Consider the following 115,343-nt stretch of genomic DNA (forward strand, 5'->3'; position numbering starts at 1 on the left):
CGGCTTCAGGCGCCGCTTGGCAAGACCGCCGCCGCCGCGCTGCACCGTGGCGTAATCCTTGCCGCGCATCGCCAGCGCCGACACCCACAGCGCCAGCAGCGAGCAGGCGATCAGCACGACGGAGATGACGTAGCCCATCGGGTCGGCGATGCCGATCGAGGAAATGCGCAAGTAAGCCTGCGGCGCCAGCATGTCGTTGACGTTCAGCAGCAAGGGCGTGCCGAGATCGTCGAACACCTTGATGAAGACCAGCGAGGCGCCGGCGACATAGCCCGGCATCGCCAGCGGGAAGACGATGCGGCGGAACAGGCGGAAGCCGTGGCTGCCGAGATTCTGCGCCGATTCCTCCATCGCCCGGTCGATGTTCTTCAGGCTGGCCGACAGGTTGATGAGGATGAAGGGGAAATAATGGATGCTCTGGACGAAGATGACGCCGTTCAGCCCCTCCATGAAGGGGATCGAAAAGCCGAAATGGTCGCGCAGCAGCAGATTGACCGAGCCGTTGCGCCCGAACAGCAGCTGCATGGCGACGGCGCCGATGAAGGGCGGCATGATCAGCGGGATGATGCCCAGGCTCTGGATCAGCACGGCGCCGCGGAATTCGAACCGCGTGGTCAGATAGGCGAGCGGCAGCGCCAGCAGGCTCGCCACCACCACCGACATCGCCGAGACATAGACGGAGTTGCCGAACGACCGCATGAACAGGTCGTTGCGGAAGAAATCGGCGAAATTGACCAGGGTGAAGGCCCCCGTCGTCTTGTCCTGGAAGGCGACGAAGATGACCTGGACCACCGGAACGACCAGGAACAGCAGCAGGAAGGCGGCGATCAGCAGCGCGGCCAGCGCCGGCCCCGGCCGCACGCGCGCGATGCGGTCGCGCGTGAGCGCAAGTGACGTCATGGAAAGGCCTGTGAGCTTGGAAGGAAGGAGGGGACGCGACCGGCGCGTCCCCCTGGCGCGACGGCGCGTCAGCGCACCAAAGCCATCGCCTCGTCGGCCTTCTTGCGGGCGGCGGCGTAGTTCTCCCGGGCGAAGGCCGACCATTTCTGCTCGACCTGCGCCTGACGCTCCGGCACCGCGTCCTTGGCCGACTTGCGTTCGACGGTGAAGGCGCCGGCCAACTGCGGGTCGGCGGCCTGTTCCGCCGTCACCGGCATGGCGGCGACGAGGTCGCGCGCCTCGGCCAGCAACGCCTTGGCCTTGTCATTGGGCTTCTTGGCGAGCGCCGCCTCGCCCTGCTGGATCGCCTTGGTCGCCGCCTTGAGATCGTCGAGCTGGAAGGTGATGAGCTGGTCGAACAGCGCATCAACCACATTGTAGCGGGCCTGCGAGACCTCGACGTCGAAGTTCACCTGGGCGCCCAGCGACTTGTCCTTGAACGGGTTGGGGTAGCCGGCGGGCGCCTTCTCATAGGTCGCGGGATTGACCGGCAGGCGGCGGATCGCCGGCTCCAGCAGCACCTCCTGGCCCTTCGGCGACAGCAGGAAATCGACGAAGGTCTCGGCCGCCGCCTTGTTGGGGGCGTTCTTCACCACGCCGATGTTGGCCGGCACGATGGTGGTGATGGTGGGATAGACGAACTCCACCGGGAAGCCCGAGGCCTGGGAGGACAGGGCGAAGAAGTCGATGACGATACCGACCCCGAAGGATCCCGAATTGACGCCGTCCGGCACGCCGAAGCTGCGTTCGGTGATGGTGCGGTAGTTGCCGGCCATCTCCTTGTTGGTGCGCCAACCCTTCTCCCAGCCCTCGCCCTGGAGGATGGTCTCGATGGTCAGGTGCGTCGTGCCGGAGCGCGACGGGGCGGAGATCGCGACATGGTCGTAATAGGCCGGCTTGGCCAGATCGGCCCATTCCTTCGGCGCCGGCAGATCGTTGGCCTTCATGTAGCGGGTGTTCCACATGATGCCGTAGCCCGACGCGGCAAAGCCGGAATACATCCCCTCGGGATCGTTGATCGGATAAGCGCCGACCTTTTCCGGAATGCCCTCCACCTTCGGCTTGTAGGGTTGCAGCAGCTTGGCCGACTTCAGCACCTCGAACGCATCGGGCGCCGACGCCCAGAACAGGTCGACGCCGTTGTTCGACGCGGTTTCCTGCAGATACTTCACGCCGGCGTTGGTGTTGCGGTTCAGGATTTCGACGGTGACCTGCGGATGGGCCTTCTGGAAGGCCTGCTGGTAGGCGGTCGTCAGATCCTTGGGAAAGGAGGTGACGATGACCAGCTTGCCGCTGGCGTCCTGGGCGAAGGCGGTGGCGCCGGACAGCAGCAGAACGGCCAGGGCGGCGGCGGCGTTGCGCAGGGTGCGCGTGGTGCGAAGCATCGTTGGTGTCCTCCCCTTGATGTCTTATGCTCGCCAATTCAGCAATCGGCGTGCCAGACGATCAGCCCTTGCACGGCCGACATCCGGGCGGCATCGATGGGTCAGGACGGGAACATGATCAGGGGCGGTGGGGTAACGTCGGGAACATGGGCCGGAAGGAATGGGCCGGGCGCCGCTCCGCTCACTCCTCGGTGAAATCATCCCGGCTCAGGCTATGGTGGCGCATCTTCAGATACAACGTCTTGCGGGTGATCCCCAGCCGCTCCGCCGTTTCGCCGACCCGCCCGCCACAGCGGGCCAGCGCGTCCTCGATCAGCTGCTTCTCGATGCGGTCGAGCTGGTCGGCCAGCGGCTCGATCTCGGCATCCCCACCCGCCGGCAGGGCAGAGGTGGCGGGGGTGAGGCCGTCCCCCAGCCCCAGCGCCACCCGTTCGGCGACATTGCGCAGCTCGCGGACATTGCCCGGCCAGGGATGGGCGGCGAGACGGCCAAGCGTGGCGGCGTCGAGCGGCGGCGGCGTCCGGCGCGACCGGGTTGCGGCGGCGTCGAGGAAATGGCGGAACAGCAACGGCACATCCTCCCGCCTTTCCCGCAACGGCGGCAACGGCACGGTGACGACGTTCAGCCGGTAATAGAGATCCTCGCGGAACCGGCCTTCGCCCGCCAGCTTCAGCAGATCGACCTTGGTGGCGGCGATCACCCGCAAATCGAGCGGGATCGTCCGGTTGGCGCCGATGCGCTCGATGGCCCGTTCCTGCAGCACGCGCAGCAGCTTGACCTGCAGATGCATCGGCATGCTCTCGATCTCGTCGAGGAACAGGGTGCCGCCGGCGGCGAATTCCAGCTTGCCGATCCGCCGCCCCTGCGCGCCGGTGAAGGCGCCCGGCTCATGGCCGAACAGCTCGCTCTCGATGATGCTGTCCGGCATGGCGCCGCAGTTCAGCGCCACGAAATTGCCGCTCCGCCGCCGCCCGGCCTCATGCAGGCTGCGGGCGACCAGCTCCTTGCCGGTGCCGGTCTCGCCGAACAGCAGGATGTCGACCTCCGCGTCGGCGAGGTTGGCCACGGCGGCGCGCAGGCGCTCGATGGCCGGCGAGCGGCCGATGATGCGCCCCTCCGCTCCGCCGTCGGCAAGCTGGGCGCGCAGGCGCCGGTTCTCCAGGACCAGCGCGCGGTGATCCAGGGCGCGCCTGACCAGCTCGACCAGATGCCCCGGCTCGGCCGGCTTCTCGATGAAGTCATAGGCGCCCTCGCGGACGGCGCGGATCGCCATGGCGATGTCGCCATGTCCGGTGATCAGCACGACCGGAACCTCCGGATCGACGGCGCGGACCCGCTCCAGCAGGGCGAAGCCGTCCATCCCCGGCATCCGTACGTCGGTCACCACGATCCCCGGCCAGGAGGAGCCGAGCCGGGCCAGGGCCGTCTCGGCCTCGGTCACCGCCTGGACGGCCAGCCCTTCCAGCTCCAGGGTCTGGCGGCTGGAATCGAGCACTTCCGGATCGTCGTCGATCAGCAGGACGGTCATGGCGGGGCTTTCATGCGCGGATCAGGGTGAGGGCGAAGGCGGTTCCGCCGGGGCCGCTCTCGGCCACCGACAGCACGCCGCCGAAGTCGCGGACGATGTTGTACGAGATCGACAGCCCCAGACCCAGCCCCGTTCCCATCGGCTTGGTCGTGAAGAAGGGATCGAAGATCTGCCCGGCCAGCCCGGCGGCGATCCCGGCCCCGCTGTCGCGCACCTCGATGCGGACGCTGTCCGCCTCCCCCGCCTCCGCCCGGATCAGGATGCGGCGAACCGGGACGGCGGCCACGGCGTCCAGCGCGTTGCTCAGCAGATTGACCAGGACCTGCTCCAGCCGCACCTCCTCGGCGCGGACCCGCAAGGGGGCGCCGGCATCCGGCAGTTCGACCGCGATGTCGACTGCCTCCCCGCGCAGCCGGTCGCCGAACAGCGACAGCGCCCCCTGGATCACCGGCGCCAGCTCCACCGCGCCCAGCCGGCTGTCGGGGCGCCGGGCGAAGCGCTTCAGGTGGTTGGTGATGTTCGCCATGCGTGACGTCAAATCGGCGATCTTGCCGAGATTGCCGCCGGCCTCCTCCGTCCGGCCCAGCTCGATCAGCTTGCGGCCGTTGTGGGCGTAGGAGCGGATGGCGGCGAGCGGCTGGTTCAGCTCATGCCCGACACCGGCGGCAAGCTGCCCCAGCGCCGCCAGCTTGCCGGCCTGGACCAGCTCTGCCTGCGCCTCGCGCAGGTCGCGCTCGGTGCGGCGGTGCTCGGCGATGGCGCGCTCCAGCCGGTCGTTGGTGGCGCGCAGGTCGGCGGTGCGCTCCTGTACCGTGCGCTCCAGGATGTGCTGGGCCTCGACCCGCTCGGTCATGTCGGTCAGCGTAACGATGAAGCGCTGCTGCTGGCGGTGCCAGAAGGGACGGACGCCGACCTGCACCGGCACCGCCCCACCGTCAGGCCGCCGCCCGGTGGTCAGGATCGATAGGGACGGCGCGGCGCCCTCCGCCGGCCCGGCCGACGCCTCGGCGAAGAAGGCGGCGACACGGGCGGCGCCCTCTTCATCAAGGCGATCGGAAAGCCGGGGCGCCTCTCCGCTCTCTTCCGCAGGACCGTTGGGCGGCGGCGCGATCAGGGCGGCGGCGAGCGGGTTGACGAACTCGATGGCGCCATCGGCGTCGGTGATCGCCAGACCCGCCTGGGCATTGTCGATCATCGCCTGGGCGTTCGCCTCCTCCACCGCGATGGCGGTGTCGCGGAACACCAGCAGCGCCGCCGCCATGTCCGACAATTCGTCGTTGCCGCCCAGCGGGATCTCCGCCTTCAAATCGCCGGCGGCGATGGCGCGGGCGGACTCCCCCAGCCGGGTCAGGCGGGAGATCAGGTTGCGGTTGACGTAGAGCCACGCCACCAGAACCGCCACCAGCAGGCTGACGACCGCGCTGGCCAGCAGGGCGGAGCGGCCGAACGCGATGGCCTGGGCGGAACGGGCGGCGGCGGCGCGGGAATCGCTCTCCACCGCCTGGACCTGCCGGGCGATCAGGCCGTTCAGCCGGGCGACAATCTCCCGGTTGCGGGCGAGCAGATCCTGCCCATGGGCGGCGGTCTCCAGCTCCGCCCGGCGCAGCGCCGGCACGCCGCCATCGGTCCCGCGCGCCAGCGCGAGAAGCTGGCCCACCACCTGACCCAGCGACACGCCGTCGGGCCAGTCGGCCAGCGCCGCCAGGTCGCGTTTCAGCCGGTCTGCGGTCTCGTCGAGGAAGCCGGCGTTGTCGTCCAGCATCTCGGGCGTGGCGAGCGTCGCCGCCCGCGCGATCAGCCCGACCGCGAGATTGCCGTTGGCGCCGATCTGCAGCACCGCCTCGCTCCGCCGGTTTTCCTCGCGCAGGACGCGGACGGCATCGGCCGACGGCTTGCCGCTCTCCACCGACGCCAGGGCGCTTTGGATGTTGAAGCGCGCGTCCGCCACCAGCGGGTCGATCTCGTCGAGGAAATCGGCGTGCAGCCAGCGCAGACGTTCGATGGCCTCCTGGTTGCGGCGGCCAAGCTCCAACCGGTGCCGCACCGTGCCGTCCAACTCCGACAGGTTGCGGCCGAGCGCATCGACCACCGGGCGCAGGCCGGGAACGCCGCCTTCGATGGCGTCGGTCAGCGACCGCAGGGCGGCCAGACGGCGGCCCAGCGTCTCGCGGATCGCGTCCATCTCGGCCTCCGTCCGGCTGCCGGCCAGGACGGGGGCGGTGGCGATGATGGCGCCCCCCTCCTCCGCCAGCTTCGCCGCCAGCCCCAGGGCCGGCAGGTGGCTTTCGGCGAACTCGTCCAGCGTGCCGCCCAGCCGGTCGTAGGACAGCCAGCCGAGCACGCAGGCCACCACCGACAGGACCGCGACGGCGACGAAGGCAAGAAAGAGGCGGAGCCGGATGCCGAAGCGCATCGCCCGGCCATTCATCGCCATCCGGACATTCATGGCCATCCCCCCTCTCCGGCCGCCACCCTCAGGATGACCAGGGCCCGCTCGGACGCCGACAGGGCCGCCTCCAGCCGGTCCTTGGAAAAGCGTCGCCACTCCGCCTCCAACTCGCCCTGCCGGGCCGAGACCGGCATGCCGCGGGCTGGACGGCGCAGCGCCGCGGAAAAGGCCGGATCGGCAGCCTGGGCGGCGCTGACCGGGACAGCGGTGGCGGCCTTCCGCGCGGCGCGGAGCAGGTCGCGCGCCACCGGATCCGGGGTGGCGGCGAGGCGGGTCTCGCCCTCATGGATCAGTTGCCAGACACGGTTGAGCGTCTTCACCCGGAAGGTGATCAGCTCGTCGAACAGCAAATTGACCAGTTCGTAGCGACGGCTGGACAGGCCCCGGTCGAAGAGGAAGAGGTCGTCGCCGGTCTCCCGTTCATAAGGATTGGGGTAGCCGGCGGGTGCGTCGGCATAGCTGTCCGGGCGCACCGGCAGCCGTCCGATATCGGGACGCAGCATCAGCCGCTGCCCGGCCTGCGACAGCAGGAAATCGACGAAGACGTTCGCCCCGGCCGGATTGGGAGCGCCGCGCAGGATCGCGACGCTGGCCGGCAGGAAGACGCTGTCCGCCGGATAGGCAAACCGCAAGCCGCCGGCCGCCACCGGCTTTTCTTCCACCTCCGGCCCCTGTTCCGGCGGCCCCTGCTCCGCCGGCCTTTGTTCCGCCGACTGACCTGCCGTCTGTCCCAGAAAATCGATGGCCAGCCCGATGCCGAAACGGCCCTTGGCGACCCCTTCCACCACGCCGTAGCTGCGCGCGGTCACCGTGGCGAGGTTGCCTGCGATCTCAAGCCATGTCGCCCAGCCGCGTTCCCAGCCCTGGAGCTGCAGCACCGTCTCCACCATCAGATGCATGGTGCCCGACCGCGACGGCGCCGTGATGCCCAGGTGCCGGGCATATCCGGGACGCCGCAGATCCTCCCATCCGCGAGGAGCGGCAATCCCATGCCGGTCGAGGTAGGACTGATCCCAGACCAGCCCATAGCCGGACAGCGCGAAGCCGAGATAGGTGCCGTCGGGATCGTCGACCGGCTGGTTGCCGATGGTCGACGGGGCTCCGGTCGGCCGGGATGCGATGGGGCTCAGCAATCCCGCCGCCTTCAGAACCTCGAACGCATCCGGGGCGGATGCCCAGAAGACGTCGACGCCCTCGCCTTCGCGGTCCTGCAGCCGGGTGATCGCCGCGGTGGTCTTGGTGTTGATCACGCGCAGATGCCGATCCGGATGAGCACGCTCGAAGGCCTCCCGCACCGGCTCGTAGAACCCGGCGGGAAACGACGTCAGGACGATGATCGTCTCCGATTCCGTGCCCGTCAGGTCCCGACCTGCCGCTGCGACCGGGACCAGCAGAAGCAGGACGACCGCCAGCCGGCGCACCAGCCGTCCGCCGCGCCGCAAGCCCCATCTCGGCCCTGCAATCGCATCGCGCTTATAACCATCCATGCCGCCTCCACCGACCCCACCCCCCGGAACCGCCCAGCACCCCACACTGCAATGAACTTGTCCAGTTCCGAGCACCGGCGGCGGTTCCGGCGGGCAACTTGTTACACATGATGGCCGTGTTGCATCAACGGGTCCTACATCGATCCCGCCGCCCATGCCCGCTGCCGACGCCGCCCAAGGCACCCTGCGATAATAAGAATGGTTCGCATTCCAAGTCCGGTGCGGCTATACCGGTGTGACCGGCATCGAAGGCGATGGCCCCAGGGATGCCGGTCCCCTCATACCCGCCAGTCCGCGCATCCGTGACCGACAGCTTCCGCCCCGCCCCGACCGATGACCTCCGTTCCCAGCCCGCCCGATGACCGGCCCCGTCGGCACCTGGGCGCGCAGGATCGCGGAACTGTTCGATGCGCATCGGCTGCGGGTGGAGCGCGCCATCGCCCGGCGCACCGGCGATCCGCAGACGGCGGGCGATCTGGCGCAGGATGCCTTCCTGCGGCTGGCCCGTCTGCCCGATGGCGAGGCGGTGCAGAACCCGGCCGGTCTGCTCTACGTGGTGGCCGACCGCATCGCGCTGGACCATTGCCGGGCAGCCCGGCGCCGGCGCCGGCGCGAGACCGGTCCCCCCGACGAGGAATTGCCGGCCGCAGCCCCCGGCGCCGATGCGGTGGTGGAGCGGAACCAGACCATGGCCCGGCTGCGCGGCGCCATCGACGCCCTGCCGCCCAAGACCCGCGAGGTCTTCCTGCTCTACCATGTCGAAGGCCTGCCCTACCGCGCCATCGGCGAACGGCTCGGCATTTCACCGCGCACCGTGGAGTATCATCTGCGCACGGCGCTGGAACAGTGCCGCGCCCACATGAAGCGGCGCCCGCCGCGATGATCGGCAAATTTCTTTGAGGGATAGGCCTCCGCTGGTCGTCTAACCAAACACGAGGCAACGGGAGCTTGCGGCAAGACGCGATGGATCATCGGGATGAACGGCAGAGGGAGCCGGCAGACGGGGAGCCGGCAGATGGCGGACCTGCAGACGGCGGACCGGATGGGGATCGCCTGTTCTCGGAAGCCAACGCGTGGTTCTTCCGCCTGCAGTCCGCCGACCTCACCCCGGCGGAGCGTACCGCCTTCGCCGGGTGGCTGGCCCGCAGTCCGGCCCATTCCCGTGCCTGGAGTGAAGTGCGGACCCTCCTGCACGACCTCAAGGACCCTGCCCGCGCCGCCTATGCCGGGTCCCGGAATGCCCCTCCCCGCCGCCCCGTGGCGGTTCGGGTGCAGCGCTTCGCTGCGGCGCTGGCCGTCCTGCTGGTGGTCGGTGGGCTCGGCGTCTGGCGCGGGCCGACGCTCTACCAGAATGCCGTCGCCGATCAGGTGACCTCGACCGGGCAGCGCCGGACTTTGACCCTGCCGGACGGCTCCACCGCCGAGATGAACGGCGACACCGCGCTGGCGCTCGATTTCCGGGATGGTGAGAGGCGCGTCCGGATTCTGCGCGGGGAGGCGTGGTTCCACGTCACCCGCGATGCCGACCATCCCTTCGTCGTCGATGGCGGGGCGGGTGCCGCCCGCGTGCTGGGCACCCGGTTCAGTGTCCGGCGCGAGGACGACCGCACGATCGTCACCGTCGGCGAAGGGATGGTCGAGGTCTCCGCCCATCCAAGCACCGACAGCCACGCCTTCTGGCCCGACAGCGTCCGCCTGCACGCGGGCGAGAGCGCGGAGGCAGACTCCCACGGCCTGACCGGGCCACGGGCAACGGATCCCGCCGTCGCCTTCGCATGGCGCCAGGGCCAGATCGTCTTCCGCCAGCAGTCGCTCGCCTCCGTCATCGCCGCACTGAACCGGCAATGGCCGGGCCGCGTCGTCTTGCTGAACGACGAGGCGGCGGAGCGCGTGGTCTCCGGCGTCTTCGCGCTCGACCGGCCGGATGCCGTGATCGATGCGCTGGAGCGCGGCCTCGGCGTACGCGCCACCCGCATCACCCCCTACCTGACCCTGCTTCGCTGAAAAAAAACGAAAGGTCCGAAAAAACTTCCCAGGGATCTCCGTCCACCCATCGTCATCACCGGGAAAGAAGAGAATGAGACGCAGTCGCAGGAAAGCGGCGCGGCTCTCACCGGATGACAGAGGCGAGCGATGGCATTGGCGAAGTTTGGGGCGAAGACGGGAATAACCGGGCTTACAATAGGGCGGCTGCTGGCGACGACGATGCTGATCGCGCCGGGCCTTCTGCTGTCCAGCGTCCCCGCAGCGATGGCGCAGACGAACCCGGCCGGGGCGGTGACCTTCGCCATTGCGCCGCAATCGGTGGACGGGGCGCTCGCCGCCTTTTCCGCCGCGACGCGCATCCAGGTGCTGAGCCCCGGCGCGGTGACTCAGGGCGTCGATTCCCCCGGCGTCAGCGGTTCGATGTCGGCGCGCGAGGGGCTGAACCGCCTGCTGTCCGGCACCGGACTGACCGCCCGCTTCCTCAACACCGAAACCGTGACGGTCGAACGCGTCGCCGCCGGCGGCGCCATCCAGCTCGACCCGGTGCAGATCGAAGGCAGCGGGGGCACGACCGGTCCCGGCGCCCTGCCCCCGGCCTATGCCGGCGGTCAGGTGGCGCGCGGCGGGCGCATCGGCGCGCTGGGCAACCAGGACGCGATGGATGTTCCGTTCTCCGTCACCGGCTACACCGCCGAAACCATCCGCAACCAGCAGGCGGATACCGTCGCCGATGTGCTTGCCAACGATCCGGCGGTGCGCAGCGGCCTCGGCTACGGCAACTTCGCGGAGAGCTTCGTCATCCGCGGCTTCCAGCTGATGGGCGAGGATCTGTCGATCGACGGACTCTACGGAACCGCGCCGCGCCAGATCGTCGCCACCAACATGTTCGAACGGGTGGAGGTGCTGAAGGGTGCCAACGCCTTTCTGAACGGCGCGGCCCCCAGCGGGTCCGGCATCGGCGGCGGCGTCAACCTCGTGCCCAAGCGGGCCGAGGATGAACCGCTGACCCGCCTGACCGCCAGCTATGCCATGGGCAGCCGCTTCGGCCTGTCCGCCGATGTCGGCCGCCGATTCGGCGACGCCAACCAGTTCGGCGTGCGCGTCAACGCCGCGGTGCGCGGCGGCGACACCGCCATCGACGACGAGGAGCGGACGCTGAAGCTCGGCTCGCTGGCGCTGGACTATCGCGGCGAGCGCGCCCGCGTGACGCTCGACGTCGGCACCCAGACCCAGCGGGTGGAGCAGGGCCGCCCCGTGGTCTATTTCGGCAGCTTCGTCCCGGCGGTGCCGTCGGCGTCGCAGAACTATGCGCAGCCCTGGTCCTATTCGCAGATGCGCGACACCTTCGGCCAGATCCGTGCCGAATACGACATCCTGCCCAACCTGACCGCCTATGGCGCCTTCGGCATGCGCAGCATGCGCGAGGACGGTGATTATGCCTCCCCCACCGTCACGCGGCCCGACGGCACCGGCACAGTCCGGCGCCTGACCGTCCCGCGCGAGGATTTCACCAGCACCGGACAGGCCGGTATCCGGGCCGACCTGCACACCGGCCCGGTCAGGCACCAGTTGAATGCCGGCGCCTCCGCGCTGCGGACGACCAACAACAACGGCTTCGAGTTCGGCGCGACCTCCGCCATCAACCTCTACCGCATGGTCGGGCTGCCGCGCCCGGCGACGACATCGTCCAGCGGCATGGTCGGCGACCCGCCGAAGGTCAGCGAGTCGGTGCTGCGCAGCGTCTACGCCTCGGACACGCTGTCGATCCTCGACGACCGGGTGATGGTCACCGCCGGCCTGCGCCAGCAGAACATCCAGGTCCGCGGCTTCAACCGGGCCAACGGCGCCCGCACATCCGATTACGACCAGTCGGCGCTGACGCCCGTGGTCGGGCTGGTGGTGAAGCCGATCAAGGAACTGTCGCTCTACGCCAACCGGATCGAGGGACTGGCGCAGGGGCCGACCGCCCCGTCCACGGCGGCCAATTCCGGAGAGATCTTCGAGCCCTACCGCTCGGTCCAGTACGAGGTCGGCGGCAAGCTGGACTTCGGCAGCTTCGGCGGCTCGCTGTCGCTGTTCCAGACCACCCAGCCCAGCGGCGTCACCGACGCCTTCACCCGCATCTACAGCGTGTCCGGCGAGCAGCGCAACCGCGGCATCGAGCTGATGCTGTATGGCGAGCCGGTGCAGGGCGTCCGGCTGCTGGGCGGCGCCACCTTCATCGATCCGGAGCTGACCGACACCGGCAGCGCCGCGACCGAGGGCAAGGACGCCGTCGGCGTGCCGCGCCACCAGTTCAACGCCAATGTGGAATGGGACCTGCCCTTCCTTCCGGCCTCCTTCCCCACCGTCACGCTGACCGGGCGCGTGATCCACACCGGGTCGCAGTATCTCAACACCGCCAACACGCTGAAGATCCCGAGCTGGACCCGCTTCGACATCGGCGCGCGGATGGTCACCGACATCCGGGACCGTCCGGTCACCGTCCGGGCGGCGGTGGAGAACGTCACCGACAAGGCCTATTGGGCGTCGGCCTATGGCGGCTACCTCAGCCAGGGCGCTCCGCTGACCGCCAAGCTGTCGCTGTCGGTCGATTTCTGAACGGCGCATTCATGACGGCGGCATGAGGAGGGCCCGATGACCAACCGAACCATCCGGATTTGGACGCTGATCCACAAATGGACCAGCCTGATCTGTACGCTCTTCATGCTGCTGCTGTGCCTGACCGGCCTGCCGCTGATCTTCCATGACGAGATCGAGGCGCTGACGGCGGAGGACACTCTTCCGCCGATGCCGGCGGAAACGCCCTTGAAGTCATTGGACGAGGCGGTCGCCTCGGCGCTGGCCACCTACCCCGGCGAGCGTCCGCTGTTCCTCAGCTTCGACGAGGACCGGCCGGTGGTGAACGTCACGACCGGCCCGACCGCCCGCCCGCCGGTGTCGCAGATGCACATCTCCGCCATCGACCTGCGCACCACGCGCATCCTGGCCGACCTGAACGACGACCGGGGCTTCATGCATGTGATGCTGCGCCTGCATGTGGACATGTTCGCAGGACTGCCCGGCGAGCTGTTCCTCGGCTTCATGGGCTTCCTGCTGTTCCTCGCCACCCTGTCCGGCGTGGTGATCTACGCGCCCTTCATGCGCAAGCTGTCCTTCGGCACCGTGCGGGCCGGGCGCAGCAGGCGGCTGAAATGGCTCGACCTGCACAACATGCTGGGGATCGTCACCCTGATGTGGGTGGTCGTGGTCGGGCTGACCGGCGTCATCAACACCCTGTCGGTTCCGCTGGTCGCCTATTGGCGCGCCAACGAGCTGGCGGCGATGATCGCCCCCTATGAGGGCAAGCCGGTGCCGGAGCGCTTCGCCTCCGTCGACGCGGCTGTCCGCACCGCGATGGAGGCCGCCCCCGGCATGCGCCCGCAGTTCATCGCCTTTCCCGGCGTGCGGTTCTCCAGCAACCATCATTACGCCGTCTGGCTGAAGGGCGCCACGCCGGCCACCAACCGGATCCTGACCCCCGCCCTGATCGACGCGGAGACCGGGGCCTTCACCGACATGCGCTCCATGCCCTGGTACATGCTGGCGCTGCGGCTGTCGCAGCCGCTGCATTTCGGCGACTATGGCGGGCTGCCGATGAAGATCCTGTGGGCGGCGCTGGACGTGCTGACCATCGTCATCCTCGGCAGCGGCCTGTATCTGTGGATCGCCCGCCGCCGCGTCACCCAGGAGCAGGCCGGCGCAAGCCCCGGCCTGCGCGCCATCGCCGGGGAGGCCGCGGAATGAAGCCGCGGGCTCCCCTCCCCCTGCCGGCGATCTTCGGCGTTCCCGCCGCAATCGCGCTCGTCACCACCGCCGGGCTCGTCACCGCCCTGCTGGACGACGGCCTGATGGACGCGCTGTCCTGGGCGGCGCTGTCCGTCCCCATCCTGGCCGCCGCTTGGGCCTGGCGGAAACGCGAGCGCTGACGGCTCCTCTCGACATCCCGGCGGGGACCGGATGATAACATCGGGCACGGTTAACGATCCGAAATAATGCATTGACGGAACTGGCGGATCCGGGAAACCTCAGTCTCTTGACAATAGGGACACCAAGGTTCCGCGCCCGATGCAGCCGTCCACCCGGAACGCCTCTCCAGCTCCCGCACCGCCGGCCACGCCACCTTTGCTCAGCGTCGAGGATCTGTCCGTCGCCTTCGGCGGGCAGCGGGTCATCGAGGATCTGAGCTTCCATGTTCATCCGGGACGGACGCTGGCGATCGTCGGCGAATCGGGGTCGGGCAAGTCGGTGACGTCGCTGTCGGTGATGCGGCTCGCCGACATGGTGGGGGCGCACTATCCCACCGGCCGCATCCTGTTCCAGGGCAGCCGGGGGCCGCGCGACCTGCTGACGGCCACGCAGAAGGAGATGCGGGCGATCCGCGGCAAGGAGATCGCCATGATCTTCCAGGAGCCGATGACCTCGCTGAACCCCGTCTTCACCATCGGCGACCAGATCGGCGAAACGCTGATCCTGCACGAAGGCATGGGCAAGGCCGCGGCGGCTGAAGAGGCACGGCGGCTGCTCGACATGGTCCGCCTGCCGGATGCCGCCCAGATCCTGAAGCGCTACCCGCACCAGCTCTCGGGCGGCATGCGCCAGCGGGTGATGATCGCCATGGCACTGGCCTGCCGGCCCAGGCTGCTGATCGCGGACGAGCCGACGACCGCGCTCGACGTGACGATCCAGGCGCAGATCCTGACCATCATGCGCGACCTGCAGGCCGAACTCGGCATGGCGATGATGTTCATCACCCATGACATGGGCGTGGTGGCCGAGATGGCCGACGACGTGGTCGTCATGTGGAAGGGCCGCAAGGTCGAGGAGGGCCGCGCCGCCGATCTCTTCGCCGCCCCGCGCCAGCCCTACACCCGCGCCCTGCTGGCCGCCGTGCCGCGGCTGGGCGCCATGGCGGGAGAGGACCACCCCCGCCGCCTGCCGCTGACCGTCCTCGACGGCGACCACGTCACCACGGTGGGCGAGGCCAGGGTGCAGGACACGGCCGACTATGGCGCCGCGCCCCTTCTGTCGGTTCGCGACCTGTCCGTCCGGTTCAAGTCCAGGACCAATTGGCTCGGCCGCGCCACGCATCAGGTCCATGCGGTAACGCAGGTCTCCTTCGACATCCATCCGGGCGAAACGCTGGCGCTGGTCGGCGAGTCCGGTTCCGGCAAATCGACGATCGGGCGCACCATCCAGCAGTTGCAGGACGCGACTTCGGGCCGCATCTCGTTCCACGGCCGGCCCCTGTCGGAGATGGGGGCGGCGGATCGCAGCCGGCTGCGGCGCGACGTCCAGTACATCTTCCAGGATCCCTTCGCGTCGCTGGATCCGCGCAAGACGGTCGGCTTCTCGATCGCGGAGCCGATCCGCACCCATGGACTGCTCGACGGCGAGCGCGAGATCCGCAAACGGGTGGATGGCCTGCTGGAGCGGGTCGGGCTCGCTCCCGCCCACGCCGCCCGCTACCCGCATGAATTTTCCGGTGGCCAGCGCCAGCGCGTCTGCATCGCCCGCGCGCTCGCCTCCGACCCCAAGCTGATCATCGCCGACGAGGCGCTGTCGGCGCTCGACGTGTCGATCCAGGCGCAGGTCATCAACCTGTTCATGGATCTTCAGGCCGAACGCGGTCTCGCATACCTTTTCATCAGCCACGACATGGCGGTGGTGGAGAAGATGAGCCACCGGGTGGCCGTCCTCTTCCTCGGCCAGATCATGGAAATGGGAAGCCGGCGCCAGATCTTCGAAAGCCCGGCGCACGACTACACCCGCCGCCTGCTGTCCGCGGTCCCCGTCGCCGACCCGTCGCGGCGCAGCGGCCGGGCGCTGCTGGACGGGGAGATCCCGAGCCCGGTTCGCGCCGTCGGCGACGACCCCGCGGTCCTGCCGCTGGACGAGGTGCAGCCGGGCCATTTCGTCCGCCGGAGCGCATGACCCGGCTTCAAGTCAACCAACAACAACCATCGATCAAGGAACAGGTGTCATGGCATTGGGTGTGAAGGGGATCAAAACCGCGTTCATGGCGGCGCTGTTGGCCGGTGCGGCCTTCGCGGCGACGCCCGCGGATGCCGCCGGGAAGCTGACGATCTCGTCGCCGCAGGATCCCGGAAGCTGGGACCCGATCGACACCTTCCTGGTCAACTGGGCCTCGGTCGGCACCAACATCTTCGACGGGCTGACCTACCGCGGCCCGGACCGCAAGCTGGTGCCCGGACTGGCCGAATCCTGGACCGAGATGGACGGCGGCAAGCGCATCCGCTTCAAGCTGCGCAGCGGCGTGACCTTCCACAACGGCGAGCCGTTCAACGCCGCCGCCGTGAAGTTCACCTTCGACCGGCTGCTGGGCGACGAAGGGGCGAAGGGGCCGCAGCGCTCCAACTACATCGCCATTGAAAGCGTCGAGGTGATCGACGACACCACCGTCGATCTCAAGCTGAAGGCGCCCGATCCGGTCCTGCTGACCAAGCTGGCCGGCTATGGCGCGATGATCGTCCCGCCGAAATACATCCAGGAGAAGGGCGACGCCTTCTTCAACGTCAACCCGGTCGGCACCGGGCCGTTCAAGTTCGTCTCCTACGCCCCGAAGACCGGCATCAAGCTGGAGGCCAACCCCAACTACTGGGGCGGCGCGCCGAAGCTGTCGGAGGTCGAATACCGCTTCATCACCGAGCCGGCCACTGCCGTCGCCGAGCTTCAGGCCGGCCGCGTCGACGTCGTCCTGCCGCCGACCATTCCCATCGGCATGGTCCCGGTCATCCAGGCCGATCCGAAGCTGACGGTGCTCAGCATTCCGGGGCCGACGGTGGACGCGCTGCGCTTCAACACCAAGTCCGGCATCACCGCCGATCCGCGGGTGCGCAAGGCGCTGATCATGGCGGTGGACCGCGCCGCCATCGTCAAGTCGATCCTGGCCGGCCAGGCGTCGGAAATCGCCAGCTTCCAGGGCGAGCTGTCCTTCGGCTACGACCCGGCGCTGAAGCCGCTGCCCTTCGATCCGAAAGGCGCGCAGGCCCTGCTGGCCCAGGCCGGGGTGAAGCCGGGCGCCACGGTGCAGATCGACATCCGCGGCAACGACGCCACGATGAACGAGGTGGCCCAGGCCGTCGCCGCCTATCTGGGCGCGGTCGGCGTCGTCGCGACGATCAAGCCGTACGAGACCAACGTGCTGCTGAACGACATCATCCCGCAGGGCAAGACCGGCGCGATGTTCCAGCAGAAATGGGGCGGCTGGACCTTCGACTACGACAACACCGCCTACGCCATGTACCATTCCGGCGAGAAGTGGAACCCGTACGAGCATGACGCCGATCTGGACAAGCTGCTGGAATCCCAGCGCGCGATCACCGACGTGGCGGAACGCGAGCGCATCCTGAAGCAGATCGCGCGCACCGTCGCCGACAAGGCGCTGGAGATGCCGCTCTACAACTCCAACGCCATCTACGGCGTCGCCAAGCGGGTCAAGAACTTCCCGCCGGCCTCGGACAACCGTCCGAAGCTGACCGAAGTGACGGTGGACTGATCCCACACCCGGCACCGCCTTTTCCCCGAGGGGGCATGGCGGTGCCGGATGCGGTTCTGTTCCGTTTTTCCAAGGGTGGCATGTCTTGGCCGGTTTTCTTCTCAAGCGCCTGATCCAGGCGGTCTTCGTCATGGTGGTGGTGACGCTGGTCGTCTCGTTCGCGATCCGCCTGACTGGCGATCCGGCCCTGATGCTCACGCAAGGGGCGGGCAGCATCACCGAACAGGACCTGGAGCGCATCCGCGAGGCGCTGGGAGTCAACCGGCCCTTCCTTGCCCAATATGGCGGCTTCCTGAGCGGGCTGCTGCGGTTCGACTTCGGCAACAGCTTTCTCGGCGGCACCCCGGTATCGCGGCTGATCGCCGACGCGCTGCCGGCGACGCTGCTGCTGGCGCTGGTGTCGATGGCCGTATCCATCGCCCTGTCGATCCCGCTCGGCATCCGGGCGGCGACGGCGCGGGGCGGGGTCGCCGATCAGGCGATCCGCATCCTGTCGCTGGTCGGCCTGTCGGTGCCCAACTTCTGGCTGGCAACGATGCTGGTGCTGCTGTTCGCCATCACGCTCGGCTGGCTGCCGCCGAGCGGCATGGAGGGTCCTTCGAACTTCATCCTGCCGGCGGTCACCATGGGTGTGATCCTGACCGCAACCAACGTTCGGCTGGTGCGCAGCGCCATGCTGGAGACCCTGCAGTCGCAGTATGTCATGGTGGCGCGCGCCAAGGGGCTGAGCGAAGGCAAGGTCCTCTACAAGCACGCGCTGCGCAACTGCGCCATCCCGCTGATCACCTATTTCGGCCTGCAGTTCGGCGGCCTGCTGGGCGGCATCGTCGTGGTGGAGCGCGTCTTCAACTGGCCGGGGCTCGGCACGCTGGCCTTCGACGCGGTGGCCGCGCGCGACTACCCGGTGCTGCAGGGCGTCATCACCGTCTTGTCGCTGCTGATCGTCGGCGTCAACCTGCTGGTCGACATCGCCTATGGGCTGGTCGATCCGCGCATCCGGACCTCGTGACCGCCATGGCCGCCGCGCTCTCCTTCCTGCGTTCCCCGCGCTTCCGCAACCTCGAATTCCTGCTCGGCGCGTCGCTGACCCTGGTCATCTGCCTGGCCGTGCTCTTTTCCGACCAGCTGTTCCCCGGAGGCGCCGACAAGATGGACCTGATGGCCCGCCTGTCGCCGCCCTTCCGGGATGCGGCGCACCCGCTGGGTACCGACCCGCTGGGGCGCGACGTGCTGGCCCGCGTGGTGGCGGGCGGCAAGATCTCGCTGCTGGTCGGCTTCGTCTCGGTCGCAGGGGCGGCGGTGATCGGCGTGCTGATGGGCCTGATCTCCGGCTATTACCGCGGCATCTGCGACATGGTGGTGATGCGCTTCGCCGACGTGCAGCTGGCGCTGCCCTTCATTCTGCTTGCGATTACCTTCATCGCCATCGTCGGCGGCAGCCTGACCAACACCATCATCCTGCTGATCGTGTCGCAGTGGGTGCAGTACGCCCGCCTCGTCCGCGGCTCCGTCCTGGCATTGCGCGAGCGGGAGTTCATCCAGTCCGCCCGCGCCATCGGGGTGAAGGACTGGCGGATCATCGTCCAGCACCTGCTGCCCAACCTGATCGGCCCGGTGATCGTGCTGCTGACGCTGAACGTCGCCAACAACATCCTGCTGGAAAGCAGCCTGACCTTCCTCGGGCTCGGCATCGATCCGACCATCCCCAGTTGGGGCGGCATGCTGGCCTCGGGTCGCACCTATCTCCAGGTCGCGTGGTGGGTCAGCGTTTTCCCCGGCCTTGCCATTCTTCTGACCGTGCTGGGCCTGAACCTGCTCGGCGATTGGCTGCGCGACAGCCTCGACCCCACCGGGAGAACGTCTCGATGACCGTCCTGTTCGAAGCCTCGTTCGAGCGGACGCTCGATCTGCTGTGCGCCCGGTTGAATGGCAAGACGGCGGAGGCCTGGACCTTCGACGACGCGCGGAGCCGCCGCGCCGCCGAACACCGCCTCGCCGAGCGCGGCGTGTCCGCCCGAATCCGCAGCGCCTACAAGCCTCTGCTGCATTTCTTCCTGGAAGAAGTGGAGCCCCGCGATCTGGCGGCGGTGACCATCGCCTATCCGGTTCACCCGCAGGCTCCCGCCAACCGCTTCCTGCTGGAGGCCTATCCGCTGGCCGCCCTGCTGGCGGGGGCGGAGGTCACGTTCCACCCGCGGGCGGACGGCGCGTTCCATTACGACGTGACGCTGACCTTCAAGGACGGCCGGCGGGAGGAGCGGCGGGTGGCGGCGCCCAACCGCGTCCACACCGACATGGCGGGGGAGACCAGCGTCTCGCCGACCGGCTGGCTGTGCCTGGGCGACGATACAGTTGGCGAACGGCTTGAAACCGATTACGAGCGGATGTTCGAGTCCGCCATGACCGCCATCGCCGGCCACCCCTGGACCGGCGGCGAGCCCTATTTCGAGGAGCTGAGCATCCGCGCCGAGTTTCCGGCGGCGGACGAACCGCTGGGCTTCGCCGACGAGGTGCTGAGCCTGCGCGAAGCCCTGCACGAGGACTTCTACTTCTCGCTGCTGGAGGTGTTCCAGCGCAAGTCCGGCCGGCCGCTCGGCGACCGCGGGCTGAAGCCGGGCCAGATCGCGCCCGACATCAAACTGAGCGACGACGCGGTGCGGGTGCGGGTGGAACTGCGTCCCCTGTCACGCAGCGCCATCACGTCCTCCGACGAGCCGCTGGACGCCGCCTCGCTGGACCGCGCCGCCGCGCCGGTCGGAGACACGGCGATCCGGGCCGGGCTGGAGCGGATCGGCGGCGAGCCGTTCGAGGCGGGAACGCGCAGCGGACGCCGGGTGCTTGCCCGTTATGTTCAGGGTAGCGACGCGCCGGTGATAATCAGCGGCGGCCAGCACGCGAACGAGACGACCGGCGTGGTGGGCGCCTTGCGCGCGGCGGAACGGCTGGCGCAGCGTCCGGGCGCGCATTTCACCGTGTCGCCCCTGGAGAACCCGGACGGCTACGCCCTGCATCACCGGCTGCGGGCCGGCAATCCGCGCCACATGCACCACGCGGCGCGCTACACCGCGCTCGGCGACGACCTGGAATACCGCAACCCGGTGGAGGCCGGTCCCCATCTCAATGAAAAGGCGATCCGGGTGGAGGCGGAGCGGCGGAGCGGCGCCCGGCTCCACCTGAACCTGCACGGCTACCCTTCGCATGAATGGACCCGGCCGCTATCGGGCTATGTGCCGCGCCACTTCGCCATGTGGACCCTGCCCAAGGGATTCTTCCTGGTGATGCGCCACCACGCGGGTTGGGAGACGGCGGCGGAGCGCCTGCTCGACCGGGTGACGGCGCATCTTGCCACGATCCCTGGGCTGGCGGCCCGCAACGCCGAACAGATCGCGCTTTACGAGGTCCATGCCGGGGAGACCGGGTTCTGCCTCGTCAACGGCTTCCCCTGCCTGTCGTCGCTGGATGAACGCAGCACGGTGCCGGTGACCTTGATCACCGAATATCCGGACGAAACCATCTATGACGATGCCTTCATCCAGGGCCACACCGCGCAGATGGAGACGGCGCTCGCCGCCTACGAGGCCTGGCAGGAGCTTGTCGTGAGCTGAGCGGCGGTTGGTTGGGTCGTGCCGGCTCCCTTCGAAGCCGGCACGACGAGCGGCCTTACTTCTGCACCAGCGGGCAGCCACCCTCCGACAGCGGGCGGAAAGCTTCGGGGCCGGGGATGGTCTTGATCAGCTTGTAGAAATCCCAAGGTCCCTTCGACTCTTCCGGCTTCTTGACCTCGAAGAACAGCATGTCGTGGACCGCCCGGCCGTCGACACGGACGCTGCCCTTGCCGAACAGGGGATCGTCTGTCGGCAGGTCCCGCATCTTGGCGGCGACGACGGTGGCGTCGGTGCTGTTCGCCGCCTTGACCGCCTTCAGGTAATGCAGGGCGCCGGCATAGACGCCGGCCTGGTTGCCGGTGGGACGGCGCCCGTCCATCCGGGCGGCGAAGCGGTTGGCGAAGGCGCGGGTGCCGGGATTCAGATCCCAATAGAAGGCCTCGGTCAGATACAGCCCCTGCGCATCCTTCAATCCGACGGCGGCGACGTCGCTCAGCTGCATCAGCAGGGCGGCCAGCCGCTGGCCGCCGGCGGTGATGCCGAACTCGGTCGCCTGCTTGACCGACCCGATGGTGTCGCCCACCGCGTTGGCGAGCCCGATGACCTGCGCGCCGCTGGCCTGCGCCTGCAGCAGGTAGGAGGAGAAGTCGGACGCATTGGGCGGATGGCGGACGCTGCCGACGACCGTCCCGCCCATGCTCTTGACCACCGCCGAGGCGTCGCGCTCCAGCGCATGACCGAAGGCATAGTCGGCGGTCATGAAGAACCAGCGCTTGCCCCCGCTCTCCGTTACCGCCCGCGCCGTGCCGTTGGCCAGCGCCCAGGTGTCGTAGGTCCACTGGATGGTGTTGGGGGAGCATTTCGGCCCGGTCAGCTCTGTCGTGCCGGGACCGGAGGCGATGAAGACCGCCTTGGAGTTGCGGGTCACCTCGTTCACCGCCAGCGCCACCGACGAGAAGGGCACGTCAAGAATAGCGTCGACATGCTCCTGGTCCAGCCAGCGGCGTGCGGTGGCGGCGCCGATGTCGGGCTTATTCTGATGGTCGGCGTGGATGACCTCGATGGTGACGCCGGGCAGCTCCTTGGCGAAATCCTCCGCCGCCAGCTGCGCAGCCACCACCGAGCCCTGCCCGGTGCTGTCGGAGGCGAAGCCGCTCATGTCGGTCAGCACCCCCAGCTTCACCCGGTGGTTCGCGATCTCGGCCGATGCCGGGACGGTGCCGATCGACAATGCGACGAGGCTGGCCGCGGCCATGCCGGCCAGCGTGTATCCGGTCTTCATCAAGGTCCTCCCCTTTTTCATTTTGATGTTCGACGGTCTTGCCCGCTGCCTTTAGGCGCCGGCGGCCCCGCCGCGCAGGTCCTGCAGGACCGCCTGGGCGATGTCCTGGCGCACGCTGCCGCGCTCCACCAGCGCGGCGGCGACGCGGTCGATCTCGTCGCCGACCGCGCCGGCCATCATCGCGATGTTCTGGGCGTGCAGGGCCATATGGCCCTTCTGGATGCCGGTGGTCGCCAGCGCCTTCAGCGCCGAGAAGTTCTGTGCCAGCCCGACCGCGGCGATGATTCGGGCGAGGCGTTCGGCGCTGGTCACCCCGAGGATCTTCAGACAGGCCTGCGCCGTCGGATGGGCCTTGGTGGCACCGCCGATCAGCCCGACCGCCATCGGCAGCTCGATGGAGCCGCTGAGCTGGCCGTCGGCGGTCACCTCGAAGCGGGTCAGGCTGCCATACTGGCCGCTGCGGGCGGCGAAGGCATGGGCGCCGGCCTCCACGGCGCGGGTGTCGTTGCCGGTCGCCAGCACGACGGCGCTGACGCCGTTCATGATCCCCTTGTTGTGGGTGGCGGCGCGGTACGGGTCGGCGGCGGCGAAGTGATAGGCGCTGACGATGCCGTCGCGCACCGCCTCGCCGCCGATCTGGTCGAGTGGCCACACCGCATGCGCCCGCGCCAGCCGGCGGTCGGCCAGATTGGACAGGATGCGCAGATACACCCGGCCGCCGCTCCAGGCGGCGATGTGGGGAGCCAGCTTTTCCGCCATGCTGTTGACCGCGTTGGCGCCCATCGCGTCGCGGGTGTCGACGATCAGATGGGTCACCAGCATCGGGCCGCCCTGGCTGTCGAGCACGCGCACCTCGACGTCGCGGAAGCCGCCGCCGAAGGACAGCAGCACCGGGTCGCAACCGTCGCAGACCGCCTTGATCTCCTCGCGCCGCCCGAGGATGCGCAGGCGGGCCGCATGGGGATCGGCCACCTCGACCGCCTGGATCTGCGCGATCATCAGCGTGCCGGACATCGAGGTGGTGAAGCCGCCGGCGTCATAGCATTGCCGGGCCGCGTTGCAGACCGCGGCGACGACCGACGATTCCTCCGTCGCCATCGGGATCAGCACATCCTCGCCGTCGACCCTCATGTTGGTCGCGATCCCCAGCGGGATGTTCATCGACCCGATGACATTCTCGACCAGGCGGTCGGCAAGCCCGAGATCCAGGTTCCCGGTGTCCGACAGCCGCGCGGCGGCGGCGGCATCGAGACCGGCGAAGTCCGAGACGATGCCCAGGCGCTCCGCAGGCGATTTCTTGTGGAATCCGGAGATGCGGGAACTGCGGGTGGTGTCGATCATTCCTGAACCCTGTCGTGCGCTTTGCGGATGCATCCCCCCTTTGGCGCCGCGCGGCGGCGCGCACCGGATGGGATCATGGGGGCGGGATAATGATGGTGCCGGTCGGACGGGCGAAGCGGGCCGTCCCGCCATCACCATTCGCTCCAATGATGATCAGTGATACAAAGGGACGGCACAAGGGACAGTTTCCCGGAATCTCCGGGACACTGTACCAGCGCAATCATTGGGACACTGCAGCGGTGATGCGATGACACGGGTGGGCAGCATCGTCGACAGGATCGCCGGCCTGATCGGCGAGGGCCTGTTGAAGCCGGGGGAGCGCCTCCTGTCGGTGCGGGCCGGCGCCGTCGAGCACGGCGTCTCGAAGAACACCATGGCCGAGGCTTACGACCGTCTGGTGGCGCTCGGCCTTGTCGAGGCGAAGCAGGGCGCCGGCTATTACGTCGCGCGCGTCCGCCATGCATCGGTCGGGCAGCAGTCGGCCCATGTCGCGGAAGCGGTGGACTTCGTGTCGCTGCTGCGCGAACAGCTGGTGCAGAGCTATGCCGTGCGGATCGGCGACGGCCGGCCGCCGCCCTCCTGGATGGAGCGGTTCGAGGCCAGTGGCAATCCGAGATTCATGGCCGCAAGCCGCGGCCTGACGCCGGACCACGGCTACGGCTCCCCCTGGGGCTTCCTGCCGTTGCGGGAGCGGCTGGCGCTGACGCTCGGCGAGCGGTCGATCACGGCGTCACCGGACCAGATCCTGCTGACCCAGGGCGCCAACCACGCCCTCGACCTCGTGGCCCGCCAGATGCTGGAACCGGGGGACACCGTGCTGGTCGACAGCCCCGGCTATTATCCGCTGTTCGGCAAGCTCCGGCTGTCGCGCATCGGCATCGTCGGCGTTCAGCGCCGCCATGACGGCCCCGACCTCGACGACCTCGCCGCCAAGGCCGCCGCCCACAAGCCGAAGCTGTTCTTCACCCAGTCGCTGGCGCACAACCCGACCGGCGGCTCGATCACCCCCGCCGTCGCCCACCGCCTGCTGCGGATCGCCGAACAGCACGGGCTGCACATTGTCGAGGACGACCCCTTCGCCGACGTCCTGCCCGCCGCCAGCCCGCGGCTCGCCGCCCTCGACCAGCTGGAGCGGGTCATCTATGTCGGCACCTTCTCGAAGACCCTGTCGGCCAGCCTGCGTGTCGGCTATGTCGCGGCGAAACGCCCGCTGATCGACCGGCTGTGCGACGTCAAGATGCTGACGGTCGTCAGCACCTCCGACTATGTCGAGCGGATCGTCTACGCCTTCATCGCCTCAGGCCAGTATCTCCGGCACCTGCGCCGGCTGAAGACGCTGATCGCCGAGCATACCGAAAAGGCGACGGTCGCCCTGACCCGCATCGGTGTCCGGCTGCCGCCGGCCGCACCCGGCGGCTATTATCTGTGGGGTGAGCTTCCCGACCATATCGACGAGGCGGAGCTGGTGCGTCAGGCCGCGGAACAGGGAATTTTCCTGGCGCCCGGCACGCTGTTCCTGCCGACGCGGACGGCCACCGCGCCGGCGATGCGGATCAACATCGCCTATGCCGGCGATCCCCGCTTCATCGCGTTTCTCGGCGACCGCCTGCAGACAGACGGAACGCGGTAACCAGGCGCTCTCAATCGCCGTTCCTGTGGCCGCCATCCCGGCGGCTTTCCTCGACGACCCAGCGGCGGAAGCGGTCGCGGCGGTCATCCGGTTTGCGGCGGCTGGCCATGACCAGGAAATAGCCCCGCTCCGTCTGAACCGGCCGGTCGATCAGGGCGACCAGATGTCCATCCCGCATCAACTCGTCGATCAGCGGGCTCCATCCCAGCGCCACCCCCTGCCCCATCAAGGCAGCCTGCAGGACCAGCGGGTAATTGTTGAAGGTCAGGTCCTGGCCGCCGGCCGGCACGGGCAGTCCGTGCAGGGTGAACCAGTCACCCCAGGACAGCCATGCCGCCGGCCCGATGCTTTCCAGATGCAGGAGCGGCAGGGACGCCAGTTCGGCCGGGTCGGTGCCAGCACCGGCGGCGGCCCCAGCGGCAAACGGGGCGCGGCTCGCCCGGAAGGCGGGGCTGCAGACCGGCAGGACCCGTTCGGGAAACAGGAGTTCCGCCTCGCAGCCGGGCCAATGGCCGTGCCCGAAGGTGATGGCGATGTCCACCGCCTCGCGGCGCAGGTCGATCGCGTTCTGCGTCGTCACGATCCGCACGTCCAGCTCCGGCAGAAGCTGGCGCAGCGCGCCGAGGCGCGGCAGCAGCCAGCCGGAGGCGAAACCGAAATCGGTGGCGACGTTCAGCACGCCCGGCCGCTGCCGGTCGCGGATGCGCGTCACCGCATCGCCGATGCCGTCCAGCGCCTCGCGCGTCGCCTCGTAGAGCCGCACGCCGTCCGGCGTCAGCGCGACCCCGCGGTGAAGGCGGCGGAACAGCGCCGTCCCCAGATCGGCCTCCAGCCAACCGATCTGGTGGCTGACGGCCGACTGGGTGCAGGCAAGCTCGCGGGCGGCGGCGCTGAAGCTCAGCAGCCGGCCGGCCGCCTCGAAGAAAAACAGGGTGCGCAGCGGCGGCAGGCGATCCTTTCCCATGAGCACCCCTCATACCGGCATGACGAGACAGGGACTTCACGACCCTGATGGCCGCGTCAATTCTACGGTTCCCGAACGATCTGTCCACAAACGGTATGAAGCAGGCGGATATGGCACGGCGCCCCAACATCCTGATCCTCATGGCCGACCAGATGATCCCGCAGGCGCTCGGCGCCTACGGCAACCCGACGGTGCGGACGCCGCACATCGACCGGTTGGCGGAGGGCGGCGTGGTGTTCGACAGCGCCTACTGCAACAGCCCGCTCTGCGCCCCCTCGCGCTATGTCTTGCTGTCGGGGCGGTTGCCCTCGGCCATCGGCGGCTACGACAATGCCGCCGAATTTCCCTCCGCGGTCCCCACCTTCGCCCATTACCTGCGGCTGGCCGGATACCGGACCATCCTGTCCGGCAAGATGCATTTCTGCGGGGCCGACCAGCTTCACGGCTTCGAGGAGCGGTTGACCACCGACATCTATCCGGCCGATTTCGGCTGGACGCCGGACTGGACCCGGCCCGAGGAGCGGCCGAGCTGGTATCACAACATGAGTTCGGTGCGCGACGCCGGCCCCTGCCTGCGCACCAACCAGCTCGACTTCGACGAGGAGGTCGTCTTCACCGCCGAACGCAAGCTGTACGACATCGCCCGCGGCCGGCGGGACCGGCCCTTCTGCTTCGTGGTGTCGCTGACCCATCCGCACGACCCCTACGCCATCACCGAACGCTACTGGAACCGCCACACCGACGCGGAGGTGCCGCTGCCGCGCATCACCCTGGCGCCCGACGCGATGGACCCGCATTCACGGCGGCTGCGCCATGTCTGCGCGATGGACGAGATGCCGCTCAGCGAACGGCAGATCCGCAATGCCCGCCGCGCCTATTACGGGTCCGTCGCCTATGTGGACGACCAGATCGGCCGGCTGATGGGCGCGCTGGAGGAAACCGGACTGGCCGAGGACACCATCGTCGTCCTGCTGTCCGACCATGGCGACATGCTGGGCGAACGCGGGCTGTGGTACAAGATGAGCTTCTTCGAGTCCGCCTGCCGCATTCCGCTGATCGTCCGGGCGCCGGGCTGGTTCCAGGCCGGGCGGGTCGCCGCCTCGGTCTCGTCGATGGATCTGCTGCCGACCCTGGTCGATTTCGCCCATGACGGGGCGGCGCCGGGCCTGCGGACGCCCATCGACGGACGCAGCCTGCTGCCGCACCTTCAGCGCAGCGGCGGCCACGACGAGGTGATCGGCGAATATCTGGCCGAAGGCGCCGTCGCCCCGATCGTGATGATCCGGCGCGGCAGCGAGAAATTCATCCATTCGCCGGCCGATCCCGACCAGCTCTACGACCTGTCCGACGACCCGGACGAGCTGGTGAACCGCGCGGAGCAGCCCGCCGCCGGCTCGGCCGACACCGTACGACGCTATCGTGCCGAGGTGGACCGGCGCTGGGACCTGACGCGCCTGCATGAGGAGGTCGTCGCCAGCCAGCAGCGGCGCCTCCTGGTGGCCGACGCGCTGCGCCGGGGGCAGCACCGCTCCTGGGATTTCCAGCCCTTCACCGATGCCGGCACCAGCTATATGCGCAACCATCTGGATCTCGACGATCTGGAAGCCATGGCGCGCTTCCCGCGCCCCGGCACCCCCGTACAATAGGACGGCGCGACGGCGCGCCGGACGTCGACCATCACCCGACAGGAGGGAAGGCAGCATGCATGTACCCGGGGTTGCAATGGGCGGTTTGACGGCAGGACGTGCGGCGCTGGCCGGCCTGATGACCGTGATCGGCATCGCGGCCGGCACGCTGACGGCAGCGGCCGTGGTGTCGGGGGCGGCCGCGGCGGCGGAGCCCGCGAACTGCGGGATGGTGAGGATGGCCGATCCCGGCTGGACCGACATCACCGCGACCAATGCGGTGGCGGGGACGCTGCTGGGCGCGATGGGCTATCAGCAGAAGATCGAGACGGTCGCCGTGCCGATCATTTTCCAGGGGCTGAAGACCGGGCAGATCGACGTCTTCCTCGGCAACTGGATGCCGGCCCAATCCACCTTCCTCGACAAGCTGATCGCCGAGAAATCTGTCGAGATCGTGCGCCCGAACCTGGAGAACGCCAAATTCACCCTGGCGGTGCCGACCGCGGTGGCCGAAGCCGGCGTGCACAGTTTCGCCGACCTCGCCAAATTCGGCGACCGGTTCGAAAAGAAGATCTACGGGATCGAGCCGGGGGCGCCGGCCAACCAGAACATCCAGCGCATGCTCGACAGGAAGGATTTCGGGCTGGAGGGCTGGACCCTGGTCGAATCGAGCGAGCAGGCCATGCTGGCGCAGGCGATGCGCCGGACGCGCAGCAAGGATTGGGTGGTCTTTCTCGGCTGGCAGCCGCACCCGATGAACACCCGGATCGACATGACCTATCTCAGCGGCGGCGACGCGTATTTCGGCCCGAACTATGGCAGCACCACGGTCAACACCCTGTCCCGGCGCGGCTACGGCACCGAATGCCCCAACGTCCACCGCCTGTTTGGCCAGCTCGCCTTCACCGTCGGGATGGAGAACGAGATCATGGCCGCCATCACGGAAGACAAGAAGGCGCCCAAGGACGCGGCGGCCGGCTATCTGAAGGCGCATCCCGACCTGCTCGGCCCCTGGCTGGCCGGCGTGTCGACCCGCGACGGCAAGGACGCCGCCCCGGCCGTGCGCGCGTCCTTGGGCCTGAAGTGACGCAACAGACGACAAGGAGACGAACAACCATGTTGGCCGCGTTGCGCGCTTGGGTCCGGGCCCGCTTTCCATCCTGGTTCCGGCCTGCCTACCGGCCCGAACGCCATTACATGCGGGGTCCCTCCGGCTTGCGATGATCAAGGCTCCGGCGGCCGGCCAAGCAGTTCCGTCAGCTTCAGGAACTGGCCGGCCAACGGGCTTGTCTTGCGCCAGACCATGCCGACGGTCCGGGAAGGCTGGGGATCCTTGAAACGGACGACCGACACCGTGCCGGACCCGGTCTCCACCGCCACCGCCATCTCCGGTATCAGCGTCACGCCCATCCCCGCCCTGACCATCTGGACGAGCGTGGAGAACGAGTTCGCCTCCAGCGCCTTCCGCGGGGAGGAGGACGGCATGTTGCAGAAGGACAGGGCCTGATTGCGGAAGCAGTGCCCCTCCTCCAGCAGGAGCAGCCGCATCTCCCGCAGCATGTCTCCGGTGGGCACTGGCTCTTCCGCATCCTCGGCCGGGCGGACCAGCAGAAAATCCTCGGTGAACAACGCCACCTCGGTCAGCGACGGCTCGAACACCGGCAGTGCGACGATCGCGGTGTCGAGCCGGCCGTCGCCAAGCTCCTCGATCAGTTTCGACGTCTGCGCCTCGCGCACCTCGATCTCGACATGGGGGTGCTCCCGTGTGATCGCCCCGATCACCGCCGGCAGCAGATAGGGCGCGATGGTGGGGATCATGCCGATGCGCAACCGGCCGCTGATCCGATTGCGCGACATCTGGGCAAGTTCCCCCAGCTGATCGACCGAGCGCAGGATGTCGCGGACCCGCAGGGATGCCTCCAGCCCGAAGGCGGTCAGCCGGATGCTTCTGCCGCCCCTTTCCACGAGTGCCGCACCCAAAGCTTCCTCCAGGTCCTTGATCTGCATCGACAGGGCGGGCTGCGAGACGGCACAGGCCGCCGCCGCCCGTCCGAAATGGGCGTGGTGTGCCAGCGCATCGAAATAGCGGAGCTGCCTGAGGGTCACGGAGCCGGGAATCATAAGCTTACCTTATCGCAGCAATCATCAAAGACCATTTTACCTGATCGCACGTTAACCATACAGTTTTATCCACAGAGCATTTGTTGCCGCCACGCGAACCCGTAAGCGATTCAGGAGGAAACGATGGACGCAAGGACCGACGAGAGCGCAGGCAAGTGCCCGTTCAGTGGAGGAAGCCGGGGCCACAGGAACCGCGACTGGTGGCCGGATGCCCTCGATATCGAGATGCTCCATCGGAATTCGGCCTTGTCCGATCCGATGGGCAAGGATTTCGACTATGCCAAGGAATTTCAGTCCCTCGATCTCGACGCGGTGATCAAGGATTTGCATGCCTTGATGACGGACTCGCAGGACTGGTGGCCTGCCGACTTCGGCCATTACGGCGGCCTGATGATCCGCATGGCGTGGCACAGCGCCGGCACCTACCGCATCACCGACGGCCGCGGCGGCGCCGGCACCGGACAGCAGCGTTTCGCGCCGCTCAATTCCTGGCCGGACAACGCCAACCTCGACAAGGCCCGCCGTCTCCTGTGGCCGATCAAGCAGAAATACGGCCGCAAGCTGTCCTGGGCCGACCTGATGGTCCTGGCCGGCAACGTCGCCCTGGAATCGATGGGCTTCAAGACCTTCGGATTTGCCGGCGGCCGGGTGGACGCGTGGGAACCGGAGGAGCTTTTCTGGGGTCCGGAAGGAAGCTGGCTCGGCGACGAGCGCTACAGCGGCGAACGGCAGCTCGCGGATCCGCTGGGCGCGGTGCAGATGGGGCTCATCTACGTCAATCCGGAGGGGCCGGGCGGCAATCCCGACCCGGTGGCGGCGGCCAGGGACATCCGCGAGACCTTCCGCCGCATGGCCATGAACGACGAGGAGACCGTGGCGCTGATCGCCGGCGGCCACACCTTCGGCAAGACGCATGGGGCGGGCGACCCGTCCTTCCTCGGCCCGGAACCCGAAGCCGGCGCGCTGGAGGACCAGGGCCTCGGCTGGAAGAGTAAACACGGCACCGGGTACGGACCCGACGCCATCACCGGCGGCCCGGAGGTGATCTGGTCCCAGACGCCGACGAAGTGGAGCAATCACTTCTTCGACAACCTGTTCAAGTATGAATGGGAACTGACCAAGAGCCCGGCCGGCGCATGGCAGTGGCAGGCGAAGGACGCCGAGCCGTCGATTCCCGGCCCCAGCGCGGACTCTGAAAAGCGGCGGCCGACGATGCTGACCACCGACCTGTCGCTGCGTTTCGACCCCGCCTATGAAAAGATTTCGCGGCATTTCTACGAGAACCCGGACCGGTTCGCCGATGCCTTCGCCCGCGCCTGGTTCAAGCTGACCCATCGCGACATGGGGCCGGTGGCTCGCTATCTCGGCCCGCTCGTCCCGAAGGAGACGCTGATCTGGCAGGACCCGGTCCCGCCGGTCGATCATCCGCTGGTGGATGACGCGGACATCGCCGCTCTCAAGTCGCGGATTCTCGCTTCCGGCCTTTCGGTCCCGCAACTGGTTTCGACGGCCTGGGCTTCGGCTTCCACCTTCCGCGGTTCCGACAAGCGCGGCGGCGCCAACGGCGCGCGCATCCGCCTCGCCCCGCAAAAGGACTGGGAGGTGAACGAGCCGGCGCAACTGCAGACCGTGCTGCAGACGCTGGAGGCCATTCGGACGGATTTCAACGCGGCGGCCGGCGGCAAGAGGATCTCGCTTGCCGACCTGATCGTCCTTGCCGGCGGCGCGGCCATCGAAAAGGCGGCGCAGGATGCCGGTCTGACCCTGCAGGTGCCGTTCGCGCCGGGACGCACGGACGCATCGCAGGAGCAGACCGACGTCGACTCCTTCGCCCCGCTCGAACCGCGCGCCGACGGCTTCCGCAACTATGTCAACGGCGCGAAGCACCAGTTCATGAGCCCGGAAGAGGCTTTGGTCGACCGGGCGGCATTGCTGCGGCTGACCGGCCCGGAGATGACGGTCCTCCTCGGCGGGCTGCGCGTTCTCGGCGCCAACACCGGCGGCTCCAGCCATGGCGTCCTCACCGACCGGCCCGGGACGCTGACGAACGACTTCTTCGTCAACCTTCTGGACATGGGCACGGAGTGGCAGCCGCCCAACGCCGACGGCGTCTATGAGGGGCGCGACCGCAGGACCGGGGAACGCAGTTGGACCGCCACCCGCGTCGACCTGATCTTCGGGGCGCATTCGCAGCTCCGCGCATTCGCGGAGGTCTATGCCTGCAGCGACGCCCACGGGAAGTTCGCGAAGGACTTCGTCGCCGCCTGGACGAAGATCATGAACGCCGACCGTTTCGATCTGGCCCGATCGCCCCATTGACGCGGACGGACTTCGATGGAGGCGCCCGTCCGGCCGGCCGGGCGCCTCGATAGGCCGGCCGAGGGTATGCCGCCAGCAATGAGGGAGAAGGGAGGCGCGATCATGAGCGACCGCCGGATACAAACCGACCGGGAGTGGCTGATCTTCATCGAGAAGGACATCGACACTCTCGATCAGCAAATCTACCACGCGAAATGGACGATCACCCAGTCGCAGTCGGCGCTTGAGCGGCTGAGTGCCGCCCGCGACTCCCTGCTTGCCCAGGCACAGGAGATCCTGGATCGCCTCGACGGGAAGTCGTCCGCATAGGCAACTGCGTTGTATGGGGCTTGGCAAACAAGCTCAGGCGGCCGACGGGGTTTTCGCGGCGTCGGCATCCGACGGCGCCATCCCGGCCGAATCGCCCATGATGTCGATCTTGCGCTCCAGATGCTGCCGCAGCAGAACCGCGATGGCAGCGCCGTCCCGCCGGACCAGGGCATCCAGAATTTGTTCATGCTCGCGCACCGCCTGATCCCACCAGTCGCGGGGCATGTCGGCAATGTAGCGGGCGCGGCGGATGCGCAGCGCCAGACCGGCGTGGGTGGCGATCAGCACCGGATTGTTCGACGCCGTCAGGATCATGTGGTGGATGCGCTCGTTCAGCCGGTAATAGGCCTGCAGGTCGCGGCGGGCATGGTGGGCCAGCATCTCGTAATGCAGCGCGCGCAACTCGGCGATCTGCTCCTCGGTGATGTGGGCGCAGGCCAGTTCGCCGGACAGCGCTTCCAGGCAGGCCATCACCGTGAAGGTGTCCTCGATGTCGGCCCGCGTCAGGGTGGCCACGCGGGCGCCGCGGTTGGGCAGCAGCACCACCAGCCCCTCGCTGGCCATCACCTTCAACGCCTCGCGCAGCGGGGTGCGCGACACGCCGAAGCGCTCGCACAGTTCGCGCTCGTTGATGCGCGATCCGGGCGACAGCTCGCCGTCGACGATGGCGGTGCGCAGGTGGGCGACGACCTCGGCGTGGAGGCTGCTGCGGTCGATCAGCGTCATTCCGATCCTCCCCCCGCCGCAGCCGTCCGGTCCGCCGGCGCCTGCTCCAGCGCCTGTTCCAACACCAGGGCGACATGAACCGCCCGCCGGCCGGCGCCGTCCTGGATCTGGTGGCGGCAACTCGTCCCGTCGGCCACCAGGATGGTGTCCGCATCGGCGGCGCGCACCGCCGGCAGCAGGTCGAGTTCTCCCATCCTCATCGACACCTCGTGATGTTCCGCCTGATAGCCGAAGGCCCCGGCCATTCCGCAACAGGTGGATTGTAGCACCGAAACCTCAAGGTCCGGGATCAGCTTCAGCACTCTTTCCACCGGCGGCAGCGCGCCCATGGCCTTCTGATGGCAATGGCCGTGCACCAGCGCCCTGCGCGCCGCCAGCGGCTTCAGCCCCAGGGTCAGCCGGCCGGCGGCGCGCTCGCGGTCGAGGAACTCCTCGAACAGCAGGGCGTGGTCGGCGATGCGGGCATATTCCGGTCCAGGCAGCACCGCCGTCATCTCGTCGCGCAGGGTCAACAGGCAGGACGGCTCCAGCCCGACGATCGGCACCCCGCGCTGGGCATAGGGCAAAAGCGCCTCGACCACGCGCCATTGCTCCGCCCGCGCCTGCTCGACCAGACCGGCGGCGAGGAAGGTCCGGCCGCAGCACAGCGGCCGGCCGCCGTCGGCCGGTGCCGCGGCATGGACGGTGTAGCCCGCCGCCTCCAGCACGCGCACCGCCGCGCGGGCGTTGTCGGACTCAAACCAGCGGTTGAAGGTGTCGGCGAACAGAACCACCTCGCCGGCCGCGCCGGGTTTGGGGACGGCGTGGTGCCGGAACGGCGTCCGGTGCCAGCGCGGCAGCGACCGATGGCGGCTCAGCCCGAGCAGCCGCTCCGTCAGCGCCGGCAGACCGGGGATCCGGCCGTGCAGGTTCAGCACAGGCGCGGCGGCCGACAGCGCCGGGGCGTAGCGCGGCAGCCACGCGACCATCCGGTCGCGCAAGGACAGCCGGGCGCCGTGCCTGCGGCGCTGGGCCAGCACCTCGATCTTCATTTTCGCCATGTCGACGCCGGTCGGGCATTCGCGCTTGCAGCCCTTGCAGCCGACGCAGAGGTCCAGCGCCTCCATCACCCCGTCGGCGGCCAGCCCCTCGGGGCCGAGCTGACCGGTCAGCGCCAGCCTCAGCGTGTTGGCCCGGCCGCGGGTGACATGCTGCTCGTCACGGGTCGCACGGTAGGACGGGCACATCACGCCGGGATCGGACTTCCGGCAGGTGCCGTTGTTGTTGCACATCTCCACCGCGCCGAGGAAACCGTTCCATTCCGACCAGTCCAGCGCGGTGTCGACCGGCATGGCGCCATAGCCGGGCTTGTAGCGGAACAGGCGGCGGTCATCCATGCGCGGCGGATCGACGATCTTCCCGGGGTTGAACAGGCCGGCCGGGTCGAACAGCGTCTTGACCTCGCGGAAGGCATCGACGATGCGGCGGCCGTACATCGGCTCATGGAATTCGGAGCGGACCAGCCCGTCGCCATGCTCCCCGGAATGGGACCCCTTGTATTCGCGCACCAGGGCGAAGGCTTCCTCGGCGATGGCGCGCATCTTCCGCACCTCCAGCTCCTGCTTGAGGTTTAGGACAGGCCGCACGTGCAGGCAGCCTTCGGAGGCGTGGGCGTACCAGGTGCCGGTGGTGCCGTGGCGGTGGAAGACCTCGGTCAGCCGTTCGGTGTAGTCGGCCAGATGCTCCAGCGGGACGGCGCAGTCCTCGATGAAGGAGACCGGCTTCCCCTGCGTCCGCATCGACATCATGATGTTCAGCCCGGCCTTGCGCACCTCCCAGATCGCCGCCTGGAAGGCCGGATCGACCGCCTCCACCACCGCGCCGGGCAGGCCGAGATCGCCCATCAGCTCGCCCAGCCGGCGGAGATTGGCGATCTCCTCGTCGCGGTCCTCGCCGGCGAACTCCACCAGCAGCAGGGCGTCGGGCTCGCCGACGATGAAGCGGTCCATGGTGGCGCGGAACAGCGGGATGTCGCGGCCCAGCGCGATCATGTTGCGGTCGACCAGTTCCACCGCCGCCGGTTTCAGCGCGACGATGGCCTGTGCCGATTCCATCGCCTTGCGGAAGGTCGGGAAATGGCAGACGCCCAGCACCTTGTGCCGGGGCAGCGGCGCCAGCGCCAGCTCGATGCGCTGGAAGAAGGCCAGCGTCCCCTCCGACCCGACCAGCAGCTTGGCGAGGTTGGGGTGGTCGCCGCCCAGCCGTTCGATGTTGTAGCCGCCGACCTTGCGGCGGACGGCGGGAATGCGGGCGGCGATCTCGTCGGCCTCGCGGGCGTGGAGCGCCTTCAGCGCGGCTTCGAGCTGGCGATGACGCCCGGTCGAAGGAGCGGAGCCGTCGAAGCGCACCGGGGTGCCGTCGGCCAGCACGGCGTCGATGGCGCGGACATTGTCCACCATGTTGCCGTAGCGCAGCGACCGGGTGCCGCAGCTGTTGTTGCCGGTCATGCCGCCGATGGTCGCCTGCGCCGCCGTCGAGACGTCGACCGGGAACCACAGCCCCAGCGGCTTCAATGCCTTGTTCAGATGGTCCAGCACGATGCCCGGCTGCACCGTCGCCGTGCGCGCCTCGGCATTCACGTCCAGGATGCGGTTCAGGTGCCGGGAGCAGTCGAGGACCAGCGCCTCGTTCACCGTCTGCCCGCACTGCGAGGTACCGCCGCCGCGCGGCAGGATCGGGACCCCTTCCTCCACCGCGACGGCGACTGCCGCCGCCACGTCCTCCGCATCGCGCGGCACGACGACGCCGACCGGCTCCATCTGGTAGATCGAGGCGTCGGTGCTGTAGCGGCCGCGCGCGAACCGGTCGAACAGCACCTCCCCCTTCACGGCGCCGCGCAGGCGCGCGGCCAGGGCGCCGTCACCGATCCGTGAGCCGCGGCGCGGCGCGGCGGTCGGTGCGTTGCGGTCGTCGAGCGGCATGGCGTGGACTCCCCAGAAACGGATGGCGGCGGCGGATGGCACGGCTGGATCGCGCCGGCAGATGCCTGATTTTGTATTCAAAATTCACCTTGCGGTGAATCGTCCCTGCTGACCGATGGATCGGAACACGGACCGAGATCGTTCGTCAGACGAACAAAATCCTTATGGGAATGCGCTATTCCTGTCGAGACCCGGCGACAGCATAGGCGTTATTGCAGATGCACCCTTTCGGAAATGGGTAGGGCATGGCTGCAAATGACTGTTTGCAGCGCCGGCAATTTGAATGCAAAATTTGTTTGGTAGACAAACCAACAGTTCGTGCACGCCGTCGCCGCTCTGTGCCCGGATTCCGCGCACCGACCGGGCGCATCGATATTGCCCCCGCGTCACCGACAGCACGGCATCATCGACACAAGGGAGGAGGAGCCTTCATGGCCCATCGCAGCGGACGCCATTTCCTGCAAATCCCGGGTCCGACCAACGTGCCCGACCGCATCCTGCGGGCGATGGACCGGCCGACCATCGACCATCGCGGCCCGGATTTCGCCGCGCTTGGCCGTGAAGCGCTGGACGGAATCAAGACGATCTTCAAGACCGGGCAGCCGGTGGTGATCTACCCGGCGTCGGGCACCGGGGCGTGGGAGGCGGCGATCGTCAACACGCTGTCGCCCGGCGACCGGGTGCTGATGTTCGAGACCGGCCACTTCGCCACGCTGTGGCGCAATCTCGCCGACCGCTTCGGCATCCACTGCGATTTCGTACCGGGCGACTGGCGCCACGGCGTCGACCCGGCGGCGGTGGAAGCCCGGCTGGCCGAAGACCGCGGCCACACCATCAAGGCCGTGATGGTGGTCCACAACGAGACCTCGACCGGCGTCGCCAGCCGCATTCCGCTGATCCGCAACGCCATCGACGCCGCCGGCCACCCGGCGCTGCTGCTGGTCGACACCATCTCGTCGCTGGGGTCCATCGACTACCGCCACGACGAATGGGGCGTCGACGTGACGGTAAGCGGCTCGCAGAAGGGCCTGATGCTGCCGCCGGGGCTGAGCTTCAACGCCATTTCCGAAAAGGCGATCGCGGCCAGCCGCAGCAACAGGATGCCGCGGTCCTATTGGGATTGGGCCGACATGGCGGGGCCGAACCGCGCCGGCTTCTTCCCCTACACGCCGGCGACCAACCTGCTCTACGGCCTCGTTGAGGCCATCGACATGCTGCACGAGGAAGGGCTGGACGCCGTCTTCGCCCGCCACGACCGCCACGCCGAGGCGACGCGCCGCGCCGTGACCGGCTGGGGCCTGGAGGTGCTGGCGCTCGACCCCGCCGAATATTCCAGTTCGCTGACCGCGGTGCTGCTGCCGGACGGCCATGACGCCGACCGGCTGCGCCGCATCATCCTCGACCGCTTCGACATGTCGCTGGGCGCCGGGCTGGGCAAGCTGGCCGGCCGGGTGTTCCGCATCGGCCATCTCGGAGACTTCAACGACCTGACGCTGGCCGGCACGTTGAGCGGGGTGGAAATGGGGCTGGAACTGGCCGGCATCCCCCACCGCAAGGGCGGCGCCCGCGCGGCGATGGATGCCCTGCAGGCCGGCGCCGCCGCGCAGGCGGAAAGGACGGCCGCCACCGCCGCCTGACGCCGCAACGAGACACCAAACAAAAAGGGAGGGACAGTCATGGGCTACACCAAGGCGCTGGTCGCGTCGATCATGGTCGCCGGTTCGCTGATGGCGGGCGCGGCGCAGGCGCAGACCGAGATCAAGCTCGGCCATGTCGGCGAGCCGGGATCGCTGTTCGACCGCTCCAGCCAGGAATTCGCCCGCATCGCCAACGAGAAGCTGGGCGGCAAGGCCAAGGTGGTGGTCTTCGGCTCCAGCCAGCTCGGCGGCGATTCGGAGATGCTGAAGAAGCTGAAGCTCGGCACCATCGACCTGTCCCTGCCCTCCACCGTCATGTCGTCGGAGGTGCCGGTCTTCGGCCTGTTCGAGCTGCCCTATCTGGTCAAGGACCGCGACCACATGGCGCGCATCCGCGACGAGATCGTGACGCCGACCCTGGTGCCGGCGGCGGAAAAGGACGGCTACCACATCCTCGGCGTGTGGGAGAACGGCTTCCGCCAGATCACCAACAGCAAGCGCCCGATCACCAAGCCGGAGGATCTCCAGGGCATCAAGCTGCGCGTGCCCAAGGGGGTATGGCGGGTCAAGATGTTCAAGGCCTATGGCGCCGATCCCAGCCCGCTCGCCTTCTCCGAGATCTTTGTGGCGCTCCAGACCGGGGTGATGGACGGCCAGGAGAACCCGCTGGCCCAGATCTACCCGGCCCGCTTTTACGAAGTGCAGAAGTACCTGTCGATGAGCGACCACGTCTACACCCCGGCCTATCTGACCGCCGGCCGCAGCTGGAAGAAATTCTCGCCCGAAATCCAGAAGGCGCTGACCGAGGCCGCGCAGGAGGTCCAGCCGACCGTCTACAAGATCGCCGCCGAAATGGACGAGGATCTGCTGAAAAAGCTGAAGGAGGCCGGGATGGAGGTCAATCAGGTGGACAAGGCCGCCTTCGTCAAGGCCAGCACCGGCATCTACAAGAGCTTCGAGGACGAGGTTCCGCAGGGCGGCGAGCTGATCAAGAAGGCGCAGGCGCTGGCCAGCAAGTCCTAGGGCCGGCATGCCGCGGGGGCGGCCATCGCGGCCGCCGCCGAAGCCCTCCCCCAGTCTCAGCCATCCCCTTCGGAGGGAAACCGTCGTGATGCTCGACCGTCTGCGCACCGGCTTCGAGTGGGTGCTCGAAACCATCGTCATCCTGCTCGTCTCCGCCCTGACCCTGCTCATCATCGCCGGCTTCGTCTGCCGCTATTTCGGAAGCTCGCTGACCTGGTACGACGAAGTGGCGTCGATCGGGCTGGCGTGGCTGACCTATTACGGCTCGGCGCTGGCCGCGCTGAAGGGCGCGCACATCGGCTTTCCCGGTCTGGTCAACGCGATGCCGCCGTCCTTCCGCCTGCTGGCGACGCTGTTCGCCGAGGCCTGCGTCTTCCTGTTCTTCGGCGTCCTCGCCTGGACCGGGTGGGAGGTGCTGATGGTGCTGGAAGGCGACACGCTGGTCAGCCTGCCGTCGGTGCCGCTGCAACTGACCCAGTCGGTCATCCCGGTCGGCGCCGTGCTGTTCATGATCGCGGAAGCGCTGCGCCTGCCCAGGGTGCTGGCCGACGCCCGCGGCCACGGCTTCGTCGACCACGAGCTGGAGGACGCGCTGGGCGCCGATCTGGCCCGGCCCCAGCCGCCGCGCTCCACCACCAACGCCGCCCCGATCGCCCGCGCCACCGCCTATCCGGAAGGACCGCGCCCATGACCATCGGCTTCATGCTCAGCGGGCTGTTCGCCCTGGTCCTGCTCAACGTACCGGTCGCCATCGCGCTCGGCCTCGTCGCCATGGCCGCCATCGTGGCGATCCAGGGATCGGACAATCTGGTCAACGCGGCGCTGGTGATGTTCGACGGCGCCACCAACTTCCCGCTGCTGGCGATCCCGCTGTTCATCCTGGCCGGTGCCATCATGAACGCATCGAGCATCTCGCGCCGGCTGGTCGCCTTCGCCTCCGCCCTGTTCGGCTTCGTCCGCGGCGGGCTGGCGATGGTGGTCATCGGCTCGTCGATGTTCTTCGCCGAGATCTCCGGCTCGGCGGTGGCAGGCGTGGCGGCGCTCGGCACCATCCTGATCCCGGCGATGAAGACGCGCGGCTATTCCAGGGAGTTCTCCGCCGCCATCTGCTCGTCGGCGTCGAGCCTCGCAATCATCATCCCGCCGTCGATCCCGATGATCCTCTATGCCGTGATGGCCGAGACGTCGGTGGTCAAGATGTTCGTCGCCGGCATCATCCCCGGCGTGATCGGCGCGGTCGGGCTGGCGGTCGCCGCCTACATCCAGGCGGTGCGCTACGATTTCCCGGTGGAGGAGCGCTTCCGCATCTCCCGCCTGCGCGAAACGGCGCGGGAGGCCGCCTGGGCCTTCCTGTTGCCGGTCATCATCCTGGGCGGCATCTTCGGCGGCTTCGTCACCGCGACGGAGGGCGCCGGGCTGGCGGTGGCGGCGGCGCTGTTCATCAGCATCGTCATCTACCGCGAACTCGACCTGCGCGAGCTGCGCAAGGCCTGCCTGGACGGCGGCGTGCAGACCGCGGTGGTGATGCTGCTGGTCGCGGCATCGGCGCTGATCGGCACCTTCCTGACCGAGGCACAGCTGCCCCAGGCGCTGGCCCGCAGCATCAGCGAAATCACCACCAACAAATACGCCGTGCTGGCCCTGCTGAACGTCGCCTTCCTGATCCTGGGCATGTTCCTGCATTCGGCGGCGGCGATCATCCTGGTGGTGCCGATCGTCATGCCGCTGATCCACGCAGTCGGCATCGACCCGGTGCATTTCGGGCTGGTGGTGACGCTGAACCTCGCCATCGGGCAGCAGACCCCGCCGGTGGCCAGCGTACTGATCGCCGCCTGCTCCATCGCCCGCACCGACATCTGGGAAACCACCAAGGTCAACCTGCCCTTCATCGGCGTCCTGCTGCTGGTGCTGGCGATCTGCACCTATGTGCCCGGCCTCTCGCTGGGGCTGGTCGACCTGTTCTACTGATACACACCAACGCCGAGGACGTTTGAGCGATGGCCGATACGGAACAACGGCGCACGGGCGGACCGCTCGCCGGCATCAAGGTGGTGGAGCTGGCCCACATCATGGCCGGCCCGGTCTGCGGCCTGATGCTGGCCGACATGGGCGCCGACGTGGTGAAGGTGGAGAAGATCCCCGGCGGCGACGACAGCCGCCGCATGGTGCCGCCGACCATCAACGACGAATCCGCCGCCTACATGGCGATGAACCGCAACAAGCGCGGCATCGCGCTGGACCTGAAGACCGACGACGGCAAGCAGGTGCTGCGCCGCCTCATCGCCGGCGCCGACGTGGTGATCGAGAATTACCGCCGCGGCACCATGGAGAAACTGGGCTTCGGCTACGAGGCGATGCGTGCCATCAACCCCGGCATCGTCTTTTGCGAGATCTCCGGCTTCGGGCGCAGCGGGCCGCTGGCCGACCGCGGCGGCTTCGACCTGATCGCCCAGGGCATGAGCGGATTGATGAGCATCACCGGCGAAGGCCCCGGCCGGCCGCCGGTCAAGGTCGGCGCCCCGGTGACCGACATCACCGCCGGGCTGCTGGGCGCCATGGGCGTCATGGCGGCGCTGGTCGAACGCCAGCGCACCGGCGAGGGCCAGCGGGTCGACACCTCGCTGTTCGAGGCGGGGATCATCCACACCTACTGGCAGTCGGCGATCCGCTTCGCCACCGGGGTCAGCCCGGGTCCGATGGGCTCGGCCCACCCGCTGAACGGCCCCTACCAGGCCTTCCCCACCGCCGACGGCTGGATCAACATCGGCGCCGCCAACCAGACCAACTGGCTGCGCCTGACCGAGGCGCTGGACGCGCGGTCCCTGCAGGACGATCCGCGCTTCGCCGACAACCCCGGCCGCATGCGCCATCTGGCGGAACTGGACGAGCTGCTGTCCGCCATCCTGCGGCAGCGGACCACGGCCGAGTGGCTGGCGGTCCTGGAGGCGGCCGGCGTCCCGGCCGGGCCGGTGCTGAGCATCGCCGACATGCACGAACACCCGCACACTCTGGCCCGCGACATGGTGGTGGAGGTCGAGCACAGCCGGGCCGGACCGGTGAAGACGCTCGGCCTGCCGATCAAGTTCTCCCGCACCCCCGGCGGCGTGCGCGGCCCGGCCCCGGCGTTCGGCGAGCACAGCCGGGCGGTGCTGACCGAACTCGGTTACGATCACGACGCAATAGAGGCGATGGAACGGGCACGGGTGGTGGCATGACCGGAACCGATGGAACGATGACGGACGAACTGCTCTACGAGGTGCGCGACGGCATCGCCCGCGTCACCTTCAACCGGCCCCAGGCACGCAACGCCCTGACCTTCGCCATGTACGAAAGGCTGGCGTCGGTCTGCGCCGAGGTCGACGACACCCCGGACATCCGCGCGATGCTCCTGACCGGCGCCGGCGACAAGGCCTTCGCCGCCGGCACCGACATCTCCCAGTTCCGCAGCTTCACGACGGCGGAGGACGCGCTCGCCTACGAGGCGCGGATCGACCGGGTGCTGGGAGCGCTGGAGCGCTGCCGGGTGCCGACCATCGCCGCGGTCGCCGGGGCCTGCACCGGCGGCGGGGCCGGCATCGCCGCCGCCTGCGACCTGCGGATCGGCGCGGCGAACGCCAAATTCGGCTTTCCCATCGCGCGCACCCTGGGCAACTGCCTGTCGATGAACAACTATGCCCGCCTGTCGGCCCTGATCGGTCCCGCCCGCGTCACCGAGATGATCTTCACCGCCCGCCTGATCGAGGCCGAGGAGGCGAAGGCCATCGGCCTGCTGTCGGAGGTCGTCGCCGACGCGGCGGCGCTGGCGGAGCGCGCCGAAACGCTCGCCGGCATCGTGGCCTCCCACGCCCCGCTGACCCTGCGGGCGACCAAGGAGGCGCTGCGCCGGCTCCGCCAGGGCGGCGATCCGGGGACCGGGGAGGATCTGATCGTGATGTGCTACACCAGCGCGGACTTCCGCGAGGGGATGGACGCCTTCCTGAACAAGCGCCCACCCCGCTGGCGCGGCGAATAGATCCGCCTACGAAGCGCGCTTCAGGCGGGGCCGGCGCGGTTCATTCAGCGTCGGATCATCGGCTTGAGCCAGGGCGAGATCGCGAAGACGTCGGTGAAATATCCCTGCTTGATGACCGCGCCTCCCGCCTTGTGGATGTTGGCGGGCAGCGAGCCCAGCTCCCCCTTCCGGGTCACCACATGGATCGAGCGGCGGAACCCGGAGGTCGGCAACGGCAGCACGCGCATATGGTTCAGGTGCTGACGGCTCTTCACCAGCGCGGTCGGCGGAAGCAAACTCCACCCCATCTCTTCCGCCACCATCGCCATCACGGTGTCGGTGGCGTCGAAGGCGAAGCTGCGCGGCACCTCCATGCCCAAACGCCGCAGATGCTGATCCACCAGCCGGCCGAGCGCGCTGTCCGTCGTGCTGCGGATCAGCGGCAGCGTCCGGGACAGAGCCCGCAGGGCGGCTTCATCGACGACTTCCGGGCAACTGCGCGGCAGCAGCAGCACGAAGGGTTCGGTGAGCAGGCACAGGCTGTCCACCTGGTCCATATCGTCGAAGCTGTCGTTGGTGAACAGCACGTCCAGCCGGCGGGCGAGGAACTGCTCGCGCAATTGCCCGCACAGCCCCGACGCGATGCTGAAGGACGGGACATTGTCGCGCAGCCGCTGAAGCAGCCGGGGAATGAAGGGCGCCGCCAGCGTGTCGATGCAGCCGATGCGCAGTTCCGGCATGAAGGGCGCGTCCGTTCCACCAATCGCCGCCGGCAATTGCCGCGCATCGGTCAGGATGCGGTTGCTCCAATGCCAAAGCCGCTGACCGGCGGCCGTCAGCGCCATGGGCCTGATACTGCGGTCGAGCAGTTGGGTGGCGAAGGCGGTTTCCAGCTGGCGCACCACATGCGACACCGCCGATTGGGTCAGCCCGAGCCGGCCGGCGGCGCGGGTCATGCTTCCCAACTCGGCAACGGCGACGAACACCTCCAAGGATCCCAGGTCGAAGTCGCGGTGATGCATGGGGCTCCCATCTTCGGGGTCGGTGGCGATTGCATACTATCTTATGCATGATGCTCTCATGAATGCCGCTCATGCAGACCATGAGATAAATTTCTCCGACTGCCGGTAACCGTGGCTTTCGCGGCAGCCTTGGGAGCCTGCCTGCAACTCCCGCCGGAGACCCTGCCATGACACTGCCCCCTGACGATCTTCCCGCCACCGCCACCGCCGCGCGGCAAATCGGCGATTGGGTGGCCGGGCTGCGGCGAAGTGATGTGCCGGAAGCGGCCTCTGCCGTCGCGCTGGACTGCATCGTCGACACGCTGGGGGTTGCCCTCGCCGGGACCGGAGAGGCAGCCGCTCGGCTGGCGGCGGACGAAGCGCGCGAAAGCTATGCCGCGGGACCATCGCGTCTGCTGACCGGTGGCCGCCTGTGCGCGGAGGGCGCCGCCTTCGCCAATGTCGCTGCCGCCCATGCGCTGGATTTCGACGACAACAGCTATGCCGGCTTCGTCCACGGCTCCGCCGTCGTGGTGCCGACGGCGCTGGCGATGGTCGAGGCGGCCGACGGTACGGGGAGCGATCTGCTCACCGCCGTCGTCGCCGGTGCGGAGGCGCAATATGCCTTGGCGGAGGCGGTCGGCAACGGGGTCTATCACGCCGGCTGGTGGACCACCGCGCTGTTCGGCACCGTCGGTGCCGCCGCCACCGCCGCGAAGGCCCTCGGTCTGGACGGACGGACGGCGGCCGACGCCATCGCCTTCGCACTGTGCGGGACCGGGGGCTTGCGCGCCTGCTTCGGCACCGGTGCCAAGCCGCTGCTTGCCGCGCAGGCCGCGGCGAACGGAGTGAGGGCCGCCCGGCTGGCGGCGCGGGGCCTGACCGTGCCCCATGCGGTGGTGGAGGATCCGCGCGGTTTCGCCCGCCTGATTGCGGCCGGCCGCTTCGATCCGACCGCTCTGGATGCGCTCGGCCAACGCTGGCGCCTGCTCGCCCCCGGCATCGACACCAAGCTCTATCCGGTTTGCCTGTCCGCCCATGCCGCCATCGACGCGGTACGCGACCTGATGGCGGAACGAGGGCTAACAGCAGGCGACATCCGGACCATCCACTGCCGGGTCCCGCCGGTGGTGGCCGCCAACCTGACCTATGACCGCCCGGAAACATCGGGAGAGGCCCGCTTCAGCCTGCCTTTCGCGGTGGCCTGCGCAATGCTGCACGGAACGCTGGCGCTGGAGCATCTGAATGAGGCGGCGCTCGCCGATCCGGTGCTGCGTCATGCCATCGGGCGTGTCCACATGATGGCCGATCCGGCATGGAACGCCGATCCCGACCGCGCCCGCACCGCACCCGAAGGTGCCGAGGTGAGCATCGAGACGACGTCGGGGGAGCGCTTCGTCCGCTTCTGCGCCTCGGCACGCGGCACGGTGGCCCGCCCGCTGTCGGCGGCGGAGCATTCGGCCAAGTTCCTGACCTGCGCCGCCCGCGCCGTCGGGCCGATTGGGGCGGAACGCCTCCACCGGAAATTGCGCCGGCTGGAGGCGGAGTCCGACCTGTCCCGCCTGTTCGACCCTGCCCACCATGGCAGCTGTTCATGATGTCGATGAAAATCGATCATGATGGGCATGCCGCCCCATCGGCGGCGGCCTGCTTTTTCAACAAGCGGGGCCATCGAACCATCCGCGGAAAACATAGGAAAACCAGCGGTTTCATCGAGAGTGCGCTGCACAAAATCTATGCGGATCGACTTGCTGCCTAAGTTTTAGTCCGTCCGTCGCCCGCTTTGTCGTCGTCCCGCCGCCCTTTCCTCCGGCTGCGGCCCTGTGAGACCGTTTCGATCAAGCGGAAACCAAGGTCCGCCCTTAAGGACCGGCAAACAGAGGGGCTTTCATGATGATGCGACGTTTGGTGGCACGGGCCGTGCTCTCGGCCATCCTCCTGTCCGGGACGGCCATGTCGGTCCAGGCCGCGGGCACGCTCAAGGTTTCGGTGGATTCGAACCTGAACACGCTCGACCCCGCCAAGATGAAGGGCGGCCAGGAGTATGTCGCCGCCTATCTGATCTTCAACGGCCTGACCGTCATCGGCCACGACATGACGGTGAAACCCGATCTGGCCGAACGCTGGGAGCACAGCGACGACCTGAAGACCTGGACCTTCCACCTGCGCAAGGGCGTGAAGTTCCACAACGGCAAGGACCTGGAGGCCGATGACGTCGTCGCCACCATCGCCCGCATCCAGGACAAGGCGACCGGCTCCACCGCCCGCGTCAATTTCGAGATCGTGGAATCGATGAAGGCGCTGGACCCGCTGACCGTCCAGTTCCAGTTGAAGACCCCCTATGCCGGCTTCGCCGAGCTGTTCGGCGAGCGGCAGGCGCGCATCGTGCCGCGCGACGCCGTCGACACGCTGGCCTCCAAGCCGATCGGCACCGGCCCGTTCGAATTCGTCTCCTTCGCCCCCGGCGACCGCGTCGTCCTGAAGCGCAACCCCAACTATTTCGAACCCGGCCTGCCGAAGCTGGACGAGGTGGTGGTGCGCATCCTGCCGGAACCAGCGGCCCAGGTGGCGGCGCTGACCACCGGCGAGCTGGATCTGGTGTGGAACCTGCCGCTGGAGGCCATCGACAAGGTCAAGGCCGACCCGAATCTCAAGATCGATTCCGTCCCCACCTCGACCTGGGACGGCGTCATCATGAACAACAAGGTGAAGCCCTTCGACGATCCGCGCGTGCGCAAGGCGGTGGCGATGGCGCTCGACAAGCAGGCGATCACCCAGATCGCGCTGTTCGGCAACGGCACCCCGACCCATTCGCCGATTCCGCCGAGCCACCCCTACTACAACAAGGATCTGAAGATCGCCAAGGGCGACCCGGCCGGGGCGAAGAAGCTGCTGGCCGAGGCCGGCTATCCCAACGGCTTCGAGGTCACTCTGCACACGCCGGCCGGCCGCGCCACCCGCGAACGCCTTGGCCTCGCCGTGCGTGAATTGCTGAAGCCGGCGGGCATCACCGTCAATGTCCAGCGTGTGCCTTTCGACGTCTTCCTGAAGGACATCGAGGGCAAGGCCGGCTTCTACATCGACGGCTTCTTCAGCCGCCCGACCATCGATACCTCCGTCTATCCCTGGTACCATTCGCACGGGTCGTGGAACACCGCGCTGTGGAACTACTCCAACCCCAAGATGGACACGCTGCTCGACAGTGCCCGTCAGGCGAAGAGCGATGAGGAGGCCAAGTCGCTCTACGGCCAGGTCCAGGCGCTGGCGGTGGAGGATTCGCCCGGCGTCATCCCCTACGTCATCAACCACATCAACGGCCTCAGCACCAAGGTTCACGGGTTCCATTCGCACCCGATGATGTTCCTCGACCTGCGCGACGTGTCGATCGACTGAGGCCGACCGGAAACCGGCCGCGTCCATGGCGGCCGGTTTCCCTCCTCCTTCCGGGGATGCTGCCCATGCTTGCCTACACCTTGACCCGTCTCGTCTATCTGGCGCTGGTCCTGGCCGTGATGTCGGTCCTGATCTTCCTGGTGACGCAGGCCATGCCCGGCGACGTCGCCTCGATGATCGCCGGCCAGTTCGCCTCGAAGGAGGTGGTGGACGCCATCGCGGTCAAGCTGGGGCTAGACCAGCCGCTGATCGTCCAGTACGGGCAGTGGGCGGCCGGCATCCTGCGCGGCGACCTCGGCCGCTCGCTGGTGCTGGAACAGCCCATCGCCCCCATCCTGATGGAGGCGCTGGCCCGCTCGCTGGTGCTGGCCGTCGTGGCTCTGGCGGTGGTGGCGGTGGTCGGCATCGGGCTAGGCGTCCTGGCGGCGGTGCAGCGCGGCAAGCTGACCGACCAGCTGGTTTCCGGCGTCTCCTATCTCGGCATCGCCGTTCCCGACTTCTTCTGGGCCATCGTGCTGGTGCTGGTCTTCGGCAGCTACATGAAGCTGCTGCCGACCGGCGGCTATGCCCCGCTCTCCGACGGTTTCCTGCCCTGGGCCTCGCATCTGGTGCTGCCGGTCATCACGCTGGTGCTGATGCTGCTGGCCCGCATCGCCCGGCTGACGCGCTCCAGCATGATCGACGTGCTGCAGACCAACTACGTGAAGTTCGCCCGCGCCAAGGGCATGCCGGAATCGGTGGTCATCCTGCGCCATGCGCTGAAGAACGCGCTTTTGCCGACCATCACCGTGCTCGCCATCGACTTCGGCCTGATCCTGGGCGGTGTGGTGGTGATCGAGACGATCTTCTCCTACCCCGGCATGGGCCGGCTGCTGCTGTTCGCCATCCAGCGCCACGACCTGCCGCTGATCCAGGCGACGATCCTGGTGGTCTCCGCCGCCTACTGCCTCGCCAACCTGACCGCCGATTTGCTCTACGCCTATGTGAACCCGAAGATCCGCCACGGCATGAAGGCCGCCTGACATGACCGATGCGACTCCCGTCCAACCGGCCCCCGTCCAACTGGCTCCGCGCCGGCGCCTGCCGTCTCTGCCCGTCTCGCTGATCGTCGGACTGGTCCTGCTCGCTCCGCTGCTGGTGGCCGCCGTCGCCGGTTCCTGGATCGCCCCCTACCCCTATGACGAAATGAACATCATGAGCCGGCTGCAGCCGCCCGGCCCTGAGTTCTGGTTCGGCACCGACGAGTTCGGCCGCGACGTGTTCAGCCGCACCCTGGTCGGCACCGGCAGCTCGCTGGTGATGGGCGTCGCCGCCACGGCGCTGAGCCTGCTGGCCGGCGTGCCGCTGGGGCTGATCGCCGGCTACAAGGGCGGGCGCATCGGCGAGGCGATCATGCGCGCCATGGACGTGCTGATGTCCTTCCCACCGATCCTGCTGGGCATCCTGGTGCTGGCCGTCACCCAGCCGGCGCAATGGAAGGCCATCGTCGCCATCGGCATCGTCTATGTGCCGCAGGTGGTCCGTCTGGCCCGCGCCATCACGCTGGAGCTGATGCAGGAGGAGTTCATCACCGCCGCCCGCCTGCGCGGGGAGAGCGCCGCCTACATCCTGTTCCATGAAATCCTGCCGAACATCTGGCCGCCGCTGGCGGTGGAAGCCAGCCTGCGCGTGGTCTTCGCCATCCTGCTCGGCGCCTCGCTCAGCTTCATCGGCATGGGGGCGCAGCCGCCCTCCTCCGACTGGGGCCTGATGATCAGCGAAGCGCGCCCCTTCGTGGAGCAGGCACCGTGGATCGCGCTGTGCCCCGGCTTCGCGCTCGCCACCGCGGTGATCGGCATCAACCTGCTGGGCGACGGGCTGCGCGCCCTGCTCGACCCGCGCAACACGGGAGCGCACTGAGATGATGACCGCTCCGCAAGCCCGCCCGGCCGCCGCCCCGGCAACCGCCCCGGCGTGTGCGCCAGAGCCGGCGCCGCTGCTCGACGTCCGCGGCCTGACCATCAGCTACGGCAACGCCCGCGGCACGCTGCGCGCCGCCAGCGACGTCGGCTTCGCCATCCGCCCCGGCGAGGTGATGGGTCTGGTCGGCGAATCCGGATCGGGCAAGAGCACCATCGCCATGGCGATCCTCGACCTGCTGGGCGGGGGCGGCCGGGTGGACTCCGGCGAAATCCTGTTCGACGGCACCGATCTGCGCCGTCTGTCCGCGCCGGAGCGCCGGGCGCTGCGCGGCGACCGCATCGCCGCCGTCTTCCAGGACCCCTTCACCTCCCTGAACCCGGCGCTGACGGTCGGCCGCCAGATCGCCGAGCCACTGATCCAACACAAGGGCCTCTCCCCCCGGCAGGCAGCCGCACGGGTGCTGGATCTGCTGGCGGAGGTCGGCATCCGCGATCCCCGCCGCGTCGCCGCCGCCTACCCGCACGAGCTGTCGGGCGGCATGCAGCAGCGGGCGCTGATCGCCACCGCGCTGGGCTGCGAGCCCAAGCTGCTGATCCTCGACGAGCCGACCACCGCGCTTGACGTGACGGTGGAGGCCCGCATCATCGACCTGCTGGCCAAGCTGTGCGACAGCCACCGGCTCAGCGCGCTGTTCGTCTCCCACAATCTCGGCATCGTCAACCGCATCTGCCAGACCGTCACCGTCCTCTATGGCGGGCTGGTGGTGGAGACCGGGCCGACCGGCCGCGTGCTGTCCCGCCCGGCCCATCCCTACAGCAAAGGACTGGTCGCCGCCCTGCCGCGCATCACCGCCGGCCGGCGCCACCGCCTGCCCTCGATCCCCGGCACGGTCGCCAAGCTGTCCGGGCCGCCCGCCGCCTGCGTCTTCGCCCCGCGCTGCCCCTTCGCCGAGGAGACCTGCCGCAGCCAGCCGCAGGCGATGCTGACGGACGCGGCCGGCGACGGCGTGCGCTGCTGGAAGGCCGACGCCCTGGCCGGCACCCCCTGGCCGGACGAGGAGGCCGCAGCCCGCAAGCCCGCACCGCAAGCCCCGGCTCAATCCACCGCGCCGCTGGTGGAGGTCGATCATCTGCGCAAGATCTACGGCGCCAACCGCTCCATCCTCCCCTGGCTGCGCCGGGCCGGCACGGTGGCTGTGGAGGATGTGTCCTTCACCGTCGGCCGCGGCGAGGTGGTCGGCGTGGTCGGCGAAAGCGGCAGCGGCAAGAGCACCATCGGCCGCGCCCTGCTGGCGCTGACCGAACCCAGCGCCGGCACCGTGCTGTTCGACGGCGCCGACCTGACCCGGCGGGTGCAGCAGGGCGACCAGGATCTGCGCCGGCGCGCCCAGCTTGTCTTCCAGAATTCCGCCGCCTCGCTGAACCCGCGCAAGACGGTGGGGGACGCCATGGACCGGCCGCTGGTGCTGGCCGGCCGGGCGGACGCCGAAGAGCGGCGCAAGACCGTCGCCGGCCTGCTGACCCGTGTCGGGTTGCCGTCCGCCTATGCCGACCGCTATCCGCACGAACTGAGCGGCGGCGAGCGCCAGCGCGTCAACATCGCCCGCGCGCTCGCCACCGATCCCGACTTCGTCGTCTGCGACGAGGCGGTGTCGGCGCTCGACGTGTCGGTCCAGGCCAACATCCTGAACCTGCTGGCCGAACTGCGCGACGAGATGGGGCTGTCCTATCTCTTCATCACCCACGACATCGCCGTGGTGTCGCACATCGCCGACCGCGTGCTGGTCGTCTATGGCGGCACCATCTGCGAAGAGGGTCCGACCGGCCGCGTGCTGCGCCCGCCCTACCATCCCTATACCGAGGCGCTGCTCTCCGCCGTGCCACGGCTGGCCGAGGATGGGCAGGAGGCGCCGCGAATCCTGCTGGAGGACGCGGCCCCCGCCCCCGGCGGACAGGGCTGCGCCTTCGCCGCCCGCTGCCCGCGCAAGCTGGGCGCGGTCTGCGACGAGCAGGCGCCGCCGGTCCACCGAACGGACGACGGCCACCGCATCGCCTGCCACATCCCGCTGGCGACGCTGGCCGAACGTGCCGCTGTCTTCCCGGAACTGGCCGGCGACGCCCCGCACTGACCGGGCCTTTTCTGAAGAGCTTTCCTGCCGGCGCACCCGAAGGGGACCGCCGGACGCCACCCCCTTGCCTTTTTACCCAACCCCGAACCTGACCAGGGCTTCCGCCATGACCGTCCACACCCGCATCCGCCAGTTCAACACCAAGAAGACCTATCCCGAGCAGTCGATCGACAACGACCTGTGCCAGACCGTCGTCGCGCGCGGCACCATGGTCTTTGTCCGCGGCCAGATCGGCCAGAACCTCGACACCAGCGAAAGCGTCGCCGTCGGCGATGCCGCCGGCCAGACCGAGCAGGCGATGTCCAACATCAAGATGCTGCTGGAAGAGGCCGGGTCGTCGCTGGAGCACATCTGCAAGATCACCGTCTACATCACCGACCCGCGCTACCGCGAGCCGGTCTACCGCACCATCGGCAAGTGGCTGAAGGGCGTCTATCCGGTGTCGACCGGCCTCGTGATCAGCGCGCTCGCCCGCCCGGAATGGGTGGTGGAGGTCGATGCGATCGCGGTGATCCCCGACGCCTGACGCTCCGGTCCCACCGCCGACCGTCCCGCCAACCGAAAAGAAGAACCGCCGCCATGAGCACCAGCCTGACCAACCCGCCGCGCCGCGAACTGCAAAGCTTCCTCGATTTCCCGATCTGCACCGACATCTACCAGCTCGACGGCCATATCGGCATCCTCGGCATCCCCTACGGCGATCCCTATTCGATCGACGAGGTGACCAACGACCAGACCAACGCCCCGACCTGGGTGCGCCGCTACACCGAGCGGGCGCTGCGCAAGCTGGAGCGCTGGGACTTCGACATCGGCGGCCCGCTGCTGGGCGGCAAGGACATCAAGGTGGTGGATTGTGGCGACGTGAAGGCCGACGCCCGCGACCTCGACCTGCATTACCGCAATGCCGAGGCGGTGGTGCGCCGGATGCTCGCCAAGGGCATGCTGCCCATCGTCATCGGCGGCGACCACGGCATCCCGATCCCGGTGCTGCGCGCCTATGACGACCAGGGGCCGATCACCCTGGTCCACATCGACGCCCATCTCGACTGGCGCGACGACGTGAACGGCGCCCGCAACGGCTATTCCAGCCCGATCCGCCGCGCCGCCGAAATGGACCATATCGGCCAGATCTTCCAGATCGGCCTCCGCTCCGCCGGCAGCGCCCGGCCGGAAGAGGTCGAAGCGGCGATTGCCTACGGCGCGGTGCTGGTGCCGGACGTGGAGTTGCAGGACATCGGCATGAAGGCGGTGCTCGACCGCATTCCCGACGGCGGCCGTTATTACCTGACCATCGACGCCGACGGCATGGACCCCACCATCATGCCGGCGGTCAACGGCCCGGCGCCGGGCGGCGTCACCTATCCGCAGATCCGCACGCTGATCCACGGGCTGGTCGCCAAGGGCCGCGTCGTCGGCATGGACATCGTGGAGATCACGCCGAAGAAGGACCTCAACGGCATCACCGCGATCACCGCCGGCCGCATCATCTGCAACCTGATCGGCAAGACCATCCAGGCCGGCTATTTCGACGCCAAGTGACGGGACTGGGAGGCATGGAACGATGACCGCCGCGCGCCGGCTCGACCGGCTGTTCTGCGACCGGGCGCTGCTGGCCGACGGCTGGGCGTCGGGCGTGCTGCTGAGCTTCGATGCGCGGGGGCTGATCGCCACCGTCGAACCCGGAACGGCCCGGCCGCCCGCCGGGGTGGAGCGGGCCGCCGGGCCGGTGGTCCCCGGCATGCCCAACCTGCACAGCCACGCCTTCCAGCGGGCGATGGCCGGACTGACCGAGCGGACCGGCCCGGCCGAGGACAGCTTCTGGACCTGGCGGGAGGTGATGTATGGCTTCGTCCGCCGCATCGACCCCGACGGGCTCCAGGCGGTGGCGGCGATGGCCTACGCCGAGATGCTGGAGCGGGGCTATACGTCCGTGGCGGAATTCCACTACCTTCACCACGCCCCCGACGGCCGGCCCTATGCCGATCCGGCCGAGATGTCGATGCGCATCCTGGCCGCGGCGGACGCGACCGGCATCGGGCTGACCCATCTGCCGGTGCTCTACGCCCAGGGCGGCTTCGGCGGACAGCCGGCGGGCGAGGGGCAGCGGCGCTTCCTCAACAGCCCCGACCGGCTGCTGGACATCGCCGCCGCCTGCCGCGCGGCACCCGGTGGACATCGCGTCGGTCTGGCCCTGCATTCCCTGCGCGCGGTGTCGCCCGATGCGATGGCGGCGGCGTTGGAGGGAATGGCGGCGCTCGATCCCACGGCCCCGGTCCACATCCACGTCGCCGAGCAGACGGCGGAGGTCGACGCCTGCCTTTCCTGGTCGGGGCGGCGGCCGGTTGAGTGGCTGCTCGACCGCGGTTGGCTGGGACCACACTGGTGCCTCGTCCACGCCACCCACGTCACCGCGGCGGAGGTGGCGGGCATCGCGGCCTCGGGCGCCGTGGCGGGTCTCTGTCCGACGACCGAAGCCGACCTCGGCGACGGGCTGTTCCCGGCGCGCGACTTCCTGGCGCAGGGCGGCCGGTTCGGGATCGGGTCCGACAGCCAGATCGTCATCGACGTGGCGGAGGAACTGCGCCTGCTGGAATTCGGCCAGCGGCTGACTGCGCGGCGGCGCAACCTGCTGGCACCAGGGCCGGGAGCCTCGACCGGGGCATCGCTCTACCGGGCGGCGGTTGCCGGGGGTGCGCAGGCGCTCGGCCTGCCCCGGCCGGCGGGTGGACTCAAGGTGGGGCAGCGCGCCGACCTCGTCGTGCTCGATCCTGACGACCCACGCCTTTACGGCCGAAGCGACGACACGCTTCTCGACACCTATGTCTTCGCCGGCGCCCGCAATCCCGTGCGCGACGTGGTGGCCGGCGGGCGGTTGGTGGTTCGCGACGGCCGGCATGTCGATGCCGATGCGATCCGCGACGGCTGGCGCCGTGCCGTCGACCGGCTGCACGCGGCCTGATTGAAATTCCGAACGAACAGGGACGATCCCGATGACGGCGACCATCGACATCCTGGAGCGGCTGGTGGCCTTCAACACCGTCAGCCGCGACAGCAACCTCGACCTGATCCGCTGGGTGCAGGAACGGCTGGAAGCCGCCGGCGCCGCGACATGGCTGGTGCCGAGCGAGGACGGACGCAAGGCCAACCTGTTCGCGACGCTGGGGCCGGCCGACCGTCCCGGCGTCCTGCTGTCCGGACACAGCGACGTGGTGCCGGTCGAAGGGCAGGCCTGGACCAGCGATCCCTTCCGGCTGACCCGCCGCGACGGCAAGCTGTTCGGCCGGGGCACCGCCGACATGAAGGGTTTCATCGCCGCCGCACTGGCCTTGTTCGACCGCGCCGCCGGCCGCCCGCTGTCCCAGCCGCTGCATCTGGCCCTGTCCTATGACGAGGAGGTGGGCTGCCTCGGTGTCCGCCGCCTGATCGAGATGATGGCGGCCCTGCCCGTCCGCCCGCGCTTCTGCATCGTCGGCGAGCCGACCGGCATGCAGGTGGTCACCGCCCACAAGGGCAAGACCGCCCTGCGCGCCGAGTGCCACGGCGTCGAATGCCATTCGAGCCTCGCGCCACAGGGCCTGAACGCCATCCACATGGCGAGCGACCTGCTGACCGGCCTGCGCCGCATCCAGAAAAGCCTGAGCGACGAAGGCGCCCATGACGGCGCCTATGACGTTCCCTGGACCACCATCCATGCCGGGGTCATCCAGGGGGGCGAGGCGCTGAACATCGTGCCCAACCGCTGCCGTCTCGACTTCGAAATCCGCCATCTGCCGCAGGATCCGGTGGAACCGCTGCTGGACGGCATCCGGGCGGAGGCCGACGCCATCGTCCGGCGCCTGCGGCCCGATTTCCCGACCGCCGGGCTGACCATCGCCGAGCTTTCCAGCTATCCGGCGCTCGACACCGACGGCACCGCCGAGGTTGTCGCCTTCGTCAAATCGCTGACCGGCGGCAACAGCACCGGCAAAATCTCCTTCGGCACGGAAGGCGGACTGTTCCAGCAGCGGCTGTCGATGCCCACCGTGGTGTGCGGCCCCGGCAGCATCGGCGAGGCCCACAAGCCCGACGAGTTCATCGCCGAGGACCAGTTGGCCGCCTGCGACCGCATGCTGGACGCCCTGCTCGCCCAGCTGGCCTGACGGCGCCGACGGCGCTCCGCATCCTTGCCCGATCAGTGGAGCGCCTGACTAACGAACTTCACCTGTTCGAAGGCCTGGAACCCTTCGGTGCCGCCCTCCAGCCCGATGCCGCTGTCCTTGATGCCGCCGAAGGGCGTTTCCGGGTGCGAGACCACCCAGTGGTTCACCACGACATTGCCGCATTCGATGTCCGCCACCAGCCGGTCGGCGAGCACCATGTCGCGGGTAAAGACATAGGAGGCCAGCCCGAGCGACAGGCGGTTCGCCAGCGCGACCGCCTCGTCCGCATCGCGGAAGGAGGCCATCAGCGCCAGCGGTCCGAACGGCTCCTCGCCGGCGGCCCGGCAGGCGGCGGTGACACCGGTCAGCACCGTCGGCCGATAGAAGAAGCCGGGGCCGTCGATGCGGGCGCCGCCGGCCGCCACCGCCGCGCCGTTGCGCCGGGCATCCTCCACCAGCGCGTCGACCGCCGCCAGCCGCCGGGCATTCTGCACCGGCCCCATCTGCGTTGCGGGATCGAACGGGTCGCCCACGCGGATCGCCGACGCCGCCTCGGCGAACGCGGCGGCGAAGCGATCATGAATCGATTCATGAACATAGAAGCGGGTCGGCGACGTGCAGATCTGCCCGGAACTCCGGAACTTGGCGGCGGCGGCGCTGCGGGCCACCGCCTCCACATCCACGTCGGGAAAGACCAGCACCGGGGCGTGGCCGCCCAGTTCGAACACGCCGCGCTTCATGGTCCGCGTCGCCAGCGCGGCCAGATGCTTGCCGACGGGGATCGAGCCGGTGAAGGACACCATGCGGATGGCCTCGGCCTCCAGCAACCGCTCGGCCACCGCGCCGGGATTGCCGAACAGCATGTTGGCGACCCCGTCCGGCAGACCGGCCTCGGCCAGCGCGCGGGCGATGAACAGGGCGGCGGCCGGCGTTCCTTCCGACGGCTTGATGACGATTGAGCAGCCCGCCCCCAGCGCGCCGGCGATCTTGCGGGCCGGCGTGATCGCCGGGGCGTTCCAGCCGCTGAAGGCCGCCACCGGCCCGACCGGCTCGCGCAGCGCCATCAGCCGGTGGCCCGGCGTGCGGGGCGGGATTATGCGGCCATAGGACCGGCGGCATTCCTCGGCCGCCCAGTCGAACATGCCGGCCGCCGTCTCGACTTCCCGCGCGGCCTCAAGGATCGGCTTGCCCAGTTCCAGCGCGATGAGCGCGGCGAGCCCGCCCGCCTCCGCCCGCATCAGATCGGCGGTGCGTCGCAGCAGCGCCGAACGCTCAACGGTACTGGTCCGCCGCCAGACCCGGAAGCCCTCGGCCGCCGCGGCGACCGCCGCATCCACATCCTCGGCGCCCGCATTGGGCAGCAGCCCCAGCGTCGCGCCGGTCGCCGGGTTGATCACAGGCTCGCAGGACCGATCCCCGGCCTCGATCCAGCGCCCACCGATCCACAGGCGAAGGTCAGGATAGGTGGCGTTCGTCATCATCGCCTCTTCTCAGCCGGGATTGATGCAGTCGGACGGCGGCCTGCCGCTCACTTCGTCACCAGCGGACAGCCGCCCTGGTCCATCGGGCGGAAGGCCTTTTCGCCGGGCACCGTCTCCAGAACCTTGTAATAGTCCCACGGGCCTTTCGATTCCGACGGCTTCTTCACCTGCATCAGATACATGTCGCGGATCACCCGGCCGTCGGGTCGGATGGAGCCGTTCTTGGTGTAGAAGTCGTTGATCGGCATCTTGCGCATCTGCTCGGCCACCTTGGTGGCGTCGTCGCTGTCGATCGCCTGGATCGCCTTCAGGTAATGGGTGACGGCGCCATAGACCGCCGCCTGCAGGCCGCCGGGCGCCCGGCCGTTGAAACGCTCCATGAACCGCTTGCTCCAGGCCCGCGTCTCGTCGTTCATGTCCCAATAGAAGCTTTCGGCGAAGGTCAGACCCTGCGCGCTCTCCAGCCCCAGGGCATGGATGTCGGGCAGGTTGACCAGCAGCGCCGCCATCGTCTTGCCGCTGGCGGTGATGCCGAACTCGTTCGCCTGCTTGACCGCGTTGATCATGTCGGCGCCGGCATTCGCCAGCCCGATCACGGTGGCCGGCGACGCCTGCGCCTGCAACAGATAGGACGAGAAGTCCGCGGTGTTGAGCGGCGCCCGCACCGCGCCGACGACGGTGCCGCCATTGGCCTTGACCACACGGGTCGCCTCGCCTTCCAGCGCATGGCCGAAGCTGTAGTCGGCGGTCAGGAAATACCAGTCCTTCAGGCCGCGCTTGACCAGGGCGGTGGTGGCGACGGTCGGCAGGGCGTAGTTGTCGTAGGCCCAATGCACGCCGACCGGCGAACAGGCCTTGCCGGTCAGCTCCGGCGTGCCGGGGCCGGTTGCCAGGAACATGCGGTTCTTGTCGCGCGAGATCCCCTGCACCGAAAGCGCCACGGCGGACGACACCACTTCGGTAATCGCGTCGACGCCCTCGACGTCATACCAGCGCCGCGCGATGCCCGATCCGACATCCGCCTTGTTCTGATGGTCGGCCGAGACGATCTCGATCGCCGCACCGTTGACCTTGCCGCCGAAATCCTCGGCCGCCATCTGGGCGGCCAGCACGGCTCCGGCACCGACATTGTCGGAATAGGGACCGGACATGTCGGTCAGCACGCCGATCTTCACCGTCTTGCCTGAGATCTCGGCGGCCGCGCCGCCGGCCAGACCGATGGTCAGCGCGGCGACAGCCGTGGCGGTCAGCGCCCGCAGACCGGGCACCTGAAGAGCGATGGCACGCATGAATGGTCCCTCCCCGGGATAGTGATGGCCGCCGCCCTTGTTGCGGGCGGCGGATGGGTATTGTCGAAGCGATTGCGGCCGGAACGCCTGCCGCCGGACCGGCGCTCAGCGGTGGGCGATCTCGCTCAGGACCGGCAGCAGATGGGCGATGAAGCCGTCCGGATCCTCGCTCATCGGGAAATGGCCCAGCCCCGGCATGATCGATACGGTGGCGCCGGGAATGCAGGCGGCGGTTTCCAGCGTGTCGGCCGGAGAACAGGAATAGTCGTACTCGCCGGTCAGCAGATAGAGCGGGCAGCGGCTGGTGTCGATCTCGCTCAGCCGATGGCGGATGTCGCCGTCCACCTTGTAGAAATAGAGGTCTCCCTTGAAGATCCCCGGACCGCCCTGCATGTAGTGCCAGACCGTTTCCCAGCGGTGGGCGTCCGGCGCGTTCGGCCCGACCAGCCCGGCGGCGATGGCGGCGCAGACCTCCCCGCCGTTCACGTCCGGATGATGCAGCCAGGTCGTGTCGTAATAGGGATGCACATGGGCGGAGGATTGCAGGCCGATGATGGCGCGGAACTCCCCGGCATGCTCCATCGCCAGATGCAGCGCGATGCGTCCGCCGATGGAGCAGCCCATCGCCACCGGCCGGTCCAGCTCCAGCGCCCGGCAGACCGTCAGGATGATGTCGGTGTAGTCGGCGCTGGTCAGCTGATAGTCGCCGTCCTGCCAGCCGGCGGGCGGCGAGGATTTGCCGTGCCAGGGCAGGTCGAAGGCGATGACGCGGAAATCGCGGGTGACGCGCGGGTCGTTCAGGATGCCGCGGAACTGGCGCCCATCCGATCCGGCGGTGTGCAGGCAGACCAGCGGGATGCCCTGCCCCGCCTCCTCGAAATAGATCCGGTGCTCGCGGCCCTTGTAGTCCAGCCGCATGTAGCGTCCGGTGATGGATTCGATCGTCGCACGCATCAGGCGGTTTCCTTCGGACTGCGCAGGCTGGCCATCACGTCCTTGATGTAGAGGAGGTTGGCCATGAAAGGCTGCAGGTTGCCGGACAGGGTCAGATCGCCCCGCCGCAGCAGGGCGAACAGATCGTGGAAGCCCGGCGGCGGCAGCGGCTGCCAGAAGCGCTCCAGCGCATCGGCCCGGCAGGACAGGCCGAAGGTCCAGGACGGCATGACGAACGGCCCCTTGCGCACCTCGGCGATCCGCCCGCGGTCGATGGAGATCAGATAGGCGTCGGCGCCGATGTCCAGCCGCATTACCGCGGTCAGGAAACGGCCGCGATGGACGAGCCGCTCATTGGCGTTCACAAGCTCCGGCAGCGAGAGCACATCCGGCCTGGGCATCATCGGTTCCTCCCGGAACGGTTTTCAGTGTCGTCTTCCTGGGCTTCGATGTCGGCGTCCGCCGTGGCCAACCGGACCAGCGCGTCGACCGCCACGGCCCCCTGCCCGTCGGCCATCACCATCAGCGGATTGATCTCCGCCTCCAGCACGGTCACGTCGTCCAGCAGGGCAAGGCGGGAAACGGCGACCAGCGCATCGGCGACGGCGCCGAGGTCGCCGGCCGTCCGGCCGCGATAGCCGGCCAGTGCCTGGAGCGCCTTCACCTCGCCGATCATCTCCAGCGCGGTGTCGCGATCCACCGGGGCCAGCCGCAGGGCGCGGTCGCGGTAGATCTCGGTCAGCACGCCGCCGGCGGCCAGCATCACCACCGGCCCGACCTGGGGGTCGCGGCGCAGGCCGATCAGCACCTCGCCGACACCGCGGGTCATCGGCTGGACCAGGATTTGCCGGACGCTGACGCCCGGCCGCGCGGCTTCGACCCGGTCACGGATCGCGGCCATGGCGGCGGCCAGCGCGTCGGCGTCGGCGATGTTCAGCGCGACGCCGCCGACATCGGTCTTATGGGCGATGTCCGGGTGCAGGACCTTGGCGACCACCGGATAGGCGAAGGGAAGCTCCGGCACCGGCTCGCCGACGGTCAGCACCGCGACCGGCGCGTGAGGAACGCCGACGCGGGCGAACAGCCGATAGGCCTCGGCCTCATCGATGGTCCGCCCGGCACCCGCAGGAGCCGGCAGCATCGAAGCGGCCAACTCAGGACGGGGAGGCCGGCGGCCGAGCGCGGCGGCGATCACATCGCCGCAGGATTCCGGCGCACGGAAGCAGGGGACCCCGGCGGCGTTCAGGCGCAGCAGCGCTTCCGGCGCCTCCGGCACGATGAAGGCGGCCATCGGCTTGTCATGCTCGCGCGCGCTGTCGATCACCGGCGCAACCGCCAGATCGGGCTGGAAGCGGGCGGAGGATCCGACGGTCGCCAGCACCAGATCGAATTCCGGCGCCGTCTGCATCACCCCCAGCGCGGCCTTCATCACGTCGTAGCGGGTTCCGGCCAGCGTCAGATCGACCAGACGCCCCTCCCCCGCCACGATCCCGGCCTCGGCGAGGCGGCGCACGGTGTCCGGACTGGGCGCGGCGACCCGCACGCCGCGGATGGCAAGCTGGTCGATGGCCATGGCCGCGCCGCCGCCGGTGGTGGTGACCACGCCGACGGCGGGCTGCCGCACGGATTTCGCCGGCATCCGGTTGAGCAGCGGCAGGATTTCCAGAAGCCCGTCGAAGGATTCCACGCGGGCGATCCCGCAGTCGCGCAGGAAGGTGTCGGCGACGTCGTCCTCCCCGGCAAGGGCGCCGGTGTGGGAGACCGCCAGTTCCGCCGCCTCGGCCGAGCGGCCGAGCTTGTAGGCCGCCACCGGCTTGCAGCGCTCCGCCGCCGCCAGCGCGAAACGGCGCAGCGCGTCGGCGTTGCGCATCGACTCCAGGAACAGCAGATAGCCGCCGACCTTGGGATCGTCGAGCGTCGCCTCGCAGATTTCGCCGACCGACAAATCCACCTCGCCGCCGACCGACACCAGCCCGGCAAAGCCGACGCCGCGCGCCTTGCCGCGCGACAACAGGGCGCCGATCAGGCTTCCGCTGTGCGAGGCGACGAACACCCTGCCTTCCGGCAGGTCGGGTTCGGCGAAGGCGGCGTTCGCGGTCAGCACCAGCCGCTCATGCACATTGACGACCCCGATGCTGGAGGGGCCCAGCACGCGCACGCCGTAGGAGCGCCCGATCTCCGCCAGCCGCTTTTCGCGCTCGGCGCCGGCTTCCCCCGCTTCGGAGAAACCGCCGGCCAGGATGGTCGCGACCGGAACGCCCAGCCGCCCGCACTCCTCAAGCGCGGCGATGGCCGCGTCGGTGCCGGTCAGGATGAAGGCATGGTCCGGCCGTTCCGGCAGCACCGACAGCGACGCGAAGGCCGGCTCGCCCTGCACGGTGGCGCGGGTGGGGTTGACGCTGTAGACCTCGCCGCCATAGCCGGCGCGGCGCAGGAAACGCAGCGGACGGGCGGCGGTCTTGGCGATGTCGTCCGACACCCCGACCAGGGCCACGGAGCGTGGCCGCAGCAGTGCCTCGGCAAGAGCCGGGCCGGTACAGCCCTTGATGGCTTTGCCGGTCACGACCGGCTCTCCCGCGGCGGGCGCTGGTCGAAGCGGCGCTCGAACAGCTCTTCGGCAATCCGGTTCTTCAGGATCTCGATGGATCCGCCGGCGATCATCCAGCCGCGCGTCCGCTTCACGCAATATTCGACCAGCGTCTCCTGGCTGTAGCCGGTGCCGCCCATGATCTGCAGGGCTTCGTTGGCGACCTCGAAGCCGGCGAGGTTGCAGGCCAGCTTGGCGATCGAGGTCTCATAAGCCGACGGCAGGCCGTTGTCCGCGTTGGTGGCGGCGCGATAGAGCAGCAGCTGCGCGCCCTCCAGCTTCAGCGCCATGTCGGCGAATTTCCATTGCAGGCCCTGAAACTCGCACAGCGGGCGGCCGAACTGGGTCCGCGTCTCCGCATGCGCCTTGGCGAGGTTGAAGGCATGGCGGCCCAGCGCCAGCGCCCGCGAGGCGTTGCCGATGCGCTCGACGTTGAAGCCGGCGATCTGCTTCTTGAAACCGCCCGGACCCAGCAGGACATTGGCCTTGGGGATCCGGCAGTCCTCGAAATAGAGCTGGCACCATTCCTCGCCGCTCATGAAGGCGGAGGGCTGGCCGACGGTGAAGCCGGGAGTGCCGCGCTCGATCAGAACCGAACCGATGCCGCCGACGCCGGGACCGAAGCGGACATAGATCAGGAACAGCGTCGCTTCCGGGCTGTGGGTGGAAAAGACCTTCGAGCCGTTGATGACATAATGGTCGCCATCCTCGCGGGCGCTGGTCTTCAGATCGGTGACGGCCGATCCGGCGTCCGGCTCGCTCATGCCCAGCGCCAGCAGCTTGCGCCCGCCGAGCAGGTCGCCCAGCCAGCGCTCCTTCTGCTCGGGACTGGCATATTCGGCAAAGGTGCGGATCGGTCCGAAATTGCCTGCCTGCACGACGTCGGCACTCTTGGGGCAGACCAGCGCCAGCTCCTGGATGGCGATCACCGCGTCCATCAGCGTGCCGCCGATCCCGCCGTCCTCCTCGCGGATGGTGATGCCCAGCAGCCCCATCTCCGACAGTTTCGCGGCCACGTCCCAGGGAAAGGCCGGGGAGTGGGCGCGCTTCAGCGCGTCGGCAGCCAGCTCGGCGCGGGCAAAGCGGCCCACGGAGTCGGCGAAGGCGCGCTGTTCCTGGTTGAGTTGAAAGTCCATGGCTCCGACGGGGCTATCGATTTGCGTTACGGACAATCAATCGCATTGACGAAAATGCGACAACTTCCTAGTTGTTGGCCTTCCATAACCTTTTGTAATGGAGCCGAGACGGTGCGCCCGATCCCCCCGCTCAACCCGCTCCATGTCTTCGAATGCGCCGCCCGGCACGGCAGCTTCACCAAGGCGGCGGATGAGTTGAGCGTCACCCAGCCGGCGGTCAGCCGGCAGGTCGCGCTGCTGGAGGATTATCTGGGGGTGCGGCTGTTCCACCGCGAGGCCCGCGGCCTGACCCTGACCGCCGAGGGCAAGCGGTACGCCGCGCAGATCGCCCCGGCCTTCCGCTGCATCGCCGAGGCCACGGACGAGCTGGTGTCGGCCCGCGCCGCCGCGCCGCTGAAACTGCAGGTCTATGCGACCTTCATGGCGAAATGGCTGATGCGCCGCCTGCCGCATCTGCAGGCCAACCACCCCGATCTGCGTCTGCGCACCCGAACCGCGGTGACGCCGGTCGATTTCGCCCGCGACAATGTCGATGCGGCGATCCAGCTGGGCACCGGCGAGTGGCAGGGCATGGAGTCGGTTTTCCTGTTCGCCGACGAAATCCTGCCGGTGTGCAGCCCGGCGCTGCTGGCCGGCGGTCCGCCGGTGAAGACGCCGGCCGATCTGCTGCACTACCCGCTGCTGCATTCCCATTACCGGCGGCGGGACTGGCCCGACTGGCTGGAGGCGGCCGGCGTCACGATGGCGGAGACGCAGGAACCGCTGATGTTCCCCAGTTCGCTCCTGACCTATCAGGCCGCCCTGGACGGGCTTGGCATCGCCATGGGCCAGCCCGCCATGCTGGAGACGGAACTGCGCAGCGGCACCCTGGTCTGCCCGCTCGACCGGCCGCTCGACCGGCCGCTGTGCCGCGATCTCGGCTATTACTTCGTGGTGCCGCCCAACCACCAGGACCGCGCCCGCATCGCAAAAGTGCGCAACTGGCTTCTGGAACAGGTGGCGGTCGGCTGAGGCCCGGTCACAGCGCCTGCTGCAGCTCCGGCAAGGCCTTGAACAGGTCGGCGACGAGGCCGTAGTCGGCGACCTGGAAGATCGGCGCCTCCTCGTCCTTGTTGATGGCGACGATCACCTTGCTGTCCTTCATCCCGGCCAGATGCTGGATTGCGCCCGAGATGCCGACGGCGACATAGAGGTCCGGCGCCACGATCTTGCCGGTCTGCCCGACCTGATAGTCGTTCGGCACGAAGCCGGCATCGACGGCGGCGCGCGAGGCACCCACGGCGGCGCCCAGCTTGTCGGCAATCGCTTCCAGCAGGTGGAAGTTGTCGCCCGACTGCATGCCGCGCCCGCCGGAAATCACGATGCGGGCGGAGGTCAGCTCCGGCCGCTCCGACTTCGACAGCTCGGCCGAGACGAAGCTGGACAACGCGGGGTCGCCAGCGGCGGCGACGCTCTCGACCGGCGCGCTGGTGGCGGTGGCGGCGGCCTCGAAGGCGGTGGTGCGGACGGTGACGATTTTCACCGCATCGGCCGACTGCACGGTGGCGATGGCGTTGCCGGCGTAGATCGGCCGCTCGAAGGTGTCGGCGGAGACCACGCCGGTGATGTCGGAGATCATCGCCACGTCGAGCAGCGCCGCGACGCGCGGCAGCACATTCTTGCCGACGGAGGTGGCGGCGGCGAGGACATGGCTGTAGCCGGGGGCGAGCGAGACCAGCAGCGCCGCGACCGGTTCGGCCAGGGCGTGCTCGTAGGCGGCATCGTCGGCGAGCAGCACCTTGGCGACACCGGCCAGCTTGGCGGCCTGCTCCGCGGCCGGGGCAGCGTTGCGGCCGGCGACGAGGAGGTGGATGTCGGCGCCGAGCCCCTTGGCTAACTGGGCCGCGGCGGTGACCGCATGGGCGGTGGCGGGCTTGAGGCTGGCGTTGTCGTGGTCGGCGAGGATCAGGATGGGCATGGCGAATTCCTCTGTCGGGCGGAGTGCGGGGAGTGCGGACACTTGCCCCCACCCCGACCCTCCCCCGCTGGGCGGGGGAGGGGGATTAGGCGCTTTAGCGGGAGAGCGGCGGAGTTCCCTCCCCTGCCCAGCGGGGGAGGGTTAGGGTGGGGGCACTGGGGCCGGCGCTCAGATCACCCGCGCCTCGTTCTTCAGCTTGTCGACCAGGGTGGCGACGTCCGGCACCTTGATTCCGGCCTGACGCTTGGCCGGCTCGGCCACCTTCACCGTGGTCAGCCGCGGCGTCACATCGACGCCCAGCGCGTCCGGGGTGACGGTTTCCAGCGGCTTCTTCTTCGCCTTCATGATGTTGGGCAGGCTGGCATAGCGCGGCTCGTTGAGGCGCAAATCGGCCGTTACCACCGCCGGCAGCTTCAGTTCCACCGTCTCCAACCCGCCGTCGATCTCACGGGTGACTGCGACCTTGCCGTCGCCGGCAACGACCTTGGAGGCGAAGGTGCCCTGGCCCCAGCCCAGCAGCGCCGCCAGCATCTGGCCGGTCTGGTTGCAGTCGTCGTCGATGGCCTGCTTGCCGAGGATCACCATCCCCGGCGCTTCCTTCTCGACCAGCGCCTTCAAGACCTTGGCGACGGCCAGTGGTTCGGTCGTCACGTCGGTCTGCACCAGGATGGCGCGATCCGCCCCCATGGCGAGAGCGGTGCGCAGGGTTTCCTGGGCCTGGGTCGGACCGACGGAGACCACGACGATCTCGGTCGCGACACCGGCTTCCTTCAGGCGCACCGCCTCTTCGGCGGCGATCTCGTCGAAGGGGTTCATGCTCATCTTCACGTTGGCGGTCTCGACGCCGCTGCCGTCCGCCTTGACGCGGACCTTCACGTTGTAATCGACGACCCGCTTCACGGGGACGAGGATCTTCATGGCTTGCATCCTTATGCGGCTCTGATGTCGGCAAGGAAGCGGTTGATCTCCCGGTGGAGGTCCCCCGCCTGCCGAACGAGATCGTTGGAGGCGTTCAGCACGTCGCCCGCAGCGGTCCTGGTGGTGTCTGCCGAACGCGCCACACCGTCGATGATGGTGGTGACGGATTGCGTGGCCTTGGCGACCTGGGCGGCATTGCTGGCGATCTCTGCCGTCGCCGTTTCCTGCTCCTCCACCGCGTCGGCGACGATGCCGGAGATGCGGCCCATGTCCTCGATCACCGTGACGATCTGGCCGATGGCGGCGGCGGCGCCGTCGGTCACCGACTGCATGGTCGCGATCTGGCCGCCGATCTCGTCGGTCGCCCTGGCGGTCTGCGCCGCCAGATGCTTGACCTCGCCGGCGACGACGGCAAAGCCCTTGCCCGCTTCTCCCGCCCGCGCCGCCTCGATGGTGGCGTTCAGCGCCAGCAGGTTGGTCTGGGCCGCGATGTCGTGGATCAGCTGGACCACCGCACCGATGCGGCCGGCCGTCTCCACCACCACACGCATGGTCTCGCCGGCCTCGGCCGTCGCCCCGATGGCCGCCCGGGTGATGCGGCCGGACTCGTCGATGTAGCGGCTGATGTCGGCGATCGAGGCACTCAGCTGGTTGGCCGCCGACGCCACCGTGCCGACGCTGGCCGCCGTCTCGTCGACCGCCGCGGTGACGCCGGTCGCCTCGCTCAGCGTGCGGTCGGCGCCGATGTTCATCGAGCGTGCCGTCGCCTCCAGCCCCTCGGCCGCCGTGGTCACCGCGCGGACGATGCCGCCGACGCGCCGGTCGAAATCCTGTGTCATCCGCTCCATTTCCTGCGCCCGCTGATCGCGCAGGGCACGGACACGCTCCTGTTCGGCATGGAGCGCGTCGGCGCGGATCAGCGCCTCCTTGAAGACCTGCATGGCTGCCGCCATCCGCCCGATCTCGTCGCCCCGTTCGGTGGCGGGGATCGCCAACGCGCGGTCTCCCTCGGCAAGGCGCTGCATCGCCGCGCACATCGCCGTCAACGGCCGGACGATGCCGCGGGCCAGCAGGATTCCGGCCACACTGATGATCAGAAGCAGGGCCACCCCCACCCCGATCATCTGGTTGCGCATGGCGCGGACGGGAGCCAGGATTTCGTCGACCGACGCCTCGGCCAGCACCAGCCAGTGCAGTCCGCCGTGGTTAACCGGCCGATAGGCAGCCAGCGCCGGAGAGCTGCCGCCGAAGCGGATGGCCTCCATGACCCCGATATGATCGGGGTCGACCTTCGCCGCCGCGACGACGGGGCTGTCGTAAGGCGCCAATATGCCCTGCCCGCCGGAAAAGCGCGGCGTGCTGCGCAGACGCCCGTCCTCGCCGACCAGGAAGGTGTCCCCGGTTTCGCCCATGCCGTCACTCGCCAGCATGATGCGGTCGAGCCCGCCCGCCTCGATTCGGAACACCAGCGTCGCCAGAAGCTGCCGGCGGCCGTCCGGGAAGCGCAGGGCGACAGGCGCCGCCAGGAAGGCGGAGGCGGCTTTGCCGGCGGCATAGGGCGAGAAGTCGGCGATCACCGCCTCATCGGTCAGGTCGCCCGCCTCGATGCCGTCCACCAGACGGCGCAGCGCGCCGTCGGCGACCGGCTTGGCGAAATCGTCGCACTTGGCGGCGCTGTAGAGGACGGTGCCGTCCGGCGCCACCAGCAGCACATCGGCCAGCCCGCGCCGCTGCATCAGATCGCTCATCCAGCCATGCAGGCGCAGATGCGCCGTGTCGTACATGGCGTTGTCGGCCGACTTCTCCAGCTTGTAGCGCTCGGCGGCCGGATGGGGGTTGTCGTCGACATACCGCTTGCGCAGCAGGGCGGAGGGATCGCCGCGGTCGGCCTCGATCCGCCAGCCATTGACGAGCGCCACCGCCGCATCGCGCATCGACCGCGTGTTGGCGGTCAGCACGACGTCGCCCTCCAGCCCGTCGATGTAGGACCGCACGCTGGCGGCGCGCGCATCGGCCAGTGCCACCAGCTTTTCACCGGCCGCCGCGCGCAGGCGGCTCGACGCTGCGAAATAGGCGAAGCCGCCGAGCAGGATGGCCGTGACCACCGCCGCCCCCACCAGCGCGCCGGGAATTTTGTGGCGCAGCAGCAGGCGCCGTCCATCGAGGCGGGACATCAGCGCTTCCCCTTTCCGGTCAGCCGGTGCATCAGCTCGCCGACGATGCCGCGGCGGAAGAGCAGGACGCAGACGACGAAGATGCAGCCGATCACCACCGGCACCGGCAGGCTGGTGGAGGCGAGGTAGCTTTCCAGCGTCACCACCAACCCGGCACCGACCACCGGCCCGAACAGCGTGCCCATGCCGCCCAGCAGCGTCATCAGCACCACCTCGCCCGACATCTGCCACGTCACGTCGGTCAGGCTGGCGAGCTGGAACACGATGGCCTTGGTTCCGCCGGCGAGCCCGGCCAGCGAGGCCGACAGCACGAAGGCGACCAGCTTGTAGCGGTCGGTGCGATAGCCGAGCGACACCGCGCGCGGCTCGTTCTCGCGGATCGCCTTCAGCACCTGTCCGAAGGGCGAATGCACCGTGCGCCAGATCAGGGCGAAGCCGGCGACGAAGATCGCCAGCGCGGTGTAGTACATGGTCAGCGGCTGGCTGAGGTCGAACAGCCCGAACAGCAGGCCGCGCGGCACGCCCTGGATGCCGTCCTCGCCATGGGTGAAGGGCAGCTGCAGCGCCAGGAAGAACACCATCTGCGACAGCGCCAGGGTGATCATGGCGAAATAGATGCCCTGCCGGCGGATGGCGATCAGGCCGAAGACCAGCCCCATCAGCCCGGCGACGATTGTGGCGGCGAGCAGACCTGCCTCCGGCGCCCAGCCCCATTCCTTCACGGTGTGGGCGGCGATGTAGGCCGCTGATCCGAAGAAGGCGGCATGGCCGAAGCTGAGCAGGCCGGCGAAGCCGATCAGCAGGTTGAAGGCGCAGGCGAACAGCGCGAAGCACAGCACCTTCATCAGGAAGACGGGATACAGCACGAAGGGTGCCAGGACCGCCAGCAGCAGCCCGGCTCCGGCCAGCAGGATCTTCGGCGAACCGCCATACATGACAACGCCTTCGTGCAGTGTGTCGCGGGTTTGCATGGTCATGGCTTATCTCTCCCGTCCGAACAGGCCGGCCGGCTTCATCATCAGCACCACGGCCATGATCACGAACACCACGATGTTGGAGGCCTCCGGGTAGACCACCTTGGTCAACCCCTCCAGCAGCCCCAGCCCAAGGCCGGTGACGATGGCGCCGAGGATCGACCCCATGCCGCCGATCACCACCACCGCGAACACCACGATGATCAGGTTCGACCCCATCAGCGGCGACACCTGATAGATCGGTGCCGCCAGCACCCCGGCCAGCCCGGCCAGCGCCACGCCGAAGCCGTAGGTCAGCGACACCATCACCGGCACATTGATGCCGAAGGCCTGCACCAGCGTCGGGTTCTCCGTCGCCGCCCGCAGGTAGGCGCCCAGCTTGGTGCGCTCGATGGCGAACCAGGTGCCCAGGCACACCAGCAGCGACGCCGCCACCACCCAGCCGCGGTAGGTCGGCAGATACATGAAGCCCAGGTTGGTGCCGCCCTTCAGCAGGTCGGGGATCGGATAGGGCTGGCCCGACACGCCATACTGGTGGCGGAAGGCGCCCTCGAAGATCAGCGCCAGCCCGAAGGTCAGCAGCAGCCCATAGAGATGGTCGACCTTGTAGAGCCGGCGCAGCATCGTGCGCTCCAGCACCAGCCCGACGGCGCCGACCACCAGCGGCGCCAGCACCAGCGCCCCCCAGTAGCCGACGCCGGCATAGCTCAGCAGCAGCCACGCCACGAAGGCGCCGACCATGTAGAGCGCGCCATGCGCCATGTTGACGACGTTGAGCATGCCGAAGATCACCGCCAGCCCAAGGCTGAGCAGCGCATAGAAGGAGCCGTTGATCAGGCCGAGCAGAAGCTGGCCGAACAGGGCTTGCGGCGGAATGCCGAGCAGTTGGGACATCGGACGTCTCTCCCGCTCACACGCCGAGATAGGTGTGGAGCTTGTCCATGTTGGCGTCGAGCTGGTCGTTGGGGATCATGTCCACCACATGGCCCTCCTCCATCACGTAATGGCGGTCGGCGATGGTGGCGGCGAAGCGGAAGTTCTGCTCCACCAGCACGATGGTGAAGCCGCGCTGTTTCAAGGCACGCACCGCGACGCCGATCTGCTCGATGATGACCGGGGCCAGACCCTCGGTCGGCTCGTCCAGCAGGATCAGGGTGGCGCCGGTGCGCAGGATGCGGGCGATCGCCAGCATCTGCTGCTCGCCGCCCGACAGGCGCGTGCCCTGCGTCGAGCCGCGGCCCTTCAGGTTGGGGAACAGGTCGTAAATCTGCGGGACCGTCATCCCGCCCTCCTTGACCACCGGCGGCAGGGTCAGGTTCTCGTCCACGCTGAGGCTGGAGAAGATCCCGCGCTCCTCCGGCACATAACCGATGCCGAGCCGCGGGATCTTGTGCTGGGCCATGCCGATCAGCTCCTGGCCCTGGAAGCGGATGGAGCCGGTGCGCTTGCCCATGATGCCCATGATGGCGCGCATGGTGGAGGTCTTGCCGGCGCCGTTGCGGCCCAGCAGCGTCACCACCTCGCCCTGCCGCACCTCCAGGCTGACGCCGTGCAGCACATGGCTCTCGCCGTAATAGCCGTGCAGGTCGGCGATCTCCAGCATCGCCGTTTTGGTCATCGCGCCGTCAGGCATGTCCGGTCCCCATATAAGCTTCCATCACCTGCGGGTTCTTGGAGACGACCTCGTACGGCCCCTCCGCCAGGATCTCGCCGCGGCGCAGAACGGTGATGGTGTCCGACAGGTGGGCGACGACCGACAGGTTGTGCTCCACCATCAGCACGGTGCGGTCGGCGGCGACGCGCTTGATCAGCGCCGCCGTGCCCTCGATGTCCTCATGGCCCATGCCGGCCAGCGGCTCGTCGAGCAGCATCACCTCGGGGTCGAGCGCGAGCGTGGTGGCGATCTCCAGCGCGCGCTTGCGGCCATAGGGCAGCTCGGCGGCGGTGTGACCGGCCCAGGGGGTGAGGTTGACCGCCTCGATCAGCTCCAGCGCCCGGTCATGCAGGTCGTAGAGCGACGATTCGGACTTCCAGAAATGGAAGCTGGTGCCGAGCGGACGCTGCAAGGCGACGCGGACATTCTCCAGCACGCTGAGGTGCGGGAAGACGGCCGAGATCTGGAAGGAGCGCACCAGCCCCATCAGCGCGATGTCGGCCGGCTTGGTGCGGGTGATGTCGCGGCCCTTGTACAGGATCTGGCCGCGCGTCGGCGTCAGGAACTTGGTCAGCAGGTTGAACACCGTGCTCTTGCCGGCGCCGTTCGGGCCGATCAGCGCGTGGATGGTGCCCCGCCTCACTTGCAGGTTCACTTCCCGAACCGCCACGAACCCCTTGAACTCCTTCGTCAAGTTGCGCGCTTCCAGGATGATGTCGTCGGTGGGTCCGGTGGTCATTCCTGTCCTCTCCCGGTCTTGGGCCGGCCGGCCGGCAGCGGGCCGACATAACGTGATGTCGGCCGCAGCATGCGTCCGGTCCGTTCCTGTTCACGCACATGCGCCGCCCATCCGGCCGCGCGGCTGGCGGCGAAGAGCGGTGTGAAGCCGTCACGCGGCACACCGAGCGCTTCCAGCAACAGGGCGGCGTAGAATTCCACATTGGTGTGCAGGGGCCGGTCGGGACGGCGCGATGCCGTCACCGACAGGACCGTCCGCTCCACCGCTTCGGCGAAGGCAAGGCGCCCTTCGGGTGCCCGGCTCGCGCCGGACCGCTGCAGCACCAGAAGGCTGTCCTTCATGATGTCCGCGCGAGGATCGCGGATGCGGTAGGCCCGCGACCCGAAGCCCATCAGGCGCTCCCCGCGGTCGAGCGCCGCCGCCACCCAGTCTTCCGCACGCTCCGCCTCGCCGATGGCGTCCAGCATGTCGAGGACCAGCCCCGGCGCGCCGCCATGCAGCGGCCCTTCCAACGCGCCCAGCGCCGCCACCGCGGCGGCCGACAGGCCGCCCCCGGTCGAGGCGACCACGCGGGCGGTGAAGGTCGAGGCGTTCACGCCATGATCGGCCATCGCGACCAGATAGCGGCTTAGGGCCCGCATTTCCGCCTCGCCGGCGGCGGCACCATGGATCATGCGCAGCAGATCGGCGGCATGCGGCAGGGAGCGGTTCGGCGCCACCGGGGTTTGCCCGCGAACCAGCCGGACCGCCGACGCAGCGGCGACGGCGGTCCCCGCCACCAGCAGCAGCGGCGTCATCGTCGTCCCCGGCAGCGAGGCCAGCAGGCAGCGCTGAAGCTCGATCACCGTGAGATCGGACGGCATCGCCGCGAAGCGGGGAGAGAGCCGCGCAAAGGCGTCGCATCTCGCCGCACCCAGAGCATCCGGGCCCATCTGCGCCGGGATCTCCGCCTCCCACAGGATCGCCACGACCTCTTCATAGGAGCGGTCGATCAGATCGGGCAGTCGATGCCCGCGCATCACCATCTCACCCGTCACCGGGTCGCCCCCGCTCAGGCTGGTTTCGGCGGCCGATATCCGCTCCATCATCATGCTGTCCGGTAAGGGGGGAAGGGGCGCCGCCGGGAGGGCCGCGGCGGCTTCCGTGCGGATCCTAAACAATCGGCCCTCCCGCTCAACTTCGTATATGTAAGCGGCGCATTACAATCGGTTATGCGTCACCAGCCTCCGAGCCTTGCGGAGTGCCGCTCACATCTTCTTGACCAGGGGGCATTCGCTTTCCGACAGCGGCCGGAAGGCGCGCTCGGCGGGAATGCTGCGGACCAGCTTGTAATAGTCCCAGGCCGACTTGGATTCCGCCGGGGTCTTGACCTGGAACAGGTACATGTCGCGCAGCACCCGGCCGTCCTCGCGCACCGTGCCGTTCTTCGTCATGAAGTCGTTCACCGGGGTTTCCTTCATCGTCTTCATGACGGTGGGGGCGGCATCGGTCCCGGCGGCCTTGATCGCCTTCAGATAATGGCTGACCGCACCGTAGACGCCGGCCTGGTAGAAGGTCGGCATCGCCTTGCGCTTGTCGAAGAAGCGCTTGGAGAAGGCGCGCGTCTCGTCGTTCATGTCCCAATAGAAGGGCGTCGTCAGCATGATGCCCTGGGTCGAGGGCAGGCCCAGCGCATGGACCTCGCTGATGGCGAGCAGCAGCGCCACGATGTTCTTGCCGGACTGGCCGAGCCCGAATTCCGCCGCCTGCTTGATGGCGTTCTGGGTGTCGGCCCCGGCGGTGGCGAGCGCCACGACCTTGGCCGGCGACGCCTGGGCCTGGAGCAGGAAGGAGGAGAAGTCGGCATTGTTGGCCGGCATCTTCACGCTGCCCACCACCTTGCCCTTCTGGCTTTCGACGACGGCGCCTGTGTCGCGCTCCAGCGCATGGCCGAAGGCATAGTCGGAGGTCAGGAAGTACCAGCTGTCGAGGCCGGAGGCCACCACCGCCTCGCCGGTCACATGGGCCAGCGCATAGGTGTCGTAGGTCCAGTGGATGCCGTTCGGCGTGCAGGCCTTGCCGGTCAGATCCGAACTGGCCGGCGAGGAGAAGATGGCGACGCGGTTCTTCTCCTTGGTGATCTGCTGCACCGCCAGCGCCACGGCGGAGTTCGGCACGTCCATGATGGCGTCGACCTGATCGACGTCGTACCAGCGCCGCGCCGTCGAGGCGCCGACGTCGGCCTTGTTCTGGTGGTCGGCGAAGATCAGTTCGATGGGCGTGCCGTTGACGGCGCCGCCGAAATCCTCGACCGCCATCTGCGCGGCGGTGATCGAACCCTGCCCGGTGCTGTCGGACAGCTGGCCCGACAGGTCGGTCAGGATGCCGATCTTGATCTTGCCGTCGCTGTAGGCGGCGCTCTGCGCAAACGCCGGCTGGGACAGGCTGTAAGCGAACAGGCAGGCGGCGACGGCCGCCGTTACGGCGTAACGGTTCATCAGTTCCTCCCTAGGGTATTTTTATCGATGGTCGGCTCTATGGATGCTCAGCCGGCGTCCCTGGATGCCGCCGCATGCTGGGCGGCCAGCCGGCCGAACACGGCGCCGCGCAGGACCGAAGTCGAGCCGGTGTAGACCTGATGGTAGAGGCCGACCGTCTCGCCCGCCGCATAGAGGCCCGGCATCGGCCGGCCATTGCCGTCCAGCACGCGGGCATCGGCGTCGACCTTCAGCCCGCCGAAGGTGAAGCAGTTGGCCGAGACGATGGGGAAGGCGCGGAACGGACCCTTGGTCAGCGGGCGCGCCCAGTTGGTCTTGGCCGGGCTCAGCCCGGTGGTCGCCAGACCGTCCACCCGCGTCGGGTCGAAGCAGGCTGCATCGGCCGGACAGGCGGCGTTGTAGGCGGCGACCGTCGCCATCGTTGCCTCCGGCGGCAGGCCCAGCTTGTCGATCAGCGCGTCCAGCGTCGGCGCCTCGATGGCCGGCACGTCGCTGCGGATGCTGGCGCGCCAGCGCGGGATGTCCTCCACCTGATCGTCGAACAGGACATAGGCGATGCCGTCCGGCTGATCGGCGACGACGCGGGTGATGGCGTCATAGGTCGCGTCGGCGGTGCCCGGTGCCTCGTCGAGGAAGCGCTCGCCGCGCTTGTTGACCAGAATGCCGTAGGGCCAGATGAAGATCACCGCTTCCGGCTGGCGCGACCGCGGATCGACCGGCTCGGCATGGTAGGAGCCGAAATCGCCGGCCGCCGCCGCCCCGGCGTCGAGCGCCATGCGGATGCCTTCGCCGCGGTTGTAGTAACCGCCGCGCGCCACCGGCCGCACATGCTTGGCGCGCTGGCCCATGTAGCGGGTCATCATCTCCGGGTTGCCCTGATAGCCGCCCGAGGCCAGGACGGTCGACCGGCCGCGGATGGCGACGCGCAGCCCGTCGGTGCCGATGGCGTAAACGCCGCCGATGCGGCCCTGGTCGTCGCGCAGCAGATCGAGCGCGGTGGTGCGGTAGAGCACGCGGGCGCCCAGCGCCTTCGCCTCCGCCATCAGGCGCTCGATCAGGGCGAGGCCGCCGCCCTGCGCCGCGATGCGCTGGGTGTTCTGGGTCAGCAGATAGATCGGTTGCGGTTCGAAACGCAGGCCGAAGCCCTTCAGCCATGCGATGGTCGGCGGCACCCGCTCGGCGAAGCGGGAGATCACCTCCGGATCGGGGAAGGGGTGGGCCTTCACATAGTCCGGCCAATGCTCGTACGGTTCGGCGGCGGCGGCCAGCACGTTGGGGTCGATGTTCAGCCCGGCGTTGGCGGCGAAATGCTCCTCGAAATCGTCGGCGATCTCGGAATCGTTCTTCATCCGCATATAGGCTTCGGTCCAGCGCGAGTTGCCGCCGAAATCCTCCTCGGGCGCCCGCTCCAGCAGGGTGACCGACAGGCCGGCCTGCAGCGCCGTCACCGCCGCCGAAAGCCCGGCGATGCCGCAGCCGACGATGACCAGATCGCTGATGGCCAGATCGCCGATGGGGTGCTCAGACATCCGTGTTTCCTCCGTCATTTCTTTCATCTCCCGAGGCATTCCGCATCATCCCGCCCAAATCATCCTGCCCAAATCATCCTGCTAGGCGCCGTTGATCGCCGCCGGTTTCGCTGTCGGCCACGACGATCCCGGCCTCCGCCAGCTGCGCGATCGCCGCCGGGCCGTAGCCGAGTTCGGCCAGCACCGCGTCGGTGTCCTGCCCGACGCGCGGCGGATCGCGCCGGATCGCCAGATCGGCGTCCGCCACATGGATCGGCAGCCGCGGCAGGGCGGTCCGCACCCCGTTGGGCAGGGTGGTCGCCATCAGCCCGCCGGTCGCGCGCAGATGCGGGTCTTCGAACAGATCCTCCGGCCGGGCGATGGGGGCGAAGGGAATGCGGGCGCGCTCGCACACCGACACCGCCTCCTCCATCGACAGGCCGCCGAACAGCCCGGTCAGCAGCGGCAACAGGCGCGGCCGGGCGGCGATGCGGTCGTTGTTGGTGCGGAAATCCGGATCGTCGCGCAGGTCCGGCCGGTCGATGACGGCGCAGAAGCGCTCCCAATGGCTGTCGGTGGTGATGCCAACGAAGATCGGCCGCCCGTCGGCGGTGCGGAAGGTCTCGTAGACCGCCCAGGCCGACACGCGCTCCGGCATCGGCGGGATCGGCCCGTCCGCCTGGGCGGCGTAGCAGAGATGCTGCCCCATCAGGAACACCGTCGTCTCGAACAGGGCGGTTTCGATGGTCTGGCCCTTGCCGGTCCGGTCCCGCTCGCGCAGCGCCACCAGAATGGCGATGACCGCGAACATGCCGCCGGTGATGTCGACGACCGAGGTGCCGGCCCGCAGCGGCCGGCCGCTCGGCCCGGTCATGTAGGCGAGCCCGGTCATCATCTGCACCACCTCGTCCAGCGCGAGGCGGCCGGCATAGGGGCCGTCGAGGAACCCCTTCAGGCTGGCATAGATCAGGCGCGGGTTGACGCGGACCAGCGCCTCGGCGCCCAGCCCCAGCCGCTCCATCGTGCCGGGGGCGAAGTTCTCCACCAGCACGTCGGCCTCGGCAACGAGGCGGCGCGCGATGTCGCGGCCCTCCGGCGTCTTCAAATCGACGGCGATGGATCGCTTGTTGCGGTTGAAATAGCCGAAATAGCCGGTGCCGAAGCCCTTCAGATGGCGGGTCGGCTCACCGTTGGGCACCGGCTCGATCTTCACGACGTCGGCGCCGAGATCGGCGAGGATCATCGCGCAGGACGGCCCCATCACCGTGTGGCCGAAATCGAGGATCCTGACGCCGGCCAGGGGCAGCTTCTTGCCCGGGGATTGAACGGGGGATTGATCGGTCATGATCCGTCTCCTGGAACCGGACGCGGCGCGGCCCCGTCGTAGCGGTAGGGGATGGCCGGCGGCATCGGCCCCTTGATGCGGCCGCCCTGCTGCGACTGCTCCCAGGCGTGCGCCAGGATGCCGACCGAGCGCGACAGCACGAACAGCCCGCGCCCGAGCCCCGCCGGGAAGCCGAGTTCGGCGAACACCACGGCGGTGGCGCCGTCGATGTTCATCGGCAGCCGCTTGCCCTTGCGCGCGGCGAGCGCATCCTCCACCGCGCGGCCGATGGCGGCGGCCTCTCCGGTCACGGCGCCCTCCTCCTTCGCCGCATCCACCAGGGCCAGCAGCCGGCCGGCGCGGGGATCGACGGGGTGGAAGCGGTGGCCGAAGCCGGGGATATGCTCGCGCCGCTCCAGCCGGGCGGCGATCTCGCTCTCCGCCGCCCCGGCCAGGGACAGGCCGCCTGCCATATGGTCGGCCACGCGGGCGGCGACGGCGGCATACAGTTCCATGCATTGCTGGCCGGCGCCGCCATGGACGTCGCCCAGCGCGTTGATTCCGGAGGCCATGGCGTTGTTCAGCCCGACGCCGCAGGTGGCGGCCATGCGGGCGGTGGCGATGGACGGCGCCTGCGGCCCGTGGTCCACCGCCGCCACCAGCGCGGCCCCCAGCAGCCGGCCCTGCGCCGGTGTCGGCAACTCGCCGCGCAGCATCAGCCAGACCATGTCGGGGAAGCCGATCGTGCCGATCAGCTCCTCGATGGGATAGCCGCGCACCCGGATCGAACCCGGATGGATGTCGATGATCGACGTCCGCCACCAGCCGGTGGCGCTGTCGATGGTCGCTTCGGAGATGGGAATTTCGGGCATGGGAATGCTCCCGGAGGACTCGCCGCGCCGGCCCGGCCTCAGCCGAGCACGAAGGGGTTGGCGCGGTTGGGTTTGGTGGTGATCCAGACGGACTTGGTCTGGAGATATTCCTTGATCGCCTCCACGCCGCCCTCGCGGCCGAGGCCGGAGCGCTTGTAGCCGCCGAAGGGCGTGGTGAAGCTGGTGGAGCGGTAGTTGTTCACCCACACCGTCCCGGCGCGCAGCCGGTCGACGCAGTACATCGCGCGGTGAAGGTCGCGCGTCCAGACGCCGGCCGCCAGACCGAACTCGACGTCGTTGGCGATGCTCAGCGCATCGTCCTCGTCCTCGAAGGGAATGACGCAGAGGACCGGGCCGAACACCTCCTCCTGGGCGATGCGCATGTCGTTGCGCACCTGCGTGAAGATGGTCGGCGCCACGAACTGCCCCTGGCCGTATTCCGGCCCCGACAGGGCATGGCCGCCGAGCACGCAGACCGCCCCCTCCTCCTTCGCCATGGCGATCATCCGCAGGATCTTCTCCCATTGCGGACGGGTGGCGATGGGGCCGATCTGCGTGTCCATCTTCGACGGGTCGCCGATGCGCGCCTCGGCTGCCGCCGCGACCAGCTTCTCGACGAAGGCGTCGTGGATGGATTTCTGGACCAGCAGGCGCGAGCCGGCCATGCAGGTCTGGCCCGAGGCGCCGAACACGCCGGAGATCGCGCCCTTCACCGCCTGGTCGAGATCGGCGTCGTCGAAGACGATGTTCGGCGACTTGCCGCCCAGCTCCAGCGTCACCTTCTTCAGGCCCGGCGCCGCGGCCTCGTTGACGCGCTGGCCGCCGAAGTCGCCGCCGGTGAAGGCGATCTTGGCGGTCAGCGGATGACGCACCAGCGGCTCGCCCACCTCCGCACCGAAACCGGTGACGACGTTGACGACGCCGCGCGGGAAACCCGCCTCATGCGCCAGCTTCGCCAGTTCCAGGATGGAGGCGGAGGTGTATTCCGACGGCTTGATGACGATGGTGTTCCCGGCCGCCAGCGCCGGAGCCATCTTCCAGGTGGTCAGCGCCAGCGGCGAGTTCCACGGCGTGATGGCGACGACGACGCCGAGCGGCTCGTACTTCACATAGTTGAAGACATCGGCCTTGTTGATCGGCACGACCGCGCCCTGAACCTTGTCGGCCAGCCCGGCATAGTAATGGAACCACTGGGCGACGTTCCGCACCTGCCCGCTGACCTCGGCCATCAGCTTGCCGTTGTCGCGCTGCTCGATGGCGCCCAGCCGGTCGACGTTGGCCTCGATCAGTTCGGCCAGCCGGCGCAGCAGGGCGCCCCGCTGGGTCGCGGTCAGTCCGGCCCACTCCGGCGACAGGAAGGCGCGGTGCGCCGCGTCCACCGCGCGGTCGGCGTCGGCCTGCATGCCGCGCGGGATCTGCGCCCAGGCGCGCCCCGAAAAGGGCTCCGTCGTCTCATACCACTCGTTGGAAACCGGATCGCACCAGTCCCCGTCGATGAACATCTTGTAGCGTTCCACCCTCGGCCTCGCAAAAGTTCTGTTAGATAGAACCGTGTTTCATCTAAGAGAACATAGGCGTGCCAAATGCGTCAAGTCCGAACCATTCGCCTCCCCACTTTTTTCAGCCGGGGCCTTGTACCGGCCGTCCTTGACGTACGATGGTGGTGTCGGGGAACAATGCGCGCCGAGGATGCTTATGGCTCATCTGCCAATGAAGGACCCGATATGACCGACGCGAAGGCCAACACGACGACGGCATCCTCCGGCGGGGTGGAGTCCGTCGACCGGGCGCTCAGCATCGTCGGCTGTTTCCAGGCGGGCGATCACGCCCTGAGCCTGACGGAGATCGCGGCCAGGACCGGCCTTTACAAAAGCACCATCCTGCGGCTGACCGTGTCGCTGGAGAAGGCCGGCTATCTGGTCCGCCACCAGGACAAGTCCTATCGGCTCGGCCCGGAACTGATGCGGCTGGGGGGGCTCTACCAGCGCTCGCTGCGGCTGGAGGATCATGTCCGGCCGGTGCTGCGCCAGCTGATGCGGGAAAGCGGCGAGAGCGCGTCCTTCTTCAGGCGCGAAGGGGCGTGGCGCATCTGCGCCTTCCGCGAGGATTCGACCCAGGCGATCCGCGACCACGTGCATGAAGGCGACCGCCTGCCCCTGGATCGGGGGGCCGCCGGCCATGTGCTCAGCCGCTTCGCCGGAACGGTGTCGGCCGCCGACTTCGCCGCCCTGCCCCTGCGCTCCTTCGGCGAGCGCGAGTCCGAGACCGGGGCCGCCGCGGTGCCGGTCTTTTCCCAGCGGGAGGGGCTGGTCGGCGCCCTGACCCTGTCGGGTCCGCTGACCCGCTTCACCGAGGACCGCGTGGCGGTGATGGCGCCGCTGTTGCTGGCCGCCGGCCGGCGGCTGTCCGAAACGCTGGGCGGGCACTATCCGGTTTGAGATTTCCCGTTCCGAGATTTCGCAGTCTGAGATTTCGCTGGGGCTTCAAGGCCGGCGACAGGGAGTTGACATGGAGACGCTGACGCAACGGGTGCAGGACGGGATCGCGACCAACGGATTCTCGTTCATCGAGGCACCGGACATGCGAACCCTGCTCGGCGAGGCCGGGTTGGCGGACTGGGACGGTTTCAGCCGCAGTTGGGACGAGTTGGGCCTCGACCTCTACATGGCGGACGGCGGCCGTTACCGGCGGCGGCGCCATGCCGCCTTCGCCCTGTCGGCCGGGGATATCCGGCGCAAGCCGCACCAGCCCCATTACCAGAGCCGCGACTACAACCCGCTGAACGGCGGGATCGAGCGCTGGTTCGAGCCGGTCACCGACGGGATCGCGGCGCATCCCGCCTTGCATGCGATCCTGGCGACCAGCTTCGCCCTGTTCGATCCGCTGACGCCGCCGGATGTCCGTCCCGACGTCTGGCACACCGAGGTCCATCAGTTCCGCATCGAGGCGCGCGCGGGCGAAGCCGCCCAACCCACGCCGGAAGGCATGCATCGGGACGGCGTCGACTGGGTCCTGGTGATGCTGATCCGGCGCGAGAACATCGCCAGCGGCACCACAACCATCCACGACCTCGACGGTCGCCCACTGGGAAGCTTCACCCTGCGCCATCCGCTGGAATCGGCGGTTCTGAACGACGCGCGGGTGTTCCACGGCGTGACGCCGGTGGAACCCGCAGACCCGGAGCAACCCGCCTTCCGCGACGTTCTCGTGGTCACCCTGCGGCGTCCGTGACCCGCCCCCGCCCTCCGGCCTTTCAGCGTCCCGCCGCCGGTGCCACCCTCGGGAACAGGAGGAAGGCGGCGAGCGCCGCCACGGCCGCCGCCAGCCACACCCCGCTCCAGCTTGCCCGTTCCAGCACATGGGGAATGGCCAGCGGGGCGAGGAAGTAGGCGCCGAAGGCGAAGGTGTTGCCGAGGCCGAGAACCGTGCCGGTGTGCGCGATGCCGGCGATGCTGGCGAGTTCGGTGAAGGCGATGCCGTGCCAGCTGGACGCGACGATCCCGCCGGCGACCAGGGCGACGACCACGGCCGCCACCATTGCTCCGCCGCACTCCGGCAAGGCGGATTCGAGAGCGACACAGCCGGCCAGCACGCAGTAGACGGCGGCCGTCAGCAGGGCGCAGGCCTTGAGGAACGGCCGCCGGTTGCGACGCCGGTCGGTGAAATGGCCGCTCCACACGCGGACGACGGCCGCGCCAAGCTGAATCGACACAATGCTGGCGCTCACCGCCGCGGTGCCGAGATGGCCGACATCGTTCAGGAAGATCGCCGCGAAGGTCACCACCGCCACCTGCGGAATGCACAGCGCGCCGACGCCCAGGACAGTCTTCCAAACCTGCCCGTTGCGCAGCGGTCCTGTTCCGGGCCTCTCCGAGGCGGTCCCGGCCGGGCTCCGCGCCGCCGTCACCGGAGGGTCGCCGACCCAGAGCCACACCAGCCCCGTGGTGGCGAGACAGAGCGCGGCCAGCGTGCCGTAGACGCCCTGGAACCCGACGCCATCGGCCAGCGGCGGAAGGATCAGCGCACCGGCGGCGCCTCCGGCCGGCAAGGCCATCTGCCGGACGCTCATGGCAAAGCCCCGCTCGCCTTCGCCGAACCACGCCATCACCGCGCGCCCGCTCGACCCGTTCAGGCTGCCGCCGATCACGCCGACCAGCAGGAAGGCACCGGCAAGGAGCATGGCGGACGGAACGCGGCCCGGCACCGGCGACAGCAGCAGCGCCATGAGCGCCAGCACCACACCGGTCAGGCCGAGCCCCGTCAGCAGCACCTTGCGGTCGCCCCAGCGGTCGGTCAGCATCCCCCACAGCAATTCGCTGACGGCGACCCCCAGCCCCATGGCCCCGATCACCAGCCCCAAATCGGCCGCCGCCAGCCCGTAATCGGACCGCATGGCGACGGCCGTCGCCGGTAGCCCGGTCAAGGCCGCGGCAAAGCTGCCGTTGGCGGCCACGCCGACCCCCAGCACCTTCCAGCGATGGGGGTCCGGCCCAGCCGTCGCCCTGCGCGCCGCATCGTCCGCAATGTTTCGCAACGAGGCCTGCCGGCCCCTTTCTTCAGCTGTGGTCGTCATGTCCGGAAGCCTCGATGTGCTTGTCCTTGCCTCCTTGCTGATACCGCGCCACAATCATTCTGATAATCAGGATTATCGGTACATTCGATCCCGTAAATCAGGATGGTTGACCGTGAGCAAGCTGACCTTCGATCTCGACGTGCTGCGCAGCTTCGTCACCGGCATGGACCTCGGCAGTTTCGCCAAGGCCGCCGACCGGCTGGGACGATCGACCTCCGCCGTCAGCGCGCAGATCAGGAAGCTGGAGGATCAGGCCGGCATGCCGATTTTCCGCAAGGCGGGCCGGGGTCTCGCGCTGACCGAGGCGGGAGAGACCATGCTCGCCTATGCCCGGCGCCTGCTCGACCTCAACGACGAGGCGGTCACCGCCCTTCGCGGCATGACGTCCGAAGGCTGGCTGCGGGTCGGAATGCAGGAGGATTTCGCCGAAAGGCTGCTGCCGGCGGCGCTCGGCCGCTTCGCCCGCGCGCATCCCAAGGTCCGGATCGAGGCGCGCATCGGCCGCAACACCGACCTGCTCGACCGGGTGGCGCGCGGGCAGCTGGACTTCGCCCTCGCCTGGGACAATGGGGCGGCAGCGCCGTTCAAGACCGACATCGCCACCTTCCCGATCCGCTGGATCGCACCCGGCACCGGCCTGACGGTGCCGACATCGGAGGACGGAGCGCTGCCGCTGGTTTCCTTCGACGACGGCTGCTGGTTCCGGAACGTCGGCACGGCTGCGCTCGACCGGGCCGGCCACGCATGGCGCATCGCGCTGACGAGCCCAAGCCTTTCGGGATTGTGGGCCGGCGTCGAAGCGGGATTGGGGCTCACCCTCCGCACGTCGATCGGCCTGTCGTCCGGCGTCCGCGTCCTGGAGGAAGGCACCCACGGTCTTCCGCCGCTCCCCACCATAAACCTGGCGATCTACCGGAAGGATGCGACGCTCGACCCGACGGCGGAACGGCTGATCGACATCGTCACGGATGGCGTGCGCAACCTTGCCTGACGACAGGCAAGGAGGCCATGGTCGCTGGAAACACCCCCCACGCATCCCAGCAATGCCCCACCAAATCGTGTGACTTTTCACGGCCGCCCTTGACGTACGCCCTGCTTTGCCCACATAAGCCCTCACGAGACATCCCGTCCCAGCCGTTCGATGGCCGCCACCAAGGCGCCTCCGGCCGGGTTCCTCCACCCCCGAGATCCGCATCGACGAGCGATGCACGCCCGTCCGGCAGCGTCGAATGCCGGCCTAAGTGAGACGTACGACAGAGGCATGACGTTTGATTCGAAGCGGCGCCGGATGGCGCCGAACAACCGCGCACGCAATCGCAACCCGCGTCCGCGTGACGATTTCGACGGCTCCCGCCCGGCGACCATTCCGGTCCATGGCGGCGGCCCCACCGGCCCGGTTCCGGGCAAGGACGAGATCCTGTTCCTTCCGCTGGGCGGCTGTTCCCGCATCGGCATGAACATGGCGCTCTACGGTCACGCCGGCAAATGGCTGATCGTCGACGCCGGCGTCGCCTTCATGGGCGACGAGGCGCCGGGCATCGACAGCCTGATGGCCGATCCGGCCTTCATCGAAGAACGGATGCAGGACGTCGTCGGCCTCGTGGTGACCCATGCGCACGAGGACCATATCGGCGCGATCCACCATCTGTGGCCGCGCCTGCGCTGCCCGATCTATGCCAGCCCCTTCGCCTCCCACATCATCCGGGACCGGCTGAAGGAAAAGGGCGCCCACCGCGCTGCCAAGGTGCAGACCTTCGAGATCGGCGACACGCTGACCATCGGTCCCTTCCGGATCGAGACCATCGCCGTCACCCATTCGATCCCGGAACCGATGTCGCTGGCGATCCGCACGGCGGCCGGCACGGTCCTGCACACCGGCGACTGGAAGTTCGATCCCAACCCGCTGGTCGGCCGCAGCACCGATTTCGCCGCGCTGAAGCGCCTGGGCGACGAAGGGCTGCTCGCCATGATGTGCGACAGCACCAACGCCGACGTGCCCGGCTCGACCGGCTCGGAGGCCGACGCCCGCGCCGGCCTGATCGGCGCCTTCGCCGGCCGCTCGGGCGCCATCGCCGTGACCGGCTTCGCCTCCAACGTCGCCCGCATGACCGCGGTGGCGGAAGCGGCGGCGGCGGTCGGGCGCAAGGTGGTTCTGGTCGGCCGCTCCATGCTGCGCATGGAGAAGGCGGCGCAGGCCTGCGGCTATCTCGACCATGTGCCGGACTTCATGGATGTCCGCGAGGCCTCCTGGACCCCGCGCGACCATCTCGTGTTCCTGTGCACCGGCAGCCAGGGCGAGGAACGGGCGGCGCTCAGCCGTCTGGCCCGCAACGAGCACCGCGACCTCTGGCTGGAAGAGGGCGACACCGTCATCTTCTCCGCCCGCGCCATCCCCGGCAACGAGGAGGCTCTGGCCGAAATCCACGAGCATCTGCGCGGCATGGGTGTCGAGATCGTCACTCCGGCCGATGCGCCGGTCCATGTCTCCGGCCACCCGAAGCGCGACGACCTCGCCCGCATGTACGGTCTGGTCCGCCCCCGCTTCGCCGTGCCGGTCCATGGCACCATCGAGCATATGGAAGCCCACGCCCGCCTCGCCCGTTCCTGCGGCGTCGAGCGCGCGCTGGTTCCGGAGGACGGCGACATCCTGCGCATCGCCAAGGAAGGCACCCGGGTGATCGGCCGCATCGAGCCCAGGCGCCTCGCCAACACCGGGCGTGACCTGATCCCCTGGATTCCCGCCGAGGTGCCGACGGAAGAGACGCTCGTCGCGGCCTGACGACAGAAGCGCCGCACACACGAAAAAGCGAACGGGTCCTGTGGGATGTCCCACAGGACCCGTTCGCTTTTCAGCACACCGGAACCGTCATTCGGCCGGGGTGGCGACCATTGGAACCTCGATGGCGCGGGCCTGCAGCAGTTCCTTCCACTTCTTGAGCGCGGCGATCAGGATGATGAAGCCCAGCACCAGCATGATGATCGAGATGCCGGCGTTGAAGGGGTTGTAGCCCTTGGCCGCCTTGTTCAGATAGACGTTGGCGATCATCCAGTAGCCGGCGACGTTCACCGTGACGAACAGGTAGGCCAGCGGGACCAGGCAGGTCAGCATGTAGATCCGCTTCTGGGCCAGCCGCAGGATGATGGTGGCGCCGATGATGAGACCGACCGAGGCCATCAGTTGGTTCGACACGCCGAACAGGGCCCAGACCGAGTTGATGTCGCCCGACGTCAGCAGATACCCCCAGGCTACGCAGGCGATGACGCTGGCGATGATCGAACCGGGGACCCAGTCCAGCCGCTTCATCGGGGCATAGACGTCGCCCAGCAGGTCCTGGATCAGGTAACGGGCGACGCGGGTGCCGCTGTCGACGGCGGTCAGGATGAACACCGCCTCGAACATCACGACGAACTGGAAGAAGTAGGAGGCGAGGCTGTTGAACCACGGCACGCGGGTGAAGATCTCGGTCATGCCGACCGCCAGGGTCACCGCACCGCCGGTCCGGCCATAGAGGTCGAGACCGATCTCATTGCTCAGCCGCGGCAGGTCGACGACGTCCATGCCCAGGGCCTTGAAGGCGGCCGGCGCGGAGTTGATGGCGAAGTAATCGGCCGGATGCAGCGAGGTGGCGGCGATCAGCGCCATGACGCCGACCAGGCATTCCGCCAGCATGCCGCCGAAGGCCACCGGACGGATGTCGCTCCACTTGTCGATCAGCTTGGGCGTGGTGCCCGACCCGATGAAGGCATGGAAGCCGGAGATGGCGCCACAGGCGATGGTGATCGAGATGAAGGGCCAGACCGGGCCGTTCAGCACCGGGCCGCCGCCATGGATGAAGTCGGTCAGGGCGGGGAAGCGGATCTCCGGATTGATGAAGACGACGCCGACGACCAGCGCGCCGAACACGCCGACCTTCATGAAGCTGGACAGGTAACCGCGCGGGGTCAGCAGCAGCCACACCGGCAGGGCGGTAGCGAAGAAGGCGTAGACCGGCAGGATGACGGCGACCGTCTCGGCATGCAGCGTCAGCCATTCGCCCAGCAGCGTGCCCTGGATGTAGGGACCGGCGAAGACCGAGGCGGCGATGGCGGCGATGCCGACCTGGGTGGCGCCCTTGGACGAGCCGGTGATCTTCTCGTAGAGGCCCAGCGCGATGGCGATCGGGATCGTCATGAACACCGCGAAGGCGCCCCAGGCGTTGCGTTCCAGCGCATGGACCACGACCATCGACAGGCCGGCCATGGTGATGGTGATGATGAACAGCATCGCCAGACCGGTACACCAGCCGGCGACCGGGCCGAGTTCGGCCTTGGCGACCTCGGACAGCGACTGTCCCTTGTGCTTCATCGAGGCGAACAGCACGACGGTGTCGTGTACCGCGCCGCCGATGACGCAGCCGATCAGCAACCACAGGAAGCTCGGCAGATAGCCGAACTGGGCGGCCAGCACCGGGCCGACCAGCGGGCCGGCGGCGGCGATGGCGGCGAAATGCTGCCCGGCATTCACCCACTTCTTGGTGGGCACATAGTTACGGCCGTCCGCCAGCATGTGGGACGGGGTGACTTCCGAATCGTCGGCACGGAGAACCTTGCGCACGAAGAACACGCCGTAAAAGCGGTAGCAGAGCGCAAGAATGCAGAGTGTCGCGATCACAAAGGTTAGGGCGTGATCCATGACGGCTCTCCTGAAAAGGATATGCCGCCGGTTTACGCCTGCCGCGGCGCCCCGTGTGGTGGAATGCCGCGAGCGGCGGCCGGGACGTGCCGAGCGGCAGCCGGCAGGGGGCGAGCGGCGCCGCTCAGGCTCCCTGCCGACGCCACGCCCGCCACCCGTTAACAGAATCAGCGGTGCCTGAGAGACGGTGGTCGTCCGAAGGATCTCCTTATCGCGGCGAACCGGTCATGCGGAGCGCGGGAGGCCGGGCTTCCCCTGCGGTTCCGCGGCCGCGGCGCCCAGATGGGGCCTCAGCATCAGGACGAGCGGCACGATCAGGGCGGCGGTCGCCGCCGCGGCCAGCACGCCGGTCGTCTGGCCGCTGTGATCGGCGATTGCGCCGTAGAGGATCGGGGCCAGGCCGCCGGAACCGATGACGCTGGTGTAGAAGACCGCGAAGGCCCGCCCGGTATCGCCGTTGGAAAGCTCCGGCACGGTGCCGTAGAGCACCGAAGAGGTGCCGTTGAGCACGATGCCGAGCAACGGTAGCAGGATCAGCGTCGGCGTCAGCGAGGTGAACAGCGTCGCCGCGATCAGCAGGGCGGTGGCGGCCTCGGTCACCATGACGCTGCCGACGACACCCAGCCGCTCCCCGAGCAGGCCGCATGTCGCCTTGCCCAGCGCGCCGCCGATGAACAGCAGGGCAAGCGCCAGCCCGACCGTGGCGGTGTCCCCGCCCTGGCCATGGATGAGAAAGGGCAGAAACAGCAGATAGCCCATGCGGGTCGCCGTATCGAGCGCACCGATCGCCGTCAGGATGCCGAAACCGCCGCGACCCTGCCCCGTCCTAGTCCCCGATTTGGCCGCCCTCACGATGGGAACCGCCGGGGCCAGCGGCAGCAGGGCGAGCGACACGGCCAGTCCGATCGCCGCCATCAGACCCAGCACCGGCTGCCAGCCGAATACCGGCAACAGCAGCGCGACGAGCGCCGGCAACGCGGCTTTCCCGAGATCGCCCGAGAAATTGTAGATGCCGAGCGGATGCCGCGATGCCGAGCCGTAACTGACGGTGACGAGCATCGAGCCGCATGGGTGCTGGATGCTCGATCCGATGCCGGCGAGGACGAGGCCGACGCAGAGACCGGCAAAGCCGAACGGCAACGCCATGACCAGCAAGCCCGCCGCCGCGAGGATTGTCGACAGGATCAGCGCCGCCCGTGGCGACAGGCCGCGAAGGGCCCGGTCGGCCGGGATCTGCAGTCCTCCCATCGTACCGGAATAAAGGGCGCGGACTATCGCAAGCGCCGCATAGGAAAGGCCGAACTGCGCCTGCCACACCGGCAGGAAAACATAGAGGGCATCGGTGTACCCGTCATGCAGCGCATGGGCAAGGCACGCGCCCGTCAGGCTCTTTCTTTTCTCTGTCCACCAATGTCGTGATTTCATCTTTGATGGAGTCCTCGCAGACGCAGCAGGCATTGCCCGGCCAGGCCAATTCCAACGGCATGCTATACGCGTGAAATTTCAGCGACTAGTATGCTTCTACTCACCGATACCGTTCCTTTTCCTCACGGATCGTTCTTACGGATCGCCCATGCGCCGCCTCCCTTCCCTGAACGCCCTGCGCATCTTCGAGGTCGCGGCCCGGACCGGCAGCTATGCCGAAGCCGGGGCCGAACTCGGCCTCACCCATGGCGCGGTCAGCCGGCAGATCGCCGCGCTGGAAAGCTGGCTCGGACAGAGGCTTTTCGTGAAGGACGGTCGCCGCATGGTCGCGACGCCGATGGCGCGGATCTTCGCGTCCGAGGTCGGCCTGTCCTTCGACCGGCTGGCCGTGGCGGCGGAAGCCTGCGGCCGGCCCGACGCGCGCCGCATCCTGCGTGTCAGCGCCCCGACCAGCTTCGCGATGCGCTGGCTGATCCCACGGCTCGGCCGCTATCACGCCGACCATCCACAGGTCGAAGTGGCTGTTACGACCGTTTCGACAGTGCTTGAGGAACTGCGCGGCGGAGTCGACGTGGCGATCCGGCGCGGTGTCGCCCGCGAGCATGTTTGGCCCCAGCACCGCATCGTCCCGGTGCTTGATGACGTGGACACCCTGATCATGAGCCCGGCGCTGTTCGCGCGGCGGCCGATCATCAGGCCCGCCGACATCGAGGGGCACACCCTGCTCGCAAGCGAAACCCGTGCCGGCGATTGGACGGGCTGGCTCGAAGCGGCAGGGCTCCAGCACCTTGCCGGGCTTCCCCGCCGGATATTCGATCACTTCTTCGTAACCCGTCAGGCGGTCGAGGATGGGCTTGGCATCGGGATCGGCCCGTTGCCGATGCTGGACATCGACATTGCCGGCGGCAGGCTGATGACGCCGCTGCCCGACATCCGGGTTCCAAGGACGGGGTACGTCGCCCTTGTTCCGCGTCAGGCCGATGCCGGAAACCTGGTTGCCGGCTTCGTCGACTGGCTTGTCGGAGAGGCGCGGGGACCGCGCTGACGGGCCGGGCCGGCGGGTCGACCCCGGAACCGCTCAGGCCCCTGAATGCGCCGCTCGGGCCGCCAAACCGCCGCTCGCCGGAAACCGGCCCGGCGCGCGCGGCGACGGCGCTAACGTGGGACGTCCCACAATGCCGGCCCCCACCAGAGAACTCCGATGAACAGCCCCTGCCCCCGCAAGCCCCTGCGCAAGGTCCTCGCCAACCTGCGCCGCCTGTTCAACGACGATTCCTACGACCGCTACCGCGAGGCCCAGGCCCGCCTCGCCCCGGAGGAGGAACCGCTCGACGAGCGGTCCTTCAAGGCGCGGCAGATCCTGATGACTCTGGGACGCGGCTGCTGCGGGCGGTAGCCCCCTCCCCTACCCCAGGGCCGGCTTCGGGATTCAGACCGGGGAGCCGCGCCCGGCTGCCGCTGCGTTCCGAATAGGCGCGGGTCAGTTCCGCCCCGAACAGGAAGATCACCGCCGAATAATAGACCCACAGCAGGATCAGCACGAAGGACCCGGCCGCGCCATAGACCGACACAACGCCGCTGGTGGCGATGTAGAAGCCGATCAGGAACTTGCCCACCGCGAACAGGAAGGCGTTCACCGCCGCCCCCAGCCAGACATCGGCCCAGCGGATGTAGGTGTCGGGCAGGATGCGGTAGATCATCGCGAACAGCCCGGTCAGCACCGTCCAGGACACCACCACGTCGAACAACCACAGCAGCGATGGCATCGCCGGCAGATAGGCCGAGGCCCAGCGGCCGGCGGCCGCCAGCGCCGCGCTGACCACCAGCGAGACGATCAGCAGGAAGCCGATGGCGCCGATCAGCGCCAATGCCTTCAACCGCACCCGCACCAGCCATGTGATGGTCGATTCCTGCGGCGCCGCCACCCGCCAGATACGGTTCAGCCCGGCCTGCAGTTCGACGAAGACCGTGGTGGCGCCGACCAGAATGGTGCCGATGCCGATGACGCTGGCGACGATCCCGGTCTCCCGCGCTCCGGCCCGCGCGATCAGGTCCTGCAGGGTCTGCCCGGCATCGTGCCCGACCAGCGCCGTCAGCTGGTCGATCAGCGCGCCGCGCGCCGCTTCGTCGCCGAACACCAACCCGGCCAGCGCGATCACCAGGATCGCCAGCGGCGCCAGCGAGAAGATGGTGTAGAAGGCGATGGACGCCGCCATGCTCATCGCGTCGTCGTTCATCCAGCCATAGGCCGCATTGACCACGATCCCCCACCATCGCCGCAAACCGCCCATTGCCGACCTCCCGTCCCGAACCATCCCTGGGGTAACAGCGATGGCGGCCATTCGGTCATGACGGGAGCCCTGCGGAACCGATCCGTGATAGGAACAATGCGTCGGAGAGCGTTTCACCACGCTCCATCCACTCCAAGACAGGAGACGTGCCCGGTGTCGCAGAAGGTGATCGGCCTGATCGGGGGCATGAGCTGGGAAAGCTCCGCCGAGTATTACCGCATCGTCAACGAGGGCGTCCGCGACCGGCTGGGCGGGCTGCGCTCGGCGCGCTGCCTGATGTGGTCCTTCGACTTCGCGGAGGTCGAGGCGCTGCAGCATGCCGGCCGCTGGGACGACGCCACCACCCTGATGATCGACGCCGCCCGCCGGCTGGAGCGCGGCGGCGCCGACTTCCTGCTGATCTGCACCAACACCATGCACCGCATGGCCGGCGAGGTGCAGGCCGCCGTCGCCATCCCGTTGCTGCACATCGCCGACCCCACGGCGGAGCGCATCCGCGCCGCCGGCCACCGCCGCGTCGGGCTGCTCGGCACCGCCTTCACCATGGAACAGGACTTCTACAAGGGCCGGCTGGCCGACCGCCACGGTCTGGAGGTGCTGATCCCCGACGACGCCGACCGCGCCACCGTCCACCGCATCATCTACGAGGAGCTGGTCCAGGGCCGGGTCGAGGCCGCCTCCCGCCAGGCTTACCGCGAGGTCATCGCCCGGCTGGTGGAGCGCGGCGCCGAGGCGATCATCCTCGGCTGCACCGAAATCATGCTGCTGGTGAAGCCGGAGGACAGCGCAGTTCCCCTGTTCGACACCACCGCCATCCATGCCGAAGCGGCGGTGGAGCGGGCCATCGCCGGCTTCACCCCATCCCCAGCCGTTCCTTGAGCGCCCCCAGGAAGCGCCTGCTGACCGGCACCACATGGCCGCCGCTGGTCTGAATCTCCGCCAGCCCGCCGTCGACGAAGCGGATTTCCCGGATGCGGTCGGGATTGACCAGATGCTGGCGATGGCAGCGGAACAGCGGGCTCTTCTCCTGGATGGTGTGCAGGGTCAGCTCGGTGAAGCGCTCCTGCCCATCCTCCCCCACCACATAGACGCCGGCGGGGCGGGAGACGACATACTCGACATCGGCCAGCTTCATCAGGGTGATGCGGTTGACCCCGGTGCAGGGGATGTGGCGCAGCTCCGCCGCCCCCGGCAGGACGGACACCTCCTGCGGGGCGCGCTGCCGGCGCAGGCGCTGCAGGGTCTTCTCCAGCCGCGCCGGATCGGCCGGCTTCAGCAGATAGTCGAAGGCATGTTCCTCGAAGGCCTGGACGGCATATTCGTCATGGGCGGTCAGGAAGACGATGCGCGGCATCCGCTCCGGATCGAGCATGCCCAGCATCTCCAGCCCGCTGACCCGCGGCATCTGGATGTCGAGGAAGACGACGTCGGGCGCCTGCCGGTTGATGGCGCCGATGGCCTCGATGGCGTTGGCGCATTCGCCGACGATGCGGATGTCGGCGGCAGCCTCCAGCATGCGGCGCAGTTCCTCCCGCGCCAGCGGTTCGTCATCGACGATCAGGACATTCATGGCGGCCGTCATGCGGGCACGGTTTCCTCAAGTGGCAGGCGAAGGGTGACGCGGGTGAAGGCATCGGGTTCGCAGGCGACCGAGACGCCGTAATCCTCACCGTAGCGGTTGCGGATGCGGCGGTCGACGATGGTCATCCCCAGCCCGTCGCCGCCCGGCTTCGCCTCATAGAGCCCGGCATTGTCCTCCACCGACAACAGCAGGTCGCCGCCTTCCCGCCGGGCCGCGATGCGCACCCGTCCGTCGCCCAGAAGCTGCGCCGTGCCGTGCTTGATCGCATTCTCCACCAGCGGCTGGAGCGAGAAGGCCGGCAGCCGGGCGTGGCGCAGATCGTCCGGCACCTCGATCTCCACCGCCAGCCGCCCGGTGAAGCGCGCCAGTTCGATCTGCAGATAGGCGCTGACATGCTCGACCTCGTCGGCCAGCGTCGCCATCTGGCTCGGGCGCTTCAGGTTCTTGCGGAAGAAGGTCGACAGGTTCTGCACCAGTTGCCGCGCCCGCTCCGGATCGTTGCGGATGACGGCGGAGATGGTGTTCAGCGCGTTGAACAGGAAATGCGGGTTGACCTGCGCATGCAGCAGCTTGATCTCCGACTGCGCCAGCAGCGCCTTCTGCTGTTCGTACCGCCCGGCAAGGATCTGGTTGGACAGCAGCCGCGCCACCCCCTCCCCCAGCGTGCGGTTGATGGTGGAGAAGATCTTGGTGCGCGGCTCGTACAGCTTGATGGTGCCGATCACCCCGCCCTCCTCCCCCACCAGCGGGATGACCAGCGCCGCCCCCAGCCGGCAGGTCGGGCTGATCGAACAGCGGTAGGCAACCTCGTTGCCGTCGGCATAGATGACCTGATTGCTGGCGATGGCCTGATGGGTCTGCCGCGAGCTGATCGGCGTGCCGGGCAGATGGTGGTCGTCGCCGATGCCGATGAAGGCCAGCAGCTTTTCCCGGTCGGTGATGGCGACGGCGCCGACGCCCGTCTCCTCATAGATGATGCGGGCGACGCGGGTGCTGTTCTCGCTGTTGAAGCCGCCGCGCAGCACGCCGTCGCAGCGTGCCGCGATCTTCAGCGCCTTGGCGGAAAAGGCGCTGGACTGCTTCTCGTCCAGCACGCGGCGTTCCAGCAGGATGCGCATGAACAGCGCCGCGCCCAGCGTGTTGGCGACGATCATCGGCGCCGCCACCACCTCGACCAGATGCAGCGCCGCCTCGAACGGCCGGGCCACCGCCAGGATGATGAGCATCTGCACCACCTCCGCCACGAAGGTGACGGCGCCGACGCGCAGCGGGTTGAACAGCGGCTCGATCCGGCCCTGCCGCACCATGTGGCGGTGGACCAGCCCGCCGATCAGCCCCTCCGCCATGGTGGAGATGGCGCAGGCCAGCGCCGACATCCCGCCCAGCGAATAGCGGTGCAAGCCCCCGGTCAGCCCGACCGCCAACCCCACCGACGGCCCGCCGAAGATGCCGCCCAGCACCGCCCCGATGGCGCGGGTGTTGGCGATGCTGTCGTCGATGTGCAGGCCGAAATAGGTGCCCATGATGCAGAAGATCGAGAAGATCAGGTAGCAGGCCAGCTTGTGCGGCCAGCGCACCGTCACATGGGTCAGCGGCAGGAACAGCGGCGTCCGGCTCAGCAGATAGGCGATCACCAGATAGACGCACATCTGCTGAAGCAGCGAAAGGATCAGGGTGAAGGGTTCGACTGGCATGGCGGTATTCCCGGCGGCGGCCTTGACGGTTCAGCCCCGCTCCGCGCCATCCTACACCGGCCGGGCTCCCCCGCCGATGGGACATCCTTGCATCCCTACGGTCACGGCATGCCAAGGTCTCCCAAGGCTGGGATCATCCCCTCTCCCCCGGGGAGAGGGTTAGGTGAGGGGACGCGTGGCAGGATTTTCGGGATAGCCACGCGGTGCATCCCCCTCACCCCGACCCTCTCCCGGGGGAGAGGGAGATTAGGGCGCTCAGCGCCGCTGCGGCGCCGGGTGCAGCAGCGCCATTTCCGGGGTCACCGACTGCCGCATCGCCGCGTCCCACTCGCTCATGGTGACGAAGCGCAGCCCCCGCCTCTCCCCCTCCTCCAGAATCGCCGGCAGCGCCGCGACGGTCGCCGCCTTGGTGCTGTGCATCAGCAGGACGGCACCGGGCACCAGCCGTTCGGTCACCCGGTGGCGGATCACATCGGGGCCGCTGTCCTTCCAGTCCTGGCTGTCGGCGGTCCACAGCACCGTCGCCATGCCGTGCCGGCGCGCCAGCGCCGCCAGCGCCTCGTCCACATCGCCGAAGGGCGGCCGGAACCACGTCGCCGTCACCCCGACCGCCGCCAGCGCCTTTTCCGCCTGCGCCAGATTCCACTCGCGCTCAGCCGGCGTCAGGTCGGTGGTCATCGGATGGGTCTGGGTGTGGCTGCCGACCTCGTTGCCGGACGCCGCGACCAGCCGGGCGATGTCGTGATGCGCCGGGATCTTGGCGCCGATGTAGAAGAAGGTCGCCTTCGCCCCATGCGCCTTGAGGATGTCGAGGATGCGCGGATCGTTGGCGTCCGGCCCGTCGTCCAGCGTCAGCGCCACCACCCGCGCCTGCGGCAGCGTGCGGTCGACCTGATCGAGGTCGAGGTCCGATCCGGGGATCAGATGCTCCGTCACGAAGGGAGCGGCACCGTGGCTGGCGGCATAGCTGCGCTGCCCGGCCATGGCCGAAACGGGCAGGGCGAGCAGGGCCGCCGCCAGCGGCAGGACGGCACGGCGGAACAGGGTCATCATCGCGGGCGCACATGGAAAAAGCCGGAGCCGCGCCACTTCCATCGAAAGGGGTAGGGCGCGGCGGAAGGCCGAGCATTGCTCCCGCCACGGACGGCGGACAAGCGATATCTTGGGGACCCTGGCCGGAGTTCCGCCTACGCCGCGAACTTGCCCTTGTAGGTCTCCCGCAGCAGGTTCTTCTGAACCTTGCCCATGGCGTTGCGCGGCAGTTCATCGACGAAGGCTACCGCCTTCGGCACCTTGAACTTCGCCAACTGCTCCTTGCAGGCGCCGACCACCGCCGCCTCATCGACCGCGGCGCCCGGACGGCGCAGCACCACCGCCATAACCGCCTCGCCGAAATCCGGGTGGGGGATGCCGATCACCGCCGATTCCACCACGCCGTCGATGCCGTCGATCACCGTCTCCACCTCCTTGGGGTAGACGTTGAAGCCGCCGGAGATCACCAGATCCTTGGCACGGCCGATGATGTGGACATAGCCGCGCTCGTCGATCCGGCCGACATCGCCGGTGATGAACCAGCCGCCGGGGCGGATCTCCTGCGCCGTCTTCTCCGGCATGCGCCAATAGCCGGAAAACACGTTCGGCCCCTTCACCTCCAGCACGCCGACATCGCCCTCGGCGACCGGCTCCCCGGTCTTCTCGTCGGCGACCCGCACCGACACCTCGGGCAGCGGGAAGCCGACCGTGCCGGGGATGCGGTCGCCGTCCAACGGGTTGGAGGTCAGCATCCCGGTCTCGGTCATGCCGTAGCGCTCAAGGATGGCGTGGCCGGTGCGCTCCCTGAACTCCCGGTGGGTGTCGGCCAGCAGCGGGGCGGAGCCGCTGATGAACAGCCGCATGTGCGCCGCCGCCTCCGGCGTCAACCGCGGATCGGCCAGCAGGCGGGTGTAGAAGGTCGGCACGCCCATCATCACGGTCGCCCGCGGCAGCAGGCGGAACACGGCGTCCGGATCGAACTTGCCCAGGAACAGCATGCCGGTGCCGTTCATCAGCACGCAGTTGGTGGCGACGAACAGGCCATGGGTGTGGAAGATCGGCAGGGCGTGCAGCAGAACGTCGTCCGGCCGGAAGCCCCAGATGCGGTGCAGGGTGGCGGCGTTGGAGGACAGGTTGCGGTGGCTCATCATCGCCCCCTTCGACCGCCCGGTGGTGCCGGAAGTGTAGAGGATCGCCGCCAGATCGTCCGCCGCGCAGGCCACCGTGTCGAACGCCGGGTTCAGCCCGGCCGCCCGTTCGGCCAAGCTGCCGTCGCCGCCGGTGCCCAGCGTCAGCAGCGTGCCGACCCCGGCGCCCTTCGCGGTGTCGGCCAGCGCCGCCTCGTTGCCCGGCGTGCAGACGAAGACCTTCGGCTCGGCATCGCCCAGGAAATAGCCGACCTCGGCCTTGGTATAGGCGGTGTTCAGCGGCAGATAGGCGGCCCCGGCGCGCAGGCAGGCGAGATAGAGGAAGACTGCCTCCGCCGACTTCTCCACCTGCACCGCCACCCGGTCGCCCTTGGCGACGCCCAGCTCCGCCAGCAGCCGGGCATAGCGGCCGCTGATCTCCATCAGGTCGCGGTAGCTGTAGCGGCGGCCGGACTCCAGCTCGATGAAGCTGCTGTCGGCATCGGCGGGAAAGCGTGCGGCGGCGATGTCGAAGAAGTTGTCGCTCATTCTGGTCGGACCTCTGCGGAACGGATCGTTCATCATACACAGCAATGGGGTAGGGGAGCAGCCTAACGCATTGTGGGACATCCCACATCGGCATCCCCAGGTCACCGACACGAACAGCCGCGAAAATCCTCAACCTTCGCAGCGCTCCGTCACCACCAACTCTCCCACACACGAAAATTGTGTGTCGACCTGATTATTTCCGGTGGAAACCCTTCAAGTGCTCGCGTAAGCACGAGTCACAAAGCGGGAAAATCAAACAGCAACCACAACCTTTCTCGCCAGACCTGCCCACCCCGCCCCGGCAGCGCCGCCGGACGAACCAGGAGACGGAGCGAATGACCGCCAAAGACCCGAACAGGAGTCCCCCCTGCTTCGACTGCGCGACCAACGCCACCCAGCGGCTGGACGAGATGTTCATCGCCATGGGCCAGATGAAGCGCATCGCGCTGGGCCAGACGCCGGCTGAACGCGCGGTCTTCCGCAAGCTGCACGGGGCCGCCCATGGCCGGTTGGTGATGGATCCCAACCGGCCGGAGGCGCTGCGCGTCGGCGTCTTCGCCAGGGACGAGTTGCCGGCCTGGATGCGCTTTTCCAGCGACACCAGCCCGACCTCGCCCGATCTGGGCTCGACGCTCGGCATCGGGCTGAAGGTCTGGGGCGTCGACGGGGTCAACGCGCTGGGCGAGACGGGCGACGTCGCCGACTTCATCATGCAGAACTTTCCCGTCTTCTTCGTCGACAACGCGGAGGAGATGTGCGAGTTCACCTATGCCGGCACGGTCCTGAAGGATTATCCCGGCTACCTCGCCAAGCATCCGAAGACCGACGGCATCCTCAACGCCATGTCGGCCCAGGTCGACGGCAGCGTTCTGACCACCCAATATTGGGCGATCCTGCCCTTCGCCTTCGGCCCCGACCATTACGCCAAATACTCGCTGGTGCCGGAAACGCCGCCGCCCGGCCATCCGGCGGTCAATGTCCCCACCGACGACAAGAACTATCTCGCCACCGACCTCGCCAACCGGCTGCTGGACAATGAGTACCGCTTCACCTTCATGGTGCAGGTGGTGCCGAAAAGCGCCGGCTATCCGCTGGACAAGGCGACGGAGGAATGGCCGACCGACCAGTACCCCTACCAGCCGGTCGCGACTCTGGTCCTGCCCAAGCAGGATGTCTGCGCCCGCGGCCAGGGCGACTACGGGCAGGAACTGGCCTTCAACATCTGGCGCACGCCGGTGGAGCAGGCGCCGCAGGGCAGCATCGCCGCGGTGCGCAAGGTCGTCTACAACCACGGCGCCGACGTCCGCCATCAGGCCAACGGCCAGCCGCTGGAACAGCCGACGCAGCCCCGTGACGAAGCGCCGGCGCTCCCCAAGGACGACTGCATCGTCAAGGCGGTGATCTACCCGCCCATCGGCGTCGCCCGCATCGGCAACGCGCCGGAGGGCTATGTCGTCGGTCCCGAGGTGCCGAACCCGAAGCCGCTGATGGCCGGCGACGACCCGGCGCGGAACCCCTACCGTGACGCCGAGGGCCGGCTTCTGCCGCAGGCGGCGCGCTTCCGCATCTATGGCGTCAACGCCATGGGCCGGATCGTCCGCGAGCTGACCGCCGCCGACAGCGGCGCCGACATCACCTGGAAGGTCCATCTCGCCAACCAGAAGTCGGCCTGGTACGGCTTCCAGCTGGCGCTCGACATCCCGGAAGCGGCATCCGCCGATCCGACGACGCTGCGCAACCCGACCGTCGCCGACCGCAAGGCGCTGGTGCTGGATGCCGGGGAGCATGCCATCCACGCCGGCCACGGCCGCCAGAGCCACGAACTGGTCGCCGGCAAGTTCATGCACCAGGGCGAGCCGGTCTATCTCGGCCGCATGTGGTGCGAGAAGGGCGACCACCGCCTGCTGGTCACCGGCGGACGCGGCAAGTCGGCCTCCTACAACGGCACCAAGGCGATCACCTTCGGCAACAACGAGGGCTGGCACGACGACACCTCCGACGGCCCGGTCGATGCCGTCGTCAAGCTGAACGGCATGGAACTGCCGGTCACCCCCGCCTGGATCGTGGTGGCTCCGCCCAACTACGGGCCGCAGCGCAAGTCGGTGCGCACCATGTGGGACCTGATGCGCGACGTGGCGATCCAGGCGGGCACCCTGCCGAAGCCCGCCCGCCCGTCCTTCACCCACGACATCTATCCGGTGTTCGAGCGGATGACCGGCCTGCAATGGGTCAATGCCGGCTTCGCCGCCGGCTTCGGCTGGAACTCCGCCAACGACTTCACCAAGCCGGAATGGATCGCGCGGCTCAGCGACCGCAGCCTTGCCAACCAGGAAACCCGGCGGGTGCTGAAGAACTCCTTCCGTCATGACGCGGTGGACAGCTGGTCGCCGACGCCCTGGCCCTGGGTCTATGGCGACGCGATGAACATCCCGCCGGCCGAGACGCCGCGCCAATACACCTCGCTGACCCAGACCCAGCTGGAGTTCCTCGACCAGTGGGTCGCCGGCGATTTCGACGATGATTGGGGCAAGGTCCCGGTCTACACCGAGTTCGATCAGGTGCCGCTGGACGAACAGGGCGACGTACTGACACGCGCCGCGATGGACTTCTGCCTTGCCGACGCCTTCCATCCCGGCTGTGAGATGACGTGGCCGGTGCGCGCCGCCACCATGTATATGGAGCCGTTCCGCTTCGCCCATGCGCCGAAGGGCTGGGTCGAGCCGGGCATGGGCGCCATCCTGTCCAGCGACAGCGTGACCATTCCCAACGGCCCGCTCTATGGCCAGCTTCCCGGCGGCATCACCCGCTGGATGGCGGTGCCGTGGCAGACCGACACCGGCAGCTGCCGCTCCGGCTACGATCCCTCCTACGATCCCAACGTCCCCACCTTCTGGCCGGCGCGCGTGCCCAACGAGGTGCTGACCCGCGAGAATTACGACCTCGTGATGGACGCCGCCCAGCCAGCCCAGGTACGACTGGCCGCCTTCGCCAACCGCGCCGCCTGGGTGGCGCCGCTGGGCACCACCAGCTACACCGACCAGATCAACAACATGATCCACCACTTCGACCATCTCGGCGTGGTGGAGGTCAATCCCGGCCCGACCGATCCAGAAGGCGCCAGGCTGTTCCCGCCGCTGATCGAGGTCGAGGACCAGCACATCCCGATCCCCGATGTCGACGACACCGTCGACACCAAGGCAGTTCGTGTTGCCCACCGCACCCTGTCAAGCAAGGCGCCGGCCCCGTCGGGCGGCGGGGCCGGGCTGCGGGCGACCCAGCCGGTCGATCTCAGCCGGATCGACAAGGTGCGCCGCTTCCCGCGCGGGCTGCGGTGATACAAGCGGTGGAGGTGGATGCGGTCGTGGTCGGGGCAGGCCCCGCCGGGACCGCCTTCGCCCTCAACCTCGCGCCGCTGCACCGGGTGCTGGTGCTGGACCGGCGGGCCGGACCCGCCGTCCGCATCGGCGAATCACTGGCTCCGGCGGCGCGCCGCCTGCTGGCCGACATGGGCTTGTGGGACGCCTTCCTCGCTGAAGGACATTCTCCCTGCCATGGCGGCCGGTCGGTCTGGGGCGGGCCGCTGCCGGTCGAGGCCGACAATCTGCGCGACCTCGACGGGCCGGGCTGGCACCTCGACCGTGGCCGTTTCGACGGCTGGCTGCGCCGGGTGGCGGCCTCCCGCGGCGCCGCCCTGCAGATCCCGGCCCAACTGCTGTCGGTGGACAGGGCAGGGGAGGGCTGGCTGCTGGAGATGGAGACCGCCGGCCGCCGCATCCCCGTCCACGCCCGCTTGCTGGTCGATGCCGGCGGACGCGGTTCGCCGCTCGCCAAGCGCTTCGGCGCCCGGCGGGCTGTGTCGGACCGGCTGGTCTGCGGCTGGGTCCATGGCCGGGACGCCCCCGGCCGACAGTCCGGCCTGACTTGGATCGAGGCGGAGCCGGACGGCTGGTGGTACAGCGCCCCGCTGCCGGCCGGCCGTCGGGTCGTCGCTTTTCACACCGACGCCGACCTGCCCGCCGCGGCGGATGCCCGCGACACGGCATCGCTGCTGCGCCGGTTGTCCGGCTGTTCCGTGCTTGCGGACTCGCTGCGCGCCTGCGGCTTCGAACCGGACGGGCAGGGGGAGGGGAGGGGAGGCTTCTGCGCCGCCCACAGCAGCACCCTGTCCCCCGCCTCCGGCGACGGCTGGCTGGCCGTCGGCGACGCCGCTCTCGGCTTCGACCCGCTGTCGTCGCAGGGCATCTTCAACGCGCTCTATACCGGCCTTGCCGCCGCCGAGGCCGCCGACCGCCACCTGTCCGGCGATCCGACGGCGTTGCCCGGCTACGCCGCCGGCCTCGCTCCGATCCGCGACGCCTACCGCGCCCATCTCAGCGCCTGGTACGGCCTGGAACGCCGCTGGCAGGATCGCCCCTTCTGGAGCCGGCGACTTGAAATACCCTCTCCCGTCCCGGGAGAGGGAGGGGACCCGCGCGGAAGGCGTGGGGAGGGTGAGGGGTGATCCAAGACTCCCGAACCGCATGGCTCCGTGCCTGACCCCTCACCCTTCCCATGCTCTGCATGGGCCCCTTCCCTCTCCCGGGGCGGGAGAGGGAAGGAATTGTGGGACGTCCCACATCGCCCTAACGCCCGCCCCCGATCTCCCGCACCAGATCGACCAGCGCCCGCAGCCCCGGCGGCAGATGGCGCCGGCCCGAATAATAGAGGCACAGCCCCGGAAACGGCGGCGTCCAAGCCTCCAGCACGCGCAGCAACCGGCCGGCGGCGATGTCCTCGGCGACATGCCACTCCGCCAGATACCCCACCCCCATCCCCGCCCGCACCGCCTCAAGCATCAGCTCCGGATTGTCCAGGATCAGCGGCCCGCTGCCGTCGATGGCGACCGTCTCGCCATGGCGCTCGAACTCCCAGCGATAGAGCGTGCCGCTCGGCAGCCGGCTGCGGATACAGCGGTGCGCGGCGAGGTCGGCCGGCGTGACCGGCAGGGCGCGGTCGGCAAAATAGTCCGGCGTGCCGACGACCGCGAAGCGCAGCTCGGGGCCGAGCGGGATGGCGATCATGTCCTGCGGCACCTGTTCCGCCAGCCGGACCCCGGCATCGAAGCCCTCCAGCACGATGTCGACCAGCTTGCCTTCGGTGACGATGTCCACCGTCATCTCGGGGTAACGGCGCAGATACTCCAGGATGACGGGCTTCATGATCATCCGCGCGGCGCCGGCCGAGCTGTTGATGCGCAGCGTACCAGTGGGGGATGTCCGATGGTCGCCCAGCCGGTCGAACGCGGCGCGGATGTCGCGCAGGGCAGGGGCGGTGTCGGCGACGAACTGCTCCCCCGCCTGGGTCAGCGCCACGCTGCGCGTCGTCCGATGGAACAGCCGCACCCCCAGCCGCTCCTCCAGCGCCGCGATGGCGTGGCTCAGCGCCGAGCGCGACATTCCCAGTTCGGCCGCCGCGGCCCGAAAGCCACGATGCCGGGCGACCGCCTGCACCGCTTCCAGTTCCGCCACCCCGGTGAGCACCATTGTCCCGATCCGTTCACCGATTCATGCAGGATTGTCCACCTTATCACCCGACAGCCCGCATGCCACCTGAATGGCCAGCCAACGACCATTCAGCGAGACCCGTCATGCACAGCATCGACACCATCTATATCGACGGCCGCTTCGTCACCCCGCACGGCACGGAACTGTTCGACCTGCACGATCCGGCAACCGGCACCGTCACCGGCCGCGTCCGCCTTGCCGACGAGGAGGATGCCCGCGCCGCCATCGCCGCAGCCAAGCGTGCCTTCCCCGCCTTCTCCCGCACCGGCAAGGCGGAGCGCATCGCCATGCTGCACCGGCTGGCCGATGCCGTCGCCGCCCGACGCGACGACCTGCTCGACGCCGTGATCGGGGAGTATGGCGCTCCGGCCTCGCGCGCCGCCTTCATGGTCGATCACCCGGTGAACGCCTTCCGCGAGACCGCCGAGCTGCTGGCCGACTATCCCTTCCTCCGCCGGATGGGCACTGCCGAGGTCAGCATGGAGCCGCTCGGCGTCGCCGGGCTGATCACGCCGTGGAACAGCAATGCCGGCTTCATCTGCGGCAAGCTCGCCACCGCCATCGCCGCCGGCTGCACCGCCGTGATCAAGCCCAGCGAGATGAGCGCCCGCCAGACCCAAATCGTGACCGAGGCGCTGCATGCCGCCGGCCTGCCCCCCGGCCTGTTCAACATCGTGACCGGCCGCGGCGACCGGGTGGGGGCGACGATTTCCAGCAACCCCGACGTCGCCAAAATCTCCTTCACCGGCTCCACCGCCACCGGCAAGGCGATTCTGCGCGCGGCGGCCGACACGCTGAAGCGGGTGACGCTGGAACTGGGCGGCAAGTCGCCGACGATCATCCTCGACGATGCCGACCTGTCCCGGTCGATCCCGCTGGCGATCAACGCCGCCTTCATGAACAGCGGTCAGGCCTGCATCGCCGGCACCCGCCTGCTTGTCCCGCGCAGCCACCTCGCCGAAGTCGAAGCGCTGGCCAAGGCGGCAGTGGAGGCGGTGCGCGCAGGCGATCCCCGCGACCCGGCCACCACCGTCGGCCCGATGGTCAGCCGGACCCAGTGGGAGCGGGTGCAGCGCTACATCCGCATCGGGGTGGAGGAGGGCGCCGTCCTGCTGGCCGGCGGAGAAGGGCGGCCGGACGGGCGACCGGAATTTTCCGGGGGCTGGTTCGTGCGGCCGACCCTGTTCACCGGGGTCCGCAACGACATGACCATCGCGCGGGAGGAGATCTTCGGCCCCGTCCTCTCCATCATTCCCTATGACGACGAGGAGCAGGCCATCGCCATCGCCAACGACAGCATCTACGGCCTGCAGGCCTATGTGCTGTCGGGCGACACGGCGCGTGCCCGCCGCGTGGCGGAGCGCATCGTCGCCGGCCGGGTGCTGATCAACAGCCTCGCCCACGATCCGAAGGCCCCGTTCGGCGGCTTCAAGCAGTCCGGCATCGGCCGCGAGTACGGCAGCTTCGGCCTCGACGCCTTCCTGGAACCCAAGGCGCTGCTGGGGGAGGGCGCCTAGGCGCCCGCTTCCCCGTCCAGAATGGCGTCGATCTCCGCCCGCAGCCGCATCAGCCGGTCGCGGTTGTCGGGGTCGAGGTAGCGGCGCTGCTCGCGCACCACGGCGACATCGCGCAGGATGCGCTTCACGCTGGCTTGCAGCGTCCGCATCGCCTCCTTCGCATCCAACTCCTGGGCCGACTCCTGCGCAACCGCATCAGCCTCGGCAGCGCCGCCATTGGCATGCTCGCGCTTGGCCTGCCGCACCGCCTTGACGCTGGCGCCCTCCTTGGCGCGCTCCCACAGCCGGGCGTGCAACTCGGCCGGGGCGGCGGCGATCTCGATCATGACGGAGCGGGAGACATGGGCGAACCGCGTCGCATACTCCTCCCGCATCTCCGCCGGCAAGTTCATGATCGCCAGCAGCTTGGTCACGTCGGTGCGGTCGCGCCCGACCACGGCGGCCAGCTCGTCATGGGTGTAGCCGTGCTTGTCGATCAGCCGGGCCAGCGCCGCCGCATATTCCACCGCGTTCAGGTCGACGCGCTGGACATTGTCGATCAGCCCGATCTCGTCCGGATCGCCGGAAGTCAGGATGGCGAAGACCGTCTTGCGCCCCAGCATCTCGTGGGCGCGCACCCGTCGCTCGCCGCCGATCAGCAGATATTCGCCCTGGGGCAGGGGGCGGACCAGGATCGGGTTCTGCAAGCCGTGCCGCTCGATCGACGATGCCAGGCTGCGCAGCTCCGCCTCGTCGAAGTGGCGGCGCGGCTGGTCCGGATTGCGGTGGACGCGGGCGAGGTCAAGCTCCACCACATGCGGGAAACCGGCCGACGTGCCGAACAGCCGGTCGCTGCCCACCGTCAGCCCGCCTGCCATCGCGCCGCCCGGCTCCGCCGCGGTGCCCAGCAGTTCGCGGGTCTTGCGTTCGAACTTACGCGACATGCGGCAACTCCCGGTTCTGGGCATAGGCGCGGATCTGGCGCGCCACCTCGCGGAAGGTCTCCGCCCCCGGCGCCTTCGGATCTCCCGCCAGCGTGATCATGCCGGCCGCCGCCGCCTTGCCATAGACGGTGGCGCGCGGGATGGGGGCGAAGACCGGCACCTGATCGGCGTAGGATTCGTGCAGCTCCTGCAGGGTCGCCCGGTCCTGGGTCAGCCGGTCGTTGTACATGGTCGGGATGATGCCGGCGATGCGCAAGGACGGGTTCACCCGGCGGCGGATGCGGCCGATGGTGTCGACCAGCCGCTTGACGCCCAGCAGGGCCAGCGCCTCCGTCTGCACCGGCACCACCACCAGCTCCGCCGCCGACAGCGCGTTGGCGGTCACCAGCCCCAGGTTGGGCGCACAGTCCATCACCACGAAATCATAGGAATGGCGGACCTCGTCCAGCTTCTCCCGCAGGATCAGCCCGCCGGTCGAATCCGCCGCCAGCTCTACGTCGGCATCGGCCAGCGACAGCCCGGCGGGGGCGAGGTCCAGCCCACGCTCCGCCGTCGGCATGATGACCGAGGTCAGCGGCTCTTCGGAGCGCAGCACATAATAGAGTGTCTTGCGCTGCTGCTCCAAGGCGACGATGGCGGCGTTGCCGATGCCGACATGGACGGTGGCGTTGCTCTGCGAATCGCAGTCGATCAGCAGCACCCGCGCGCCGCCCTCCGTCAGGGCATAGGCGAGGTTGACGGCGGTGGCCGTCTTGCCGACGCCGCCCTTCTGGTTGGCGACCGCCAGATAGGTTGCGGAGCGGGGCCGTTCGTCCGCCTTGTGGCGGGTCAGGAAATCGACCAGCTGCTGCGGGATCCGCTCCGCCCCGCTTTCCCAGCGACTGATCCGCGCCTTGGTGTAGCTGCGGCCGAGCTGCGCGTTCAGCCACTCGGCGAACTGCGTCTGGTTCTCGCCGCGGCGCTCGCGCAGCTGGCGCATGTCGTCGCCCCCGCCCCCACCCCTCGTCGACAGCATTCCGATAACTCCCCCTCAACTCCGGCGGCCCACGGATGCGGCCGCGCGGAGTCTGAGCAAGTTGCCGGAACTTTGTCAATGGAGCCCGCGCGGAGTTGCCACAACAAACGCCCTAAACCACCCGGTGCTCTGCCGCCCGCACCTCGGTGAAGACGCGGCGGATTTCCGGGAACCGCTCCTTCACCCGCCGTTCGACGCGGGCCAGCGCCCGCTCCACCTGCCCGCCGCTGGCCTCGTCCCGCACATCCAGGCTGACGGTCACGATCACCACCTGCGGGCCGAGATGGATGGTCAGCACCTCGTTCACCCGGTCGACGGCAGCATCCTCCATCAGCAGGGCGCGCACCCCGCGCACGAGGTCGGGGCGGGCGGACTCGCCGATCAGCAGGCTCTTCGTCTCATAGGCGAGGAAGGCGGCGGTCATCGCCAGAACCAGCCCGATCAGGACCGATCCGATGCCGTCCCACACCGGCTGTTCCAGCAGAAGGTCGGCCGACAGGCAGGCGGCGGCGATGAGCAGCCCGACCAGTGCGGCCGAATCCTCGAACAGCACGATGAAGACGGTGGGGTCCTTGCTGGCATGGACGGTCTCGAACACGCCGGCCTCGCCCCGGCTGGCGTTGAAGGCGCGCAAGGCGATGGCCCAGCTGATCCCCTCCACCACGAAGGCGATGCCCAGCACGACGAAGTTGATCCAGGGCTGTTCCACCGGCTGGGGGTGCAGGATCTTCTCCACCCCTTCATAGACCGACACCACGGCGCCGCCGGCGAAGATCACCAGCGCCACGACGAAGGTCCAGAAATACAGTTCGCGCGCGTAGCCGAAGGGGTGGCGCTCGTCGGGCGGTTTCTTCGACCGCTTCAGCCCGACCAGCATCAGGCACTCGTTCCCGGTGTCGACCAGCGAATGGACCGCCTCGCTCAACATGGACGCGCTGCCGGTGAAGATCGCCGCGACGAACTTGGTGATGGTCACCGCCAGGTTGGACGCGATGGCGGCGAAGACGACCTTCCCCGATTCCCCGCCTTCGCTCTTGCCCGCCGCCCCCGCTCCCGCAGATGCCGTCAACGCGTTCCGCGCCATGTCGCCCCCTTTGCCCGGCCTGCCCCAGGGCAAGACAACTCCGCTGCCGCCGGCCGGTTCCCTGGCGGCGGGCCGCCTGAACCTTGGTGACGCCCCGACGGCGGAATGCATGGCCCGGATTTGAACTTTGGTGACGCCCTCGGCCGGACCGACTCGGCGGGACTCCTGAACTTTGGTGACGCCGGGCGGTTCGGCGGCGGTCCGGGGGTTTGAACTTTGGTGACGCCATGGGCCCCGAATCGACTCGACCCAGCGCTTGAACTTTGGTGACGCCCGGACAGTGCGGATCGATGACAGGTGACGGGACAAGCCTCCGCCCAGGTCGCAGCCATTCCCGCGAAGGCGGGAATCCAGCCAATTCAGTGGCTTATCCGGTCCGTATCCTGGTTCCCCGCCTTCGCGGGGATGACGGAACGCCCATGATGTCGAACGGCCCACCAGCTGAACAGGCCGCCCCCACCCACTTCTTACCTGCTGGAATCCTTGAACTTTGGTGACGCTCCACAGGCGCCGCCACCCGAATCCGCCCCCGAATCGACAAGTCCAGCGTCACCAAGGTTCAAACAGCCAAGCGATCGACAGACCCGATTCGTCCACAGGCTCCCGGTTTTTCCCCATGAACTCTGGTGACGCCATCCTTGAACTGTGGTGACGCGACTCGGACTTATCCCCTGAACCTTGGTGACGAATCTAATAGTTGGTTTCAAATAGCTTCCAATTAGCCTGCGTCACCAAGGTTCAAATTGCCTTCGGCGCGATCCGGGGTGTTGTATCTGGCAGGTTCGGTCACCGGCCCGTCACATGACGCTTGGCCACAGCACCGTCACCGGAGGCCAAAAGCGGGAGGTCGCCATGGGCAGCATTCATCGTTTGATCGAGACTCACGGACGCGACGGCGCGCTGGCCCTCGTTTCGGACGAGGAGCGGCCCCTGATCGACATCGCGGCGGCGGTCCAGGCGGCGGAAAACGGCAAGCTCGGCATCACCTATGCCGGATTCTGCCAGACGGCGCTGCCCCATCGCCAGCTTCCCGACGACCAGCATTGGGAACGGCCCGGCCACAAGGTGAAGCTGGTGATCCAGCCCGGCGTGATCGAGGACCGCAACGGCGTCACCCGCCGAATCGGTGTCCCCTATGGCAGCCGGGCGCGCATGATCCTGCTCTATCTGCAGACCCGTGCGATCCAGACCGGCAATCCGGAGGTGGAACTGGGCGGCTCCATGCATGACTGGCTGAAACGCATGGACATTCCGATCTGCGGCAAGGCCTATCGCGACGTGGAGGATCAGGCCGCGCGGCTTTCCGCCTGCCATCTGACCTTCTTCACCGACGCCGACGGTGGCCGGCGGCAGAGCAAGGAATCGATCGTCGCCGACGCCATCCAGCTGCGCCGCCCCGACGACCGCCAGGGAACCCTGTTCACCGAGACGGTGCGGCTCAGCGACAGCTTCTTCAAGGCCCTGCGCGAGCATCCGGTGCCGGTGGCGGAAGAGGCGCTGAAGGCGATCAGCGGCAAGTCGATGGCGCTCGACGTCTATATCTGGCTGGCCTACCGCCTGCATTCGCTGGACAAGCCGACGCCGATCACCTGGGCCGCCCTGCATGGCCAGTTCGGCGCCGGCTATGCCCTGGTCCGCCAGTTCAAGACCAAGTTCATCCCGAATCTGAAATACGCCATGGCCGCCTATCCCGACGCCCGTGTCGAGGAAGCGGCCGAAGGGCTGATCCTCTACCCGTCGCGTCCGCCGATCAACGAGCGGGTGATGGCGCGCATCGCCTGATGTCCTGCGGACCCCCGCCGCTGAACTTTGGTGACGCGAACCATCCCGAATCTTGAACTCTGGTGACGCTGCACACCGCAGGCCGGCGGTCACGAAAAGCGCTCGATCATCAGATCCAGCAGGGCGCGCAGGCGTGCCAGCCGGCGGAGATCCTGGTGATAGCCGACCCAGACATCGCGTCCGGGCGGCGCTTCGCCGAGGTCGATGACCTGCAGCCTGTCCAGGGCATCGCCAATGGGGCGCGGCAGAACCGCAAATCCGACGCCGAAGGCGGCCATGGCGGCCTGGACGTCGCGGTTGTTGCTGCGAAATGCGATGCGGGCGTTCGGCAGCATCCGCTGCAGCCACGCGACATCCGGCATGCCGCCGAAGGCGGCGTCCATCGTAACCAGCGCGCAATCCGTGCCGTCACCTGCTTTCGGCGGCCGACTGCCGGCGATCCCGTATAGGGCGTAGTCGATCCGGGTCAGCTTGCGCTGCACCACTTCCGGCTCCTCGAACGGACGGATGCGGAACACGAGGTCCGCCTCGCGCCTAGACAGGCTCAGCAAGCGCGCTTCGGTCAGCAGTTCCACCGTCACACCGGGATGGCGCCGCGTGAACTCGTGGATGACCGGCGTCAGCATGTGCAGGCCGAACCAGTCGGAGGACGACAGCCGCAGGCTGCCCTCCAGCCTCCCGCCATGGCCGGCCAGTTCGCGTTCCAGGGCAAGGCTTTCCTCTTCCATGCGCTCGGCATGGCGCAGCACCGCCGCCCCTTCGTCGGTCAGCACGAAGCCGTCGCTGGTCCGCTGGAACAGCGTGTGCCCCACAGCCTCTTCCAGCGCGCGCAAACGACGCCCCATGGTCGGCTGGGTTTGTCCGATCCGCCGCGCTGCCCCGCCGAGCGTGCCCTCGCGGGCGATCGCCAGGAATATCCGAAGGTCGCTCCACTCCATGCCACATCATACATAAATGAATGGAGATCAAACAGTATCGTAGTTTTCCAAACATCTTCGTTGGGCACATCCTTCGGGACATCACCACGATCCACCCCAACGAGGAGCAAGGTCATGTCCCAGGATCCGAACAACACGATGCGCGCGCTGGTGCTGGATGCGTACGACGCGCCGTTCCGGCTGACCGAGGTCGCGCGGCCGGTGGCCGGCCCCGGTCAGGTGCTGGTCCGCATCGCCGCCAGCGGCGTCAACCCGCTGGACACCAAGATCCGGGCCGGCGCCGCCGCCCATGCGAAACATCCGCTGCCTGCCATCCTCGGCATCGATCTGGCGGGCGAGGTCGTCGCCGTCGGTCCCGGCGTCACCGGCTTCAAGCCCGGCGATCAGGTCTATGGCATGACCGGGGGCGTCGGCGGCCGGCAGGGCTCGCTGGCGGAATATGCCGCGGTCCAGGCCGACCTGCTTGCGCACAAGCCGGCGAACCTGACGATGCGCGAAGCCGCCGCATTGCCGCTGATCACCATCACCGCCTGGGAAGGTCTGGTCGACCGCGCCAATGTGCAGCCCGGCCAGACGGTCCTGGTCCAGGGCGGCGCCGGCGGCGTGGGGCATGTGGCGGTGCAGATCGCCCGCGCGTTCGGCGCGACCGTCTGGGCGACGGAGTCCGCGGGAAAGCTGGCGCTGGTCGAACAGCTGGGCGCCAACGCCATCGATTACCGGGCGGAGACGGTCGAGGCCTACGTCGCCCGCCACACCGGGGGCCGTGGCTTCGATCTGGTCTATGACACCGCCGGCGGGGCGGTGCTCGATGCCTCGTTCCAGGCGGTGCGGCGTTTCGGCCATGTGGTCAGCTGCCTGGGCTGGGGGACGCATGCGCTGGCGCCGCTGTCGTTCCGCGCCGCGACCTATTCCGGCGTCTTCACCCTGCTGCCCATGCTGACGGGGGAGGGGATGGCGAACCATGGCGAAATCCTGCGCCGTGCCGCCGCCCTGGTCGAAGCCGGCAAGCTGCTGCCCCGTCTCGATCCGCGGCGCTTCCCGCTGGAGCGGGCCGACGAAGCGCACACCGCCGTGACCGATGGCAGTGCCGGCGGCAAGATCGTCGTCGACATTGCGCTCTGACCGCACCGGCCACCAACTCCGGGCGGACGTCACCAAAGTTCAAGGAAAATCGTCGGTGACAACGGACCTGCGGCGGCGATTTTCCCATCGCCGCTTATCCGCCCGCCCGCGCCGTGGTAGGACTATGGACCTATCGTCGGCCACGAATGGTGCACCATGTCCAGCCCGTCGCAGATCTCCAGCCGCGCCCGGTTTTCACCGGGTTGCCAACGGGTTGCCGGCAGCGCCATTCCCGCGCTCCGCCCGGATGGAACAGGTGAACAGACCCCCGAATTCTGTTTCACGGTGTTTCAAACGTCCCATTCCCCCTCCGCCCCAGGGAAGGCGGAGGGAGGGGACTCGCCTCCCGAAGCGTTACGCCCGGCCCGCCGCCACGTCGCGCAGATAGCCGCGCGGCAGGGCGTCGTTCAGCCCGTCGACCCCGGTCTGCACCGCACGGGCCAGAGCGGTGCGGGCCAGCACCACCAGCAGGTCGGTCTGGGTGATCATGCCCAGCACCCGGCGGTTCTGGTCGACGATCACCACGTCGTGGGTGCGGCCGTCGGACAGGCGGCCGAGCAGGCGGAAGACCGGCGTGTCGGGCAGTTCGGTCGCCGCCGGCGCCATCACGGCGGCGACCCGCGATCCGTGATGGAGGGCGTCGCCATGCGACAGCTGCTCGTGCCCGACGATGCCGACGACGGCGTTCTGCCCGTCCACCACCGGCAGCGTGCGGAAGCCATGCTCCAGCAGCCGGGCACGCGCCACCTGCGGGTGGGTGTCCGGCGTCACCGTGACGACGTCGCGCGACATGATCTCCCGGCAGGTGATGTCGGCATGCAGACGCTCCAGCGCGTGCAGCTCGGCATTGACCAGCAGGGCGCCCAGGTCGTCGCGGCTGACGTCCAGCGTCTCAGCCAGGGTGCGCAGCGCGTCGTCGACGTCGCCCTGCGTCAGGGCCGGGCGCAGCTGCGCCGGCGGGTCGTTGGTGCGGTGGGTGTTGACCGCCTTGTGCGGATAGCGGTGGCCGGACAGCCGGTGGAACATCAGTCCGGCGGTCAGCAGCAGGATGGAATTCACCGCGACGGGGAAGAAGGCGAACTTGATGCCCATCTCCGTCACCGCCGGCCCGCCCAGCACCGCGGTCAGCGCGGCGGCGCCGCCGGGCGGATGCAGGCAACGGGTCAGCGACATGGTGGCGATGGCCAGCGCCACCGCGGCGGCCCCGGCCAGCATCGGGTCGGGGATGATGCTGGCGACCAGCACGCCGACGATGGCCGACAGCGTGTTGCCGCCGACGATCGACCAGGGCTGCGCCAGCGGGCTGGCCGGCACGGCGAACAGCAGAACCGCCGACGCCCCCATCGGAGCCACCAGCACCGGCGCGCTGGACATGTAATGCAGCATGTTGCGGCAGAGCAGCCCGGTCGCGCCGATGCCCACCAGCGCGCCGCAGCAGGCGATCATCCGGTCGCGCAGCGTGGCGCCGGGCAGGATCGGCCGGAACACGCGCTCGCCCAACGCCACAATCCACCCCTGCAGAGCGGCAAGCCTTCCCCTGGTCATTCGGTCTCCGTCCCCCTGGCCCAAAATCCTGATTACACGTTCGGCAGTTTGCCCATTCCGGCGGCAAAGTCCGCCGACCCTAAAACCTCAACAGAACTTGAGGTCAAGCGGAAAAGCCGTCAGACTGGCGGGATGGAGGGTTGCAGGAGAGGGGAGGGGCCGGAATGCTGTCACCGGAGGACTACGACAAGGACCTGACGGTGGGGGAGGTGGCGCGCCGCTCCGGCGTGGCGGTCTCGACCATCCATTTCTACGAGGCGCAGGGGCTGATCCGCAGCTGGCGCAATCCCGGCAATCAGCGCCGCTTTTCCCGCGACGTGCTGCGGCGGGTGGCGGTCGTCAAGGTGGCGCAGCGGCTCGGCATCTCGCTCGCCTCCATTGCCGAAGCGCTGAACGCCCTGCCGCAGGACCGCTCCCCCACCACCGCCGACTGGCAGCGCATGTCGGAACGCTGGCGGGCGGAACTGGACGACCGCATCACCAAGCTGACCAAGCTGCGCGACAATCTGGACGGCTGCATCGGCTGCGGCTGCCTGTCGATCCGCGACTGCCCCCTGCGCAACCCGTGGGACGAGCTTGGCGACGGCGGCGCCGGTCCCCGGCTGCTCGACCCCGCCTGACCAAGCGGCGTCTCCACATTAAAATTGCGGGCCATGCGAAAATAAGGGGTGAAGACGGCGCGGCAATGGTCCATGGAAACGGCCATCGAAAGAGCCATCCGTCACCTCAGAGGATCCGCAGGGTGATCGTCGCCAATCCGCTCCGTTCCGCCGCCCCTTTCCGTCATTTGGCCGCCTGCCTGTCGCTTGCCGCCGCCCTTCTGGCCCCCCTTCTGGCGTCGTCCCCCGCCGCCGCGCTGACCCCGCCGGAGACGGCGGCCAAGCAGGCCTATCTGGTCGATCTGACCAGCGGGGAGGTGCTGCTGGACAAGAACGGCGAGACCCGCATGGCGCCGTCGTCGATGACCAAGATGATGACGGCCTATCTGACCTACGATGCGCTGGTCCATAAGCGGACGACGCTGGACACCAGCTTTCCGGTCAGCCAGACCGCGTGGAAGATGGGCGGCTCGCGCATGTTCCTGAAGCTGGGCAGTCAGGTACGGGTGGAGGATCTGCTGCGCGGGCTGCTGATCGACAGCGGCAACGACGCCGCCGTGGCGCTGGCCGAGGGGCTGGCCGGCAGCCAATCCGCCTTCGCCGCGCTGATGAACGCGAAGGCGCGCGAGCTGGGGATGACCGACAGCCACTTCATGAACGCCAGCGGCTGGCCGGACCCGGACCACTACACCACCGCCCGCGATCTGGCGACCCTCGCCACCCACCTGATCCGCGACTTCCCGCAATTCTACCATTACGAGTCGGAGCGCACCTTCACCTGGAACGGCATCCGCCAGGGCAACCGCAATCCGCTGCTCTATCATCCCGTCAGCGTCGACGGCATCAAGACCGGCCACACCGAGGTCGGCGGCTACGGCCTGACCGCGTCGGGCGAGCGCAACGGGCGCCGTCTGGTTCTGGTGGTCAACGGCCTGCCCAGCCCGCAGTCCCGCAACGACGAGCCGACCCGGCTGCTCGACTGGGCCTGGAACGGCTTCAAGCTCTATCCCCTGCTGCACAAGGGCGAGCTGGTCGAACAGGCGCCGGTGTGGATGGGGGCGGAGGACAGCGTGCCGGTGACGGTCGCCGACGACGTGACGGTGACCATGGCGCCGGCCGACCGCGACAGCCTGCATGTCGTCGCCACCCTGGCCGAGCCTCTGCCCAGCCCGGTCCACCGCGGCGACATCGTCGGCAAGCTCCGCATCGACTATGACGGCGCCGTCCGCCGGACGGTCGATCTGGTCGCCGGCGCCGACGTCCCGGCCTCCAGCGGCCTCACCGCCCTCGGCCAGCGGCTGGGCCATCTGCTGCCGTGAGTGGGATAGCTCCCTCTCCCGGGTCGGGAGAGGGCATTACTCCCCGCTCAATCCACCTTCAGCGTGATGGTGCCCATGGTGCCGTAGCGGGCGACCGACCGGCTGCCCGGCTCGACGAAGATCGTGCCGGTGCAGGATCCGGTGGTCACCACCTCGCCCGCATGCAGGCCGCCGAAGCTGCGGGTGCCGACATTGGCCATCCACACCAGCAGACGGACCGGATCGCCGGCGCTGTTGCCGCCGACGACATCGACCTTGGTTTCGCCATCGATCTCCAGCGTGACCGACTCCTTCACCGGGTCGAGCGAACGCCAGTCGGCGATGGCCGGGCCGACGATCAGGGCGCCGTGGTTGAACTGGTCGGCCATGTGGCTCAGCCGGTCCTGGCTGCCGAACCCGGCGAAGCGGGTGTCGACGATCTCCCAGGCGGGATGGACCGAGTCGACGGCGTCCAGCACCTCTTCCCGGCTGTAGGGCTGCTCGCGCACCGGCAGGTCGCGGGCGAAGCGGTAGGCGATCTCCGCCTCCACCCCGATGACCTGGAAAAGATTGGCCGGCAGGTGATCGGTGCCTTCGAAGACGGTGGCGGCGTTGATCGGCGCGCGGAAGGGCTCGGCGTCGGACGTGGCGGCGCCGACCTTCCAGGCGGTGACGGGCCCCAGGCGGCGGGCGACGGCGTCCTGGATCTCATAGGCCTCCGCTTCGGTCGCCGGGCGGTTGTCCAGCCCGGTCAGCCACTGGCGGGTCTCGCGCGCGGCGATCAGGGCCTCGACGGTATCGGTCATGACAAATCTCTGTGGTGGAGGGAAGGGGAGGGGGAGCCGCCCAGAGGGTCGTTGGGGGAGCCGCAGGATTGGCGGACCACGAGCCGGCTGGGCAGGATGATCCGTTCGGGCGGGCCTTGCGGGTCAGCGATGCGGCGCAGCAGCAGACGGGCGGCTTCCTGCCCGATCTGCCTTGCGGAGGTGGCGACGGTGGTCAGCGCCGGCCGGCTGAGCGCCGCCTCCGGCACGTCATCGAAGCCGGTGACGGCCAGATCATGCCCGGCCCTGAGACCGCGCGCCTCCAGCCCCAGCATCAACCCGAGCGCCACCACGTCGTTGTAGCACAGCGCCGCCGTCGGGGCCGCCGTCGGAGCCTGCGGCCGATTCAGCAGATGATCAGCCATCTCAGCACCCGACCGCCGGGTCAGCGGGCAGCGCAGCACCAGATCGTCGGCCAGCCCATGCCGCCGCATCGCCGCGGTGAAGCCGGCATGCCGCGCCGCGTAGGCGGAATGGTCCAGCGTCCCGCCGACGAAGGCGATCCGCCGGTGACCCAGCGAGATGAGATGCTCGGTCACCGTTTCCATGCCGGCCTGGTAATCCACTCCGGCGTAGTCGCGGCCCCTCTCGCGGACAAAGCCATCGGAGACGAAGCGCAGGGCCTGCACGCAGGGCAGCCGCCAGCGGTCCAGCCGGTCGAGCAGCTCCGCCTGCGTGCCGGCGGCGGGGCAGAGGATCACCCCGTCGACATTGTGCTCCCGCATCCGCTGCAGGAAGCGGTCCTGGCGCTCCGGCT

The 115,343-nt window shown here is 68.7% G+C and carries 92 protein-coding genes (2 of these 92 cut by a window edge); 45 read left to right on the forward strand and 47 right to left on the reverse strand.

Annotated features, from left to right (window positions below):
* From PWS46_RS26685 to PWS46_RS26705, 5 genes are all read right to left on the reverse strand, one after another.
* Window positions 1-900, reverse strand: the 5' portion of a protein-coding gene (locus tag PWS46_RS26685; RefSeq protein ID WP_434625003.1) for an ABC transporter permease. 813 nt of this gene lie to the left of the window's left edge; 900 of the gene's 1,713 nt are visible here — the first part of the coding sequence; the start codon lies at window positions 898-900; its stop codon lies off the left edge, out of view.
* A gap of 68 nt (window positions 901-968) precedes the next feature.
* Window positions 969-2,324, reverse strand: a complete 1,356-nt coding sequence (locus PWS46_RS26690) for an extracellular solute-binding protein (protein ID WP_434625005.1) — start codon at window positions 2,322-2,324, stop codon at window positions 969-971.
* A gap of 181 nt (window positions 2,325-2,505) precedes the next feature.
* Complete coding sequence (locus PWS46_RS26695; RefSeq protein WP_434625007.1) at window positions 2,506-3,852, reverse strand: sigma-54-dependent transcriptional regulator; 1,347 nt, start codon at window positions 3,850-3,852, stop codon at window positions 2,506-2,508.
* Between the two features lie 10 nt (window positions 3,853-3,862).
* Window positions 3,863-6,304 carry an ATP-binding protein gene (locus PWS46_RS26700; protein ID WP_434625009.1) on the reverse strand — a complete coding sequence of 814 codons (2,442 nt, stop codon included), beginning with the start codon at window positions 6,302-6,304 and terminating at the stop codon, window positions 3,863-3,865.
* A complete protein-coding gene (locus tag PWS46_RS26705) occupies window positions 6,295-7,788 on the reverse strand; it encodes an ABC transporter substrate-binding protein (RefSeq protein WP_434625011.1) in 1,494 nt (497 codons plus the stop codon). The genes PWS46_RS26700 and PWS46_RS26705 overlap by 10 nt, the downstream gene beginning before the upstream one ends.
* Window positions 7,789-8,146: 358 nt before the next feature.
* Between PWS46_RS26705 and PWS46_RS26710 the strand changes: the two genes are divergently transcribed.
* The 10 genes from PWS46_RS26710 to PWS46_RS26755 all read left to right on the forward strand — a co-directional run bounded on the left by PWS46_RS26710 (window position 8,147) and on the right by PWS46_RS26755 (window position 20,937).
* Window positions 8,147-8,671, forward strand: a complete 525-nt coding sequence (locus tag PWS46_RS26710) for an RNA polymerase sigma factor (RefSeq protein WP_434625013.1) — start codon at window positions 8,147-8,149, stop codon at window positions 8,669-8,671.
* An 80-nt stretch (window positions 8,672-8,751) separates the two neighbouring features.
* Window positions 8,752-9,792: a FecR family protein gene (locus PWS46_RS26715; protein ID WP_434625015.1), complete on the forward strand. Its 1,041-nt coding sequence runs from the start codon at window positions 8,752-8,754 to the stop codon at window positions 9,790-9,792.
* Between the two features lie 129 nt (window positions 9,793-9,921).
* Window positions 9,922-12,375 (forward strand): TonB-dependent siderophore receptor, encoded by a 2,454-nt coding sequence (locus PWS46_RS26720; RefSeq protein ID WP_434625017.1) that lies wholly within the window; start codon window positions 9,922-9,924, stop codon window positions 12,373-12,375.
* Window positions 12,376-12,411: 36 nt separating this feature from the next.
* Window positions 12,412-13,560, forward strand: a complete 1,149-nt coding sequence (locus PWS46_RS26725; RefSeq protein ID WP_434625018.1) for a PepSY-associated TM helix domain-containing protein — start codon at window positions 12,412-12,414, stop codon at window positions 13,558-13,560.
* Complete coding sequence (locus PWS46_RS26730; RefSeq protein ID WP_434625020.1) at window positions 13,557-13,742, forward strand: hypothetical protein; 186 nt, start codon at window positions 13,557-13,559, stop codon at window positions 13,740-13,742. The genes PWS46_RS26725 and PWS46_RS26730 overlap by 4 nt, the downstream gene beginning before the upstream one ends.
* A 139-nt stretch (window positions 13,743-13,881) precedes the next feature.
* Window positions 13,882-15,747 (forward strand): ABC transporter ATP-binding protein, encoded by a 1,866-nt coding sequence (locus PWS46_RS26735; RefSeq protein WP_434625022.1) that lies wholly within the window; start codon window positions 13,882-13,884, stop codon window positions 15,745-15,747.
* Between the two features lie 49 nt (window positions 15,748-15,796).
* A complete protein-coding gene (locus PWS46_RS26740) occupies window positions 15,797-17,332 on the forward strand; it encodes an ABC transporter substrate-binding protein (protein ID WP_434625023.1) in 1,536 nt (511 codons plus the stop codon).
* An 85-nt stretch (window positions 17,333-17,417) separates the two neighbouring features.
* Window positions 17,418-18,341, forward strand: a complete 924-nt coding sequence (locus PWS46_RS26745) for an ABC transporter permease (RefSeq protein WP_434625025.1) — start codon at window positions 17,418-17,420, stop codon at window positions 18,339-18,341.
* Window positions 18,342-18,346: 5 nt separating this feature from the next.
* Window positions 18,347-19,201, forward strand: coding sequence for an ABC transporter permease (locus tag PWS46_RS26750; protein WP_295835033.1), 855 nt, complete (start codon window positions 18,347-18,349; stop codon window positions 19,199-19,201).
* Complete coding sequence (locus tag PWS46_RS26755) at window positions 19,198-20,937, forward strand: peptidase M14 (RefSeq protein ID WP_434625028.1); 1,740 nt, start codon at window positions 19,198-19,200, stop codon at window positions 20,935-20,937. The genes PWS46_RS26750 and PWS46_RS26755 overlap by 4 nt, the downstream gene beginning before the upstream one ends.
* Window positions 20,938-20,992: 55 nt before the next feature.
* Here PWS46_RS26755 and PWS46_RS26760 read toward each other — a convergent pair whose 3' ends face one another.
* Both PWS46_RS26760 and PWS46_RS26765 read right to left on the reverse strand, forming a co-directional pair.
* Window positions 20,993-22,219, reverse strand: coding sequence for an ABC transporter substrate-binding protein (locus tag PWS46_RS26760; protein WP_434625030.1), 1,227 nt, complete (start codon window positions 22,217-22,219; stop codon window positions 20,993-20,995).
* 51 nt (window positions 22,220-22,270) lie between these two features.
* Window positions 22,271-23,560 (reverse strand): hydroxymethylglutaryl-CoA reductase, degradative, encoded by a 1,290-nt coding sequence (locus PWS46_RS26765; RefSeq protein WP_434625032.1) that lies wholly within the window; start codon window positions 23,558-23,560, stop codon window positions 22,271-22,273.
* 247 nt (window positions 23,561-23,807) lie between these two features.
* On the opposite strand from PWS46_RS26765, the gene PWS46_RS26770 reads away from it, so the two are divergent.
* Window positions 23,808-25,190, forward strand: coding sequence for a PLP-dependent aminotransferase family protein (locus PWS46_RS26770; RefSeq protein ID WP_434625034.1), 1,383 nt, complete (start codon window positions 23,808-23,810; stop codon window positions 25,188-25,190).
* Window positions 25,191-25,200: 10 nt separating this feature from the next.
* On the opposite strand, the gene PWS46_RS26775 is transcribed toward PWS46_RS26770, so the two are convergent.
* Complete coding sequence (locus PWS46_RS26775) at window positions 25,201-26,154, reverse strand: choline sulfate utilization transcriptional regulator (protein ID WP_434625036.1); 954 nt, start codon at window positions 26,152-26,154, stop codon at window positions 25,201-25,203.
* A 110-nt stretch (window positions 26,155-26,264) separates the two neighbouring features.
* Between PWS46_RS26775 and betC the strand changes: the two genes are divergently transcribed.
* Window positions 26,265-27,800, forward strand: coding sequence for a choline-sulfatase (gene betC, locus PWS46_RS26780; RefSeq protein WP_434625038.1), 1,536 nt, complete (start codon window positions 26,265-26,267; stop codon window positions 27,798-27,800).
* 76 nt (window positions 27,801-27,876) lie between these two features.
* On the forward strand, window positions 27,877-28,866 hold the full coding sequence (locus PWS46_RS26785; RefSeq protein ID WP_434625040.1) for a choline ABC transporter substrate-binding protein: 990 nt from the start codon (window positions 27,877-27,879) through the stop codon (window positions 28,864-28,866).
* A gap of 137 nt (window positions 28,867-29,003) precedes the next feature.
* Here PWS46_RS26785 and PWS46_RS26790 read toward each other — a convergent pair whose 3' ends face one another.
* The gene (locus PWS46_RS26790; protein WP_434625042.1) at window positions 29,004-29,885 is read right to left on the reverse strand and encodes a LysR substrate-binding domain-containing protein; all 882 of its coding nucleotides are present in this window, start codon (window positions 29,883-29,885) and stop codon (window positions 29,004-29,006) included.
* A 138-nt stretch (window positions 29,886-30,023) separates the two neighbouring features.
* Here PWS46_RS26790 and katG point away from each other — a divergent pair, with 138 nt between their 5' ends.
* Window positions 30,024-32,219, forward strand: a complete 2,196-nt coding sequence (katG, locus tag PWS46_RS26795; RefSeq protein ID WP_434625044.1) for a catalase/peroxidase HPI — start codon at window positions 30,024-30,026, stop codon at window positions 32,217-32,219.
* Window positions 32,220-32,321: 102 nt separating this feature from the next.
* Window positions 32,322-32,528 (forward strand): hypothetical protein, encoded by a 207-nt coding sequence (locus PWS46_RS26800; protein ID WP_434625046.1) that lies wholly within the window; start codon window positions 32,322-32,324, stop codon window positions 32,526-32,528.
* A 33-nt stretch (window positions 32,529-32,561) separates the two neighbouring features.
* On the opposite strand, the gene PWS46_RS26805 is transcribed toward PWS46_RS26800, so the two are convergent.
* Both PWS46_RS26805 and PWS46_RS26810 read right to left on the reverse strand, forming a co-directional pair.
* Entirely contained in the window at window positions 32,562-33,254 is a 693-nt protein-coding gene (locus PWS46_RS26805) for a GntR family transcriptional regulator (protein WP_434625048.1), read from the reverse strand.
* On the reverse strand, window positions 33,251-36,214 hold the full coding sequence (locus tag PWS46_RS26810; RefSeq protein ID WP_434625050.1) for an FAD-binding and (Fe-S)-binding domain-containing protein: 2,964 nt from the start codon (window positions 36,212-36,214) through the stop codon (window positions 33,251-33,253). Before PWS46_RS26810 ends, PWS46_RS26805 begins: the two co-directional genes overlap by 4 nt.
* A 431-nt stretch (window positions 36,215-36,645) precedes the next feature.
* On the opposite strand from PWS46_RS26810, the gene PWS46_RS26815 reads away from it, so the two are divergent.
* The 6 genes from PWS46_RS26815 to PWS46_RS26840 all read left to right on the forward strand — a co-directional run bounded on the left by PWS46_RS26815 (window position 36,646) and on the right by PWS46_RS26840 (window position 42,886).
* Window positions 36,646-37,851, forward strand: a complete 1,206-nt coding sequence (locus tag PWS46_RS26815; protein ID WP_434625052.1) for a pyridoxal-phosphate-dependent aminotransferase family protein — start codon at window positions 36,646-36,648, stop codon at window positions 37,849-37,851.
* Window positions 37,852-37,890: 39 nt separating this feature from the next.
* A complete protein-coding gene (locus tag PWS46_RS26820) occupies window positions 37,891-38,874 on the forward strand; it encodes a TRAP transporter substrate-binding protein (RefSeq protein ID WP_434625054.1) in 984 nt (327 codons plus the stop codon).
* An 88-nt stretch (window positions 38,875-38,962) separates the two neighbouring features.
* Window positions 38,963-39,565: a TRAP transporter small permease gene (locus PWS46_RS26825; protein WP_434625056.1), complete on the forward strand. Its 603-nt coding sequence runs from the start codon at window positions 38,963-38,965 to the stop codon at window positions 39,563-39,565.
* Window positions 39,562-40,842, forward strand: a complete 1,281-nt coding sequence (locus tag PWS46_RS26830; RefSeq protein ID WP_434625057.1) for a TRAP transporter large permease — start codon at window positions 39,562-39,564, stop codon at window positions 40,840-40,842. Before PWS46_RS26825 ends, PWS46_RS26830 begins: the two co-directional genes overlap by 4 nt.
* 29 nt (window positions 40,843-40,871) lie before the next feature.
* Window positions 40,872-42,089: a CaiB/BaiF CoA transferase family protein gene (locus PWS46_RS26835; RefSeq protein ID WP_434625059.1), complete on the forward strand. Its 1,218-nt coding sequence runs from the start codon at window positions 40,872-40,874 to the stop codon at window positions 42,087-42,089.
* Window positions 42,086-42,886 carry an enoyl-CoA hydratase/isomerase family protein gene (locus tag PWS46_RS26840; RefSeq protein ID WP_434625061.1) on the forward strand — a complete coding sequence of 267 codons (801 nt, stop codon included), beginning with the start codon at window positions 42,086-42,088 and terminating at the stop codon, window positions 42,884-42,886. The genes PWS46_RS26835 and PWS46_RS26840 overlap by 4 nt, the downstream gene beginning before the upstream one ends.
* Window positions 42,887-42,930: 44 nt before the next feature.
* Here the strand turns inward: PWS46_RS26840 and PWS46_RS26845 are convergent, their stop codons facing one another.
* Window positions 42,931-43,887, reverse strand: a complete 957-nt coding sequence (locus tag PWS46_RS26845; RefSeq protein WP_434625063.1) for a LysR family transcriptional regulator — start codon at window positions 43,885-43,887, stop codon at window positions 42,931-42,933.
* A gap of 167 nt (window positions 43,888-44,054) precedes the next feature.
* On the opposite strand from PWS46_RS26845, the gene PWS46_RS26850 reads away from it, so the two are divergent.
* The 9 genes from PWS46_RS26850 to argE all read left to right on the forward strand — a co-directional run bounded on the left by PWS46_RS26850 (window position 44,055) and on the right by argE (window position 55,428).
* On the forward strand, window positions 44,055-45,464 hold the full coding sequence (locus tag PWS46_RS26850; protein ID WP_434625065.1) for an MmgE/PrpD family protein: 1,410 nt from the start codon (window positions 44,055-44,057) through the stop codon (window positions 45,462-45,464).
* A 292-nt stretch (window positions 45,465-45,756) separates the two neighbouring features.
* Window positions 45,757-47,259, forward strand: coding sequence for an ABC transporter substrate-binding protein (locus tag PWS46_RS26855; RefSeq protein WP_434625067.1), 1,503 nt, complete (start codon window positions 45,757-45,759; stop codon window positions 47,257-47,259).
* Between the two features lie 65 nt (window positions 47,260-47,324).
* Complete coding sequence (locus tag PWS46_RS26860; RefSeq protein ID WP_434625068.1) at window positions 47,325-48,281, forward strand: ABC transporter permease; 957 nt, start codon at window positions 47,325-47,327, stop codon at window positions 48,279-48,281.
* A gap of 1 nt (window position 48,282) precedes the next feature.
* A complete protein-coding gene (locus tag PWS46_RS26865) occupies window positions 48,283-49,158 on the forward strand; it encodes an ABC transporter permease (protein WP_434625069.1) in 876 nt (291 codons plus the stop codon).
* 1 nt (window position 49,159) lies between these two features.
* Window positions 49,160-51,289: a dipeptide ABC transporter ATP-binding protein gene (locus PWS46_RS26870; RefSeq protein ID WP_434625071.1), complete on the forward strand. Its 2,130-nt coding sequence runs from the start codon at window positions 49,160-49,162 to the stop codon at window positions 51,287-51,289.
* Between the two features lie 106 nt (window positions 51,290-51,395).
* Window positions 51,396-51,815 carry a RidA family protein gene (locus PWS46_RS26875; RefSeq protein ID WP_109157419.1) on the forward strand — a complete coding sequence of 140 codons (420 nt, stop codon included), beginning with the start codon at window positions 51,396-51,398 and terminating at the stop codon, window positions 51,813-51,815.
* A gap of 53 nt (window positions 51,816-51,868) precedes the next feature.
* Complete coding sequence (locus PWS46_RS26880; RefSeq protein WP_434625074.1) at window positions 51,869-52,828, forward strand: agmatinase; 960 nt, start codon at window positions 51,869-51,871, stop codon at window positions 52,826-52,828.
* Window positions 52,829-52,850: 22 nt separating this feature from the next.
* The gene (locus PWS46_RS26885; protein ID WP_434625075.1) at window positions 52,851-54,248 is read left to right on the forward strand and encodes a formimidoylglutamate deiminase; all 1,398 of its coding nucleotides are present in this window, start codon (window positions 52,851-52,853) and stop codon (window positions 54,246-54,248) included.
* A 31-nt stretch (window positions 54,249-54,279) separates the two neighbouring features.
* Complete coding sequence (gene argE / locus PWS46_RS26890; protein WP_434625077.1) at window positions 54,280-55,428, forward strand: acetylornithine deacetylase; 1,149 nt, start codon at window positions 54,280-54,282, stop codon at window positions 55,426-55,428.
* A gap of 32 nt (window positions 55,429-55,460) precedes the next feature.
* Here the strand turns inward: argE and PWS46_RS26895 are convergent, their stop codons facing one another.
* The 6 genes from PWS46_RS26895 to PWS46_RS26920 form a co-directional block, all read right to left on the reverse strand.
* A complete protein-coding gene (locus PWS46_RS26895) occupies window positions 55,461-56,909 on the reverse strand; it encodes an NAD-dependent succinate-semialdehyde dehydrogenase (protein WP_434625079.1) in 1,449 nt (482 codons plus the stop codon).
* A gap of 47 nt (window positions 56,910-56,956) precedes the next feature.
* Window positions 56,957-58,198: an ABC transporter substrate-binding protein gene (locus PWS46_RS26900; RefSeq protein ID WP_434625082.1), complete on the reverse strand. Its 1,242-nt coding sequence runs from the start codon at window positions 58,196-58,198 to the stop codon at window positions 56,957-56,959.
* Window positions 58,199-58,303: 105 nt separating this feature from the next.
* Window positions 58,304-59,152, reverse strand: a complete 849-nt coding sequence (locus tag PWS46_RS26905) for an alpha/beta fold hydrolase (protein ID WP_434625084.1) — start codon at window positions 59,150-59,152, stop codon at window positions 58,304-58,306.
* Complete coding sequence (locus PWS46_RS26910) at window positions 59,152-59,535, reverse strand: hypothetical protein (RefSeq protein WP_434625086.1); 384 nt, start codon at window positions 59,533-59,535, stop codon at window positions 59,152-59,154. The genes PWS46_RS26905 and PWS46_RS26910 overlap by 1 nt, the downstream gene beginning before the upstream one ends.
* Entirely contained in the window at window positions 59,532-61,694 is a 2,163-nt protein-coding gene (locus tag PWS46_RS26915) for an acetate--CoA ligase family protein (protein ID WP_434625087.1), read from the reverse strand. The genes PWS46_RS26910 and PWS46_RS26915 overlap by 4 nt, the downstream gene beginning before the upstream one ends.
* Complete coding sequence (locus PWS46_RS26920; protein WP_434625089.1) at window positions 61,691-62,854, reverse strand: acyl-CoA dehydrogenase family protein; 1,164 nt, start codon at window positions 62,852-62,854, stop codon at window positions 61,691-61,693. The genes PWS46_RS26915 and PWS46_RS26920 overlap by 4 nt, the downstream gene beginning before the upstream one ends.
* 111 nt (window positions 62,855-62,965) lie before the next feature.
* On the opposite strand from PWS46_RS26920, the gene gcvA reads away from it, so the two are divergent.
* Window positions 62,966-63,865, forward strand: a complete 900-nt coding sequence (gcvA, locus tag PWS46_RS26925) for a transcriptional regulator GcvA (RefSeq protein ID WP_434625091.1) — start codon at window positions 62,966-62,968, stop codon at window positions 63,863-63,865.
* A gap of 7 nt (window positions 63,866-63,872) precedes the next feature.
* On the opposite strand, the gene PWS46_RS26930 is transcribed toward gcvA, so the two are convergent.
* The 13 genes from PWS46_RS26930 to PWS46_RS26990 all read right to left on the reverse strand — a co-directional run bounded on the left by PWS46_RS26930 (window position 63,873) and on the right by PWS46_RS26990 (window position 78,953).
* Window positions 63,873-64,811 carry an electron transfer flavoprotein subunit alpha/FixB family protein gene (locus PWS46_RS26930; RefSeq protein ID WP_434625093.1) on the reverse strand — a complete coding sequence of 313 codons (939 nt, stop codon included), beginning with the start codon at window positions 64,809-64,811 and terminating at the stop codon, window positions 63,873-63,875.
* A gap of 168 nt (window positions 64,812-64,979) precedes the next feature.
* Entirely contained in the window at window positions 64,980-65,729 is a 750-nt protein-coding gene (locus PWS46_RS26935) for an electron transfer flavoprotein subunit beta/FixA family protein (RefSeq protein WP_434625095.1), read from the reverse strand.
* Between the two features lie 11 nt (window positions 65,730-65,740).
* The gene (locus tag PWS46_RS26940) at window positions 65,741-67,903 is read right to left on the reverse strand and encodes a methyl-accepting chemotaxis protein (protein ID WP_434625097.1); all 2,163 of its coding nucleotides are present in this window, start codon (window positions 67,901-67,903) and stop codon (window positions 65,741-65,743) included.
* Complete coding sequence (locus PWS46_RS26945) at window positions 67,903-68,838, reverse strand: branched-chain amino acid ABC transporter permease (protein ID WP_434625215.1); 936 nt, start codon at window positions 68,836-68,838, stop codon at window positions 67,903-67,905. Before PWS46_RS26945 ends, PWS46_RS26940 begins: the two co-directional genes overlap by 1 nt.
* A 45-nt stretch (window positions 68,839-68,883) precedes the next feature.
* Window positions 68,884-69,771, reverse strand: a complete 888-nt coding sequence (locus PWS46_RS26950) for a branched-chain amino acid ABC transporter permease (protein ID WP_109155389.1) — start codon at window positions 69,769-69,771, stop codon at window positions 68,884-68,886.
* A 16-nt stretch (window positions 69,772-69,787) separates the two neighbouring features.
* Window positions 69,788-70,510, reverse strand: a complete 723-nt coding sequence (locus PWS46_RS26955; protein ID WP_434624156.1) for an ABC transporter ATP-binding protein — start codon at window positions 70,508-70,510, stop codon at window positions 69,788-69,790.
* Complete coding sequence (locus tag PWS46_RS26960; protein ID WP_434625099.1) at window positions 70,503-71,270, reverse strand: ABC transporter ATP-binding protein; 768 nt, start codon at window positions 71,268-71,270, stop codon at window positions 70,503-70,505. Before PWS46_RS26960 ends, PWS46_RS26955 begins: the two co-directional genes overlap by 8 nt.
* Window positions 71,267-72,361, reverse strand: coding sequence for a citrate synthase (locus PWS46_RS26965; protein WP_434625101.1), 1,095 nt, complete (start codon window positions 72,359-72,361; stop codon window positions 71,267-71,269). Before PWS46_RS26965 ends, PWS46_RS26960 begins: the two co-directional genes overlap by 4 nt.
* A 156-nt stretch (window positions 72,362-72,517) precedes the next feature.
* The gene (locus PWS46_RS26970; protein ID WP_434625103.1) at window positions 72,518-73,747 is read right to left on the reverse strand and encodes an ABC transporter substrate-binding protein; all 1,230 of its coding nucleotides are present in this window, start codon (window positions 73,745-73,747) and stop codon (window positions 72,518-72,520) included.
* A 47-nt stretch (window positions 73,748-73,794) separates the two neighbouring features.
* A complete protein-coding gene (locus PWS46_RS26975) occupies window positions 73,795-75,276 on the reverse strand; it encodes an FAD-dependent oxidoreductase (protein WP_434625105.1) in 1,482 nt (493 codons plus the stop codon).
* A gap of 73 nt (window positions 75,277-75,349) precedes the next feature.
* Window positions 75,350-76,600 (reverse strand): CaiB/BaiF CoA transferase family protein, encoded by a 1,251-nt coding sequence (locus tag PWS46_RS26980; RefSeq protein ID WP_434625107.1) that lies wholly within the window; start codon window positions 76,598-76,600, stop codon window positions 75,350-75,352.
* Window positions 76,597-77,451, reverse strand: a complete 855-nt coding sequence (locus PWS46_RS26985; protein ID WP_434625109.1) for a citryl-CoA lyase — start codon at window positions 77,449-77,451, stop codon at window positions 76,597-76,599. Before PWS46_RS26985 ends, PWS46_RS26980 begins: the two co-directional genes overlap by 4 nt.
* A gap of 38 nt (window positions 77,452-77,489) precedes the next feature.
* A complete protein-coding gene (locus PWS46_RS26990; protein WP_434625111.1) occupies window positions 77,490-78,953 on the reverse strand; it encodes an aldehyde dehydrogenase in 1,464 nt (487 codons plus the stop codon).
* Window positions 78,954-79,175: 222 nt separating this feature from the next.
* Here PWS46_RS26990 and PWS46_RS26995 point away from each other — a divergent pair, with 222 nt between their 5' ends.
* Together PWS46_RS26995 and PWS46_RS27000 are read left to right on the forward strand one after the other, a co-directional pair.
* Window positions 79,176-79,889 carry an IclR family transcriptional regulator gene (locus tag PWS46_RS26995; protein WP_434625113.1) on the forward strand — a complete coding sequence of 238 codons (714 nt, stop codon included), beginning with the start codon at window positions 79,176-79,178 and terminating at the stop codon, window positions 79,887-79,889.
* Window positions 79,890-79,959: 70 nt separating this feature from the next.
* Window positions 79,960-80,682, forward strand: coding sequence for a 2OG-Fe dioxygenase family protein (locus PWS46_RS27000; protein ID WP_434625115.1), 723 nt, complete (start codon window positions 79,960-79,962; stop codon window positions 80,680-80,682).
* 22 nt (window positions 80,683-80,704) lie between these two features.
* Here the strand turns inward: PWS46_RS27000 and PWS46_RS27005 are convergent, their stop codons facing one another.
* Entirely contained in the window at window positions 80,705-81,985 is a 1,281-nt protein-coding gene (locus PWS46_RS27005; protein ID WP_434625116.1) for an MFS transporter, read from the reverse strand.
* A 151-nt stretch (window positions 81,986-82,136) separates the two neighbouring features.
* On the opposite strand from PWS46_RS27005, the gene PWS46_RS27010 reads away from it, so the two are divergent.
* On the forward strand, window positions 82,137-83,015 hold the full coding sequence (locus tag PWS46_RS27010) for a LysR substrate-binding domain-containing protein (protein WP_434625118.1): 879 nt from the start codon (window positions 82,137-82,139) through the stop codon (window positions 83,013-83,015).
* A 270-nt stretch (window positions 83,016-83,285) separates the two neighbouring features.
* On the forward strand, window positions 83,286-84,803 hold the full coding sequence (locus tag PWS46_RS27015; protein WP_434625120.1) for a ribonuclease J: 1,518 nt from the start codon (window positions 83,286-83,288) through the stop codon (window positions 84,801-84,803).
* A gap of 87 nt (window positions 84,804-84,890) precedes the next feature.
* On the opposite strand, the gene PWS46_RS27020 is transcribed toward PWS46_RS27015, so the two are convergent.
* Window positions 84,891-86,696 carry a carbon starvation CstA family protein gene (locus PWS46_RS27020; RefSeq protein ID WP_434625122.1) on the reverse strand — a complete coding sequence of 602 codons (1,806 nt, stop codon included), beginning with the start codon at window positions 86,694-86,696 and terminating at the stop codon, window positions 84,891-84,893.
* Between the two features lie 225 nt (window positions 86,697-86,921).
* On the reverse strand, window positions 86,922-88,121 hold the full coding sequence (locus PWS46_RS27025) for an MFS transporter (RefSeq protein ID WP_434625124.1): 1,200 nt from the start codon (window positions 88,119-88,121) through the stop codon (window positions 86,922-86,924).
* 148 nt (window positions 88,122-88,269) lie between these two features.
* On the opposite strand from PWS46_RS27025, the gene PWS46_RS27030 reads away from it, so the two are divergent.
* A complete protein-coding gene (locus PWS46_RS27030) occupies window positions 88,270-89,166 on the forward strand; it encodes a LysR substrate-binding domain-containing protein (protein ID WP_434625125.1) in 897 nt (298 codons plus the stop codon).
* Between the two features lie 156 nt (window positions 89,167-89,322).
* Entirely contained in the window at window positions 89,323-89,517 is a 195-nt protein-coding gene (locus tag PWS46_RS27035) for a hypothetical protein (RefSeq protein ID WP_434625127.1), read from the forward strand.
* Here PWS46_RS27035 and PWS46_RS27040 read toward each other — a convergent pair.
* The gene (locus PWS46_RS27040) at window positions 89,465-90,412 is read right to left on the reverse strand and encodes a YihY/virulence factor BrkB family protein (protein ID WP_434625129.1); all 948 of its coding nucleotides are present in this window, start codon (window positions 90,410-90,412) and stop codon (window positions 89,465-89,467) included. The two genes, PWS46_RS27035 and PWS46_RS27040, sit on opposite strands and share 53 nt — an antisense overlap.
* 153 nt (window positions 90,413-90,565) lie before the next feature.
* On the opposite strand from PWS46_RS27040, the gene PWS46_RS27045 reads away from it, so the two are divergent.
* Window positions 90,566-91,291: an aspartate/glutamate racemase family protein gene (locus PWS46_RS27045; RefSeq protein ID WP_434625131.1), complete on the forward strand. Its 726-nt coding sequence runs from the start codon at window positions 90,566-90,568 to the stop codon at window positions 91,289-91,291.
* Here PWS46_RS27045 and btsR read toward each other — a convergent pair.
* The 4 genes from btsR to PWS46_RS27065 form a co-directional block, all read right to left on the reverse strand.
* The gene (btsR, locus tag PWS46_RS27050; protein ID WP_434625218.1) at window positions 91,266-91,982 is read right to left on the reverse strand and encodes a two-component system response regulator BtsR; all 717 of its coding nucleotides are present in this window, start codon (window positions 91,980-91,982) and stop codon (window positions 91,266-91,268) included. The genes PWS46_RS27045 and btsR overlap by 26 nt on opposite strands.
* 8 nt (window positions 91,983-91,990) lie before the next feature.
* Window positions 91,991-93,688 carry a LytS/YhcK type 5TM receptor domain-containing protein gene (locus tag PWS46_RS27055; protein WP_434625133.1) on the reverse strand — a complete coding sequence of 566 codons (1,698 nt, stop codon included), beginning with the start codon at window positions 93,686-93,688 and terminating at the stop codon, window positions 91,991-91,993.
* Between the two features lie 255 nt (window positions 93,689-93,943).
* A complete protein-coding gene (locus PWS46_RS27060; RefSeq protein ID WP_434625134.1) occupies window positions 93,944-94,741 on the reverse strand; it encodes a polysaccharide deacetylase family protein in 798 nt (265 codons plus the stop codon).
* A gap of 134 nt (window positions 94,742-94,875) precedes the next feature.
* Complete coding sequence (locus tag PWS46_RS27065) at window positions 94,876-96,396, reverse strand: malonate--CoA ligase (protein WP_434625136.1); 1,521 nt, start codon at window positions 96,394-96,396, stop codon at window positions 94,876-94,878.
* 335 nt (window positions 96,397-96,731) lie between these two features.
* On the opposite strand from PWS46_RS27065, the gene PWS46_RS27070 reads away from it, so the two are divergent.
* Window positions 96,732-99,731, forward strand: a complete 3,000-nt coding sequence (locus PWS46_RS27070) for a LodA/GoxA family CTQ-dependent oxidase (RefSeq protein ID WP_434625138.1) — start codon at window positions 96,732-96,734, stop codon at window positions 99,729-99,731.
* Between the two features lie 26 nt (window positions 99,732-99,757).
* On the forward strand, window positions 99,758-100,897 hold the full coding sequence (locus PWS46_RS27075) for an NAD(P)/FAD-dependent oxidoreductase (protein ID WP_434625140.1): 1,140 nt from the start codon (window positions 99,758-99,760) through the stop codon (window positions 100,895-100,897).
* Window positions 100,898-101,018: 121 nt separating this feature from the next.
* On the opposite strand, the gene PWS46_RS27080 is transcribed toward PWS46_RS27075, so the two are convergent.
* On the reverse strand, window positions 101,019-101,918 hold the full coding sequence (locus tag PWS46_RS27080) for a LysR family transcriptional regulator (RefSeq protein WP_434625142.1): 900 nt from the start codon (window positions 101,916-101,918) through the stop codon (window positions 101,019-101,021).
* Window positions 101,919-102,022: 104 nt separating this feature from the next.
* Here PWS46_RS27080 and PWS46_RS27085 point away from each other — a divergent pair, with 104 nt between their 5' ends.
* Window positions 102,023-103,456, forward strand: coding sequence for an aldehyde dehydrogenase family protein (locus tag PWS46_RS27085; RefSeq protein WP_434625144.1), 1,434 nt, complete (start codon window positions 102,023-102,025; stop codon window positions 103,454-103,456).
* Here PWS46_RS27085 and PWS46_RS27090 read toward each other — a convergent pair.
* From PWS46_RS27090 to PWS46_RS27100, 3 genes are all read right to left on the reverse strand, one after another.
* The gene (locus tag PWS46_RS27090) at window positions 103,453-104,379 is read right to left on the reverse strand and encodes a ParB/RepB/Spo0J family partition protein (RefSeq protein ID WP_434625146.1); all 927 of its coding nucleotides are present in this window, start codon (window positions 104,377-104,379) and stop codon (window positions 103,453-103,455) included. The two genes, PWS46_RS27085 and PWS46_RS27090, sit on opposite strands and share 4 nt — an antisense overlap.
* Complete coding sequence (locus tag PWS46_RS27095) at window positions 104,369-105,394, reverse strand: AAA family ATPase (RefSeq protein ID WP_434625148.1); 1,026 nt, start codon at window positions 105,392-105,394, stop codon at window positions 104,369-104,371. Before PWS46_RS27095 ends, PWS46_RS27090 begins: the two co-directional genes overlap by 11 nt.
* Window positions 105,395-105,506: 112 nt before the next feature.
* Entirely contained in the window at window positions 105,507-106,478 is a 972-nt protein-coding gene (locus PWS46_RS27100; RefSeq protein WP_434625150.1) for a cation diffusion facilitator family transporter, read from the reverse strand.
* Window positions 106,479-107,330: 852 nt separating this feature from the next.
* On the opposite strand from PWS46_RS27100, the gene PWS46_RS27105 reads away from it, so the two are divergent.
* Window positions 107,331-108,260 (forward strand): replication protein RepA, encoded by a 930-nt coding sequence (locus PWS46_RS27105; RefSeq protein ID WP_109074722.1) that lies wholly within the window; start codon window positions 107,331-107,333, stop codon window positions 108,258-108,260.
* Between the two features lie 89 nt (window positions 108,261-108,349).
* Here PWS46_RS27105 and PWS46_RS27110 read toward each other — a convergent pair whose 3' ends face one another.
* Window positions 108,350-109,198, reverse strand: coding sequence for a LysR family transcriptional regulator (locus PWS46_RS27110; protein WP_434625152.1), 849 nt, complete (start codon window positions 109,196-109,198; stop codon window positions 108,350-108,352).
* A 114-nt stretch (window positions 109,199-109,312) separates the two neighbouring features.
* On the opposite strand from PWS46_RS27110, the gene PWS46_RS27115 reads away from it, so the two are divergent.
* Window positions 109,313-110,320, forward strand: coding sequence for a zinc-dependent alcohol dehydrogenase family protein (locus tag PWS46_RS27115; protein ID WP_434625153.1), 1,008 nt, complete (start codon window positions 109,313-109,315; stop codon window positions 110,318-110,320).
* Between the two features lie 354 nt (window positions 110,321-110,674).
* Here the strand turns inward: PWS46_RS27115 and PWS46_RS27120 are convergent, their stop codons facing one another.
* Entirely contained in the window at window positions 110,675-111,865 is a 1,191-nt protein-coding gene (locus tag PWS46_RS27120; protein WP_434625155.1) for an HPP family protein, read from the reverse strand.
* Window positions 111,866-112,029: 164 nt separating this feature from the next.
* Between PWS46_RS27120 and soxR the strand changes: the two genes are divergently transcribed.
* A complete protein-coding gene (gene soxR, locus PWS46_RS27125; protein WP_434625157.1) occupies window positions 112,030-112,485 on the forward strand; it encodes a redox-sensitive transcriptional activator SoxR in 456 nt (151 codons plus the stop codon).
* Between the two features lie 122 nt (window positions 112,486-112,607).
* Window positions 112,608-113,783 carry a D-alanyl-D-alanine carboxypeptidase family protein gene (locus PWS46_RS27130; RefSeq protein WP_434625159.1) on the forward strand — a complete coding sequence of 392 codons (1,176 nt, stop codon included), beginning with the start codon at window positions 112,608-112,610 and terminating at the stop codon, window positions 113,781-113,783.
* A 47-nt stretch (window positions 113,784-113,830) separates the two neighbouring features.
* Here PWS46_RS27130 and PWS46_RS27135 read toward each other — a convergent pair whose 3' ends face one another.
* Window positions 113,831-114,568 carry a 2-keto-4-pentenoate hydratase gene (locus PWS46_RS27135; RefSeq protein WP_434625161.1) on the reverse strand — a complete coding sequence of 246 codons (738 nt, stop codon included), beginning with the start codon at window positions 114,566-114,568 and terminating at the stop codon, window positions 113,831-113,833.
* Window positions 114,565-115,343 carry the 3' portion of a LacI family DNA-binding transcriptional regulator gene (locus PWS46_RS27140; protein ID WP_434625163.1) on the reverse strand. 331 nt of this gene lie beyond the right edge of the window, so 779 of the gene's 1,110 nt are visible here — the last part of the coding sequence; its start codon lies off the right edge, out of view; it ends in the stop codon at window positions 114,565-114,567. Before PWS46_RS27140 ends, PWS46_RS27135 begins: the two co-directional genes overlap by 4 nt.

This window comes from Azospirillum sp. B2RO_4 (genome assembly GCF_051124815.1).
Lineage (GTDB): Bacteria > Pseudomonadota > Alphaproteobacteria > Azospirillales > Azospirillaceae > Azospirillum.

What these genes read in the sequence shown, in the direction of transcription:
- PWS46_RS26985 (WP_434625109.1), bottom strand. Translation starts at nt 77,451, where the DNA reads ATGCCCGAAATTCCCATCTCCGAAGCGACCATCGACAGCGCCACCGGC.
- PWS46_RS26830 (WP_434625057.1), top strand. Translation starts at nt 39,562, where the DNA reads ATGACCATCGGCTTCATGCTCAGCGGGCTGTTCGCCCTGGTCCTGCTC.
- PWS46_RS26710 (WP_434625013.1), top strand. Translation starts at nt 8,147, where the DNA reads ATGACCGGCCCCGTCGGCACCTGGGCGCGCAGGATCGCGGAACTGTTC.
- PWS46_RS26775 (WP_434625036.1), bottom strand. Translation starts at nt 26,154, where the DNA reads ATGGGAAAGGATCGCCTGCCGCCGCTGCGCACCCTGTTTTTCTTCGAG.
- PWS46_RS26955 (WP_434624156.1), bottom strand. Translation starts at nt 70,510, where the DNA reads ATGCCTGACGGCGCGATGACCAAAACGGCGATGCTGGAGATCGCCGAC.
- PWS46_RS26770 (WP_434625034.1), top strand. Translation starts at nt 23,808, where the DNA reads ATGACACGGGTGGGCAGCATCGTCGACAGGATCGCCGGCCTGATCGGC.
- PWS46_RS26800 (WP_434625046.1), top strand. Translation starts at nt 32,322, where the DNA reads ATGAGCGACCGCCGGATACAAACCGACCGGGAGTGGCTGATCTTCATC.
- PWS46_RS26755 (WP_434625028.1), top strand. Translation starts at nt 19,198, where the DNA reads ATGACCGTCCTGTTCGAAGCCTCGTTCGAGCGGACGCTCGATCTGCTG.
- PWS46_RS27095 (WP_434625148.1), bottom strand. Translation starts at nt 105,394, where the DNA reads ATGCTGTCGACGAGGGGTGGGGGCGGGGGCGACGACATGCGCCAGCTG.
- PWS46_RS26875 (WP_109157419.1), top strand. Translation starts at nt 51,396, where the DNA reads ATGACCGTCCACACCCGCATCCGCCAGTTCAACACCAAGAAGACCTAT.
- PWS46_RS26720 (WP_434625017.1), top strand. Translation starts at nt 9,922, where the DNA reads ATGGCATTGGCGAAGTTTGGGGCGAAGACGGGAATAACCGGGCTTACA.
- PWS46_RS26935 (WP_434625095.1), bottom strand. Translation starts at nt 65,729, where the DNA reads ATGAAGATCCTCGTCCCCGTGAAGCGGGTCGTCGATTACAACGTGAAG.
- PWS46_RS26840 (WP_434625061.1), top strand. Translation starts at nt 42,086, where the DNA reads ATGACCGGAACCGATGGAACGATGACGGACGAACTGCTCTACGAGGTG.
- PWS46_RS27105 (WP_109074722.1), top strand. Translation starts at nt 107,331, where the DNA reads ATGGGCAGCATTCATCGTTTGATCGAGACTCACGGACGCGACGGCGCG.
- PWS46_RS26750 (WP_295835033.1), top strand. Translation starts at nt 18,347, where the DNA reads ATGGCCGCCGCGCTCTCCTTCCTGCGTTCCCCGCGCTTCCGCAACCTC.
- PWS46_RS26765 (WP_434625032.1), bottom strand. Translation starts at nt 23,560, where the DNA reads ATGATCGACACCACCCGCAGTTCCCGCATCTCCGGATTCCACAAGAAA.
- PWS46_RS27115 (WP_434625153.1), top strand. Translation starts at nt 109,313, where the DNA reads ATGTCCCAGGATCCGAACAACACGATGCGCGCGCTGGTGCTGGATGCG.
- PWS46_RS27110 (WP_434625152.1), bottom strand. Translation starts at nt 109,198, where the DNA reads ATGGAGTGGAGCGACCTTCGGATATTCCTGGCGATCGCCCGCGAGGGC.
- PWS46_RS26995 (WP_434625113.1), top strand. Translation starts at nt 79,176, where the DNA reads ATGACCGACGCGAAGGCCAACACGACGACGGCATCCTCCGGCGGGGTG.
- PWS46_RS27065 (WP_434625136.1), bottom strand. Translation starts at nt 96,396, where the DNA reads ATGAGCGACAACTTCTTCGACATCGCCGCCGCACGCTTTCCCGCCGAT.
- PWS46_RS26850 (WP_434625065.1), top strand. Translation starts at nt 44,055, where the DNA reads ATGACACTGCCCCCTGACGATCTTCCCGCCACCGCCACCGCCGCGCGG.
- PWS46_RS26870 (WP_434625071.1), top strand. Translation starts at nt 49,160, where the DNA reads ATGATGACCGCTCCGCAAGCCCGCCCGGCCGCCGCCCCGGCAACCGCC.
- PWS46_RS27035 (WP_434625127.1), top strand. Translation starts at nt 89,323, where the DNA reads ATGAACAGCCCCTGCCCCCGCAAGCCCCTGCGCAAGGTCCTCGCCAAC.
- PWS46_RS26905 (WP_434625084.1), bottom strand. Translation starts at nt 59,152, where the DNA reads ATGCGTGCGACGATCGAATCCATCACCGGACGCTACATGCGGCTGGAC.
- soxR (WP_434625157.1), top strand. Translation starts at nt 112,030, where the DNA reads ATGCTGTCACCGGAGGACTACGACAAGGACCTGACGGTGGGGGAGGTG.
- PWS46_RS26860 (WP_434625068.1), top strand. Translation starts at nt 47,325, where the DNA reads ATGCTTGCCTACACCTTGACCCGTCTCGTCTATCTGGCGCTGGTCCTG.
- PWS46_RS26920 (WP_434625089.1), bottom strand. Translation starts at nt 62,854, where the DNA reads ATGGACTTTCAACTCAACCAGGAACAGCGCGCCTTCGCCGACTCCGTG.
- PWS46_RS26815 (WP_434625052.1), top strand. Translation starts at nt 36,646, where the DNA reads ATGGCCCATCGCAGCGGACGCCATTTCCTGCAAATCCCGGGTCCGACC.
- PWS46_RS27015 (WP_434625120.1), top strand. Translation starts at nt 83,286, where the DNA reads ATGACGTTTGATTCGAAGCGGCGCCGGATGGCGCCGAACAACCGCGCA.
- PWS46_RS26960 (WP_434625099.1), bottom strand. Translation starts at nt 71,270, where the DNA reads ATGACCACCGGACCCACCGACGACATCATCCTGGAAGCGCGCAACTTG.
- PWS46_RS26940 (WP_434625097.1), bottom strand. Translation starts at nt 67,903, where the DNA reads ATGTCCCGCCTCGATGGACGGCGCCTGCTGCTGCGCCACAAAATTCCC.
- betC (WP_434625038.1), top strand. Translation starts at nt 26,265, where the DNA reads ATGGCACGGCGCCCCAACATCCTGATCCTCATGGCCGACCAGATGATC.
- PWS46_RS26735 (WP_434625022.1), top strand. Translation starts at nt 13,882, where the DNA reads ATGCAGCCGTCCACCCGGAACGCCTCTCCAGCTCCCGCACCGCCGGCC.
- PWS46_RS26740 (WP_434625023.1), top strand. Translation starts at nt 15,797, where the DNA reads ATGGCATTGGGTGTGAAGGGGATCAAAACCGCGTTCATGGCGGCGCTG.
- PWS46_RS26980 (WP_434625107.1), bottom strand. Translation starts at nt 76,600, where the DNA reads ATGACCGATCAATCCCCCGTTCAATCCCCGGGCAAGAAGCTGCCCCTG.
- PWS46_RS27055 (WP_434625133.1), bottom strand. Translation starts at nt 93,688, where the DNA reads ATGCCAGTCGAACCCTTCACCCTGATCCTTTCGCTGCTTCAGCAGATG.
- PWS46_RS26820 (WP_434625054.1), top strand. Translation starts at nt 37,891, where the DNA reads ATGGGCTACACCAAGGCGCTGGTCGCGTCGATCATGGTCGCCGGTTCG.
- PWS46_RS26855 (WP_434625067.1), top strand. Translation starts at nt 45,757, where the DNA reads ATGATGATGCGACGTTTGGTGGCACGGGCCGTGCTCTCGGCCATCCTC.
- PWS46_RS26825 (WP_434625056.1), top strand. Translation starts at nt 38,963, where the DNA reads ATGCTCGACCGTCTGCGCACCGGCTTCGAGTGGGTGCTCGAAACCATC.
- PWS46_RS27020 (WP_434625122.1), bottom strand. Translation starts at nt 86,696, where the DNA reads ATGGATCACGCCCTAACCTTTGTGATCGCGACACTCTGCATTCTTGCG.
- PWS46_RS27060 (WP_434625134.1), bottom strand. Translation starts at nt 94,741, where the DNA reads ATGATGACCCTGTTCCGCCGTGCCGTCCTGCCGCTGGCGGCGGCCCTG.
- PWS46_RS26760 (WP_434625030.1), bottom strand. Translation starts at nt 22,219, where the DNA reads ATGAAGACCGGATACACGCTGGCCGGCATGGCCGCGGCCAGCCTCGTC.
- PWS46_RS26900 (WP_434625082.1), bottom strand. Translation starts at nt 58,198, where the DNA reads ATGCGTGCCATCGCTCTTCAGGTGCCCGGTCTGCGGGCGCTGACCGCC.
- PWS46_RS27090 (WP_434625146.1), bottom strand. Translation starts at nt 104,379, where the DNA reads ATGTCGCGTAAGTTCGAACGCAAGACCCGCGAACTGCTGGGCACCGCG.
- PWS46_RS27040 (WP_434625129.1), bottom strand. Translation starts at nt 90,412, where the DNA reads ATGGGCGGTTTGCGGCGATGGTGGGGGATCGTGGTCAATGCGGCCTAT.
- PWS46_RS26715 (WP_434625015.1), top strand. Translation starts at nt 8,752, where the DNA reads ATGGATCATCGGGATGAACGGCAGAGGGAGCCGGCAGACGGGGAGCCG.
- PWS46_RS27100 (WP_434625150.1), bottom strand. Translation starts at nt 106,478, where the DNA reads ATGGCGCGGAACGCGTTGACGGCATCTGCGGGAGCGGGGGCGGCGGGC.
- PWS46_RS26835 (WP_434625059.1), top strand. Translation starts at nt 40,872, where the DNA reads ATGGCCGATACGGAACAACGGCGCACGGGCGGACCGCTCGCCGGCATC.
- PWS46_RS26805 (WP_434625048.1), bottom strand. Translation starts at nt 33,254, where the DNA reads ATGACGCTGATCGACCGCAGCAGCCTCCACGCCGAGGTCGTCGCCCAC.
- btsR (WP_434625218.1), bottom strand. Translation starts at nt 91,982, where the DNA reads ATGAATGTCCTGATCGTCGATGACGAACCGCTGGCGCGGGAGGAACTG.
- PWS46_RS26700 (WP_434625009.1), bottom strand. Translation starts at nt 6,304, where the DNA reads ATGGCCATGAATGTCCGGATGGCGATGAATGGCCGGGCGATGCGCTTC.
- PWS46_RS26970 (WP_434625103.1), bottom strand. Translation starts at nt 73,747, where the DNA reads ATGAACCGTTACGCCGTAACGGCGGCCGTCGCCGCCTGCCTGTTCGCT.
- PWS46_RS27085 (WP_434625144.1), top strand. Translation starts at nt 102,023, where the DNA reads ATGCACAGCATCGACACCATCTATATCGACGGCCGCTTCGTCACCCCG.
- PWS46_RS26950 (WP_109155389.1), bottom strand. Translation starts at nt 69,771, where the DNA reads ATGTCCCAACTGCTCGGCATTCCGCCGCAAGCCCTGTTCGGCCAGCTT.
- PWS46_RS26865 (WP_434625069.1), top strand. Translation starts at nt 48,283, where the DNA reads ATGACCGATGCGACTCCCGTCCAACCGGCCCCCGTCCAACTGGCTCCG.
- PWS46_RS27080 (WP_434625142.1), bottom strand. Translation starts at nt 101,918, where the DNA reads ATGGTGCTCACCGGGGTGGCGGAACTGGAAGCGGTGCAGGCGGTCGCC.
- argE (WP_434625077.1), top strand. Translation starts at nt 54,280, where the DNA reads ATGACGGCGACCATCGACATCCTGGAGCGGCTGGTGGCCTTCAACACC.
- PWS46_RS27030 (WP_434625125.1), top strand. Translation starts at nt 88,270, where the DNA reads ATGCGCCGCCTCCCTTCCCTGAACGCCCTGCGCATCTTCGAGGTCGCG.
- PWS46_RS26930 (WP_434625093.1), bottom strand. Translation starts at nt 64,811, where the DNA reads ATGCCCATCCTGATCCTCGCCGACCACGACAACGCCAGCCTCAAGCCC.
- PWS46_RS27135 (WP_434625161.1), bottom strand. Translation starts at nt 114,568, where the DNA reads ATGACCGATACCGTCGAGGCCCTGATCGCCGCGCGCGAGACCCGCCAG.
- PWS46_RS26910 (WP_434625086.1), bottom strand. Translation starts at nt 59,535, where the DNA reads ATGATGCCCAGGCCGGATGTGCTCTCGCTGCCGGAGCTTGTGAACGCC.
- PWS46_RS26810 (WP_434625050.1), bottom strand. Translation starts at nt 36,214, where the DNA reads ATGCCGCTCGACGACCGCAACGCACCGACCGCCGCGCCGCGCCGCGGC.
- PWS46_RS26690 (WP_434625005.1), bottom strand. Translation starts at nt 2,324, where the DNA reads ATGCTTCGCACCACGCGCACCCTGCGCAACGCCGCCGCCGCCCTGGCC.
- PWS46_RS26785 (WP_434625040.1), top strand. Translation starts at nt 27,877, where the DNA reads ATGGGCGGTTTGACGGCAGGACGTGCGGCGCTGGCCGGCCTGATGACC.
- PWS46_RS26945 (WP_434625215.1), bottom strand. Translation starts at nt 68,838, where the DNA reads ATGTATGGCGGTTCGCCGAAGATCCTGCTGGCCGGAGCCGGGCTGCTG.
- PWS46_RS26880 (WP_434625074.1), top strand. Translation starts at nt 51,869, where the DNA reads ATGAGCACCAGCCTGACCAACCCGCCGCGCCGCGAACTGCAAAGCTTC.
- PWS46_RS27120 (WP_434625155.1), bottom strand. Translation starts at nt 111,865, where the DNA reads ATGACCAGGGGAAGGCTTGCCGCTCTGCAGGGGTGGATTGTGGCGTTG.
- katG (WP_434625044.1), top strand. Translation starts at nt 30,024, where the DNA reads ATGGACGCAAGGACCGACGAGAGCGCAGGCAAGTGCCCGTTCAGTGGA.
- PWS46_RS27000 (WP_434625115.1), top strand. Translation starts at nt 79,960, where the DNA reads ATGGAGACGCTGACGCAACGGGTGCAGGACGGGATCGCGACCAACGGA.
- PWS46_RS26725 (WP_434625018.1), top strand. Translation starts at nt 12,412, where the DNA reads ATGACCAACCGAACCATCCGGATTTGGACGCTGATCCACAAATGGACC.
- PWS46_RS26895 (WP_434625079.1), bottom strand. Translation starts at nt 56,909, where the DNA reads ATGATGACGAACGCCACCTATCCTGACCTTCGCCTGTGGATCGGTGGG.
- PWS46_RS26695 (WP_434625007.1), bottom strand. Translation starts at nt 3,852, where the DNA reads ATGACCGTCCTGCTGATCGACGACGATCCGGAAGTGCTCGATTCCAGC.
- PWS46_RS26975 (WP_434625105.1), bottom strand. Translation starts at nt 75,276, where the DNA reads ATGTCTGAGCACCCCATCGGCGATCTGGCCATCAGCGATCTGGTCATC.
- PWS46_RS26965 (WP_434625101.1), bottom strand. Translation starts at nt 72,361, where the DNA reads ATGATGATGGAGCGGATATCGGCCGCCGAAACCAGCCTGAGCGGGGGC.
- PWS46_RS26705 (WP_434625011.1), bottom strand. Translation starts at nt 7,788, where the DNA reads ATGGATGGTTATAAGCGCGATGCGATTGCAGGGCCGAGATGGGGCTTG.
- PWS46_RS27070 (WP_434625138.1), top strand. Translation starts at nt 96,732, where the DNA reads ATGACCGCCAAAGACCCGAACAGGAGTCCCCCCTGCTTCGACTGCGCG.
- PWS46_RS26885 (WP_434625075.1), top strand. Translation starts at nt 52,851, where the DNA reads ATGACCGCCGCGCGCCGGCTCGACCGGCTGTTCTGCGACCGGGCGCTG.
- PWS46_RS26990 (WP_434625111.1), bottom strand. Translation starts at nt 78,953, where the DNA reads ATGTTCATCGACGGGGACTGGTGCGATCCGGTTTCCAACGAGTGGTAT.
- PWS46_RS27025 (WP_434625124.1), bottom strand. Translation starts at nt 88,121, where the DNA reads ATGAAATCACGACATTGGTGGACAGAGAAAAGAAAGAGCCTGACGGGC.
- PWS46_RS26730 (WP_434625020.1), top strand. Translation starts at nt 13,557, where the DNA reads ATGAAGCCGCGGGCTCCCCTCCCCCTGCCGGCGATCTTCGGCGTTCCC.
- PWS46_RS26845 (WP_434625063.1), bottom strand. Translation starts at nt 43,887, where the DNA reads ATGCATCACCGCGACTTCGACCTGGGATCCTTGGAGGTGTTCGTCGCC.